We start from the raw sequence: 115,343 nt of genomic DNA on the forward strand, positions 1-115,343 counted from the left end.
ACCCCCGCAAGCATCCCTTGCGGGGGTTTTGTTTTATGCGGCGACAAAAGCGCAGGCTACCGGTCTGTCTCGGATTGTTCGAACGCTTGCCCCTGGACCGCCCGGTTCAGGCGTACCGCCACCTCTCCTGGCCCGTTCCGGGCTGCGTGTATTCCTTATTCTTACCGACGCCGTTTGGCCTAAGCCTAGCAGGTCGGTCTTGGCATTCTGTCCCTGCACCCTAGGGTTTGACGTTCAATCCATCGCTGCTTACCTGCAGGGGGCTCGGTCGTTCTACTCTGCGCGCTTGTAGCATTAGTTGCTGAGCTTTCTGCATCAATCAGCTTTGATGACCAAGATTGGCGCCTGCAACTGCCGACATCTGTCCCCTTAGCTTAGGGCTGTAGCGTACTTAGTCACTGCCTGTATTCGTCCTCCCTGAGCCCTCCGAAATTCCTACTCAGTTTTCTCTTTAACGTCGACGTAGCTGGCTCTGCTAAGGCCTATTGCATCCATTCAGAATTCAAGTCGATTTGGAAATGAGGCTGTCCCCAATCAGTTTCCCCTCTCAATATTCCCTACCTCTAACATGGTCAAATTTGACCGCTTTTTGCTTGGATCTGTTCCTAAGTCATGCTGAACTAGCAGTTCTGACTATCTTTTTACGTCCTCTTTAAAGCCTCGATTTATCTGTTTGACGTGTATCAATCAGGCACCGAGCTAATCTGAACAAGAGGGAACGGAGTATGTCAGTCTAGCTATGGTTCTATTTGGCATACGGAAAAGATATGGCGGCTCAAGACATGGCCTCGCAGGCAAGCAATGAAGAATTGTCAGACACCAGGTTAGTGCAGGGTGAAGGGCCGGGACGCTGGAAGCGGATAAAGGCCCAGCTGGCTCATCTGCCTATATTCAAGGAGCTGCCACCGGAACAACTGGAGCCCATTGCTAAAGGTACTCAGGAAGTACACGCTTTGCGTGGTACGACTTTATTTCACAGTGGAGATCCTTGTTTGGGCTTTCACATGTTGGTCTATGGTCGGGTGAAGCTGGTATTTGTCTCGTCCACGGGCTCAGAGCGCGTCGTTCGCCTGGTGGGGCCAGGAGAGGGGTTTGGTGAGGCGCTGATGTTCATGGGCCGTAATTACATTGTGACGGCCCAGACTTTGGTGGACTCTCTGCTTTTGCATATCAATAGAGACACCTTGATGGAGCAGCTGGAGAAGGGCAGTGATGTTGCTCGCCTGATGCTGGCGGGTTTAAGTGAGCGGCTTTACCGCTTGATGGGCGAGTTGGAGGCCTATACGCTGCAAAATGGTGTGCAACGTCTGGTGAATTACCTTTTGCAGGAGTGGCCGGGCGAAGAGGGTGTCCCCTTCAGGATCGATGTCGGTAAGTCCGTCATTGCGTCCCGTCTGAATCTGACCCCGGAGCACTTATCACGTACCTTGCGTGATTTGATGGACCGGGATCTGATTCGGGTTCAGCGACGTAATTTTACGATTCTGGACAGTGCGGCTTTGCGGCAATATGGTGCTTTGCCTGATATGCGCGGATAGCGCGCAGGCTATGGCGATAACGCTGCCAGGCTGTCCATAGATTCCATGACAGGGTCGCAAAAGACAGCAGCAAGGCAGGTGCTGCCAACCACGCGAAAGATCCCACGCCCAAGCTTGCTCCTGTCCAAAGTATCAGGCTCAGGCTATGCCAAGCCCAATGCGCGCGGGCGGTGGACGCGGGGATGTAGTTGGCAGTCTTGGGAATAAGGCGCAAGAGGGCACGCGTGTGCTCGGTATTGTCCATATCCATGCTGACATGCTCCTGGGCCTCCCGCCAAAGTAGAAAGGGCACGATGGTATAGAGCATCCCACAGACGACGGAACCCAAGGCTCCCATAATGAGCAAGACACCAATCGCCAGCTCTGCGTTGGAGGCGGCGGGATTGTGGGTCCAGAAGTTCAACAGAACAGCAATCAACAGGCTGCTTAAGGAGCTATACCAGAATAAAGTGCTGGCTCCTGCTGTCGGACGCTTGCGTTTCCAGAGGCGCGCCCACGTAATCACCGCCCATAAGCCGTAGCTTAAAAAGATCAGGTAGGTGACCAGATCACGCACAGGTAACCAGGAGCCAGGTAAGGAGGCCAGGGCCCACTGTGCAATCAACAAGGCTCCTACGACCCAAGGTAGCCAACGTACTAGAGGCGTCGGGTAGAGTTCGGTGATTTGAAAAATAGGCAGCAGTTGGAACGACATGGCAATCAGCAGCAAGCCTGCCCAAGCTGCCAAGCCCATCGTCATGTGAAGATTCAGCAAATTGGCGACGGCTTGTTCGCTTGCCAAGGCGACCAGCATGGCAAGCCCCGTTGAGACAGTCAGCAACAGTCCCAGCAAAGCCAGTCGGATAGGAGCAACGATTTCTTTGGCGCCGCGAAAGACGTCGCGCCGAGAGCGCCACAAGGCCAGCATGGCAGTCAGTAGATAAACCCCCAAAGCAAAGGCAAGACAAGCGCCTGCCAGCGTGTAAGCCCAGCTTTGCCAGCTAAGAAAGCCTGTCATCAGAAATAGTGTGCCAGCGCTGAGCAAGCCCCAAAAAGCTAGCGCCTGACCGCGTGACACCTGAATACGCACATTGCAGGCCACGGCCAGAATATGTGCCAAAGAGGCAAACATGGCACTGCCCACGATCCCCAAGGTCCAGGCATGGGTTATGGCCAAGGTGGCGGGGTGCCAGCGGGAGTTGAATAATTCCGGTCCGCTATAGAGCGCCAGCATGGCAGCCAGCAGTCCAAAAAAAGGGACATTCGCAAACAAGGGCAAGGTCAGTGACAAAGAGGGTGACTGATCCAGCGATAAAGCGCGTTGCATAGACTTAGTTCCTGCGGATGATGAGCTTGAAGCCGTTTTCTTGGTGGGTGCCGTGATACTTGAAGCCGCTGCGTCGCAGGATTTCATACAAGGGGAAAGGTTCTCGATCCAGCCACATGAGCAAGGCCTGGGTGGGAGCCAGTTCAGCCAGTGCTTCCAGGCAATGCTCCAAAGGCTCGGGTGCGGGCAGGCCGCGAGTATCCAGCGTGATCTCAGTTTGTGTCATCAAGACTCCAGCACGAAAGGCTTGGAAGGCATTGTGGACCATTCTGCCCGCCTATGGCGCAGGCAAAGTGGGACTTGTTTGCCACGGGTCAGGAGGTGGGAAGAATTTGATATGCGTTAAGGCCCCTTAATTTCAGAGCAGGCATAGTGGTGGTCTTGTCGAGCCAGGATCCACCCTGGCCAGATTGCTGATCGGGGAGTGTCATGAATACAGCGTCCACGGCTTTAGCCGCGTCCGATAACCCGCAGATGGAACTGGTTTGCCCAGCGGGCAGCTTACCTGCCTTGAAAGCAGCCATTGATAACGGAGCCGATAGTGTCTATCTGGGGTTCCGGGATGCCACCAACGCCCGGAACTTCGCCGGGCTTAATTTTGATGCACAGGCGATTGCACAAGGGATTGATTACGCACACCAGCGCGGCCGCAAAGTTTTGCTGGCTCTCAATACCTACCCGCAACCCAATGCCTGGCAACAGTGGCGCGACGCGGTGGACCGAGCTGCCCAGGCTCAGGTCGATGCGGTCATCATGGCAGACCCAGGATTGATGGCCTATGCCAGTCAGGCACATCCCAATCTGCGCTTGCACTTGTCGGTGCAGGGTTCAGCCACCAATCCGGAAGCCATCAAGTATTACCACCAGAACTTCGGTATTCAGCGCGTGGTTTTGCCGCGTGTCCTGTCCATGACCCAAGTGGAGCAGGTCTGTGAGCAGGTCCCTGTTCAGGTTGAGGTTTTTGGCTTTGGCAGCTTGTGCGTGATGGTGGAGGGCCGCTGTGCCTTGTCCTCCTATGCCACTGGTGAGTCCCCCAATACACATGGAGTCTGTTCCCCCGCCGGGCATGTGCGCTGGGAGCAGACAGATCAGGGTCTGGAGTCGCGTCTGAATGGTGTGTTGATCGACCGCTATCAGGATGGTGAAAACGCGGCTTACCCCACTTTGTGCAAAGGGCGTTTTGATGTGGCGGGCGAAAACTATTACGCACTGGAAGAGCCCACCAGCCTGAACACTTTGTCCTTGTTGCCACAACTGTTGGCGGCGGGTGTCAGCGCAATCAAGATTGAAGGCCGACAGCGCAGCCCGGCTTATGTGGCTCAAGTTACTCAGGTATGGCGGCAAGCCATTGATTCGGCCAAATCCACGCCAGCCCGTTATTCAGTCCATCCGGCCTGGATGGGTGCTTTGAACAAACTGGCCGAAGGGCAGCAACATACGCTGGGTGCCTATTCTCGGCCCTGGAAGTAGAGCATGGGAGGCTCAATCATGAAATTATCTTTAGGCCCCTTGCAGTATTACTGGTCCCGCGTTGCCACGATGCAGTTTTATGAGTCGGCCTGCGACTGGCCGATCGATGTGGTGTATCTGGGCGAGACCGTATGTTCGCGTCGTCACGAGCTACGACTGGATGATTGGCTGGATATTGCCCAGATGCTGGCCCAGGCTGGCAAGGTGCCGGTTCTGTCTAGTCAGGTCTTGCTGGAGTCCGGGCGGGACGTGAATACGCTACGCAAGGTCACCGAACAGGCTGATTATCTGGTCGAAGCCAATGATATGGGAGCAGTACGTTTGATGCAGGGTCGGGACTTTGTCGCCGGCCCTTTTTTAAATGTTTATAACGGGCCAGTGCTGGATTTGATTGCTTCTCAAGGCGCGGTGCGTTGGGTGATGCCTCTGGAAATGGGCCGTGCAGGATTGGCGCAGTTGCAGCAAGACAGACCTGCCGGTTTGGAAACCGAGGTCTTTGCCTTCGGGCGTTTGCCCCTGGCTTTCTCGGCCCGTTGCTTTGCGGCGCGTAACCGCAATCTGCCTAAGGACAATTGCCAGTACGTGTGCATGGACTATCCCGATGGCTTGCTGCTGGAAACCCGTGAAGGGCAGGGTTTTCTGACGATTAACGGTATCCAGACTCAATCCGCCTGGGTGTACACCTTACTGGAGCAGGTACAGGATTTGCGCGATTTGAGTGTGAATATGCTGCGTTTGAGTCCGCAATCTCAGCATATGGATGCGGTCGTGCATTTGTTTAATGACGTGATTCAGGGGCGTATTCAGGCAAGGGATGCCCACGAGGATATGCTGCCTTTACTGCCCGCTAAGGCCTGCAACGGTTTCTGGCATGGTCGCCCCGGTTTGGAATGGGTGTCGCCGGTGTCAGAGCGTTTCTAAGGGAGGGATGGAAGAATGAATGAAATAACGACTCCCCGTTTACCCGCTGTTGTGGCGGGTGTTTTAAGCCGTTTGCCCCCGTGGCCCGGCTCCCGCTTGTTTTGTACGGGCTTGAACGTGCTGATGCGTCCGCACTTGCCGGCTGACATTGCGGAACGATTGGAAGGTCGAGCTTTACGCATACAGGTGGCAGATGCCGGTTTAGCGTTTGACTATACGTGGCGCCAAGGGGCTTTTTACCCTCTGTCGGCACGTACACAACGTCCGGATTTGACCCTGAAAGCGGATCTTTGGGCTTTTTATCAGCTTTTGCAGCGGCAGGAAGATCCGGATACCTTGTTCTTTAATCGACGTCTGTCGATTGAGGGCGATACCGAATTGGGCCTGATGGTGAAAAACACTCTGGACGCCTTGGACCCCGATATTCTGCATCCGCGTGCAGTGCTTAAACAGGGTAAAGCGGCTTTACAGGATGTACTGCGCCGCCCGATACGCACCCCCGCTTCTTCCTGAGACAATTAAGAGCGTCGCACTTCAAAGTGCGGAAACAGCTTCTGGAGGTTTTCCAAAATCTCCGCTCCTGGGTAGGCCTGCAAAGCCTGCCCAGTTTCATTCAGGAAATCGTCATCACAGCCTTGTGTGCGGAAAATCTGCACGGCATAGCGCTGGACGCCCAGCTCATGCAGGTGTTGTCCCAAAGCTTGTACCGAGGCGGGACTGTGCAGTTGGGGATGAATAGTGCTGCGGCACTCAAACAGAACGTCTTCGTTCAGCAGCAACTGCAAACTGCGTAAGGGCGCAGCGGCACTATTGCTGCGTTGAGTAATGGCGTCGTAGTGACTGAACTCTGCCTTGATATCCAGGCCTATCCAGTCCACCCAAGGCAGGATTTCCAGCAGTCTGGCCGGATGTGTGCCTGCGGTGTGTAAACCGATTTTGAAACCCAGCCTGCGCACCGCGCGGATGGCGGAGCCCAGGGCCGGGTCCAGTGTGGGCTCACCGCCGCTAAAGACGACGGCATCCAGCAGGCCGACGCGGCGATTCAGAAAGTCCAGCAAGGCGTTCCAATCAATAGCACTGTCTGGTGTGCGCTCTTGCAGGTGGGGGTTGTGGCAGTAGCCACAGCGCCAGGGGCAGCCTTGCACAAAGATGACAGCGGCTAATTGGCCGGGGTAATCCGTAGCCGAGAAAGGGGCGCAGCCACCCACTTTCAATGCCACTTTGTGGGCAGGCGTGGCCGGGTAAAGATGGCGCGTGGCGTAAGTCATGGAATTTGACCGGGCTGTTTATAGGGTGGGGACGGCATTGCTTGCGCAGGCGCTGGCTTCGGTGAAGTAGCGTCGCTCATGAAACTCACCTTGCTTGCCAATATTGAAAGACGACATGGGACGGTGATAGCCCATGACGCGTGTCCAGATTTCGCAAGGCTGGCGTTCGGAATCTTGAAGAGTGATGGTGTCGGTATTCATGAATAACTCCTTGGAAAAAAGGGCCGTCACGCTATGCGGATGTGACTAGCCTGGGTGTGTGCCAAGAGGCTGGTTGTAGATAAAGGCTGAGGACAACTAAAAGCCTGGTTTTAGTTGAGCCAAGTGGATTGGGTTTAGCCTGTCTTGGTAAAAAGTTGACTTGAAGAGATCGGCTTTAATGGACTGATGTCGGTGTCGGTGTCGGTGTCGGTGTCGACGACGGCGTTGACGTGTCCGCGATAACTTAGTTTTGAACGTCAGCCTCGGCCCGAGCTTGAGCTATCTTGTTGGCCAGCAGCTCACTATCGCAATGTGGACAAAACTCATGTTTTCCAGACAGATAGCCGTGCTTGGGACAGATAGAAAATGTGGGCGTAACGGTGATGTAAGGCAAGGAAAAACGGTTCAAGGCTCGTTGCACCAGATTGCGGCAGGCATCAGTGCTGGACAGTGCTTCGGTCATATAGAGGTGCAGCACGGTGCCGCCGGTGTATTTGCCTTGCAGCTCGTCTTGTCGCTCCAATGCCTCGAAGGGGTCTTCAGTAAAGCCCACCGGCAGCTGTGAGGAATTAGTGTAGTAGGGCATTTGCTCGGTCCCTGCTTGCAGAATGTCGGGCCAGCGGGCGCGATCTTCTTTGGCAAAGCGGTAAGTGGTGCCCTCGGCAGGGGTGGCTTCCAGGTTGTACAGGTGGCCGGTACTTTCCTGAAACTCCACCATGCGCTCCCGAATGTGATCCAGCAAACGCAAGGCAAAGCGGTGCCCCCACGGCGTGCAAAGATTCTGCTTGTCCTGGGTAAAGTTGCGGATCATCTCGTTAATGCCGTTAACTCCCAGCGTGGAGAAGTGATTACGCAAGGTGCCTAAATAGCGGCGTGTGTAGGGAAACAGCCCTTGGTCCATATGTTGCTGGATCACCGTGCGCTTGATTTCCAGGCTGTCACGACCCATTTCCAGCAGCTCATCCAAACGGGCAAACAGACCAGCTCCATCGCCTTGATACAGATACCCCAAGCGGGCGCAGTTCAGGGTGACCACTCCCAGGGAGCCGGTTTGCTCGGCAGAGCCAAACAAGCCATTACCGCGTTTGAGCAGCTCGCGCAGATCCAGCTGCAGGCGGCAGCACATGGAGCGGATCATATTGGGTTCCAGCTCGGAGTTAATGAAGTTCTGGAAGTAGGGCAGGCCATATTTGGCCGTCATGGCAAACAGGCGCTCGGCATTCGGGCTGTGCCAGTCAAAATCCCGGGTGATGTTGTAGGTGGGAATCGGGAAGGTGAAGGCACGGCCACGGGCATCACCCTCGCTCATGACTTCGATATAGGCCTGGTTGATCATGTCCATTTCGGCCTGCAGATCCCCGTAGCAAAACGGCATTTCTTCGCCACCGATTTGCGGAACTTGCTCGCGCAGGTCTTCGGGGCACACCCAGTCAAAGGTCAGATTGGTAAAGGGCGTCTGCGTCCCCCAGCGCGAGGGTACGTTCAGGTTGTAGATCAGTTCCTGCATGCATTGGCGCACCTGCTTGTAGCTCAGGCCGTCCTTGCGGATGAAGGGCGCCATATAGGTATCAAAGGAGCTGAAGGCCTGAGCTCCGGCCCATTCGTTCTGCAGGGTGCCCAGAAAATTGACGACCTGGCCAACTGCACTGCTTAGATGCCGCGGTGGGCCGGATTCGATTTTTCCGGGTACGCCATTGAGCCCTTCGTTCAGGAAAGTGCGCAAGGACCAGCCGGCGCAGTAACCAGAGAGCATGTCCAGATCGTGGATGTGCAGGTCAGCCTGACGGTGTGCCTGACCGATGGCTTCGGGGTACACATGGCTGAGCCAGTAGTTGGCAATCATCTTGCCCGAGCTGTTCAGAATCAGTCCGCCCAGCGAGTAGCCCTGGTTGGCATTGGCTTGTACGCGCCAGTCCTGGCGGTCCAGATATTCAGTAATGGAACGGATGATGTCCAGCTGAGCAGCTGGACGCGAGGCAGTTTCCTGGGTAGCCATATTTTTCACCAGAACCTATATATAGTGATTTTTAGGATTCACGACACTATATATGGTGGTTTTTGAAGGGGCTAGGCGATTGTCGTCCAGGCTTGATCTAGGTTAATTTTGTGCTCGAAGTGACTGGGTCAAGGGGTTTGTCGGAAAGAAGTCGTTGGGCACTCCTTACTCTGATCGTTCGTAGGTGGAGATTTGTGAAGTCGAGGTGGTCATGCTGCCAGGTATAAAGAGTTGGCTATGGCCATGCTATGCAAGCAAGCAAGCTGTTTATGTGGGTTGCGTGCAAGTAGCACAACAGCAGCTTGGCTCCTGCCGGTGGAGTCGCACTGTAGCGGGCTCCACGGATAAGCGGTGTACTTGTCTGTTACAGTGCGCCGTCTCTTTTCCGGGAGGCAAAAAATACCCGCTGACTTTTTACAGGCCAGCGGGTATTTCCTTAATAGCAGGACTTGAATAGCGGGTTTAGTGCTTGAATCGTGCTTTTAGCGCAATACAAAGTGCCTGCTGATACTGGCTGACTTGCTCAAGCAGGCGTTCTTCGTGGGAAGCCCAGTCTTGCTTTTGTTCTTCTGTGCGCATGGGGGCGGGTGACCAGGCAGAGTCCGGAAAGAAAGGGTCGTCCTTCCAGCGAGGGATGACGTGCCAATGCAGATGCGGCACCTGATTTCCGAATTGAGCCAGATTGATCTTGGCGACTCCCAGTTGTTCACGCTGAGTCTGCTCAACCACATATACGGCTGCCATGATGTGCTGCCGTTGTTCTTCAGACAGGTCTGTCATTTCAGCCACATGATCTTGCCAGATTACTCGTGTATAGCCGGGAAACGGGCTGTCCGTGACGGCCAGCACCTGCAGCCCTGCGCCCGACCATAGCAATTGATCGGGTTTCAAGGCACACAGGGGGCAAGCGTGGGTGCTCATGCAGGCTGACCGAAGAACAGGTTCTGCAAGGCAACGCCTGGATCAGGTTCACGCATGAAAGCCTCACCGACCAGGAAGGCTTGCACCTGGTTCTCGCGCATCAGGGCCACATCTTCAATGGTGTGAATACCGCTTTCGGTGACAACGCGTTTTTCGCTGGGGATAAAGGGCAGCAGGTCCAGCGTGTTCTGGGTGCTGGTTTCAAAGGTGCGCAGATTGCGGTTATTGATGCCCAGCAGGCTGGTCTTCATTTGCAAGGCAATATCCAGCTCAGCGCGGTTATGTACTTCAACCAGGACGTCCATGCCCAGTTCGTGGGCCATTTCTTCGTACTCCATCAGCTGATCCTTCTCCAGCGCGGCGACGATCAGCAAGATGCAGTCGGCACCCATGGCTCGGGCATGGATGATCTGATAGGGGTCAATAATGAAATCTTTGCGCAGTACGGGCAGTGCGCATACGGCACGGGCCTGGCGCAGGTGGTCGTAGGAACCCTGGAAATACTGGATATCGGTCAGGACCGACAGGCAGGCCGCGCCGTGGGCGGCGTAGCTGGAGGCAATCTCAGTCGGGTTGAAGTCGGCACGGATCACACCCTTGGACGGGGAGGCCTTTTTGACTTCCGCAATAATGGCAGGCTTGCCTTGAGCGATCTTGTCTTCAATGGCGCTGGCAAAGCCGCGCAGGTCGTTCCGGTTCTTCGCTTCGCGCAGCAGATCGGACTCGCTGCGCAGTTGGCGGGCGGTGACGACTTCAGCTCTTTTGGTGTCGAGGATCTTGGCCAGAATGTCGTTCATGGGTTTAACTTCCTTGTATAAGCGCGGAATTGTTCGAGTTTTTCGCGTGCGGCACCGTTGGCAATGGCCTCAAAAGCCATGCGCAGGCCTTGTTCAATGGAGTCGGCGTGGTTGGCAGCATAGATGGCCAAACCAGCATTCAAGCCCACGATATCACGAGCCGTACCCTCTTGGTTATTGAGGGCTTCCATAATCATCACGGCAGATTCTTCCTTGCTGGAGACGCGAATGCTGCGGTTGGAGGTCATGGCCATGCCAAAGTCTTCGGGGTGAATTTCGTATTCCCGCACCTGACCGTCTTTCAGTTCGCCCACCAGGGTGGCCGCACCCAGAGAGGCTTCATCCATACCGTCCTTGCCGTGCACGATCAGCACGTGTTTGGCCCCCAAGCGTTGCATTACGCGCACCTGAATACCGACCAGGTCGGGGTGGAAGACGCCCATCAGCTGGTTGGTCGCACCGGCAGGATTGGTCAGCGGGCCCAGAATGTTGAAAATAGTGCGCACGCCCAGCTCTTTGCGGACGGCAGCCACGTTTTTCATGGCTCCGTGGTGAGCGGGGGCGAACATGAAGCCGATATTGGTTTCGGCAATGCTGTCGGCCACTTGCTCGGGCGAGAAGGTCAGGTTCACGCCCAGGGCTTCCAGCACGTCTGCACTGCCGGACGAGGAAGACGCACTGCGGTTGCCGTGCTTGGCTACTTTCACCCCTACGGAGGCGGCCACAAACATGGAGGCGGTGGAGATATTGAAGGTATTGGAGCCGTCGCCACCTGTACCGCACATATCCAGCAGTTCGTCCGGGTTAGGCGTAATGACGGGGGTGGCAAATTCGCGCATCACCTGGGCGGCGGCAGAAATTTCACCCACGCTTTCTTTTTTCACGCGCAGGCCCATCAGCAAGGCAGCCGCGATCTGAGGCGACATTTCGCCGCGCATGAGCATGCGCATCAGATGCAGCATTTCGTCGTGGAAGATTTCCCGGTGTTCGATACAGCGCACCAGTGCTTCGGTAGGAGTGATGGTGTTCATGATTTAAAGGTCCAGAAAGTTCTTCAGTAAGGCGTGGCCATGCTCGCTTAGCACCGACTCGGGGTGAAACTGCACGCCATAAATAGGCAATTCGCGGTGACGGACACCCATGATCTCGCCGTCTTCGGTTTGCGCGGTTACCTCCAGACAGTCGGGCAGGCTGTCGCGCTCGATGGCCAGGGAGTGATAACGGGTGACGTTAAAGGGCGAGGGCAAGTTGCTGAATACGTCCGTGCCCTGGTGGGTAATCGGGGAGACTTTCCCGTGCATGATTTGCTGCGCACGGATAATGCGCGCACCAAAAGCATGTCCGATTGCTTGATGACCCAGGCAGACGCCCAGAATCGGTAGCTTGCCGGAAAAGTGCTGGATCAGTGCAACCGACAGGCCCGCGTCTGCAGGGGATTTGGGGCCGGGCGAGACGCACAGATGGCTGGGATTCAAGGCTTCAATTTCTTCAAGTGTGACTTGATCGTTGCGTCGTACCACTACTTCCTGACCCAGTTCTCCAAAGTACTGGACCAGGTTATAGGTAAACGAGTCATAGTTATCGAGCATGAACAGCATGGGAATTCTCCGGCAAAAAAAGGATGGCAGTGGGGCGATTAAATAGGCTCGTCCAGACCGAATTGCACTTGTTCGGCAGCGCGGATCACGGCGCGTGCCTTGGCTTCGGTCTCTTGCCATTCTTTTTCGGGATCGGAGTCGGCCACGACACCGGCGGCGGCCTGCACATAGAGCATGCCGTCCTTGATGACGCCGGTGCGAATGGCAATAGCCAGATCCATTTCGCCCGAGTAGCTCAGGTAGCCAGCAGCACCACCGTAAACGCCACGGCGTACTGGCTCCAGTTCATCAATGACTTCCATGGCGCGTACCTTGGGGGCGCCGGTCAGGGTGCCTGCAGGGAAGGAGGCGCGTAGCACGTCCATCTGGCTCATGCCGTCTTGCAGTTCACCGCAGACATTGGAGACCAGGTGCTGAACATGCGAGTAACGTTCGATCGCCATGGTATCCGTGACTTGTACCGAGCCGGTTTTGGCGATACGGCCAATATCGTTACGGGCCAGGTCGATCAGCATCAGGTGTTCGGCGCGTTCTTTAGGGTCGGACTTCAGCTCGGCGGCCAGTGCGGCATCGGCTTCAGGTGTGGCACCGCGTTTGCGAGTGCCGGCCAGTGGGCGAATGGTGACGCGCTCCATGTTGCGGCCATCCTGACGGTGTTCTTCCTGACGCACCAGAATTTCTGGCGATGCACCCACGACCTGGAAGTCGTCGAAGTTCCAGAAGTACATGTAAGGCGATGGGTTCAGCGAACGCAGGGCGCGGTACAGGGATAAGGGTGAGTCGCGGAAAGGTTTGGTGATGACCTGGCCGATCTGCACTTGCATCAGGTCACCGGCTGCAATGTATTCCTTAGCGCGGGCCACGGCCTTCAGGTAATCCTCTTTGTCGAAGTCGCGCTCGCATTCGGTTTGCATGCTGGCGTAGGCGTAAGGGATCACGACGGGTGACCGCAGCTTTTCGCGCAGATCCTTCAGACGACGCTTGGCCAGTACGTAGGCTTCGGGCTGAGCGGGATCGGCGTATACCAGCAGGTAAGTGCGGCCAGCCAGATTATCCACAATCACCAGCTCGTCTACCTGTAGCAGCATAATGTCCGGCACGCCTTCTTCCTGGTCGGAAGGGAAGGGTTTGCGGTTCATGCCCAGGGACGGTTCGATGTGACGCACCGTGTCGTAGCCGAAGTAACCGGCCAGACCACCCGCAAAGCGGGGCATGCCAGGACGCAGGGCTACTTTGAAACGGGCCTGGAATTGCTCGATGAATTCCAGCGGATCGCCTTCGGCTGTTTCGACAATCTTGCCATCGTGCAGCACTTGGGTATGACGGCCATAGCTGCGGATCACGGTACGGGCAGGCAGGCCAATAAAGGAGTAGCGACCGAACTGCTCGCCGCCCACAACCGATTCCATCAGGCAGCTGTAACGTCCGCCTTCGGGGCCGTTGTGCGCCAGTTTCAGATAAATCGACAGGGGCGTATCCAGGTCGGCATAGGTTTCCGCAATCAGGGGAATGCGGTTAAAGCCTTCTGCTGCTAGGGCATTGAATTCTATTTCTGTCATTGGGATCTCGAGGGTCAGTGGGTACGACGAGCCGGACAGAAACAAAAAAAGCCCGGTCGTTGTGATTACCGGGCTTATTTTCCTGGAGGCGGTCCGCTGTTTACTACTTTGCAGGGACGCCAGACTTCAAGGTTATATCTACCCGATACACGAACGCCACCAGCGCCAATAAGCGCCGTAGATTGTGGATGCGTGAGTGCGAGTAGACATGAATTTTATGACGTAAATATGGTGTTGCGTTTATTGCGCAGCCAGGTGGCCGCGTCGGCAATAGAGGCAACTATACCATCGGAATCCAGGCTTTGCACATCCTTGCCTTCGTTATAGCCGTAAGGAACCAACAGTACGGGGATGTTCGCCGCACGCGCTGCCTGGGCGTCATTCATGGAATCCCCAATGACCAAGGCCTGTTCGGGAGTCAGTTTCATTTGCTCGCAGGCGTAGACAAAAGGCATGGGGTCGGGCTTTTTGCGCGGGCAGGTATCACCGCCCACCACCAGCTCGAAGTACGGGCCCAAACCTGTTTGTTCCAGCAAGGGGCGGGCAAATTGTTCGGGCTTGTTGGTGACCACAGCCAGACGCAATCCCTGGCTTTTAAAGTCATCCAATCCTTCTAGTACACCCGGATACAGGCGGCTGTGTTGGCCATTACATAATTGGTAATGGTAATAAAATGATTCCAATGCCGGGGTGTAGTCGGCAGGAGGTTCAGGTAGATCGGTCAGAGCGCGTCGCACCAGGTTTTCCGAGCCTTTACCCACGAAAGTGGCGATGCGCTCCTCTGGGAGCGGGGGTAAACCCAGGTCGATACGCATGGCATTACATGCCGAGGCCAGATCGGGAATGGTATCGAGCAGGGTTCCATCCAAATCAAACAGCACAGAGAAAATATTCATCTTTTTGTAGCGGACTTGTGACAAAATATTGTCAAATTCCTGTTAAGGTCGAGCAGAAAAAAGTTTTCGGAACGTCGGGTTTTCATTTCGTTTGATTCATCATGTTAAAGCTCCTTACTGCACGCGGGCTTATCAATTTAGTGAGCAAACCGTATTTTGGTACAAGATTGGCTTTCGATAGTCCGTTCAGAAAGGCCCTAGGAGCGGAAGTATGATGCTCGATACATTTCATCAGATTCTCGTAGAAAAACAAGTTACGCCGGTCTTTCAGCCCATTGTGGATTTGCAGTCCGGCTTGATTCTGGGTTACGAGGGTTTGATTCGAGGGCCAAAGGACAGCAGTTTTTATTCGCCCTTGGCCTTGTTTGACGCCGCCCGGCAATGTGGCCGCTTATGGGATCTGGAAGAGCTGTGTTGCCATACCTTGGTCAGCAGTTTCAAGCAGCAGGGTTTGGCGGGCAAACTGTTTTTGAACTCCAGCCCGGATGTGGTGATGCGCATGTTGCCTTCGGCCCGCATCGAACCGCGTACCGGTATGCCTCAGCTGGATGGCATTGATTGGAGCCGGGTGGTGGTCGAATTGACCGAATCCGAGCGTACTGACAGCTACGACTATCTGAATCAGGCTATTGAGCTTTATCGAAAAGAAGGCCTGCAGTTTGCCATTGATGATCTGGGTGAAGGCTATGCCTCGCTGCGCTTGTGGTCCGAATTGCGGCCCGAGTACGTCAAGATCGACAAATACTTTGTGCGCGATATTGATACTGATGTGCTCAAGCAGCAATTGGTACGCTCCATTTGCGATATTGCCAGCCATGCTCAATCCGTTGTGATTGCAGAAGGGATTGAAACCGGCGCGGAACTACGCACCTTGCGGTATTTGGGCGTGGCCTGTGGGCAGGGCTATTTGCTGTGTCGCCCTCAACCTAACCCCCCGCCTCAGCTGGAGCCCGCGCAAGCCGCGCTGTTTGGACCATCCACTGTGCGCACTCAGCGTCAAGTGCAAGGCCGTGATTCCATGAGCGTGCGGCGTTTACTGCGTGCCGCGCCTGCGGTGCCTGATAATACACCCACGAATCGTGTGTATGAGCTGTTTCAAAGCCACCCGGATCTTAGTGCCGTGGCTCTGGTGCGAGGGGACAGGCCGACGGGTATTTTGCGTCGTAGTCAGCTTTATGATCAGCTTGCCCGGCCTTATCACCGCGAACTGTATGGCAATAAGCCATGCTCCCTGTTTATTGAAACCCCACCGCTGATTGTTGACTGCGATACCAGCTTGCTGGAGTTGGGCACCTTGATGACGCAGGGAGCGGGGGATGCCTTGAGTGATGGTTTCATCATTACCGGGGCGGGCGAGTATCTGGGCCTGGGCTCCAGTGTGGAGCTGATGCGTGAAATTACGCAGATTCAGATCATGACGGCGCGTTATGCCAATCCACTGACGCAATTGCCGGGTAATGTGCCGATTAATGAGCATATTGATGGTTTGCTGCGTAATCGGCAGAACTTCGCTGTGTGCTATGCGGATCTGGACCACTTCAAACCCTATAACGATTTGTACGGCTATCGCAAAGGCGATGAGCTGCTACGCTCCATGGCCGAGCTCTTCACCCGTTACGCGGTGGCTCGCATGGACTTTGTGGGCCATGTGGGGGGTGACGATTTTATTTTGGTGTTTACCAGCCCGGACTGGGCCGAGCGCTGCCAAAGCATTCTGGACGAGCTGGAAAAAGAGCTGGAGTCCTTGTATAGAGTGGAGCATCGGCAAGCAGGCGGCTATCTGGCTGAAAACCGTCAAGGCGTGCTGGTGTTTCATCCGCTAGTGAGCCTGTCTTTAGGTGTGGTCACAGTCGATGAGCCCGAATTGTATTCGGGCTCTTTAATTGCGGAGCTGGCCAGTTCTGCCAAGGCACAGGCCAAGCGTGTACAGGGCAATGCCTTGTTTGTGGAGCGCCGCCGCCCCGACAGTGCGGTTCGGCAGAGCAGTTATAGCCGCAATACGACGTTGCAGTAGCGGAAACAGCAGGCCGGACGCAGGATTTAGGCCTGCTCTGCCAGAGCGATTTGCGCGCGCATGTCGCGGATGACCTGAGCGTAGTCGGGCTGACCAAAAATAGCCGAACCGGCCACAAAGGTGTCAGCACCGGCTGCACGGATGGCGCCGATATTGTCCACCTTCACGCCACCGTCGATTTGCAGAAGGATGGGCTGACCACCCTCTGCAGTCCACGCATCAATGCGGGCGCGGGCTTGGCGCAGCTTGTCCATGGCGCTGGGGATAAAGGCCTGGCCGCCAAAGCCGGGGTTAACGGACATCAGCAGGACCAGATCCAGCTTGTCCATCAGGTGATCCATCCAGTTCAGCGGGGTGGCCGGGTTGAATACCAGGCCGGCCTTACAGCCGTGGTCACGGATCAGCGACAGGGTGCGGTCCACGTGGCGCGAGGCTTCGGGGTGAAAGCTGATGTAATCGGCACCGGCTTTGGCAAATTCGGGGATCAGCGCATCCACGGGCTCCACCATCAGGTGTACGTCGATGGGGGCAGTGGTGTGGGGGCGCAGCGCAGCACAGACCATGGGGCCGAAAGTCAGGTTCGGTACAAAGTGGTTGTCCATGATGTCGCAGTGAACCCAGTCGGCACCGGCGGCGATAACATTGCGGACTTCTTCACCCAGGCGGGCGAAGTCGGCCGATAAAATACTGGGAGCGATACGTGTGGAGCTGGCTTGGGACATAATAGGTGCCGTAAAGATTAGACATCACGAAAATCGTGGCCATATGTCATCATTATAGTTTCAAGCGGGGGGCTGTGCAGCGCCCCGTATTTGTACAGCCGTAACCTGGAATCCATCATGAAGCCTGACGATATTGAGGTGCAGATCACGCCCCAGTACCTGCCTGAGCAATCCGAGCCCGATAGCAATCAATATGTTTTTGCCTATACCGTACGGATTACCAACAATGGACAGCAGACGGCCCAGATTATCAGTCGTCACTGGATCATTACGGACGACAATCAGCAGGTTCAGGAAGTGCGTGGCCTGGGCGTTGTAGGGCAACAGCCGGTGCTGGCTCCAGGTGAGACCTTTGAGTACACCAGTGGTTGCCCCCTGAACACGCCGTTTGGCACCATGCGCGGCAGCTATCAATGTGTTGGTGAAAATGGTGTGCCCTTTGAGGTCGCCATTCAGGAGTTCATCCTTTCCTCTCCCCGTACCTTGCACTAAGGGCCAAACCCAGCCATGAAGATAATTTATTGCGTGCCAGCCGTACTGCTGGCATTAAGTGCCTGTTCCACCATTCCTGGGGATCAGGGTTCTTCGCCAACGGCTCCGGGTACAGCAGAAGGCGGTCCTGATATCGCTCTGCAACCGTTGCGCGTGCCGTCCTTGTCGGCACTGCCGGAAACCCCGGCGCGTGCGTTGGCAGGGCGTTATCAAGCCGTGAACTGGTCCGCCTTGCCGGGCTGGCAGGCTGATTCGCTGGACCATGTCTGGAAAGGTTTCATCAATAACTGCAAGGGCCTGATGCGTCCTGTCAGCGGTTCGCTGGCCATGCCCGCACGTGCCAATCCCCGTGCCTGGCAGCCTGTTTGTCAGGCTGCGGCTTCTGCCGGTCTGAACGCTGACACCAAAGATACGGCTGCTGTACGTGATTTTCTGCAGCAACAGTTGCAGCCCTGGCGTTTGCTGACCGGCGACGGCAAGGTGGCTCAAAATACGGTCACGGGCTATTACGAGCCTTTGCTCAAGGCCTCGCGCACCCGTAGTTCCAGCTATCAATGGCCGCTTTTCGCTGCGCCGGATGATTTGTTGACGATTGATCTGGGTAGCTTGTATCCCGAGCTGGCAGGCAAGCGTATTCGCGGCAAGCAAGTGGGCAAACGCATTGTGCCTTACGACACACGCGAGCAGATCGTATCCAGGCAGGAGCGCCAGCCACCCGTGATCGTGTATGCGGAAGATCCGGTAGAAGGCTTTTTTCTGCAGATCCAGGGCTCGGGTCGTGCGGTCCTGCCCGATGGCAGCGCCGTGCGTCTGGCCTATGCCGACCATAACGGTCGCCCTTATGCCTCGGTAGGCCAATGGCTGGCCAAGCAGGGCGAGATGCCTTTGGCGCAGACTTCCATGCAAAACATCAAGGCCTGGGCCAAGCGCAATCCGCATCGCGTTCAGGAAATGATGAATGTAAATACCGCTATGGTGTTCTTCCGCGAAGAGGCCATTGTGGATCCGGAGCTGGGCCCTAAAGGTGCCTATGGCATTCCCTTGATTGGTCTGCGTTCCGTGGCTATTGACCCCACGTACGTGCCTTTGGGTACGCCTGTGTACTTGGCTACCTCGCAGCCTGCTTCTAACCAACCTTTGCAGCGACTGGTTTTTGCTCAGGACACGGGCGCGGCGATTAAAGGTGCCGCACGTACCGACTTGTACTGGGGCACGGGCGATCAGGCTGGTGCGCAGGCAGGGCGCATGAAGCAGCAAGGTCAAATGTGGCTGTTGTGGCCACGTCAGGCAGGAGCACCGAGCGCACGATGAGCAAAGAACGAATTGTGGTGTGTGGAGGGGCCTTGGCCGGTATGGCCAGCGCCCTGGGTTTACGCAAGGCCGGGTTTGATGTCAGCATCCTGTCCCCCGCTTACAAGCCTATGGAACTGGCGGCGGGGCAGTATCACCCCCGTGTCTACGCCGTCTCGGTCGCCAGCCAGCGTTTTCTGACGCAGTTGGGTGCCTGGAACTTGATGTCGGCCCAGCGCATTTCGCCAGTGCAGGCCATGGAAGTACATGGTGATGGCGGCGGTTGCCTGAATCTGCATGCTTGGCAGGACGCGCAGGATTATCTGGCCTGGATCGTTGAGTCCGGACAGATGGAGCAGGCGCTGTATCAGGCCTTGCAAGTGTTCGGTGTGCCTTGGATTGAAGACCGTTTCGAGCGTCTGGAAGGCAAGACCATCATCACCGCCGGACAGAAGCGCATCAGCGCCGATTTGTTTGTGGGGGCAGATGGTGCCCGTTCCGGCCTGCGGTCTGCCGCTGGTATTGAGCATCATGGTCGTGAGTATGGGGACGCCGGTTTGGTGGCCCACTTCAACGTAGAGCGCCCGCACCAGCAAGTTGCCTTGCAGTGGTTTACTGGCGATTCGATTCTGGCCCTGTTGCCTATGCCGGATGTGGATGGTAAACCTCAAGTCTCCATGGTCTGGTCCGTGCCGCAAGCGCAGGCCGACAAGGTGCTGGCCATGCCCTCAGAGGAGCAGGCGCAGTATCTGCAAAACAGCTTGTTCTCTTTATCCAATGGCCGTTTGGGGCAATTAAGCTTACGTAGCCCGGTACACGGTTTCCCTTTGACCTTTGAGCGTAGCGGCCTGGTGTCGCCCGGTGTGGCCTTGGTGGGTGATGCGGCACATCGCGTCCATCCTTTGGCTGGCCAGGGTTTGAATCTGGGTCTGGGCGATATCGAAGCCCTGATCAAGGTCTTGTCCGAGCGCGGCCCGCATTATTCGGTCGGTGATATGCGTGTACTCAATCGCTACAAGCGCGCTCGCGCTGAACCGATTGCGGCCATGCGGGCAGCCACCGATGGCTTGTATCGTCTGTTTGCGGCACCGGGGGCACCGGCTTCCATGCTGCGCAATGCCGGTATGCAAGTGGTGGACCGCCTGCCCTGGGTGAAACGCCGCCTGATTGCGCATGCTGCCGGCGTCAGCCCCGGCGCGCTCTTGTTCTAAGGCCGCTAGGGTCTTGTCGATTAGCAAAGGAAGTACGTCATGATGTTGCACCTTCGTTCTGTATTGGCACTGGCGCTTTTGTCGCTGTGCAGCCTGGCTCAGGCCGCCAGCCCCGCCAAAGTAGACACACGTTTCGAGACTACCCGCCAGGCCTTTGAAGCCGCTTTCCCCGGCGTGACGGTCGATGGTATTCGCGCCACACCATTTCCCAATTTGCTGGAAGTGGAAGTGGGCGGCACCTTGCTCTACACCGACCCGCAGGCCAGCTTTGTGATGCAGGGTTCTTTGCTGGATAGCAAAACTCGTGTTGATCTGACCGAGCAGCGCATGCAGGAACTCAATCGTGTGTCGCTGAATGACTTGCCGCTGGATAAGGCTATCAAGCTGGTAAAAGGCGACGGTAGCCGTCAAATGGTGGTTTTTGAAGATCCCAATTGCGGCTATTGCAAACGTCTGCATACAACTTTGCAGGAGATCGACAATGTTACGGTTTATAGCCTGATGTTTCCCATCCTGGGACCGGATAGCCGCCGCAAAGCCGAGGACATCTGGTGTGCCCAAAACCCCGCTAAAACCTTGAGTGATTGGATGGGGGGCGGAGTGCGACCCGAGAAAGCCTCGTGTGAGCATCCATTGGATCAGTTATTGGCAGTGGGACAAAAACTGCGCGTTCAAGGTACCCCGGCCATTTACTTTGCCGATGGTAGCCGCGCTGATGGCTGGCTGCCTGCTGCCCAGTTGCAGTCTCGCCTGGACGCTGCCGCCCAGTAAGTATTCTGCCTGGTCTTGAGCTAGAACAACCCGCTTTCGAGCGGGTTTTTTATGCCCCATCGTTATGGAAACTATAATTATTTGTGGGGCATGATTTTAAAAAAACAGCGATTAGAAAATAATCCCGAGATGGTTCAGGCGGTAAGGCGGACGTTATTTTGAAGACAAAAAATTTCAAACGCCACATTTGACCATTCTTTACTTTGTGCTCCGTATTCTAGAAGTGATAATTCTAACTATTGATAAAAATAGTATTGTCGGCCCTCGCCGGGACCGTCGTGGGACTGACAATAATTAAATAGTAGGCGCTTATGGAACATGCACACTGCGTGTTGATTGTTTTGGAAGAAGGCGAAGGCTTGCACTACTGGCTGGAGCAACTGCGGGTTTTCGGTACCAAGACAAGCGTTGTCAGATCCCTGGAGAAGGTAGCCGAGGCGCGTCTGAGCCAGGCCGATCTGTTGCTGTTTCCTGTTGAGACGGGCTACGTGCCTTTGATGGTGGCCAAATTGCGCAATGACTTTGGCTCGCTGGGTATTGTGGCCGTTCAGTCCGGCCTGTCTGCCAGTGCTCGTGTGCAGTTGCTGCTGACGGGTGCTGATGCGTGTCTGGCTATGGATGTGCAAGTTCCCGAGCTGATGGCCTGGTGCCATGCCGTGCGCCGCCGTAATGTGTATGCCGCCGTGGGTGCCGCCCAGGCGATGGAAGAGGTTCAGGATCAGAGTGGCCAGCAGGAATGGATCTTGCGCGATAAAGGCTGGACTCTGGTGGCTCCCAATGGGGTGGGACTGGAACTGACGCATAGCGAACGTCAATTAATGGACGCATTCATCCGCCATGCGGATGCCCGTTTCAGCCGTGAAGACCTGATGCGCGACAAAGGCCTGGCTGCCAGTGACAGCCGTGCAGTGGATTCCCTGATCAGCCGTTTGCGCCGCAAGGCCACTCAGGCAGGGGTGGCCTTGCCGATCAAGTCGGTGCACGGCTGGGGCTACACCTTTACGGGCAAGTTGATCGCCCAGCAAGAGCCGCAAGATACTGAAATCATGGAGTTTTACGCCCAGCGCGACGAGCAGGAAGCGTCCCAGCCCACGCCGCTGGAACTCTTGCGTGCGCTGGAAACTCTGGATGTGCTTGATCCGCAGGCCAGCGAAGCGCTGTCTTTCTCTTATCAGTTGCGGGTGGCGACCAGTACGGGCCAATACAGTGGTGTGGACGCCCAGGTGTTCTGGACCTCGCCCACAGGCTTGCGTCTGTCATCGGATCTGGTGCTGCGCCATATGCCTGACGCCATTCACCGTCAGGCTTTGTGCGAATGGATGCTGCGTACTCTGATGGCTGACGTGCGTCGCTGGTGGCAGGAGTATTCGCTGCGTGCCAGCCATATTGGTCTGAAGTTGCCCATCGATATGCTGCTGCCCCTCTATAAGCGCATGCCCAGCATGTTGAGTCAGTTCGAGCTGCAACCTTGCTGTGTAGAGCTGGACTTGTTCAGCGACGAGGAATTGGAAGAAACACCAGAACTGATCCAGGCTTTGCAGTTTCTGAAAGAACAGGACATTCAGGTCTGGCTGACCAGCCCCGATATTGAGAACAGCAAGCTCAACCGTTTGCGTGGCTGGCCAATCAGCGGCGTCAAACTGGAAGCCGAGGTTATTCAGCGCGCCTGCCGTGAACCGACGTTCAAGGCATTGCTGGAAACCGCGTGCCATTTACTGAGCGAGCAGGGTTTTGAGCTGGTTATCAAAGGCGTCGATAACCTGGAACAGCGCGATCTTGCCTTGAATCTGGAGCTGGGTCATTACCAGGGGCGTCTGACCTCGGAATTGATGTCTGAAGATGGCTTCTTGCTGACTCTGGCCAGCAGCGAACCTTCTTTTGGCCAAGGCCATGAAGCTTCCCGACGCTTGAGCGGTAGTGTTTTATAAGCCGCCTTAGCATCCAATTATCTCGATATGTAACTTTAATTAAGTATTTCAAGCCCGAGGCCGTTACCCAGCTTGTTCGATGGGGCCTCCATGCAGGCCGACCGTGGTGACACGGTCGGTTTTTGCGTACCTGGGACCTGTCTTTTCAGCGTTGCTCGGGGAATATGATGCGTTTGGGCTTGAAACAGAAGTTGTGGTTGCCATTGATCTTGTGCTTGATGGCGTTGGTGGCGGTTTTTGCGTTTGTGAACTATCAGCTCTATCAGGCACAGATGGAAGAGCGAAAAAGTAGTTTGCAGCACATCGTCAATATTGCAGTAAACATTACGCAGGACTATCAGCAACTGGTCAGCAAAGGCGTTCTCAGCAAGGAAGAGGCGCAAAAGCAGGCGCTGCAACGCATCGCTAGTATTCGTTTTGGGCAGGAAGGTTATGTGTCGGTGTTATCGACCGATGTGGTGTCCATCATGAATCCCAGCCGACCGGAGCTGGACGGCCAGAACGTCAGTGCCGTGGTCGACAGCAACGGCGTGCACCCTTTTGCCGAGATGAGCCGCATCGGCCGCAATGGTGGCGAAGGTTTTCTGGAGTATCACTGGCCCAAGCTTAGCGACAAGAGCAATGCCCCCAAACTGGCCTTTGGCAAAGGGGTGACGCAGTGGGATTGGGTGCTGATTTCGGGCGTTTATATCGACAATATTCAGGCGCGCTTCCTGAGCAATCTGCTCAGCTCGTCACTCGTGTTCGTTCTGATCGTGCTGCTGGTATCAGCGGTTACTGTGTTTCTGGCGCGCCAGATCTTTGCCGAGCTGGGGGCTGAACCTAAGGTGCTGCATGATGCTGCTCAAGCGATTGCTGATGGGGATTTGCGGGTTGCTCATTCCCTACGTTCGATTCCGGACAATAGCGTGATGGCCTCCATCGAGCAGATGCGCCTGAAGTTGAACGAGGTGATGCGCACGCTGCAACACAGCAGTGGAGTGATTGCGGACGATACCTCGCAACTGTCTGTGGGCAATCTGGAGCTGTCCAGTCGCACGACTCAGCAGGCGGCGGCCTTGCAGGAAACAGCATCGGCCATGGAAGAGATGACGGGCACCGTTCGCATGAGCGAAGAAAACGCCATGCGTGCCGAGGAAGTCTCCAGCCAGGTGCAGAAAACTGCCCAGCATGGTGGTCAGATGGTCAGTGAACTGGTGGACCGCATGGGCGCGATTCGCGATACCAGTGGCAAGGTGGCGGACATTACCACGGTGATTAACTCGATTGCCTTTCAGACCAATATTCTGGCCTTGAACGCGGCTGTGGAAGCGGCGCGAGCCGGTGAGCAAGGTCGAGGCTTTGCGGTGGTGGCCGGTGAGGTACGTGCTCTGGCGCAGCGCACGACGGCGTCAGCCCAGGAGATTGCTCAATTGGTGGAAGCGTCCTCCAATAGCACCCGCGAAGGCGTGCAGTTGATGGGGCAGGTCGGTGAGGTCATTGAGGAGATGGTCACCGGCAGCTCGCAAGTGATGACGATTGTTCACGAGATTGCGGCTTCTACTCGCGAGCAAACCATTGGTATCGAGCAAATCAACGTGGCGGTGGGGCAGTTGGATTCGGCCACTCAGCAAAACGCGGAGATGGTGAACCAGGTGGCGCACACCTCCAGCGAGTTGCAGGAGCAGGTGCAAGAGCTGGATCGTTTGATTCAGGCTTTCCGTCTAGAGTGATGAATGGCGCCGCCTCGAGCCAGCCGAGGGGTGCGCTGATTATTTTTGATCGTATACTGCTTCTTGGTACTGGGCTTGTCCTGCGGCAAACCGGCATTTAGGAGGATGTATGTTGCGCGCACCTGTTGTTGCTGTATTGATGGTGGGAATGGTTGGGTCGGCTTGGGCGGCTACGCTGCCTTCGGCTCAAGGTGAGGTTCAGGCGCACGAACATCATGAACGAATACTGAGCTTGCAGCAAAATGAGCTGGTGCAAGGCAGTTGGCAGCACAGTGGTGATGTGGCGCTGGAATTGTTCGGCCCGGATGGCAAGGCGATTCGTCATTGGGCAGATGCCCCGGAACGGGGTGGCCCTTTTGGCTTTATTGCCAGCACGGCGGGCGAATATCGTTTGCGTGTGCAGGGGCAGGGCGAGTATCAGTGGCAGGTTGAATCGGTTACGGCTCCCCAAGCGCCGGCTCAGGCCGAGCCTTTGCAAGGCGATGTGATCCGTCAGTGGAGCATGCGCTTGCGCGCGGGCGAGCCGTCTCGCGGTTTCTGGGACTATGTGCAGCGTGTAGGTTCGCCTTTGGTGGAGCGCTACAGCACTACGCATGATCGCGTCACGTTTGTCTGGCGCGGTGCCCAGAACGAGGTGCGTCTGCATGGCGGGCCTTTCTCGTATAGCGATCGCATGCATCGTTTGGGTGAGTCGGATATCTGGTACATCACCTACGATTTGCCGCGTGATGCCCGCTTTGCCTATCGCATGGCGCCGGATGTGCCTTATCTGGGCCAGAACCTGGCGCGCGAAGTGCTGCGGGCGGCGTTGCAGCGCGATCCTCATAATGCCAAGGCTTTGCCGGAAAACAGCAAGGATCTGTTTGATGGTGAGTCGGTCTTGCGTTTGACGCAGGCACCTGCCGAAGTGGTGAGCCTGGAGCCGCAGCAGTTGGGGCAGGGGCAATGGCGTACGGAGCGCTTGCCCAGCGAGGCTTTGGGTGTGGAACGGCAGGTGCAGATTTATCAGCCTGCGGGCACTCGGGCTCAGGAAATTGATCACACCTTGATTTTGTTCGATGGTCGCGACTATCGGGATTTGGCGCGTGCGCCGGCCATGCTGGATACCTTGATTGCGCAGGGGCGCGTGGAGCCTATGTGGCTGGTTCTGGTGGACAATCCGGGCATGGCGGAACGGGCTCGTGAGTTGCCGCCTAATGAGGCTTATATCAAGTTTCTGGATAAGGAATTGATGCCTTGGCTCAAGGCCCAAGGGGTACAGTCGACAGCGGACAAGACAGCGATTGGCGGCTCCAGTTATGGTGGTTTGGCAGCCATGAATGCCGCCTGGCGTTTGCCGCAGTGGTTTGGCAATGTCTTGAGCATGTCTGGGTCGTTCTGGTGGGCTCCGACGGGTGATGCTCGTGGGCAGTGGCTGACGCGGCAGATGGCGGACTCAGAAGCTGTGCCAGTGAAGATTTATATGAGCGCCGGGGTGTTTGAGTCTTCAGGTTCCAGCCGGGATGTCAGCCTGGTGCAGGCTAATCGTCATCTGGATGATGTGCTGCGGGCGCGGGGGTATGACGTGCGTTACGTGGAGAGTGCGACGGCACATGATTTTGTGGCGTGGCGGGATGCTTTGGCCTTGGGTTTGGAGCATTTGTTCGGGATTGAGCAGGTTGAGGCTCCGGTCGAGGGTAAAAAGTAGGCTCAGGAGGCTGGACCGGGGGGCTGTTCGGGTCGGGGCAGGCTCCGGCGGGGCTGAGCGCTTGCTGGTGCTGCGCACCAGTTCCCTTGGCATAAGATTGCTACGGGCGGGGCCTGAACTCGCCAGGTACTTGGTCCCCCGGACCAAGTACAAGCGCCTGGCTCAAACAGCAGGCCCCTTGCATCCCTACGCAATCTCAGGCCCGCGGCAAGCACTCTGATCCGCCCCGCCTGAGCCTGCCCCGACCCGAACAGCATGGTGGCAGTGCTCTTGAGTGGGCCTGCTTTCAACGGTTGTTGGCGGGGGCGGTTGGCACGCTGGAGCTGCTCGATCTAGTTCACAGACTCGACGGAATTAAGAGGTAGCTGATAGGAGGCTACCTGCACTGAGCAGGTCTAATCTGATGCTGACCTGACCTGACCTGACCTGACCTGACCTGACCTGACCTGACCTGACCTGACCTGATTCGATCCGATTTGACCTGACTGAGTCTGTCTTCATTGAGCCGCATTTACGATGTTTCGGTTCGTTCGTATTCTTCCTTGACTTGGCAATAGGTGGTCAGTCCTTATCGGCACTGTCACTAGTAGGGATGTTCGTATGCTTTTGTCCGGCCTCGTTCCGATGGGCAATAAAAAGGGCGGAGATTCCGCCCTTTTTTGCGTCTGGCTGTTTAGCCTTGGTCCAGTGTGGCACCGCCGTCCACGCGCAAGTCGGACAGGGTGATGTGGCTGGCGCGGTCCGAGAGCAGGAACAGGACGGCTTCGGCGATTTCTTCGGGGGTGGCGATTTTTTGCAGGGGGATGCCCAGACGGTAGTTTTCGCCGGAACCCGCGATGACGGTTTCGCGCGAGCTGCCTTGTGCCCACATGGCTTGTTGCATGGGGGTGTCGGTGGAGCCGGGGGAGATGATGTTCACCCGGATGCCGTGTGGGGCCAGTTCCAGGCCCAGGCAGCGGCTCAGTTGGGTGACGGCGGCTTTGGAGGCGGCGTAGGCTCCCATAGCGATGCGTGGTGTGGCGGCGGAGTTGGAGCTGACGTTGACGATCGCGCCTTGCTTGCGCTCGATCATGCCTTTGGCCACGTTGCGGCAGACGTTGAAGACGCCGGTGGTGTTGATGGCAAAGGTGCGATCCCATTGTTCGTTGCTCAGCTCGGTGATGCGGCCCATTTGCAGGACGCCCGCGACACAGGCTAAACGATGAATGGGCCCCAGTTTTTCCTGCCCTTGGGCCAGCGCTGCATCGACGGCATCGGCTTGGCTGATGTCGACCAGGTGGCAGGAAACCCGATCACTGTATTCGGATTGACTCAGTTGGGTCAGTCCTTCTACGTCCAGGTCCAGGGCGATGACGCTGGCGCCTCGTTCCAGCAGTAGTTGGGTGACGGCAGCGCCAATGCCACGGGCCGCGCCCGTGACGGCTATGCATTCACCTGCAAATTCTTGTGGGCTCATGTGTGCTTCCTGTTTAGCTTTGCAGGCTGTCCTGGATTTCGGCGCAGGTCAGGCTGACGCCGCAGCGTTGCGAGACGTGGCGGATCGCCATGTGGTGTTCTTCCAGCGAGAAGTCGGCAACGCCGTCGATAGCCAAGAAGGGCTGCACGTCTTGCATGAAGGCTTCCAGGGCGGTGGTCATGCAGCCGATGTGGGCGTAAACGCCGGTGATGATCAGCTGATCGCGGCCCAGATTGCGCAGTTGCTCACGCAGGTCGGAGCGCTGGAAGGCGCTGTAGCGCCACTTGGTCAGCATGATGTCGTTTTCGGCCGGTGTCAGCTCGGGAACCACGGCTTGTTGCTCATGAAATTCGCTGGCGGTCAGGCCGGGGCCCCAGAAGTCGTTTAGCAAGGCGCGGTCTTTCTCGGGTTGCTCGGTAGGCTGGGCGGTGTAGAACACGGGTATTCCCAGCTTGTGGCAAACCTCGCGCAGGGCGGCAATGCGTTCGATCAACATGGGGATAGGAGCCTGGCTCATATCGTATTTCTGCAGAAAGTAGGTCTGCATATCGTGAATGAGCAGGGCGGCACGATTGGGCTGTGGGCGCCAATTGACGCGGTTGGCTACGGGGGTTTGAGGCAGTTCGTAGCTGGGCAAGGCGTGAATGGTCATGAATCGTGTCTCCTTTAGAGGGTTATGTTCTGGGCCAGACCCAATGAGTTAATCAGGGTCATGAGTTTATTGCCGGTTTCCTGGCGTTCCAGGGCAGGGACGGAGCCGTCCACAATGCCGGCGCCAGCCGATAAGGTCAGCTCTTGCTGGGTGTAATGGCCGCAACGAATGGCGACTGCCCATTCGCCGTTGCCTTCGTGGTCGTTCCAGCCTATGGCGCCTGCAAAGTAGCCGCGATCAAAGACTTCAGTGGCTTCGATGGCCTGCATGGCGGGCTGGGTGGGCAGGCCGCAAACGGCCGGCGTGGGGTGCATGGCCAGTGCCAGCTCCAAAGAGGTGACGGACGGGTCACGCAAACGGCCGCTGATACGGGTGGACAGGTGCCACAGGTTGGCGGTGCTGGTCAGGCTGGGGCCATCAGGCATGTCCAGGGAGTCGCAGAACTGGGACAGGATGCGCACCACGTCCTGGATCACGTAGGCGTGCTCGCGCAGGTCTTTGCTGGAATCCATCAAGCTGTCGGCGCTGGCCTGGTCGCGCTGTGGGTCGGCAAAGCGAGGGGCGGTGCCTGCCAGCGGGTTGACGGTAACCAGATCGCCCTGGCGACGCACCAGCAACTCGGGGCTGGCCCCAAAAAACAGATCCGGGTCTTGAGCCTTGCCGCCCGGCAAGGGCAGGGCGTAGGTGTAGCCGGCAGGATTGCTGTGGAGCATATTGCTCAACACAGTCTGACGGTCCAGGGCTTCGTTCAGGGTGATGGTGACAGTGCGGGCCATCACGGTTTTGGCAATGTTCTGTTCGCGCATCGTGGCCAGGATGCGGCTGACGCTGTCTTCGTAGCCTTCGCCATCAGGCAGCAGGCTTTGGCTGGCAATGCTGTTGCTGGATTTGGCCAACGGCGGGCGCTGTACCGGGCGCAGCAGGACGGGATCGCGCTGATATTCTTTGGGAACGCGCAGGTAAGCCTGGCGAGTCGGGTTAAAGGGGATCACTCCCATCAACAGGGGGGCGTCCAGACCTTGCTGAGCGGCTTGCGCCAGCAAGGCTTGGGCATCAGAGAGCAGTTGACCTTGGGCATTGCTGGTATGCCGCTCCAGTGCCGTGCCGTGTGCCATCAAACTGACGGTGGGAGAGGCAAATACGCTGCTGTCGGCCTGGTAATGACCTAACCATTCTTCAATGGTGGCATGGCGGACTTGGTCGGCTATACGGCTATTCATAGGAGTCCTTTTTGGGGCAAGGGTTTTGCCTTGGCGCCCCTTTTCATGGAAGGGGCGCATCGGGCGGTTTACTTCAGGTGCAGGCGTGTGATGCGGTCAGCCGTCTGGTCATCCTTACCTTTGGATTTGTTGACCAGATAGGCATTGCCTTCGCCATCCAGGGAGACGTGGTTGGGGAAGCTGCCGCCGTCCAGGTTGGCAACGATTTCACCCTTACCGTTCACGGCCGTCACGGTGCCCGCACCGCGGGAGGCCACGTAAGCCAGGGATGTCTTGGGATCGAAGACCACGTTCAGGGCACCGGCACCGATCTTGATGTCGTGCTGAACGGCACCGTCTTTGGCATTGATGATCAGCAGGTTGTCGCTGCCTTGGGCGGCGACGTAGACCTGGTCATTCTTGCTGTCTACCGACACACCAGCCAGACCACGTGCACCGGGCACGGGGAAGACGGTTTGAGCATTGCCGTTTTTCAGGTCAATAATGATCAGCTCGTTGGTGCTGGCGCTGACGGTGTACAGACGGTCTTTTTCAGCGTCCAGAATCAGGCTCATGCTGCCGGGCTTGTTGCGGGTCTTCGATTGCAGCTCGATCAGGTCCAGCTGAGTCAGCTTCTTGGTGTCGAATACAGCGATGGTGTTGGCGCCGGGCGAGGACACGTAGGCACGGTCTGTTTTCTCGTCTACAACCACGTCGCGTGGGTGGCTGACGACGCCGTCTTCAAACTGTTTGACCAGTTTCAGGTCTTTCTGGCTGTAGACAGCAATGGAGCTGCTGCGGGTGTTGGTGACCCAGACATTGCCTTGCTTGTCGTCCACGTCCACACCGTAAACGGCTTGAACCTGACCATCGTCACGGCCTTTTTGGGCGGCAGGTGTCACGCTGGCTTCAACCGCCAGGGTCTTGGGGTTCACTTTCACCAATTGCGACTGCTTGACGGGTGGGCGGCCCACGGCGGAAGTCACGAACAGCACTTTGTTCTTGGGGCTGTAGGCGCTTTGGTACAAGCCGGGCACCAGGTGCTGGGATTGCAGTTCGAATTTGTCCTGACCGCTCAGCTCAACTTTTGGGGACACCTTCAGATTGAAGATGTCGGCCGTCGAGGGCTTGCTGACTTGCATGACCACAGGGTGCACGCCCACAGCGGCGTCAGCGGGGATGGCGATCTTGGTGCTCAGATTGCCTTCTTTGTCGGCAACCAGGGCTTGAGGGGTCAGAGTGTGACCGTTTTGCAGCAGGATCACTTCCTGGCCGGGGGTGAAACCACGGCCTGCCAGTTGGGCTTCGGAGCCTGCATAGACCACGCCAGCAGCATTCAGGGAACCGCGAAAGTCAGCATCAGGCTGGTCAAAAGCGGGGGCTGCAAAGGCATTGGCCAGGGACAGGGACAGGACGGCTGCGCTCAGGCCGGCCTTGCGCAGCAGTGCGGCAGGGGTACGGCGAATGCAATTGACATTGATTAGCATCTTTTAATCCTAAATAAAGGTTCGGTCGACAAGACGGTCCATGTAGGAGATCTTTCTACAGGCGTGCAGCAGGCGTGGGTAGAACAAAAGCGAGATGTCAGGCATTGGGCGGGCCATCCTGTTTGCTGGCCGAACGCAGGCCTTGGTTGAACACGCCGAAACCGCAAGCGACAGCGGCACAGGCCAAACCACCCACGGCCACGGCGACTGCCGGGCCCAGCAGACGGGACAGATAACCCATTTGCATATTGCCCAGGGCCTGGCCCAGGGAATATTGCGTCATCCACAGGCTGGAGACACGGCCCAACAGGTAATCGGGGGTGTGGTGCTGAACCAGCGCCATACGCATGATTTTGGAGATGGTGTCGGCAGCACCCATGATGGCCAGGCAGATCAGCGCCCACCACAGCGTGGTTTGCAGGGACAGGGCCGCAACCGCCAGGCCCCAGATCAGCACGGCAATCACAATGGCAGCACCTGGGCGGGATACCTGACGGCACCAGCCACTGGACAGGGCGGCCAGCGTGGCACCCACAGCCGGAGCGGCATACAGATAGCCGGTGGCGGTGGCGCCCATTTTCAGAATGGTGTCGCCCCACTCGGGCATCAGGGCCAAAGGCGTGGCCAGAATCAGGGCAGCCAGATCAATCAGCAACAGGGCGCGCAGCAAGGGGTGGCTGGCCACAAAACCAAGGCCATCACGCAGGGATTGGAAGGCGTTTTTCTGAGGCTGCTTGCCCGCTTGCGGAGGCAATGGCGGCAGAGCACGCAAGAGCAAAGGGGTGACGATGACACCGCACAGGACAATCACGTAGCAGAAAATCAGGCCGGGACCGGAGATCAACACGCCAGCCAGTGCGGGGCCGATAATACCGCCCAACTGCATGGCCAGACCGGACAGGGCGGCCGCAGCGGCCAGCTTGTCTCGACCGACCAGTGCCGGGGTAGCGGACATCATGGCCGGGACGCTGATCCCGCCTGCCGCACCACCAATGGCAGCGGCCACATAGATCAACCAGACCTGCGGGTTGGGCAGCAGCGTATTGAGCAGGAACAGCACCACGCTGATGATGTAGACACTGCGCGACCAGACCATCAGGCTGCGCCTGTCCATGCGGTCCGACAAGACACCGCCGGCAATCAGTGCCAGCACCATGGGGGTGGCCATGGATACATTCAGGAAAGCAACGGCCACACTGGATTTGGTCAGCTCATAAAGCTGCACGCTGGCAGCCACCATCAACATGCCGGTGACCAGCACCGTGGCGGCCCGAGCGAAGTAGGCAAAGCGGAATGCTCGACTTTCGATTAGTGGCGAGATATCCAGAAAGAAACGTCTTACAGACATGGCTTATACATCGAGTTCAGGTTGGGCTTGTGCCTGTTCGGCAAAAGCCATGGCCGAGTCCATCAGCGGGGCCATGATGGCCACGGCTTCAGTACCGGTCAAATGCGCGTGCAAGGAGGCAATGTCGTGCACATCCAACTGCCCTGTGTAGGGCTTCCACAAATCGGGATGCAATTGTGTGCCGGCGTGATCCAGCGCTGCGCGGAAATAAAGCATGGGGCCGTCATAGACGTGATGCTCGTACAGGCGCACCAGGCGGTTATTGTTTTCCACTACCTGAAATACGCTGTCCAGACGCGTGTCGGGCAACTCGGCCAGCGGGTGACCGCTGCGCTTGAGGAAGTCCACCACACCCTGACGGGTCAGGGAAACGTCGGGCAAGCTGTCTGGGTCGTGGCCCGCAATATGCAGCAGCGCCTTGTAGATGGCATTGGGCTCGGGGGCCGGTTCGTTACGCCACGCGTCGCTGGGATAGGCGTCCAGCAAGGACAACATGCCTACCAGTTGACCGCGACGACGCAGCTCCACGGCCATGGCCTGAGCAATAATGCCGCCCACGGACCAACCTGCCAGATGGTAGGGGCCTTGTGCTTGAACTTGCTCGATACGATCCACATACACCTTGGCCATGGCATCCAGGCTGCCATCCAGACCTAGCGAGGCGTCAGACAGCACACTGGCTTGCAAGCCATAAACAGCGCGGCCGGCAGGCAGGTGACGTGCCAGTGCCGCATAGCACCAGGACAAACCACCGGCCGGGTGAACCACAAACAGCGCGGGCTGATCGTTCGGCCCCGGACGCAAGGTGATGACGGCACCAAAACCATCGGCTGCCGCGCTGCCAGACTGATCCAGATGTTTGGCCAGACGGGCAATAGTGGGGTATTCAAAAATAGTGCCAATTGATACGGCCTGACCGCGTGCTTCACGCAGTATCAAGGCCAGTTTGGCAGCCAGCAGCGAGTGTCCGCCCAAGGCGAAGAAGTCGTCGTCGGCGTAAAACGTTTCGCTGCTTTCCAGTACGGTGGCGAAAGCAGCGGCAATTTGGTGCTGAGTGGCACCGTCCAGCGGCAAGCCTGCCGAGCGGGCCTGCAAGGCAGGAACGGGCAGCGCCTTGCGGTCCAGCTTGCCGTTGGCTGTCACCGGCAGGGCATCCAGGCTGATCCAGGCGCTGGGCACCATGTAGGACGGCAAGTGCTCGCCTACATAAGCGGCCAGCGTGTTGTCCGTGCACTGGCTGCCTGCTTGCGGTACCCAGTAAGCCACAATCGCCATTTGACCGGGTATGTCTTCACGGGCAATCACGGCTACGTGGGCCACATCGGGATGACGCGCCAGCAAGGCTTCAATTTCACCCAGCTCGATACGTTGACCGCGCAGTTTGATCTGGTGATCGGAGCGGCCCAGGAAAATAACCGCGCCATCTTCACGCCAGCGGGCCACATCGCCGGTGGCGTACATGCGGTCGCCATGCAGGGCGTAAGGGTCGGGCACAAAGCGTTCTTCAGTCAGGTCCGGGCGGCCCCAGTAGCCTTGTGCCAACTGTCGGCCAGCCAGGTAAAGATGACCGGCCACGCCGGGCGGTACAGGTTGTAACTGCTCGTCCAGAATGTACAGGGCGGTGTTCCATACGGGGAAACCGATGGGCACAGGCTGGGATTGGTCATCCCGCGACGCAGGCCAGTAGGACACGTCCACGGCGGCTTCGGTTGGGCCGTACAGATTGTGCAGTTCAGCATTCAGCAGGGAATGGAAGCGGTCGCGGGTAGCGGCCGACAGTTCTTCACCACTGCAAAACACCAGGCGCGGAGCCAGTCCACGAGCGGCAGGCTCATCCAGGAAGGCGCTGAGCATGGAGGGCACAAAGTGCAGCACTGTGATGCTTTGTTCGCGCATCAGGCGGGCAATATGAGCCGGATCGCGGTGCGCTTGTGGTGGGGCGACGACCAAGGTTGCACCTGACAGGAAGGGCAGGAAGAACTCCCACACCGACACGTCAAACGTGGCCGGGGTTTTCTGCAAAATTCGATCACCGGCACCAATGCTGTAGTGCGTTTGCATCCATACCAGACGATTGACGATGGCGTCGTGGTTAACCAGCACGCCTTTTGGGGTGCCGGTAGAGCCGGAGGTGTAGATCAGGTAGGAAGGATCGTGCGGACCGGCGGTGGCCCAGTCTGGCGCAGTGCAGGTTTGTTCAGGCTGCGGGACCAGCAAAGAGGCATTGAGCGTGCAACCGGGCTGGCCGACCAGCAGTCGCGGTTGAGCGGCCTGCAAGATGGTGTTCAGGCGATCGGCAGGCTGGTCCAGATCCAGCGGCAAGTAGGCAGCACCAGCACGGTGAATAGCCAGCAAGGACAGCACCAGCTCCAGCGAACGAGGCAGGGCCACGGCGACAATATCGCCGGTCTGCACACCGGCCAGACGCAGTTGCGCGGCCAGATTGGCGGTTTGTTCGTTGATCTGGGCGTAGCTGAGCTTCTTGCCCTCAAATTCCAGGCCACTTTGTTCCGGGTGAGCCTGCAACTGGGCGTGGATCAGCGCCCACAGCGTTGTTTCAGGAACCGGGTGAGCGGTCTGGTTGACGGTCTCAATCCAGTGGTGGTGTTCGGCATCCGTCAAGGTCGGCACGGCAGACAGGGTTTCAGCCTGCAAAGCGCGCAGCAGGAACTGCTCCAGACGGACCAGATGGGTTTGAATCTGTGCGTCGGTGTACAGACGCGGGTTGGCTTCCACTTCCAGACGCAAGCCACTGGCATCGGGTTGGGCGCGGAAGGTGAAGTTCAAGTCTTCCACGGGGCCAGCGCACAGCACGGTCTGGCTGGCGGTCAGGCCCGCTTGTTCGTAGGGTGCATCGAACGGCAGCACGTTGATGATGGGGCCGTGCAGGCGACGCATGCCACCTAGCAAACCCAGATCACGGCGCAGTTGTTCACTACGGTAGCGGCCATGACGACGTGCCTGACGCAGAGCCTTGGAAACTTGGATCAGGTACTGATTCAAGGGCTGGGATTCGTCGATCTGCAAACGCAGCGGAGCCACGTTCATGACGGTGGAGACGATACGGGCACTGATATGGCCCAGACGGCCCATCCAGGGCACGCCCACCGTGCATTCGTCCTGGCGGGTGTGACGGCGCACATAGGCGGCGGTCAGGCCCGTCAGAATGTCTGGCCAGCTGATGTCGCTGCGTTGTGCCAATGCTTGCAGGCTGGCTGTCAGTTCGGGCTTGACGGCGCTGCGTGCCAGCAGGAAATGATGATCGCTCAAAGCCTGGGATTCGCTCAGGCTTTGGGCGGGTTCTGCATCGCTTAATGTGTCCAGCCAGAACTGTCTGTCCTTGCTGCGGCGCTCGCTATTCCGATAGCTTTGATCGTCATCCTGCAAAAGGGTGAACGATTCCAGCGCATGCCCATGATCTTCACGGCCACTTAGCAGGGCCTTGTAGAGCTTGACCACTCGCGTCTCGATCAGTGCCATGCCATAGCCGTCAGCGGCCAGATGATGGATACGCTGATACCAAAGATGGTGCTTGGGCCCCAGTACAAACAGGATGTGTCGTGCCAGTGGCGCAACGGTTGGGTCCAGCGGTGTGCGCAGGTCTGCCATCAGCTGGGCTTGGGCTTGTTCGGCCCCGTCTGCGTGGGCAGACAGGTCCACAATTTCCAGTTGAATGGGCTCTTGCGGGCGCAGGTACTGGGCCGGGCCGTCGGGCGTGTCCACCATGCGCAAGGTCAAGGCATCGGCTTCGGTCAGCGTCAGATTGATGGCTTGCGCAAACAGCGCGGTGTCCAGCGCCGAATGGATATGCGTGCAGTGCCCGGTATTGAAAATCGGGTTGAGCGGGTCCAAACGCTGGGCGTACCACAGACCTTCTTGTGCTTCGGTCAGGGGGCGCAATGGCAGTTCGGAAGGGGAGCTAAACATAAGCGTGTTGCAGTAAGAAAATCAACGGCCGTTCTGTTGGGCGCGTTCGATCAGGGACCACCACTGGCCCAAGGTGACCACCGAGGCCATCTCGGAAAACTCGATAGGAGCGCCAGCTTCGCGCCAGCGGGTGGCCAGGGTCATGACGCGCATGGAGTCCAGACCCAGGTCGATCAGATTGTCATCATCCAGAATGTCCTGGGGGTCTTCATGCAACATGGCGGCAATATCTGCGCGCATGCGTTCCAGGGTAAGTGCAGTACTCATGATTATTCTTGCGTTGTGTTTTCGAGTTGTTCGCGCAGTTGGGCGCGCAATTCCTTGCGGCTGATCTTCAGGGCCGCAGTTTCCATGAAACGGTCCACAAACACGATTTGATCCGGCACTTTGAAGTCGGCCAGACCGCGGCTGCGTATCCATTTCTTCAGTTCAATCGCGCGGGGCTTGTCATCTTTGGGGATGATGAAAGCGCAGCTGCGCTCGCCCAGAAACTCGTCGGGCACCGATACCACGGCAGCATCAAAGACCTGCGGGTGAGCCAGCAGATGATCTTCAATTTCCTCGGCGGAGATTTTTTCGCCAGCGCGGTTGATGTGGTCAGTGGCACGACCCTGAACCATCAAGTAGCCTTCGGGCGTCATGCGTACCACGTCGCCTGTGCGATAGAAGCCGTCCTCGGTAAAGGAGCGGGCATTGGCCGCGGGGTTGTTGTGGTAGGCACGGATCGTGTAAGGACCCCGTGTCAGTAAATAGCCGGTTTCCCCAGGGGCGACCGGATTGCCGTTGTCGTCCACGATCAGGATTTCATCGTCCGGGCTGATGGGGCGGCCCTGTGTGTTGATGATGGTGTCCTCGGGATCGTCCAGGCGGGTGTAGTTCACCAGGCCTTCGGCCATGCCGAACACCTGCTGCAAGGTCACACCCAGAGTGGGACGTACACGCTTGGCCGCTTCGGCGTTCAATTTGGCACCGCCCACCTGGATTACTTTCAATGAATCCAGCTTGGCATCGGTCTTGGTGGCTGCATCCATCCACAGCATCAGCAGCGGGGGGACCAGACTGGTGTCGGTTACGCCTTCGCGCTCGATCAGCTCAAAGCAAACGTCCGGGCTGGGGGCGGGGCTCAGCACCACTTTGGCTCCGGCGTACAGTGCACCCAGAAAACCGGGTGAACTCATGGGGAAGTTGTGGGCAATGGGCAAAGCGCCCAGAAACACACTGTTCTCGTCCAGTCCGGCAATCTTGGCGCTCTCGCGCAAGGTGTAGATGTAGTCGTCGTGCGTGCGGGGGATCAGCTTGGACAAGCCGGTGCTGCCCCCCGAGATTTGCAGGAACGCCACTTCGGAAGGCTGGGCCGCCGATACGGGTACGTCTACATTGGCAGCGCTGCTTTGCAACTGGGCCAGGGACGTAAATTCTTGTGCGTCGCCCACGATGTAAACCTGCTCGACCTGCGGGCAGCGTTCACGCAGTTCGCGTACCAAAGGCAGGTAGTCAAAACCGGCATGAGCGTCCACACCAATATAGGCGCGCGCTTGAGCAGTATTGGCAAAGTGTTCGACTTCGGTGATGCGGTGCGCAGGCAGGACGTACACGGGCAAAAGACCGGCACGGAACAGGCCAAAGATCACACTGACAAACTCAGGGATGTTGGGCAGGTGCACCAGGACGCGGTCGCCCTTGCGCAGACCGGCTTGCAGCAGGCCCGCCGCGATCTGACTGGCGTACTGGTCCAGCGCGCCATAGGTCCAGCGCTGGGTGCCGCCAACAATGGCTTCGCGTTCCGGGTGGTTTTGCGCGCGCGTGCGCAGCAAAGCGCCAAAAGTTTCCCCTTGCCAGTGTCCAGCATCGCGGTATCGCTGGGCAAAAGCGTCAGGCCAAATTTGTTCAACAGGAATAGATTTCATCATGGTAATGAGAACTATTACATAAATAAGCAGGCTTGTCAGATTTACTCGTGCTCAGTCAGCTTGGTGTCAGGCAGTTGAGCGCTGTCCAAAAAGCTGACTGTCCACGGAGCAAAGGGGGTGTTCAGGCAGATGGCGGCGGCATAGTTTTCCACCGGCCGGTGACTGTGCACCACCAAACCTTGCAAGATGGGATGGGGGGATTGTACGGTGCATCCATGATCTGGGTGACCGTCCAAGGATAATTCTTGAGGCTGAATATGAAAACCCGTGCCTGCATGTTTCAGGGCGGCCTCTTTGCCACACCACAGCGCGTAGAAGTCCAGATCGCTCTTTAGCCAGGACCGCTCGGACGGCACACTGCAATGTTCGACCAGCCCTGCTTTGACGGGCAGGCGCATGGCCTCGATGTCTATGCCTATAGTTCGGTCGGCAATTCCAATCAGCACACGCTCGCCGCTGTGCGACAGGCTAAAGTGCAGATCGGCATCGTCCAGATCCAGCACGGGCTTGCCATGTTCCAGTTGGGTGATGGGAACGGCGCGTGGCGTGCAGCCCAGCAAGGGCGCCAGAAAATGGCGCAGCGCACCGTGGGCCAGCAGGCTTAAATGCTGGTCCGACTGCTGTCTGCGACGGGCAATCACCGCCAAGGTGTGGTCGGGAACCTGGTTTCGTAACCAGGATTCCATACCGTCGGGCAAGGGAAGCGACAAACTGTATACGGACAGCATGTCAAAGTCCCAGATGGCGTTGCAAAAGGGCGGCGTCCTGGCGCAGTTGCTCGGCAGGGCCGTCATACACCAGCTGACCATTACCCAATAACAAAGCGCGTTCGGCCAACTGCAGAGCCAGACTTAAATTCTGTTCGGCGATCAGTACGGTAATACCTTGCTCGTTCAGCGTTTGCAGCTGCGGCAACAAGGTGTCCTGAATCGTCATGGGAGCCAGGCCTTCGCTGGGTTCGTCCAGAACAATAATGGAGGACTGCGTCAGCAGCGCACGGGCCAGTGCCAGCAACTGTCGTTCGCCACCGCTCAAGGCGGAGCAGGAGGACTGGCGGCGTTCGTACAGGCGCGGCATGGCTTCGTAGATGCTGTTCAGCGTCCAACGATCATCCGAGCGCGGACGTCGTGCCAGCCCGGCCAAACGCAGGCTTTCCTGCACGGTCAGCGTTGGGAAACGGCCTCGGCCTTGGGGCACTAAAGCCATGCCCAGCAGGGCGATTTTGTGCGTGGGCCAACCTGCAATGTTTTTCCCGTGCACATTGATTTGTCCGCTCCACTGCGGGCCCATATTGAACAGGCAGTGCAGCAGGCTGGTTTTTCCGGCGCCGTTGCGGCCCAGCAGGGCCACACTTTGCCCGGCGGGGATATCCAGCGAAATTTCTTGCAGAATGTCGGCACGGTCGTAGCGTGCATGCAGGCCGGAGATGTTCAGCGCTGTGCTCATGCCGCCTCCAAAGCCAGTTCGCCCAGATAGGCCTGACGCGCGCCTTCGTGCTGGCGCACGGCGTCCGGGGTGTCGCAGGTCAACAAGCTGCCCGATGACAGCACGGCAATCCGGTCACATTCCTGGAAAACAATATCAATGTCATGGCTGATCAGCAGCACGGCACATTGGCCGCGCATGGCGTGGACCAATGCCATGACTTCACGCGATTCGGACTCGGACAGACCAGCGGTAGGCTCGTCCAGCAAGAGCACGCGGGGTTGCTGCGCCAGGGCGATCAGCAAATCCAGAATGCGCTGCTCTCCATAGGACAGGGATCGACCCAGCACATGGCCGCGGCCGGCCAGGGCGCTATGTTCCAGCAATGCTTCGGCTGCTTCTTGGCTGGCGGCGCGGGCGGCCTTGCGGCCCCACCAGTGGTAGGCGCAATCTTTTTTGATGCGCACGGCCAGAGCCAGGTTTTGCAGCAGGGTCAGTTCAGGAAAAATACGGCTGGTCTGAAAGCTGCGCACCATGCCTTGTTTGGCGCGTTCAATCGGGCCCAGACTGCGCAGGTCCTTGCCTTCCAGGAAGACCTGACCGCTGGAAGGAGAGGCCAGACCACTGATGATGTTGAACAGCGTGGTTTTACCTGCGCCGTTGGGGCCAATCAGCCCCAGGGTTTCGCCCGCACGCAGCTCCAGGCTGACGTCCGTCAGGATATCCAGACCGCCTACATGCAAGGCCAGTTCGCGAGTGCTTAATAAAACGCTCATGCAGACCTCTTGCGTCGTTCTGCCAGACCATTGGGCATGAACAGAACTGTCAGCACAAAGATCAAACCTACCAGTAACTGCCAACGATCCGTGTAGGAGCTCAGGTAGGTCTGGGCAAACAGATAGAAGGTGGCCCCAATAAATGCGCCGCGCCAGGTGCGTATGCCACCGATCACACCCATGATGATGAGCGTGGCCGAGAAGCTCCAATGCACTTGTTGCGGGCTGACGTACTGATTCGCAAAGGGATACAGGCCGCCAGCAGCACCTGCTACCGCACCTGCAATCATGAAGGTGTAAAGGCGGATACGCCATGCCTGATAACCCAGGGCGGCCATGCGCAAGGGCTGATCGCGCAGACCGGTCAAGGCCAGCCCGATTGGGGCGCGGCTGAAAGAACGCAGCAGCAACCAGCAGATGACCGCCAGCGCCAGGGCCAGAATCATCAGGGTGTAAGGGGCGCTCAAGGGCAGATCGCCCAGGCTCAGACGCGGGAAACCGCGCAGGCCATCGGCACCGCCCGTGACATCACGCCAGCGAAATGCAACTTCCCAGATCAATTGCCCGGCGACCAGCGTAGCCACCATGAAAAACAGCTCGGAACTGCGCAGGCTGATCAGCGCCATCAATATGGACAACAGAGTGCCCGCCCCAATGCCCACCAGCAGCATCAGCGGCAGGGACGCGCCCCAATACTGGCTGCTGACAGCGGTGGCATAGGCGGCAAAGCCAAAGACGGCACCGTGGCCCAGGGATACCAGACCGCCGTAACCTATCAGGAGATTGACGCTAAGGACTGCGCAAGCAATCAGCAGGGCTTCGGTGCCAAAGCGCCACAAGAAGGCGTCGCCCCAGAAATAGCTGCTCAGCAAGACCAGGCAAGCCAGAGCAGGCCAAAGTCCAGTGCGCAGCAGGCAGGTGTTGAGCTTGTTCATTTAAACCTGACGCGTAGCGGATTTGCTCAAGCCATTGGGCCAGCAAAGCAGAAGGCCCAGCATGACGGCCAGGGTGGCGGCATTGGCAAAGGCTGGAACCCAGACGCGGGCAAAGGTGGTGACGAAACCCAGAATCAGCGCGCACAGCAAGGTGCCGCGTACCGAGTTCAAGCCGCCAATGACCACCACCAGCAAGGCCAGCAAGAGGATTTCTTCATCCAGTCCGGGGTAAACCGACAGCATGCCAGCGCCCAGGGCGCCGCCCAAACCGGCCAGGCCGGCGGCCAGCGCCATGCCGATGGCAAACAGGCGACGCGAGTTCAAGCCCAGGGTCTCGACAATCTGGGCGTCCTGCACGCAAGCGCGAATGGCGGCACCCCACAGGGTGCGATCCAGCAGGAACCAGAACAGCAAGGCCAGCGTCAGGCCGGTGACGATCAGGAACAGACGATAGGTGGGGAAGGGCAGGCCCATGATCCACACGCCGCCACGCAGCACTTGCGGCAGCATGGGCGAGAGCGTGTCGGCGCTGAAGCCCCAGCGCATCAAATCCGCCAGAATGACGGACAGGCCGTAGGTCAGCAGCACCTGCATCAAGTGGGTGCGCTGGTAGAACTGGCGAAAGGGGAAGCGGTCCAGCAACAGGCCCATCAGCCCGCACAGTGCGAAAGCGGCGGGAAAGGCCAGCCACCAGGGCGCGCCGGATGCCAGCCACTGGACGCTGATATAGCCGCCCAGCAGGAAAAAAGAGCCGTGTGTCAGGTTGATGAAGTTCATCAGGCTGAGCACTAAAGACAGCCCCAGCCCCGCCAACATCAGCAGTGCTGAGAAGGACAGGGCATTGAGGATTTGAAGCAGAAAATAAGACAAGGTGGAGCTCAAGAACGCGGGCCGGGGTCCTGGATACGCTGGTAAGTGTGGACCACCGTGTTAAAGGGGCGACCTTGCGCGTCTTTCTCCACCCGGTTGACGTAAATATCCAGAATGGACTGGTTATTGCGCGGGTCAAAAGCCATGGGGCCAAAGGCGGTGTTGATAGGCTTGTCCAGCAGGGCCTGTTTGAAGGCCGCCTTGTTGGACAGATCACCCTTGACCGCATCCAGACCGGCCTTGATGACCTGGCCGGTCACGTAACCGGAGGTGCTGGCTTCGCCGGGCAAACGGCCACGGCTGGCCTGGTAAGCAGCCACAAAGTCCTGGGCAGCCGGAGCGCCGGGCGATTGGTGGAAGGTACTGACGCCCCCCAAAGCAGCTTCGCCCACAGCGGTAATCACGTCTTCCTGATCGAACAGGGCACCGGGGCCCACGATCTGGATCTTGCCGTGCAGTTGGTAGTCCTGCATTTGCTGGTGGAAACGCACAGCGTCGGCACCGGCCAGGAAGGTGTAGACAAACTTGGGGTTGCTGGCAGCCAGATTCATCAGGATGGGCGCGAAGTCGGGCGTACCCAGGGGCGTCCAGATGCGCTCACCCAGCGTGCCGCCTTGTTCCTGATAAGTATTGGCGAAGTCTTCAATGTATTCGCGGCCAGCGGTGTAGTCCGAACCCAGCGTGATGCCGCCGGATTTTTCAATGTGCTCGAAGGCCCACAAGGCGCCGGTGTGGCCCAGCATCCAGCTGGTTTTGGTGGGGCGGAATACGTAGGGGCTGGCTGCTTCACGAGCCAGGCCATTGGCAGCGGCATTGGAAATGAAGGTAGGCAGTTGCGCATCGTGCACGATGTCACGAATGGCCAGTGCGATATTGGCGCTGATGACACCGCCCAGAACGTCGATCTTGTCGCGCTCGATCAGCTTGCGCACTTTACGGATGGCTTCGTCCGGTTTGCCGTGGTCGTCTTCTACCAGCAACTGCACCTTGCGCCCGCCCATCTCGTAATTGCACTGTTGCAGCATCAACTCCAGACCGGCGCGCATGCTTTCGCCCAAGGAGGCGAAGGGGCCGGACAAGGATGTCAGCAGGGCAATTTTCAGGGGACCGTCTTGGGCGCGAAGCAGGCGGGGAACGCCAAACAGCAAAGGGCTGGCTGCGGCAGCCAGCAAAAGCTGGCGACGTCCAGCACGGGTAGGGGAGAGAGTCACGAGATCTTATTTTCCGTAAGAAAGCCAAGCTTGCCTGGCAGGACATCTCAGGCAGGAGGCTGCGCTACTAAATGTTAATCATTATCATTTTATGGTCTTTCCTGACGTAAATAAAGGCTCATACCCTTGAATGTCCATTTCATGCGTGGGTCTTTAAAAGCAACGCGCCCCGATTGGGGGCGGATTCAGGGTGACAACGGCATGAAAACGGTCACACGGACGCTTTATAAAAAGGCACAGGGCGGGCTATTTAGCGCGCATCTCCATTGATATTGGCGCGAATGCGGTTCAGGAACTGGCGCAACTGGGTCAGTTCTTCCGCCGAAAAGCCCTGGATGGCGCGGTGATGAATGTCCAGAGCCGCGGGCAGAACACGCAGAAAGTGCTGGCGACCTTGCTCATGCAGATGGATCAGTACACGGCGCTGGTCCAGCGGGTCGGGCTGGCGGGACAGGTGGCCCGCGTTTTCCATTACCACCAGGGCGCGCGACAAGGTGGTTTGATCCACGTCGGTATATTGCGCCAGGGTACTGACGCCCAGGCCATCGGTTTCGTTCAGAAAAGCCAGCACACGCCAGTGCAGCAGGGTCAGTTCATGGCTGCGCAGCAAGGTTTGAAAGTCAGCATTTAAGGCCGAGGTGCTGCGATTGAGCAGATAGGGGATAAACGTATCGTGCCCGGTATAGGCGTCAGTCAGAGTACGGCTGGCCATAGTGAAGCGGCTTCCTTGATGCAAAAAAAGCAGGCTACTCGTTCAGAGTGATTGAGTGAGCCTGCGAAAGCCCGGCCAGCGCTGCCATTGGCCGGGCAAGTGGTTGGTTCAGTATCAGTTCGTATGATCCACTTTGCGCTGCAAAGCGGCAATCGTCAGGTTCAGTGTGAAGCCCAGCACACAGATCCAGACCAAGGGTACAAACATATCAATCGTGCGGTAGCTGCGTGCGGCGGCGGTCAGCATATGGCCCAGACCGTCGGTGGAGGCAATCATCTCGGCCAGAAAGACCACCACGCAGGCAATGACGCCTGCCACCCGTACACCGGCCAGCACGGTCGGGCTGATGGCGGGCAAAATGATTTTCCACAGGCAGGCGCTGCGAGATGTCCCGGCGGCACGTGCCGACCAGATCAGCTTGCGGTCCACCGTTTGCGCAGCCACCCAACTGGCCATCAGCACAGGGAAAATCGCATCCGAGACCACCAGAGCGATTTTCGATGAGCTTTCAAACCCCATGATCAGGATCAGTGCCGGGTAAAGGGCGATCTTGGGGATAGGGGCCAGCAGACGGATCAGGGCATCCAGCAGAAACGAGCTCCAGCGCGTCAGCTGTGCAATCAGCGCCAGGGCCACACCGGCCACACAGGCAATCAGCAAACCGCTGATCAGGCGGTAGACGGTGATGCCCAGGTTCTGCCAGAAGTCCGCCTGACCGGCCAGCTCCAATACACGCATCAGAATGGAAGAGGGGGCAGGCAGCAACTGCGGGCTGACCCAGCCCGAGCGGGTGCACAGCTCCCAGACAATCAGCATCAGGGCCGGACTGATGCATAAAGACAGTCCCGACAAATCCCGGCGTTTGGCCGGGCGGGTTGGAGTAGAACGCATAGCTTGTCCCGGTGAGGCTAAGGTTTTGGTGGTCATAGCGTCATCCTTTGTCCATCAGGCTCTGGGTCGAGTCATGCCAGTGTGTGCAGCGTTTGCGGACAAACTCGAACAGCGCATCGCAGGCAATGCCCAGCACGGCCAGCAGCATGATGACGGCATACACCGTGGAGTACTGCGCCATATCCATGGAGGTGAACAGCAGATTGCCTATACCTTCCTGACGCGCAATCATCTCGGAGGACACCATCACGATCAGGGCCATGACCACCCCGACCCGGCAGCCAATCATGACTTCCGGCAAGGAGGCGGGCAGAACAATTTTGCCCAGACGGGCAATGGGCCCCATGCCCATGGACTGGGCGACCCAGATCAGCTTGGGCTCGATGCGGGTTGCGCCGTGATAGCTGTGATAGAGCAAAGGCAGGGACACGCCCAGCGCAATAACCAGGATCTTGGAGAAATCCCCCAGACCGAACCACAGCATCAAGATCGGCATCAAGGCCGCTTTGGGCATGGGATAGGCCAGGGCCACCAGAGGATAGAAAGCGGTATAGACCAGGCGGCTGCGGCCCATGGCCAAACCCAGGGGGACGGCCACGACCAGTGCCAGGGCATAACCGGCAAACATGCGGCCAACCGACTGCAGGATTGCCGACCAGGCCATCGGGTCGCTGATCAGGGCAGGCAGTTCGCCCAAGGCCGCCCAAGGGCTGGGGAAGGAATCCAGCCCTACCCAACGGGCCAGCCCTGCCCAGGCCAGCAGCACCAGAATGGCCGCCATGACCAAGGAGGCCCAGCGATGTTCATACCAGTGCTGTGGCGTCATGGGTGGGCCTCCGCCATCAAGGATTGCTCCAGACGAATAATGGTTTCCTGATAGACCGGATTGCGCAGCAGCTCGCTACGGACGCGGGGGCGGGGCAGATCAATCTCCACTACCTCCTTGATGCGGCCGGGCGAGCCAGTCATGACAATCACGGTATCGGACAGGAAGACGGCCTCGTCCACGCCGTGCGTCACAAAGACCACGGTGTTGCGTAACTGCTCCCACAAGCTGAGCAGTTCCGTTTGCAGGGTGACGCGCGTGTGGGCATCCAGCGCCCCGAAGGGCTCGTCCATCAGCAGGATGTCCGGCTCATAGGCCAGGGTGCGGGCGATGGCCGCACGCTGACGCATACCGCCGGACAGTTCACGTGGATAGAAGGAGGCGTAAGGCCCCAGCTTGACCTTGTCCAGCCATTCGCTGGCGCGCTGTTCGGCCTGGTCCTTGGGCATGCCTTGTTCGCGCATGCCGTAGGCCACGTTTCCCAGCACGGTTTTCCAGGGGAACAGGGCGTACTCCTGAAACACCGGGCCCCTGTCTGGACCTGGGCCGGTAATGGGCTTGCCCTTGACGCGGATCTGGCCGCTGGAGCAGGACTCAAAGCCCCCTAACATATAGAGCAGGGTGCTTTTGCCGCAACCGCTGGGTCCCAGAATAGACACGAATCGCCCTGCCGGAATGTTCAGGGCGATGTCTTGCAGGGCCGTATGGCTGCGGCCCTGCCGGGTGTTAAAGGTTTTACCGACACCATCCAGTTCAATCATGGTGTTGCCTCGCGTAAATCAGCCCGATAAAAGTCCTGCACGTTCAAGGCTTTTTTCAGGAAACCCGCCTTGTGATAGCGGTCGTAGGTGCCCTGGATGGATTCCAGATTAGGCTGCATGTCCGGGACGCGGGCAAAGTCCTTGTCGGTGAACAGGTACTGGGCCAGCAAGTCCTTGGGCGCACGGGTAATTTGTGCGGTGACTTCTACGGCCAGTGCAGGATCTTTGCTGAGCATGCCCATGGCTGTTTTCAAGTCCTGCACATAGGCGCGCACCACTTCGGGATTGGCGTCGCTATAGGATTTGCTGCAGGCTTCGAAAATCTGTACGGATGGGCTGGCCACTTCGGACAGGGAGAACAGTTTGCGTAAACCGCCTTTCTTCTCGTTCAGCAGGGCAAAGGGCTGGGCCATGGGACCGGCATCAATGCGGCCACTGCGAATGGCGTCGGCCGCAGGGGGAAAGCCGGTTTCGACGATTTTCACGTCCTTGTCCGGGTCGATACCGTTTTGGCGCAGCCACAGCAGCATGTCGAAGTACACACCGGCTCCATAAGCATTGGTGCCAATGACCTTGCCTTTCAGGTCCGCCGCGGTCTTGATCGGGCTGTCTTCCTTCACGGCCCAGTAGACGGAGAAGTGATCATCGTCCGAGTGCACGTGCTGGGCCACGATATAGGCTTCCAGACCGCTTTCAATAGCGCCATTGGCCAGAGACATGGGGGCCATGGTGGAGCATTCCAGAACGCCAGCACGCATGGCTTGCACCATGGGCGAAGTGCCCTGGAACTGAGTCCACTGGATTTGATATTTCTTGCCCAGTTGCGGGAACAGCTCGGGGCGCTTGGCCATCAGGTATTTGGCTTCCTCGCCCGGAATGGTCCAGCCTACCCGCAAGGTGGGGACTTCCTGAGCCTGGCTCAGACCGTGACAGCTCATCAGGGCAAACAGCAACGCAGCGGTTTTCTTCATCGCAGGGCCGTCCCAAGATGAAGAGCGCCCTCTTGGAGGGCAGCAAGACGAAGGCGCAGCGTGGGAGTCTTTTTTCATTCCTGTGTCTCCTTGGCAAGGTGTTCGGCGCGGGCAGGGGCCAGGCCGATGTGATCCAGCATTCCCAGTACGCGGGCCAGCACGTCGCGTCGATACGCTTGTTGCTGGTCCACCGGGTATTCGTGAAAGCCTTGTCCGCTGCGCAGACCGTTGCGTCCACTTTCCATATAACGGGTGATGATGTCGGGTACGGCGTAGCGTTCCGGGTCCAGGTTCTGCGACAGGTATTGCCCGGCGTGATACAGAATGTCGTTGCCGCCGTAGTCGATGAACTCCAGCACGCCGATGCTGGCAAAGCGGAAACCCAGGCCGTAGCGGGTGGCCTTATCAATATCGGCTGCGCTGGCTACGCCTTCCTCAACCATGCGAGCGGCCTCGTTCATGATCAGGGTTTGCAGGCGTGGAACGATGAAACCGGGGTGGCAACCACAGACCACAGGCACTTTGCCGATGGATTCCAGATTGCTTTGCAGACGGCTCAAGGTCTGCTCGCTGGTGCCGGGGTGGGCACTGATTTCGACCAGTGGAATCAGGAATGCCGGGTTAAGCCAATGTGCGTTCAGGAAACGCTCCGGATGGCTCAACATGGGGGCCAGATCCGAGGCCAGCATGGTGGAAGTGGTGGAGGCGATCAGCGCATCGGGCCGGGCCAGTTCACCGATACGTCCCAGGGCGTCGGTCTTGGCTTCTTGTGTTTCGGGCACGCCTTCATAAATCAGATCGGCCTGGCCCAGCACTTGCGCCGCTGCGCTCAAGGGGGCGACGCTGATGCAGGCCAGATGGTCGTCGATCTGTTCGGTGGCGAACATGCCCAGGTCGGCCAGTTGTTCCAGCGTGGCACGCAATTCCTGGCGTATTTCGGCTTCCAGACGGGCACTATCAGCAGGCTGACGGGGTTTGAAATCCAGTAAGGTCACGGCTTGGCCGCGCAGCGCATAGGCCAGGGCGATGCCCCGCCCCATGCGACCTGCGCCCACCGCAACGATACGTTTGATCGGGGCGGGCGCGTTCATCAGGCTCTCCCGGCTTGCAACATCTCTTGCAGTTGCTCGCGGCTCATCGTGTCCAGACCCAGGCTGGCCAGTGTGCGTTGGCCCTGGCGCAAATCTTCACCCACGATGGCACCGGCAATCGCCAGCAAGCCTTTGGTGACGGGAGCATCTACACCGGCCCAGTCGGCTACCGATGCAAAGAAGGCCAGACCCAGCATGGTGTCTTCACGCATGTAACGGTGTTCGTGCAGGTCGATCTTCTCGCGCCAGTCGCCGCTTTTCACCAGCTTGGAGTGCGAGGAACGGTCGCCATACATCCACTGGTCGTTTTCGTAGTGGTCGGACAGGGGGAAGTGCGGGGCACCGTAGCCCAGCGCTTCACGAATGCGCATGCGTTCGTTGTCCAACTGCGTGGTCACGGCACGTACCGAGGGCTGAGTGCCTTCGTTATGAATATCCCAGGCCGGAAAGTGCTCCAGCGGGCCTGCGTTCATCATGATCAGCGGTGGGTGGATAATGGGGCCGGCATTCATCAGGGCGCCGGACAGGGCATCTTCGCAGCGCTCCACGCTGGGGAACACTTTGCCAATCACCTCCAGGGCGTGGTCGGTATTGCGCGCGGGGTACACGCCGGTAGGCAGGCGGGTGGCGCGGGTGGTGATGTTGATCACGGTATCCCCATGTTTGCGGGCCAGCCAGGGCAGGGTGCCGGTTTCGGCCCAGCTGACATCGGCCTTGTTGCCGGTGCCGCGCACGATCTCGCTCATGATGAAGGAGCCAAAGGTGCCTGGGGGGAGAAATACGACCTGGCCGTCTGTCAGGTGCGGAGCCATGACGCGGGCAATATCGGTTTGGGCAATGGCGGGCGAAGGAATCAGTACCAGATCGGCACCGGCGATGGCCTCGCCAATATCAGCGCAGACTTTGGCAATGGGGATTTCGCGCTCGCCTGCTTCGTCTTTCAAGGTCATGACTGGACGGTCCAGCAAAGGCTGCAACTGGGCCGTATCACGACGCCATAAACGGACCTCGTGGCCCTGTTCGCTCAAGTCTGCCGCTGCTGCGTAACAACCGTGCCCGCCACCTAATACCGCTACCTTCATGTTTGTCTCCAATCTCTTTTTTTGATTTCTATGCACTTGCATATAAATACAGACTAAAAGAAGTTGAGACCTAAAACAAGAGGACGAATGGGGGGAGTTACCCTAGGGCGGGAAAACTTGGATATGAAGTGAAAAGGCGCGTCATGCGCGCCGGGAGAACACGGCTAAGCCGCGCCACAAGCCAGTTCCAGGGCACGCAAGGTGGCTTGTGCCAGAACGTGGCCGTGGCCGGCTCCGGGCAGAACATGCAGATTCGCCTGCATGCCTTGGGCTTGCAAGTGCGCTTGGAGTTTTTGCATGGTGGGCAGGGTAGGCACACCATTTTTGCGTCCTTCCGGGCCCGCTGCCTGAGCGCTAAGCGGATACCAGGCCTCGGAGGCACCGGCCAGAATATCTACCAGTACCGGCTTGTCTACCCGCTCCAGCAAGGTCCAGATCAGGGGATCACGCCACCACAAGGAAGGGCTGGCGCACAGGTAGTGCTGAATGGGCAGGCTTTGCCGGCTAAGGGCATACAGCACAAACAGACCAGCGTAGGAGTGGCCGTACAGGCTGATGCGCGAACGGGTCAGCGCAGGCTCCATGCTTTGGGCCAAGGCTAGCGCCATACGCACTTGTTCGATCATGGCAGGAGCGCCACCCGCCTGCCATTGGGGGACGCGTGGGTCTTCCCATAGAGTGCCGTCCGGGCTGGGCGGGGTGTAATCCAGAGCGCGATAACGTGTGATCTGATCGCGCTCGCCTTGGTAACCCAGCGACAGAATCGCGCAGTGCTGCAAGGCGGGGTGGCCGCTTTCTTCCAGCAAGGGCAAGGTCCACTGACCATCGAGCAGGCACAGCAAAGGCAGGGGGCCTTGTTCTGGCTTGCTGTCTGGCAGGCGTAGCAAGACGTGATGGGGATGGCCGCCCGCAGGCGGCAGTTCCAGTGGAATCAGGCGTGACATGAAGGCTTAGAGGGCGGACTTCAAATCAATCATGTAGGTGCCTTCCATCGGCACGGTCAGGAAGCGCTGGTTCACTTCTTCCAGTGTTTTCAGAGCCGAGACGCCCTGGAAGCGGTCGGGGTGAATCCAGGCGGCCAGTGCTTCGATAAAGATCATGTGCAAAGGTGAATCGTTGAAGGCATGCCAGATGCCGTGGCTATTGCCGCTGCGCACGGCTGGCAGGGCTTGCAGACGATTGCCGTCAATAATGGCTTGCAGGCTTTTACGAGCCTGGTCTTCGCTGACGCCTGTGCCAATAGCCAATCCGCCGGAGGTGGTGCGCTTGCCTGCGCCTGTGCCCGTAGCCACATAGACCACAGGCGCGCGGGAATTGATGTATTCAAAATTCAGCTTGCCGGTGGAGCTTTTCAGGACATCCGCGCCAATATTGTGGCCGCCTGCATAGCTGATCATGTCGTTAAAGGTGCCTGCGCCAGGCGAGTTGCAGCAGTCCGTGCTGCCTGCATGGGCATGCACAAAAACGGGCGGATGATCTTCCTTGGGCAGATCGGCCAGTCGCTGGGCAACGCCCTGCATGTGTTCTTCGTAGAACTGGATGAACTCGTCGGTACGTTCTTTCTCACCCACGGCGTAGCCCAATGCGCGCAGGCTGGGTACGGTGTTCTCCAGCGGGTTCACAAAGAAGTCGATCACAATGACGGGCACTTTGGCGGCAGTCAGGCGCTGGATCAGGGCCGAGTCGCGTGTGTCCTGACCGGGAGTCAGGCCCGCAAAGGCAGCCGTCAGCACGACCAGATCCGGACGCAGGGCCAGGGCCTGTTCGATCGAGAAGGTATCTGCCGTATGGCGACCCACAATAGGGATACTGGCCAGTTGCGGGTAGCGCTTCAGATAGGTCTCGTACTCGTTGGAGAAGGAGGTTTTGAACTCGTCCGACCAGCCTGCAATCAGGTTTGCTGGCTCGGGGTGGACCAAAGCCAGTACCGGGAAGTGACGTGCCTGAGTCAGCACAATGCGTTTGGCGGGGCCAGGCAGGGTAACGGTACGACCCATGGCATCAGTAACTTCGATGGGCTGGGCCTGCACGCCCAAAGGCAAGAGCAAGGTCAGCGACAGCAGCAGGTGGCGCAGGATGTTCATGGGTTCTCCGAAGGTCACAGCACAGGCTCTTGCAGCCCGTCGATAATGATTTGCAAGGTGCCCTGCGAGCAGCTTTCCACGCGGGCACGGACGCCATAAGCCTGGGCCAGCGAGTTGGGGGTAATCACCTTGGCTGGCTCGCCTTGCGCTAGCAGACCACCGCCTTCAATCATCAGGGCATAGTCACTATGGCGCAGAGCTACGTTCAGGTCATGCAGCACGATCAGGGTGATTAGATTGTTGTCGTGGGTTTCCTGGGCCAGCAAGTCCATCACGTGGAATTGATAGTTCAGGTCCAGAGCAGACAAGGGTTCATCCAGCAGTAGCAGTTTGGGCTTGCGTATCAGGGCTTGTGCCAGTCCCACCAGCTGTTTCTGGCCGCCCGAAAGCTGGTCCAGATAGTGCATGGACAAGTGTGCAATGCCCAGGCGTTGCAGGATGTGCATGATGTGCTCATGATCCACATCGCGGGCGTGGCCACCAGGGGCCGAGGCATTGGCCGCCACCAGTACGGATTCAAACACACGCAGGTGGACCGAGGCGGGCAGGGATTGGGGCAGGTACACCACTTTTTGGGCGCGCTGCTCGAAGCTGACGCCGCTCAGCTCCTGACCGTCCAGCAGGATCTCGCCGGTGGTGGGCTTGAGCAGCCCCGCCAGGGACTTGAGCAGAGTGGATTTGCCGCTACCATTGGGGCCCAGCAAAGCCACCAGCTGACCGGGCTGCAAAGGCTCGATGGTCAACTTGGACAGAATTTCGCGTTTGCCGTAAGACAGGCTCAGATCGTGGACTTCAAGCATGGTTCACTTTATTTGGCGTCGCAGCACAACGCCCAGGAAGAAGGGCACACCCACCAGCGAGGTGACAATGCCGACCGGAATAATGATGCCGGGCACAATGTTTTTCGAGGCAATCGAGGCCAGAGACAGAATCACCCCACCCACCAAGGCACTGCCGGGCAGGTAGAAACGGTGGTCTTCACCAAATAGGCGGCGGGCAATATGCGGCGCAATCAGGCCCACAAAGCCGATGGTGCCCACAAAGGATACGGCCAGTGCGGCCAGCAAGCTGATACGCAGCAAGGACACCAGGCGCAGGCGTGAGACATTGATACCAAAGCTGGTGGCGCGGTCTTCACCCAGACGCAGGGCGGTCAGTTTCCAGGTATCACGCAGCGACAGCGGCAGAATCAGCGCAAACACCGCCAGCATGATGCCGACCTTGCCCCAGGAGGAGCGCGACAGGCTGCCCATGGTCCAGAACACCAGCCCTTGCAGGGCTTCGGCGCTGGCCACAAACTGCACCAGCGAAACCAGTGCATTGAAGGAGAACACCAGCGCAATGCCAAACAGCACCAGATTGGCGGTGCTCATGGCGCCCCAGCGGGCGACCGCGTCCAGCAGCATGGCGGACAGCAGGGCGAAAATAAAGGCATTGGCGGCAATGGTCCAGGCTTGCGGAATGCCGGGAATCGACAGGTCCAGCACAATGGCCAGGGACGCGCCAAACGCCGCTGCCGAGGAAATCCCCAAGGTAAAGGGGCTGGCCAGTGGGTTATTCAGAATGGTCTGCATTTCCGCACCGGACAGGCCGAGTGCCAAACCAATGGCCATGGCCATCAAGGCATAAGGCAGGCGGATTTCCCAGACGATAACGCGGGTGGTCGGGTCGGACTGTTCCGGGTTGAACAGCGCATGGCTCAGTTCTCCCAGGCTAAGACCTGAGGGCCCCAACATGAAGTCGGCCACAATCGAGGCCAGAATCACAAGAACCAGGGCCCCAACCAGGAGCCAGCGACGTCTGAGGATGTGTTGATAGTCGGCCAGCGCAGGAGCCGGAACAGCAGATGTGGACATTAAGTGTCTGAATGATAACCGTTTACATAGAAAGAAAGTATAGTTCATCAGCCGGGCTTTGGCGTCCTTACCGCGATTCTTTTATGCAGCTTGAACATTTGGATTTTCTTTCCCCATTGGGCCGACAGTATCGTCTGACTTTGGCCTGGCCGGACGTGCCAGCGCCTGCGCAGGGCTGGCCATTGCTGTGTGTGCTTGATCTACCGCAATTTGAAGCGGTGTTGGCCACCTGTGAAAAGCAGGCTCCACACGCCTGTGCCGTGCTGGGGATAGGTTATGGCGCGGAGGTCTGGCGCGATCAGGACTTCACCCCCGCGCTCAATGGAGAAGCGGGCCACGCGCCAGATTTTCTGGCCATGATGCAGGACGTTTTCTTGCCCTGGGCCTACGCACAGGCGCCTTTGAATGCGCAGCGGCGTTTGCTCTGCGGCCATTCCCTGGGTGGCCTGTTTGCCTTGCATCTGCTGTATCAACAGCCAGAATTGTTCGATGCACTGGTGGTGTCCAGCCCCTCGGTCTGGTGGGGGGAGGGCTATCTGGCTCGACTGCTGGCCCAACCCTTGCCCAAAGCCGCTATGACGATGCCCGTACAGTTCTCCGTTGGCGAGTTCGAGCAAAGCCTGGGCCCGGCAGAAGAAGCCATGCCTGAGGACAAGCGCGAGCTGCGTCGTTTACGTTTGCAAGAGCGCCGCATGGTGGATGGCACCCGCGAACTGGCGCAGGCTTTGGCGCAGCAACAAGGTGGTGAGCCGCGTTTTCGCATCGTGCCGGGTTGTAATCACAGCCAGTCCGGTTTGGCTGCTTTGCCGCAAGCTTGTCTGGAATGGTTGGCTGAGTAGTCCTGTGTCTTCTTGCCCACAAAGACGTGCAGCACGGTGATTGCCTGTATCCTCTGAACGTCCCCGAGCAGACCCGTATAATGCTGCTCATGCTTGCTTGAACCGGCTTGTCTGCCTTTCTCGTTCTCTTCTTCCCGTATTTTCAGGTCCCCGCCCTATGGCTGCGCGTCGCGCTTCGTCTGTTTCCGATTCTCCCGTTCCCACTCAAGCGGGCTTGCTGCTCCATCCTCAATGGCTGGATTACCCTCGTCTGGAAGGTGTGGCTCGTCAGGTCGCCAAGAAAGCGCGTTTTCAGTACCGGGCAGGCATACGGCGCGTGTGGCTGAAAGCCTGGCGCTTGCCGCAGGACGCCGCCTTTTTCAATCAGATCATCGCTGCCGAACTGGGTTTGAAGGATGCGGACCAGCGTTTACAGTCCCAAGGTGTGCCCGAGGTCGTGATTCGTACCCTGCGCCTGCTGTATCAAATGAGCGTGGACAAGCTGGAAGCGGATATTTATGAAGCCTTGCGTGAGCAACTGCTTGAACAGCGCGCTCAATTGGCCGGAGCGATAGCCTCCCAGTCCTTGCCTTTAAGCGAGAACTGGCCCGAAGCCGAGCGCGGCCCGCGCTTGCAGGCTTTGGTGCAGGCCTGGCAGTCCATGCCTTTGGCGCAGACCTATTTGTGGCAGTTACAGGCCGAACAGCGCGATCGCGAGCAACGCAGTCAGCGCTGGGAGCAGGCCCAAAAAGAACGTGAACAAGCGCGTCAAAAAGAACAAAACGATAAACAGCGCAAGTTCAATCAGGCCCAGGAGCGTTTGACAGCTTGGCTGAAAGAGCAAGGTTGCGAGCCGCAACGCATCACCCTGGAGGCCTTCGAGGGCCTGCAAGCCGGGGAACCTGCCCATTGGTTCATGACCGTGTATGGCCGCAATGCCAGTGCCGCTGTCTTGACCCAGGAGTTCAAGCTGGATGCCGAGCAGCAGGAGTTTTTGCTGCAGGCTCAAGCCCAACGCCAGGAGCGTCAGAGAGAGCAACGACAGCAGCGTTGGGCTTGGGAGCAGGAGTGCATAGGGTCGGAAGAAACGATGGCCTTGCTGGGCATTACTCGTCAGGAATACGAGCTATGGCTGGCTGATCGCCGTTTGCCCAGTACCAAACTGGAAGTGCGTGGCGGAGCCGCTGGCGGCCGTGACCGTGTTGCCCATCACCCGGATTTATTGGCAGCGATTGATCAAAGCCAGATTGAGCAATGGCGCGAGCAATACGCCAGCAGCTTGAGCAATCGTGAACGTGCGCAGTACCAGCGAGCGGCTGACCGTGCGCGTACACAATGGCGTCAGCAACAAGTGCTGAACCAGATCAAGAAGCAAGAAGCGTGCGATTACGAAATTGACCCGGAAGATCCATTGCGCCTGTGGTGGCACAAGGATTTGTGGCTGGCGGTGAATGTGCCCGTAGCGGGCGAGCGTCAGCACTGGCGCGCCAATGTTCGTATGCAGGCCGCCGTGCCTTTGCCACGTACCGGCTCGGAACTGGACCGACTGCCTGCCCGCGTCACGGTCTTGTTCAATGCAGCGGCTCAAAACCGCTTGTCCCAACGTCTGGAAGATTCGCTGGATGCATTTTTGCAAACCCAGCGCCCCCTGATTGATGGCTCGTCCTTTCTGGAACTGGCCAAAGCCTTGCGCATGGCTCTGGAAGAGGGCATCGAGCAAAAGGAAATCGAGGCCGGGGATTTTGAAAAGCGTCTGCTCAATGGCCCGGTGCGCCGCATTCTGGAAAGTGTGGAGCAACAGCGTGCCCAGGACTTGATGCGCCTGGGTGACTTCCCGGAAATGTTCAGCCTGGCCCGAGGCATCCGCCGCCATCTGGTGTTCCGTTTGGGCCCGACCAATTCGGGCAAGACGCACGAGGCCCTGGAAGCCCTGATGGAAGCCCGATCCGGCGTATATCTGGCTCCGCTGCGACTGCTGGCCATGGAGGTGCGTGATCGTCTGATGAACGCGGGCATCCCCTGCAATCTGGTTACGGGCGAAGAGCGCGTGATGGTGCCCGGTGCCCAGCACACTGCCTGCACGGTCGAGATGATGGACCCCACGATGGAAGTGCGCGTGGCCGTTCTGGACGAGATTCAAATGTTGCAAGACGAGCAGCGCGGCTGGGCCTGGACTGCAGCTCTGGTCGGTGTTCCGGCCCGTACCCTGTTTGTCTGTGGTGATGCTTCCGTCCTGCGTCCGTGCGAGCGTCTGGTGCGTTCCATGGAAGAGACCATGGAGCTGGAATTTACCGAACGCAAAACCCCGCTGGAGGTCATGCCTTATCCGGTAGACCCGCCGCGAGCCACAGGCAAGCAAGGGCGTCAGGAAGCGCCGTGGCGGGGGCGCAAAGATCGTCAACGTGAAGCTCAGGGCGTGTCCAAAGGTGATGCGGTGGTGGCTTTCACCCGTAAGGATGTCTTAACGCTAAGTGCGCGTTACCGCGCCCAAGGCTGGAAAGTTGCCACCATTTATGGCGCGCTGGCTCCGGAAGTGCGCCGCACCGAGTCCGAGCGCTTTTCCCAAGGCGAGGCCGATGTGCTGGTAGCCACCGATGCGATTGGCATGGGCTTGAACCTGCCGATTCGCCGCGTCCTGTTCTCTACGGTTCACAAGTTTGACGGCCGCTCCATGCGAGCCTTGAACGCAACCGAAGTGCGCCAGATTGCCGGACGGGCAGGCCGCTATGGCTTGTACCCCAAAGGCTATGTGGGGGCGATGGACAAGCAGGATCTGAACCATATTCGTACCCAATTGCAAAGCGACGCCCCCAGCGTGGATTTGCGCTTGCCCATTGCACCCAGCCCCGAGCACGTGCAGGCGCTGGCCTCTTTACTGGATAACAACAATATCGGCGCTGTGCTGCAGTACTTTGCGCAGAAAGTGGCTTCCGATAGCCCCTTGTTTCAGACAGCGGGTTTGAAAGACGCCATCGAGCTGGGCTTTTGTGTAGACCGCCTGGCTCCCAAGCTGGATTTGCGCGAGAAGTTCACCTTTGCCTGCGCGCCGGTGTCCGTGGATAAGGATACGGAGCTGGATTACTTCAAGCGTTGCCTGTCTGCCTATGTGGCACAACGCCCCATGGCCTTGCCACCGGCGCCGTCCTGGCTGAAATCCGCCAGCCCCTCCCGCCTGGAAGACGCCGAATTGCTCAGCAAGCAGATCAGCCTTTATGCCTGGTTCAGCATGAAGTTCCCGCAAGTGTTTGACCAAGGCCCGTGGTTGCCGGAAGTGCGCTCCCTGGTCAGCCGCTTTATTGAGCGCAGCCTGCTGCATCAAAGCGGTTTCGGACAAACCAGCCGCGAGGCTTTTGGTACGCCGTCGCCGGGCAGACGCTGATCTTTTTTTCAGACAAGTGGCTACCGGGCCAGCTAGCATGAAAGCGGCTTGGCTCGATCCGCTTTATATCGTTTGATACACTGTGCACCGTGCGGATGTGTCCGTACGGTCCGGTTAAGGGGTACCATGCCCCTATCCCTGCGCTGATTCTGGCGCCCTCCCTGTTTTCCAAAGCTATCTATGAATTACCGCAAGCTGACCTTGGTGTTGGCGGCGTTGGCGATGCTGGGGCCTTTTGCTACCGATGCCTATCTGCCGTCATTTCACCGTATCGGTGTTGAATTTTCCGTTGACCAGTCAATGGTTCAGCAGACCTTAAGTCTGTATCTGTTTGGTTTTGCCTTCATGAGCCTGTTCTGGGGCATGTTGTCCGACAGCTTCGGGCGGCGTCCCGTGATTCTGGCCTCCCTGATCCTGTTTCTGATCGGGTCCGTGGGCTCGGCGCTGGCCCCCAGCTTTTCCTGGCTGTTGTTCTTCCGTTTGATCCAGGGCTGTTCGGCAGGTGCCGGACGTGTCGTCGGTCAGGCCCTGGCGCGCGACTGTGTACAAGGGGTGCAAGCTCAGCGCTTGTTTGCCCACATCACGATGGTCTTCAGTCTGGCCCCGGCGCTTGCACCGGTCATGGGCGGCTATTTAAGTAGTTATTCGGGCTGGCGCTCGGTGTTCTGGATGCTGACGGTGCTCAGTATTGCCCTGATTGCGCTGTGCTGGCGGCAACTGCCTGAAACCTTGCCCCTGGCCTCGCGCCAGCCCTTGAAGCTGTGGGTGATTCTGGCCAATTACGCACGGGCCTTGAGCAATGGCCGCTTCGTGCTGGCGATCTCCGCCATTGCCTGTGCGTTTGGCGGCTTTGCCTTGTACATTTCGTCGGCGGCCAGCTTTGTGATTGGTGTGCTGGGCCTGACAGAAACCGCCTTTGCCTGGCTGTTCCTGCCCTTTATTGGCGGTATGTTGGGTGGCTCTATTCTGAATGCCCGCTTTGCCGAGAAATTGGCCCCGGCACGCATGATTCGTCTGGGCCTGTCCCTTATGCTGGCTGGCGCGGCGTTCAACACCGTGTACAACCTCCTGTTCCAGGCAGAAGTGCCGTGGGCCGTGATGCCTATTTTTGTGTACGCCTTTGGCATGTCCATGGCCTTGCCGGGCATGACGGTGGTGACCTTGGGCACCTTCCCCACCATGCGCGGCCTGGCTTCCTCGGTACAAAGTGCCTGGCAAATGCTTTTGTTCGCCACCGTTTCCGGTGTGGTGGCTCCGCTGCTGTTCGATAGCGGCTTGTTGTTGGCCTTGGGCATGTTGTCGGCGGCTGCCTTGTCGGCCGGGTTCTGGTGGTGCAGCCAGTTCCGTTCCAAATCGACCGAGGCGTCCGCTTAAGCGACATCAAGATCGGGTGCTGTTGTCAGCGCCAGCGCGTTGAGTCAGACTTGGATTGTTTTCCTGAGCGCCACTGTGATCTGCAGTGGCGCTTTTGCTTTCAGCCGCCGCAGCTACGGAAGGCGTAAACCATTGCACCAGGCCCATACCAGCCAAAATCAGCAGCACGCCTAGAATGCGTCCCATATGTACCGGGCGTGGTGTCAGACCCATCAAACCGTAGTGGTCGATCAGCATGGAGCTGAGCATTTGCCCGGCCACCACACAGACAATAAAGCTGGCGGCGCCCATGCGTGGCGTCAGAATCAGGGCGGCGCTGATGTAAATGACCCCGCCAACGCCACCCGTCCATACCCACCAGGGGGCATGCGCCAGTTGCGCGGTCAGGGGAGCGGGGGCGCGCATCAGCCAGATTGTGGGCAGCACCAGAGCCGCACTGATACAGAGCGACACCAGTGTGGCCCAGAGCGGATGCCCCAGGACCTTACCCAGAACGGCATTGCTGGCAGCTTGAAACGGCACGGCCGAACCGGCAAAGACAGCCACCAACATACTGAACAAAGCGGTACCGGGCATGAGCGTATCTCCATAAGAATCAAAGCTCTATCTTGCACTATTCGCGATTCTTATTGAAATTAATAGTGTGCACAGTCATTATTCGTTCTATGGATGAGCTGCGCCGTATAGACCTGAATTTGATGCTGAGCCTGCATGCCTTGTTGACCGAGCAGCATGTGACGCGGGCTGCCCAGCGTCTGCACAAAAGCCAGCCTGCCGTCAGTCATGCCTTGGCTCATTTGCGCCAGGTGTTCAACGATCCTTTGTTGATACGCCGCGGTTCCCGCTTGGAGCTGACCGCGCTGGCCTTGCAGTTGCAGCGTCCTCTGGAGCAGGCTTTGCAGCAGCTCAATGGCCTGCTGGATGCGGGTGGCTTTGATCCAGCCAGTGAACAACGTGAATTTCGCTTGGCCATGTCGGATTACGGCGCGCAAATTGTCTTGCCACCGTTGATGCGCCGCCTGCGTCGTGACGCACCGGGTATTCGGCTGGCGGTCAGCCAGGCCAGCCGGGAAGCCATGCAGGGTCAGCTTCGGGATGGCGAGATTGATCTGGCCTTGAGCGTGTTCTCGGAAATTCCGGCCGGCTTGCAGGCGCAGACCTTGTTTGAGGAACACCTGATCTGCATTGCGGATCGGGCCAGTCTGAGCGGCGGGCAAGCCCCTGCTTTGGAAGAGTGGTTGCAGCGCCCGCATGTGTTGCTGGCCATGCGTCCGGGAGGGGAAAGTGAGGTCGACAACGTCCTGAATCGGCTCGGTCTTAAACGGCAGATTGCCTTGTCCTTGCCGCATTGGAGTGCGGCTGCCCAAGTCCTGGCGGGCACGGACCTGATTTTGACGGTGTCCAGCCGCAGTGCCGAGCACTTGCGCGAACAGGCTGAACTGGTGTTTTTCCAGCCTCCTCTGCCCATTCCCTCGGTCTTGTTTCAGCAAGTCTGGCATAGCCGTCGCCACGCGGACCCGGCTCATGTCTGGCTGCGCCAGCAGTTGATGCAGTGCTGTTAAAGCCCGTCTTTACTCTTTATGACGGGCTATGGCTTGACGATAGGGCCTGCAGTTTCCGACAATTTATGTTTACTTTTGAATTCTCGTTTTTATCCGTTTAAACGGCTGGATAAAACGTTTTGGATTGCGTTTGTCAGTCCCTGTGTAGTGCTTTTTGAATTGATTGTTGATGAACCCTGCTAATGCCTTGAATCTGGATGAAGACACCTTGCACAAGGAGGCACGAGCCTGGGTCAGCCGCCTGAAAACGTCCTCGCTGACCTCTCGTCAGGCTCGGGAGCTGCGCCGCTGGTGTGGGCGCAGTCCTTCTCATGCATCCGCTTTTGCGCACGCGCGCGAAATGTGGGATGCCATGCCCCAAGATCGTGAAGATTGGCTGCGCGAAGCCAAGTTGATGAAAAAACGTGGCCACCAGCCTTTGCGTCGCGCCTTGCTGGGCGGTTTGCTGCTGGGTGGTGGCCTGTATCTGGTCGCCAAGCCTCCTATGCAGTTGTGGCCTTCCTTGGCTGATTTGCGTGCTGACTATCGCACGGGTGCGGGCGAGCAGCGGCGCGTGCAGTTGCTGGACCATGTCTGGCTGGATATGAATACGCGCAGTCGCCTGAACGTCGGTGACGACCCGCATCTGGGTCGAATTGTGGCTTTGCTGGATGGGGAAGTGGAAGTGCGACAGTCCGAGCGCTCGGCCTCGGTGTGTACGGTGTTTGCGGGTGCGGGCTCCATTCAGACCTTTAATGGCCGTACCAATATCCGCTATCTGGATGGCAAAACCGAAGTCACCTGTTTGTCCGGCAGTGCGCAGGTGGATTTTGGTGGACAGGGATATCGGCTGGCTGCCGGTGAGCAACTTGTTTACGGTCGCCATGCGATCAGCTCGGTGCAGACAGTTGCGGCGGAGGACTTCCCGTCCTGGCGTCAGGGCCGTCTGACTTTTCATGAGCAGCCTTTGTCGCAGGTGCTGGCCGAGCTGAACCGCTATTGGTCAGGACATCTGATTTTGCGAGACGCCACGTTAGGCCCTGTCTTGGTCAGCTTTGCCGTCAGTCTGGATAATCTGCCTGAGGCGCTGGACATTTTGCAGCAGTTATATGGCGTGGCGGTGACGCGCTTGCCTGGCGGAATCGCTTTTTTAAGCCGAGCCTGATTGAAAAAGGCCCGCTGTGAAGCGGGCCTTTTCTTTTACTCTTGTGTCTGCTCGGGTTCCTGCAAGCGGCTGACGTGTACCGTTGCAATACGACGTTGGCTGACTTCGGTAATCTCGAAGCGCAGGCCGTCTGCCTCAACGACCGTCCCTACCGTGGGCAGGGAGTCCAGACGCTCCAGCAAAAAGCCGGCCACGGAATTGAAGCTGCTGTCTTTCAAAAGCAGGTCGTCCGCTTCCACGGCTTGGGCCAGCAAGAGCAGGTCTATGCTGCCATCCACTTGCCACAGATTGGGGCCAATCTGCTGAATGGCGGGTTGTTCGTCCTCGTCGGGGAACTCGCCGGCAATGGCCTCCAGAATGTCGATGGGGGTCAGCAGGCCTTCAATCGCGCCGTACTCGTCCGTTACCAGCACGAACTGGCCATTGGACTGCTTCAACATGGCAATCGCACTGAGTACATCGGTGTGTTCGTGCACGATGATGGGCTCACGCAGATCCGGCCACAGTTTGACCTGCGGGTAGTCGTCCAGATCGGCCAGCAAATCCTTGGCGCGAGCCACACCCACCACCTGGTCCAGATCGCCCTGACACACCGGCAAGAAGCTGTGCGGGGTAGAGCGCAGTTGCTGGCGCAAGGTGTCGGCGGAGTCCTCGATATTGAGCCAGGTAATTTCCTGACGAGGCGTCATCAAGGAGCGAATCGGGCGTTCGGCCAGGCTGAGCACACCGCTGACCATATTGCGTTCTTCGGTGCGGAATGCCTGTTCGTCCAGTTCCAGCTGACCCTCGTTGCCGTTGTCGTCCTTGTCTTCATTCTTGCGGTTGCTCAGCATGCGCAGTACGGCTTCCGCAGTACGGTCACGCAAAGGACGGCGTGACTGCGAGCGCTGCAGGCTGCGGCGGGCAATCTGGTTGAAGAACTCGATGAGGATGGAGAAACCAATGGCCGCGTACAGATAGCCCTTGGGGATCTTGAAGCCCAGGCCTTCGGCGGTCAGCGTCAGACCGATCATCAGCAAGAAGCTCAAGCACAGCACCACCACGGTGGGGTGGTTGTTCACGAAGGTGGTCAGTGGCTTGGAGGCCCAGATCATCAGCGCAATCGAGATAATGACGGCTGCCATCATGACGGGCAGTTGATCCACCATCCCCACGGCAGTAATCACCGCGTCCAGCGAGAACACGGCATCCAGCACCACAATTTGGGCTACCACGACACCAAAGCTGGCATAGGCCTTGTTGGTGCTGGAGTGATGATCGCCACCTTCCAGACGTTCATGCAGTTCGCTGGTGGCCTTGAACAGCAGGAACAGACCGCCCAGCAGCAGGATCAGGTCGCGCCCGGAGAAGCTGAGCGGGCCAATGGAGAACAGTGGCGTGGTCAGGGTGACCAGCCAGGAGACGATAGTAAGCAGACCCAGGCGCATGATCAGCGCCAGCGACAGGCCGATCAGGCGAGCACGGTCGCGCTGATGCGGGGGCAGTTTATCGGCCAGAATCGCGATAAAGATCAGGTTGTCGATGCCGAGAACAATCTCCAGCACCACCAGAGTTAATAAGCCGACCCAGATGCTGGGATCGAGTAGCCATTCCATGATGTTGTCCTGTTAGACAGATAAATAAGTGCAAAAAAGCAAAGAAGCAGGGCGCCGCGCCGCGGCGCGTCAGGCGTCAGACGCGGGGCGGGCGGTGCTCCGGGGCAAATTCGCAGCAAATTGCTGGCAGGCAATAGGTCGGACAAGCCGATGGCCAGGCATGCAGCCAAAAAGACTGAACCGGGCAGGGCAAGGGGGTATCCGCGTGATCGGCGTACTGTTGCATGGGCGTGTGCGCCAAAATGGCGCTGAGCTGATGCAAAGGATGATCGGCGGATGAGACACGGCGTTCCGCAGACTCGGCTGCATCGGATTCGTGTTGAGCGAATAAAGCCGATTGACCACCTTGCACGGTTGCGTGGTAGTGGGAGCTGTAAGCCTGCAGGGGAAGAATAAGAAGCAAGACGACGACGAACCAGCGTCTCATAGTGTCTAAGGGAAGTCGATGACGGTTCAGTATATCGTATGCGGGCTGGCTCAATGCAAGTGTGCTGTGATGATGGATGGTCAGGTCGGGGTGGCAGGGGCCGCCATCGGGGTGCGTGGCAGCTTGGAAATAGGAGAGGGAAAGCTCAGCCCAGGCAGCCAAACCGGCCCTGATCAAAGTCGGCAATTGCCTGGGTAATTTCCTGTTGTGTATTCATCACAAAAGAGCCGTAGGTCAAAACGGGCTCGTCAATGGGCTCGCCGCCCAGCAACAGTAGCTGGGTGTCGCTTTGGGCGTTCAGCCGGATAGTCTGGCCTTCCAGGCTTAGCAACACGACCTGAGCGGGGCGCACTCGCGTTTGCTGGTTCACTTGTACTTCGCCGCTTCGCACCAGCAAGCTGGTGTTCCAGCCCTCGGGCACCTGAAAACAGGCTTGATGCCCGGCCTTGATCTGTATGTCCCACAACAGGAGCGGGCTGTGATGCCGGGCCGCGCCGGGCTGGTCCCGGTATTGCCCGGCAATCACTCGTATCTGTCCGGCCTGATCGGGCAGGGCCAGAACGGGAATGTCTGTGCTGGGCAGAGACTGCTGGCTGGGTGGCAGAGTTTTCGCACAAGCAGGCAGGTTGATCCATAGCTGCACCATTTCCCAAGTACCACCCTGACGGGCGAACGGCTCGGAGTGGCTGGCCTGATACAGCAGGCCGGAGGCCGCACTTAGCCATTGCACATCGCCCGGACCCAGAATGCCGCTATGACCGCTGGAGTCGCGATGCTCCAGCTCGCCCTGATACACCAGCGTGACGGTTTCAAAGCCGCGCTGCGGGGAGCTATGTACCTTGTGGCGACGGCTACGGGCCGGGTAGGGGGTGGGAGCGGCATAATTCAAGCGCAGAAAGGGGCTGTGCCGGTCCGCGTGGTCCTGATGGCTGAACAAGGTACGCGCCGCCAGGCCATCGTCACCCGCCAAAGAGGGGCATGGACTGAGGATGCTGACGACCTTTTTCATGGCATGGATTCCGATTGAAAGCGCATGCCTTCAAGGATAGGGGCGAAACCCCGCTATGATTAGCCCCCGCTATTGCAAAACTGTATTGCTTGGGCGGGCTGGACGAATGTGAGCAATTAGTAACCAAATTAACAAACGTAATCTTCCTGACCGCGCTAGCATTAGCGCACTTTGTTACGTAGAGAGTGGAATGGGGCAGGCTTTTCAGGCCTTGAGCGTCTGGCAGGTAATGGGCGTGGGCTTATTGTTCTTCGGCGGCATTTACGTGCTGTTTGCACTAGGCACCTTGGCGCTGACACATTGGCTTTTACCTGCCTTGGGTTGGGGACGCCCCCTGGACACGCGCCCTTTGCGTCCTGGCCAACTGCGCCGGGAACTGAAGCAATCCGGTACGGCTATTCTGATTTTTGGCACCGGCATGATTTTTCCCTGGGGTTTTTTGCAGCTAGGCTGGGCGCATTTGACGCCTAATGCCAGCGCGACCCGTATTGTTCTGGAAATTCTGGCTCTGGTGATCTGGAACGACGTGCATTTCTGGATCAATCACCGTCTCTTGCATACCCGCTGGTTGCGCCGTTATCACGGCCCGCACCATTCTTCCGTTGTGGTGACGCCGTTCTCCACCTACAGTTTCCACCCGCTGGAGTCGATCATGCTGGGCAATGTGATTTTGCTGCCCATGGTCGTGCATGACTTCAGTTTCTGGTCGCTTTTGTCCGTGCCCTTGTTCAGCCTGTTTTTCAACAGTATCGGCCACTCCAATTACGACTTTTTCCCCCATGTCTCCAGCCGCCATTGGCTGGCGGCCAGCCGTCGTCACCAACGCCATCACGCGCAGTACAACGGCAATTACGGTTTTCAATTCAGCTTTATGGATCGCCTGTTTGGCACCCGCTTGCCCGATCGCCCCGAGGAGGCGCGGGGATGAGCGCTGCGTGGCGTTTGCGTCAGCCGCGCGATTGGCAAAGCCTGCTGTACCTGATTGCCTATCCTGTGCTGGTGGTCGCGCTTTGGCGGGGCGGCTTCTCCTGGATTCTGTACGGCTTGCTGCTGTTCCTGACGCTGGGCGTTGGCGTCATCAACCACAACCATCATCATCTGCGCATGTGGCGGGGGCGTATCCCCAATCGCTTGACGGATTTCTGGCTGACCTTGGTACAGGGCCATCCCGCTTGCGTGTTCTGGCCTGCACATGGGCGCAATCACCATCGCTACAAACATGGTGAAAAAGATGTGGCCCGCACCTACCGCTTCTGGCGGGGCGACACCAACGACACGCTGGGCTGGCTGATGCACCCTTTTGAGGCCGTGCCTGCGCTGTACCCCACGATTTTTGGCTGGCTGGGTAGCCTGCGCCGTCATTGGCCGGGCGTCTGGGCCTATTGCATGGCGCAGTACGGCGTGTGGCTGGGAAGCTGGGCGCTGGCCCTGGCGCTGGACCCGGTAAAAGGCTTTTTGTACGTGATCCTGCCGCAGCTGCACGGTTTGCACTGGCTGCTGACCACGAATTATCTGCAACATGCCCATGCTGATGGCAGTCATGAGGGCCGTCATGGCGAGCAGCTAGCCTATGCCCGCAATTTCGAGGGCCTGGTCAATTCCTTGCTCTTTAATATCGGCCTGCATGTGGCCCACCATGAGCATTCTCGTGCGCACTGGTCCGAGCTGACCCGGCTGCACGACACCGAATACCGAGCCCGCACCCCGGACGCCTTGAACGAAGGGGGGCTGGTGCCTTATATGCTGCGTGTTTTTGTGCTGGGCCTGTTCATGCCCCGCTACCGCAGTCAATCCTTGAACGCCGTGGGCCAGACGGAGCGTCGGCGTGATTCCGTGTAATCAGGAGTATTTCTATGCCCGTGGCCTTTGAGCACGTTGTTATCCATCAGGCCCAGTGGTTTATGCCCGGAGAGCCGGTCGATAACACCGCAATGGATAACTTTATTGCCCCCTTGAATCGTATTTCGGGGCGCATCAAGCAGCGCATTCTGGCCGAGAACGGTATTCAGCAGCGCTACTACGCCATTGGTGAGGATGGCAGCACGCGCTGGAGCAATACGGCCATGGCCGCCAATGCCGTGCGTGCGTGCCTGGAGCAGGCGGGTTTGAGCATGGCGGACGTGAGCTTGCTGGCCAGCGGCTCCTCGGGCGGGGATTTGTTGATGCCCGGCTTTGCCAATGCCATTCAAGGTGAGTTGGCCGCTCCTCCACTGGAGGTGCATTCGGTCCACGGAATTTGCGCCGCTGGCGTGACCGCCTTGCAGGCCGTTGCCCAGGGGATCGAGCTGGGGGCGCACCGTCACGGCATGGCCGTGGCCAGTGAAATGCCATCGCGCTTGTTCCGCCGATCGCGCTTTGCCTCGCAAGGCTATCAGGCAGACTTTGACTCACACTTCCTGCGCTGGATGTTGTCCGATGGTGCGGGCGCGGCCTTGTTAAGTCATCAAGATCAGGTTCTGCCCACAACGCAGCCCGGCGTCCGCCTGCGCCTGCGCTGGATTCATCAAAAGTCCTTCTCGGGTGATTACCCGGTTTGCATGCAGCTGGGAGCAACGCGTGATTCCACTCGCAGCCATCTGGATTACGACTCCTGGGCCGAGGCCGAGCAAGACGGTGCCTTATCCCTGCGCCAGGACATTCGCCTGCTGCCGCACTTGTTCGACATCGGTATTCACGAATACGTAAAACTGGTGCGTGATGGCTGGGTAGACCCCGAGCGCATCAGCCACTTTCTGTGCCATTACTCCTCCGAAAAATTCATCCCCGTGGTGGCAGATTTGCTGGAACAGGCTGGCCTGGGCATTCCTGCCGAGCGCTGGTACAGCAATCTGCGCTGGCGCGGCAATACGGGCGCAGCGTCCATTCTGATCATGCTGGCCGAGTTCATGCGCGACCGGACCTTGACGCCCGGCGAGCAAATCCTGTGCTACGTGCCCGAGTCAGGCCGCTTCATGACGGCCTACATGCTGCTGGAAGTAGAAGCCTGCGATGCACCAGCCCCGGCTGTGTCTTACCCGTCTGCCAAACAGTCGGCTCCGGCCTCGGTGGATCAGGTGGATATTGCCCCTCCGCATGACCCGGCCACAGCCCCGCAAGGTTTGCGCGATCTGCTGACGCAATTGGCGCCCATCTGGCACGACTATCGCTCCCAAGTGTGGCGTACGCCCTTGCTGCGCAGCCTGCACGACGGTTCGATCCGCATGCAGGATTATCAAAAGTGGATGGCAGACTGGATTCCCCAGGTACGTGAAGGCGCCAAGTGGATGCGCGAAGCGTGCGATTCCCTGTCGCCCACCTATGCTCCGTTAGCCGAGCTGATTCGCTTGCACGCCGGCGAAGAACAGGACGACTTCAAGATTCTGTTCGAGGACTATCAGCATGCCGGTGGCACCGCGACCGAGATCGAGCAGCTGAGCCGTAATCCCGGCGGTCAGGCGCTGAACGCTTACTTGCATGCCCTGGCGGCCAGCCAGGACCCGATTGGTTTGCTGGGTGCGATTTACATTATTGAGGGCACCGGCCAGCGCATTGTTCCTGCCTTGTTACCGCTACTGAAATCCTCGCTGTCGCTCGAACCGAATATGTACCGTTTCCTGCACTACCATGGCATGAACGACGAGCATCACCTGGCCCGCTGGCTGGTGGCCGTTGAACTGGCTCTGGATTGTGATGAAACAGGCCGCGCCGAGCAGATTATTATTGAAACCGCGCGTCGTACCGCCGCCCTGTACCTGATGCAGTTCCAATACGCGAAAGAGTTTTAAGTCATGGATCAAATCCCGGATTTTTTAAGCAAGCCGCACGACCCGCAGGACCCCAATCCTTGGCGGGCCTTGTATCTGGATCGCAGCACGCCCCTGCCGGATGAAGTGAAGCAGGCTTGGCTGGCCGACTCCAGTTCGTCGTCACGCCAGTATCTGCTGCCATTCCTGCGGCCATTGGCGCGCCTGATGATTATCGTGATTCAGGTCGTTAAAACCTTTTTGCCGCGTAAATGGTCGCATTCGGGGCTGTTGCATCGCATTCTGGTCTGGGGCTTGAAGCGCTTTGTCTCGCCACAGGCCAACTGGTTGATTCTGCGTCACTTCCATTTGGGATCACAGGTGCTGGCCTTTATCGCGGCCAATTCGCCCACCCAGGTGCCGACTACGCCGCTCACCCCCATGAACATCGACGAATTGCGCGATCACACCTTTGTGAAGCACGATTTGAATCTGTTCAATTTCGTGATCCGGCTCAATCAGACCTTGCGGGACAATAATCAGGAAATCGGCCCGCCGGAACGCGTGGATTTCTCCATGATCCAGCCCGTGCCTTTGGCGCTGGACGATATGCCGCAAGGCCCGCTGAACAAGATGGATCTGCAAAGTGCCATCGAACTGTTCACACCCCTGTACCAGTTGCTGCTGACTGATAACGACTTCTGGCGTGCGGCCAATTCCCTGCAGCTGGACGAGACTATCGGGATTTACGCGGCCAAGATTTTGCAGGCACCCGAGCATTTGATTCTGGTGAACAATGGTCACCCCTTGGTGCCCATGTCGACCTTGCGAGCAGGCTACCGCTTGGTGCTGCACGGTCTGTCTACAGAGATGCTGCATAGCTTGCTCAATCAGATGAAGCAGGCGCAAGCGCAGGCAGAGGGGGCTCAAACACCGGATTTGGGGCAGGGCGATAGTTCGATTTCTGCCGAGATGTAAAAACAAAAACGGCTCAATAATGAGCCGTTTTTCTATTGGGCACATGGCCCATTTCCAACCATGCTGTTGGCTACTTTCTGAGACTTAGTTGCGCTTGGTATAGGCCATGTACAGCTCGTGAGCACGGGTTTCAATCGGGCCGTGGGCGTAGTGGCGATCGTCAATGCGATTGCAGTGCAGGACCTTGCCGTTATTGCCGGTGCTAAATACTTCATCGGCATCCAGTACGTCTTGTGGTGTCAGGCTGGCTTCACGTACTTCAATTCCGTCGTCGCGCAGCAGCTGCATGACACGCTGGCGGGTAATGCCGTTCAGGAAGGTGCCGTTCAGCGCCGGGGTCAGGGCGACGCCGTCACGCACAATCCACAGGTTGGCAACAGCAAACTCGGCCACTTTGCCCTTGGAGTCCAGCACGATGGCGTTGTCAAAACCGCGTGCGCTGGCATCACGCAAAATACGCTGGGTGTTGTGGGATACAGGCAGGAGGCTTTGGCATCGGTAGGAGCCATGGACGGATCAGGGCGCAGGAATTCGCTGAAGGTCGCGCTAAAGCCGCTGTCAGCAGGCAGTGGGGATTCAAAAATATGAATGGCCAGTTGGGTGGTGGCCGGGTCGGGCAACAAGAAGCCGCCGGGTGCGAAATACAGTAGCTTGATGTAGTAGTCCGTAGTGTGAGGCAGCTTTTTCAGGCCCTCGCGCACCAGGTCCACGGTTTGCTGCGGCGTCATCACCGGCTCCATGCCCAGGGTGAGGGCAGAACGGTTCAAGCGCTCGCAGTGCAGGTCCAGATCCGGAGTATGGCCTTGAATAGAACGGGCACCGTCAAAGACCGTGGTGGCCATCCAGAACGCATGGTCGGTCGCGCCAATCAAAGGTGCGCTGGTGCTATTCCATTGACCGTTGGACCACGTGATTTCATTTTTACTCATGGGGCTTTCCTCCTGGTTTTGTTGGGACGTAGTGGCAATTTATCTTGTCGTTGTACTATTTCCAACACACATAATAGAGAGCAAAAAACGACTTGAGGTGGTGTCAGCGTGCTATCTGATATTTACAAAACATATAACTGGACGCTGGCCGAGCTGCATGCTTTCTGCCTGATCTGTGAATGTCAGAACCTGAGTCAGGCCGCGCTGCGTATCGGGATCAGCCAGTCGGCTATTTCCCTGATGGTGCAACGTTGGCGACAGGCGCTGGGTGATCCTTTGTTTGTACGGGCGCGCTATGGTGTGGCACCCACGCAGATCGCCATTGCACTGCGCGAAAAACTGCAACCGTTGCTGGAAGAAGTGGGCATTGCCTTGACGCAAACCCAAGGCTTCAATCCTGCTCAGTCTACGCGTGTTTTCAAGGTCCATATGACGGATATCGGCCAACTGGTTTTTTTGCCGGGGCTGAACAATTTTGTCGCCAAACACGCGCCAGGTATTCGCCTGGTCATCAAGAATCTGGGCTGGGAATCGCTGGAAAGCGGTTTGAGTTCGGGCGAGATTGATCTGGCGATTGGCTCTTTGCCCATGATTAAAGGGCGAGTGCATTCGCGCGTGTTCCGCCACGAGCGTTATGTGACAGCCATGCGCAAAGGCCATCCCCTGGCCAGAAATGAGCTGGATCTGGAAGCCTTTGTGGCGGCTGATCATCTGGCCATTGATGCCACCAGCAGCGGGCATTCTCTGGTGGAAAACGCCCTGCGCTCCCTGGATATGCGGCGCAATATCAGCCTGACGATTCCCCACTATCTGGCTGCGGAGCAGATTCTGGTTAACAGTAATTATTTGCTGACCGTGCCCAATGTGGCCGTCCTGTCTTTCCAGGACCCTGCCGCCTTGTGCATTGTGCCTACGCCGCTGGCTCTGCCCAGCTTTGATGTGCGCGTACATTGGCATGAGCGCAGTCGACAGGACGAAGGCGTGCGCTGGTTGCGCACGGCCATTTCGGATTTGTTCGGGCAGCGCTAAGCCTATCTGGTGATTAGGATGCGGTTTGCACAAGGGCTGCACACGGTTTGCGAAGGCCGTCGTTCAGCACCTTGCCCATTTGGCTATCAAGCAAATTTCAGCACGGCTTCCAGCTCGTGCTCCCCATAGGTGCCGCCTGTCAGCTCAAAACCCAGTTTCGAGTAGAACGCTTCCGGGCTGCCTTCACCTCGGCTATAGCCTAGCCTAATTTCCTTGTAGCCCTGGTACTTCAGATCATGGATCAGCAGTGCAATTGCTTTGCACCCGAAACCCAGGTTTTGGAAGGGGGCTGCAATCATGAAACGCCATAAAAAGGCACCAGGATACAGAATGCCTTCGTCGTGGTCGGCACCGATATGCAGCATGATAAAGCCCACCAGGGTGTCATCGGCGTAGATGGCACGGAACCAGGCATTCTCGGAAAAGTGCGCCTCTGCAATGGAGGTGCCATTGTCGGCAATCATGCTGCGCTGTGCGGGAGACAGGGTCTCGCTTAGCTCACATACCTCGTAGACGGTTTGCGAGTTGATGCGACGAAAAGAGACGGTGGCGTCTTTGGAAACGGTTTGTTCACTCATATGAATTCAAGGTTTCATGTTCAGCTAAAAGGCGCTCGGTTCAGGCGTGTTTGGACCCGTAGGTGATGCGTCGTAGAACCGCCTCCAGTGGGCCACGTCCCCAGCGCTGGGCGATCAGGCCTGTCAGGCTCATGGCCAGCAAAGCCAGGCCAATGGAGATCAATAGCAGTGCTGCATTGCCAAAGGAGTCAAACAGATCCAGGCCATAGCTGCTGAAAATCAGACCAGCCAGAATGCCTTGGCTGACATAGGCGCTCAGTGAATTGCGGCCCGCCTCAATCAGTACATTGGGCAAGCTGAGCCATTGTCCGCAACGCAGCAGCAGGTACAGATACACCGTGGCTAGCAAGGGCGCGCCGATGGCGATGCTGAACAGACCCGTCAGCCCCATCAGGTTCTCTTCGTTGGTCACGGAGGCGCTAAAGAAGTTGATCGCCAAAGCCAGTGGCAGGAGCCAGGGCAGGGCGCGCCCCAGCTTTTGTTGTCCGGCGCTATGGGCTTCAAAGAAGTTGCTCTTGGCCGCGGCCAAGCCCATCAGCATGGCTCCAAAGGCCAGTGGACCCTGGTACAGAAACAGGAAAACAAAGGACTCCGGCCATTCGCTGATGCGTGCCAGCGTTGCCTCGGAGAAGGCACCGCCCAAGGAGTACACCGGGGCCATGTCTTCGCTACCGGCCAGCAGATAAGCGATCAGTGCCAGGCTGACAATTTCTACCAGCACCATCAACAACGCCACCTTGATCAAGCCGCGCGGGGAGAGCTTGCGTAGCGGCCAGATCAGCACACCCAGCACCGAGTAAAGCAGCAGGATATCGCCGGTAAAAACCAGCGTCGCGTGCAAGCAACCCAGCACGGCCAGGCCGAACATGCGGCGGAAGTAGCGGCTGCTGAGGGGGACGCCAGCACGTTCGGCAGAGCGTGCCTGGATTTCTATACCCCAGCCAAAAATCAGCGAGAACAGCAGGAAGAATTTGCCCTGAAACAGAAATTCGATCAGGAAGGCAGCCATGTGGTCATAGGAGGAGGATGTGGCTGTCGGGCCACTGTCGCTCAGTGCCAGATAGGGCAGGTTCACCACACAAATACCGATCAGGGCAGCGGTGCGAATCAGGTCGATGGAGGAGTTTCGAGAAGCCGTAGACATAGATGTTTATTGATTGAGCGCTTGTTCAATGCCATAATATTGAGCGCTTGCTCAATGTGTCAATAGGGAGGGAAGGTGATGAGTGAAAAAGAAGACAGTGCCACACGAATTCGACAGGCCGCGGTTGAGGTCCTGATGGAAGTTGGTGTTCGTGCCGCCACCACTCGCATGGTGACCGAACGGGCTGGTGTGGGCCGTGGACTGTTGAACCATTACTTTCGCTGGTCCGAATTGCGGGCCGAGGCTTGGGGCGAGATCTTCGATCAGCTCATGGAATGGGAGGCTGCGCAATCTGCAGACCCTCGGGTTCTGATGGAGGATTACCTGAAGACGGCCTTTGAAGAGCGCAATCGCATCTATTGGTTTTTGTGGATTGATGCCACTGATCTGGCCAAAACCGATGCAGCCCTGGCCGTGGTGACCACCCGCGTGCATAAAAGAATGCTGGAACAACTGGCCTCTTACCTGAGTCGGGGCACGGAGCAAGGTTTTTGGCAGGTACCCGATGCCCAGGGCACGGCACTGCGCTTATCTGCGATGTATGACGGCTTGGCCAATATGCTGTTGACCGATTTTACGGATCTGAGCCCTGCCCAGGCCGAACAGCATTTGCGACATTTATTTTTTCTGGAAACCCGGCCGATTCTGTCCGGCTCACAAGGCTGAGGGTGCAAGGTCTGTCGTATCAAGGAGAAGTTGTTTGAATAATCAGAACAAAAATGTGCCTGTACGGGCACTGGATAGAATCACCACCTTCGAGGATGGCGACCCCAATGAGAACCCCTGGGTGGCAGGCGAGCCTAAAGCAGAGCTGATCGAGGTTCAGGACTACGACGCGAACTGGCCGGTGCTGTATCAGCGCTTGAGTCAGGAAATTCAGGCGGCCCTGGGCAATAAGGCCCTGACTATTGCGCATGTGGGCTCGACCGCGGTGCTCGGCCTGCCTGCCAAGCCTGTGATTGATATTGATGTGCTGGTGGCCGACCCGGAGCAGGAAGAGGACTATGTTCCTGCGTTGAACGCCTTGGGTTATGAGTTGAGCATACGTGAGCGCTCCTGGTATCAGCACCGCATGCTGCGTCAGGAAGAGCCGCGTGTGAATCTGCATGTGTTCGGCCCGGATTGCCCTGAACATATTCGCCATATCCTGTTTCGGGACTGGCTGGGTACGCATCCCGAGGATTTGCAGCGCTATGCTCAGGCCAAAATGCAGGCTAAAGAAGGGGCTGGCAGTGTGCGGGATTACAACCAGCGAAAGCAGGCAGTAGTGCGGAATATTTATCAAAAGATTTTTGCATCGCAGGGACTGTTGTCTTGAGCCTGGCCGGTGTTCTTGTCCCGGCTGCAGCCTTGACGTACCTACCGCTGACATCAGTGTCCTGCTTGCCAGCTAACACTTTACACACAGGATGCGCCCCATGAGGATTCGTCATTCGCGCCCGGAGGACGGGCAACGTGCGGTTGAAATCTGGCGCAAGGCCGTGGATGCCACGCACGATTTTTTATCCGTGCAGGATCGTCAGGAAATTGATGTCATGGTCTGCGGTTTTCTGCCCCAGGCCAGTTTATGGTTGGCGGTGGATGAGACGGATTACCCGCTGGCTTTCATGCTGCTTGAGCAGGGCCATATGCAGGCCTTGTTTGTGGACCCGGACAGCCGTGGAACGGGCGTAGGCAAGGCTTTGGTGCTGCATGGCTTGAGCCTGCATCCCAGCATGACTACCGATGTGAATGAACAGAATGAGCAAGCGGTGGGCTTTTACGAAAAAATGGGCTTCAAGCGTATTGGACGCTCTCCCGTGGATGATCAGGGCAAGCAATACCCGCTGATTCACCTGCAGTATCAGGTCTGATGGGCATCACGGTTTGATTCGTTTGGCTTGATCCCTCCCTCCGTTTTTATCGACTGTTTTCAGCAAGGTTTTTAAGTATGAGTTTTCCTCTTGCCTGGCAAACCCGACTGGCTGCCGCCAAGGTACAACGTCAAACCATTGGGGAGTCCGGGGCTGATGTCTGGCGTCTGGACTGGCCGGATGGCTCCTGCCAGTTTGTGAAGGCAGAAGACGATCTGCCTTTGGCCGAGCTGCCCGACGAAATTGAGCGCTTGCGCTGGATGCATACGCAAGGTCTGCCTTGCCCAGAGGTGCTGGATACCTTGTTGGCGCAGGGCCGCCATTGGCTGCTGATGAGTGCTGTTCCTGGGCGCGATCTGGCCTGCACTGAAGGCCTGTCTCCCCAGCAAACCGTGGAGTTACTGGCTTCGTCCTTGCAAGGCCTGCACCGCTTGCCACTTGAAGCCTGCCCCTTCGATCATCGCCTGGAGCATCGGTTGGCCGATGCAAGTGCCAGGGCGGAAGCGGGCCTGATTGATGAAGAAGATTTTGACGATGAGCGTCAGGGCATGCCGGTTCAAAGCCTGCTGGACGAGCTATATGCCAGCCGCCCAGGACAAGAAGATCTGGTGGTCACCCATGGCGATGCCTGCTTGCCCAACTTCATGGTGCATCAAGGGCAGTTCAGCGGTTTTATCGACTGCGGACGTTTGGGCGTGGCGGATCGTTATCAGGATCTGGCGCTGACGGCGCGCAGCATAGAGCGCAATTTGGGCAAGGAGTGGCTAGCGCCTTTCTTTGCTTTGTATGGCGTGGAAATGGATGCCGAGCGCATCGCTTTCTTCTGCCTGTTGGATGAGTTTTTTTAAACCCGACTAGTCTTTGTCTCCCAAGGTCAGCCACTATTGGCAAATCGGCTTTGCACGCGGCATTCCCTAGAGCAGCAGTGCAGAGCTTGTGCAGCCTAGTGACGAGAGACTGGATGGGGGCGAAGCAGGTATGGTTTTGCAGCGTCCCGGCCAGCGTCGCTCGCGGTGCTGCTCTGGAACGGTATGGTTATTGGGATGTGATTTTTGCCGCCTGCCTGATGAGAAGCTCTGTCGGGAAAAACCAGCGCCGTTTCGGACGCTGGCGATGTGATCTTAGGCGCAGATAAAATTCAGCTCGCCGATCCCTTGAATGGCCGCCTGAATTCGGTCGCCGGGGGCGGCATACAGCATGGGTAAACAGGTGCCCGTAATGATGACCTGCCCTTTTTGCAGCCCGCCAAGGTGGTGGCTGCCTTGATTAGCCAGCCAGATGAGCAGTCGCGTCAGCTCACCCGCCGGATTCTGGTTCGGCCCTTGCAGCAAGGGTTGCTGCCCCACTTGCAGGCGTGCCCATTCAGGTTGTAGCAGTGCCATATCCTGCGCGGCGACGCCTTGCGGCTGATAGACCAGCGCACCGTGGCTAGCCAGATCGGCCAGGGTGGATAGACGGCCTACGGAGTCACGCTGCGCAAAGCGGGATTCCACAATTTCGATGGCTACACAGATCTGGCTGACCGCCTGCCAGATTTGTTCCATGGAATACGGTGCCTGGCCGGGCGGTAAGTCCTGACCCAGAACCAGGCCGATTTCCACTTCTATGCCGCGCAAGGACAGCTCCTTGCTGGATGGTACATCCGGGCTGGCGTAACGAGAACGCCGGGGCAGGGGGGCGCAGGTGGGCGGGGCCACGCTATTGGCCGCGCCGACTTTCCAGCCTCCTATGGGGCCCAGGGTTTTCATTTGCACGGCCTGGACGCGATAGGCCTGATCAAAAGACACAGGTCGCAGCGCGTCGGGCCAGTCTTTGATGGGACGGTGTTCTTGGCGGGCCTGGAGCAGACGTTGTGCCGTCGCCAGGCAGTCGGTTTGCAGTGTGGTGCTCATCAAGGCTTACCAGCCTAATAAGCAACGGCCCAAGGCTACCGCAACGGTGGCCTGCGTGGGCTCCACGACGGCAATGCCCAAAGCCTGTTCCAGCGCCTCGCGCTGATTGGCCATGCCAGCGCAACCCAGCACCACCACATCAGAACCGTGCTCATCGCGCAGGCGCTGGCCGACTTCTGTCAGACGTTGCAGGGCTTTTTTCTCGTCAGCCAGCTCCGACACGCCCATATTGATAGCCAGGTCGGCGGCCAGGCGATCAGTCACCCCCATTGCACCAAAGTAGCGCAGGTGACGCGGGATAGAGGCCTGCAAAATGGACAGCACCCCAAAACGCTGGCCCAGTGACAAGGCAGTCAGCACGCCGGTTTCGGCAATGCCCAATACAGGCACATCCACTGCTTCGCGCAAGGTGTACAGGCCGGGGTCGCTAAAGCAGGCCACCACATAAGCAGCGGCGTCTTCCTTGACGCTCAGGGCCTGGGCGCGCAAGTGAGGGATCAGGGTGTCAATATCGGTCTGGCTTTGTACACCCGCCGGGCCTTGGGGCAGGCGCAGGCAGGAGATGGCCGGGCCATCGGCCAGACGCAGAGGCTGGACAGCACGGTCCAGGCCATCCGTTACGATCTGGCTGGAATTGGGGTTCAGAACGTAGATATGAGGGCGACGGTTCATGATGTTTTTATGTTTGGGTGGGCGGTAGCCCGTTTTGGTGGCTTAGTTTTTCTGACTGAAAGCGGCCTTGCAGTCCGACATACCAGTCAGAACCATGCATGCGTCCGATTGGGTCGTAAGCATCGATATCAATGCGCCCTTCAGGTGTCAGGATGGCGTCGTCGCAGTGCAAATGCAGGATTTCGCCAATGACGATATGGCGTAGCGGGCCCAGGTCCAGCGCGGTGTGCAAGCGGCATTCAAACTGCACTGGGCATTGGGCGATACGGGGCGGCTGCACTTGCACGCTGGGGGCCAGATCCAGGCCCGCCTGCAGGTGCTCGGCCTGACCGGTCGGGTAAGCAATGCCGCAGATGTTCATGGCGCGTGCCATCTTGGCGCTGATCAGGTTCACCACAAACTGGCCGGTGGCCAGGATATTGCGGGTGGTGTCTTTCAGGCCATCGGCAGAGTGCGCATCGTTTTCCAGGCCCAGTGCCAGTACGGCAGGCTCCGAGCCCATCACATTGAAAAAACTGAACGGGGCCGTGTTCACGCGCCCCTGCTGGTCACAGGTCGTGACCAGGGCAATGGGGCGCGGCAACACGGTGTTGACCAACAAGCGGTAGCGTTCGCGTTCGCCAAGCTGATCACAGGACCAGTCCATGTCAGCTCTCCAGGCTCTGGTCCAACATGACAACGGTCTGATACAGAACCCGCGTACCGTCCAGAAGCTGCTCGGACGTAATGGATTCTTCAGGGCAATGGCTGCGACCATTCAGGCAGGGAATGAAGATCATGCCCATGGGGCCGCTGGGTGCCATGTAAACCGCATCATGACCGGCGCCGCTAGGCATGACCATGCTCGGGTATCCCAAAGCGCTGGCAGCCTGCTCGATGATGCTCATCACCTCGGGCGTGCAATCTGTGGGCTTGGCCAGGCTGACTTGCGCCGCGTCCAGACCCAGGCCCATGGCCTCGATTTCCGTGCGCAACTGGGCCAGCAGTTCCTCAGTGAAGTTCTGCATCAGCTCCTGACGGTCGCTGCGTACTTCCACCATCATTTCTACGCGTCCGGGAACGGCATTGGAGGCGTTGGGTGTCAGGTTCAGGTTGCCAATGGTGGCGACCAGATAGTCTGGTCCCCCCAGAGCCCGGCGGGCCTTGCGGTCCACTTCACTGATGATCAGGCTGGCACCGACCAGGGCATCACGACGTATGTCCATGGGGGTGGTGCCTGCATGGTCCGGGCGACCTGTGATGATGATGCGGTGGCGGCAAATACCCACGATATTGCTGACCACGCCGATAGGCAGATTGCGCGATTCCAGTACCGGGCCTTGTTCGATATGCAACTCGACAAAGGCGGCGGTATCACCGGGCGCACGACGGGCCTGGGCCAGTTCCTCGGGGCGGCCACCGACGCGGGCAATGCCTTGCGCCAGCGTTTCGCCCTGCGGATTGCGTTCGGCCAGCATGGCGTCGGACAAGACCCCGCCCATGGCGCGGCTGCCTACGCAGGACACGCCATAGTCGCTAGGCTCCTCAGAAAGAAAATCCACCACTTCAAAAGGGTGGTCCAGCTGGATGTTCTGCTCGTTCAGGCAGCGGGCCACTTCCAGCCCGGCCAGCACGCCGATGATGCCGTCGTAGCGTCCGCCATACATCACGGTGTCGCAGTGCGAGCCAGTCGTAATCGGTGCCAGTCCGGGCTTGCGCCCTTCGCGCCGACCAATCAGATTGCCCGCGGCATCCATGCGTACGGTCAGGCCCGCTTCCTCGAACTGCTTCAGCAACCACTGACGCGATTGCAGAAACAGATCGGAGAAGGCGCGGCGGGTCCAGGGCTGGTCGGGTAGCGTGAACGCGGCCAGCTCCTGGGTGCTGCGCCACAGGCGCTCCTGATTCAACAAGGGCATGGCCAGGCTCATGACAATTCGCCTGCCTTGTGCGGACGGATGAACTGACCGTCGCCCGCAGCGTTACGCACGGTTTTGCCGTCCCAGGCCAGTTGGCCGCGCACATAGGTGGCTTCCACACGCACTTGGAACTCGCGGTCCTCGAAGGAGCTCCAGGTGACGGCGGACAGGCTGGTGGACGGGTCAAAACGGTAGGTTTCGGGTTTGACGATCACGATATCGGCGTCTGCGCCCACATTCAGCGAACCCTTGCGGTGTTCCAGCAGGAAGTGTTGGGCAGGGCCCCAGCACAATTGCTTGACGACCATAGTGGGGGAAATGCCGTGTTCGGCGCAGCCTGTCCAGAAGGCGGGCAGCAGGGTTTCCAGACCAGGACCACCAGAGGAGTTCTGGAACACATTGTCAAACTGCTTGCGCTCCAGGCCCCAGCTGACGTGGTCGGAGGACACGAAGGTACATTCGTCGTTGGCAATGTGGGTCCAGAGCAGATCCATTTCCGCCTTGGGGCGAATGGGTGGGTAATGCTTGGTCTTGGCACCGAAGCGGCGGGTGTGTTCTTCGTGGTTCAGCATCAGGTACTGCACGCAGGTTTCAATTGAGGCCTTGTGGCCTGCCTGACGGTACATATTGCAGATTTCAAATCCGCGCGACAGAGATACGTGCACGGCGTGGGCGCGGGCACCGGTCTGGGCACCGATTTCATAAATGGCACTGGTGGCCAGGTTTTCGATCAGAGGGGTGTGAGCGCGCAAGAAGGCGTCCCAACCCGTATCACCGGCTTCGACCATGCGCTTGATGTTCTTGCGCGTCAGTTCCTGGTCCTGATTGTGGACACCGCAAGCCAGACCGGAGGGGGCGATCAGGCGGAAGGCTTCCATCAGAATGTCTTCTTCCACGCGCGGGAAACGGTTGGGGCTGGCTTCAAAGGTAGAGAATTTGAAACCGCAAACGCCGCCTTCAATCAGGCCAGCGGCTGCTTCCAGACCATGCTGGTCGTTCAGGGTGCCGTAGCAGGCCACGTCCACGTGGCAATCGCTTTCAATGCGGGCAATCTTGTCTTCCAGCTGCGGGCGGGAGGCAACGGGTTCGGGATCGTCGTACGGCATTTCCACCATGGTGGTCACGCCACCGGCGGCCGCCGCACGCGAGGCCCAACCCAGACCTTCCTGATTGGCCTGGCTACCAGAGTGCACCTGACCGTCCAGCACGCCGGGCATGACCCACATGCCACGCGCATCCACATGTTCACGGGCCGAAGGAGCCGCGCCAACACCGCGGGCTGCTACTCGGCCTTCGCGCACGGCCACCCAGCCGTCAGTGATGATGCGGTCGCGTTCAACAATATTTCCTCGTACTACCAGATCAAAGTCGCTCATTATCTTCCTCCTTGGATAGCTCGGGCCCGCGCATCTCGCTTGCCCGCAATCGTGTTCGTTTCCATGATTGAAGCAAATCCAGTCATGAATGTCGTATGCCTATTTATCGGTAAAACATAACGTCATGTTAAGTCTTGCTTGGAGTGCGCCCAGCGCTGCACGTGATAGCGGTCGTGGCCCAGGCACAGGCAGAACGAACCTACGGCTTTGGCCAGTTTTTCCGTGATGTGGCGCTTGTCGTAGGTATTGCGTGTGATGCGTTCCTGGGCCTGCTCCACTTGTTGGCGCAGGCGAGGCATATTCACCTGTGTTAACTGTCGATTGCGCACGGCAAACTGGCCGTCGACCATGACATGGCGCAGCGCCAGCCCGTCTTCCAGATGCACCAGCTGATTGACTGTGTTGTTATGCGGAATCCAGTTGATATGGGCCAGATCCAGAAACACGATGTCGGCCTTTCGACCTGGTTCCAGACGTCCCAACTGCTCGCCCATGCCCAGGCAGCGGGCGCTGCCTTCGGTGGCGGCGTACAGCGCTTGTTCGGTTGTGACCCAGCGTTCTGTATCCGGGCCGCGCACCTTGGACGAGAAGGAGGCCAGACGCATGGCCTCGTACATATTCTGGTTATCGCCACTATTGGAGCCGTCCGTGCCCAGGCCCACGGTAATGCCGCGTTCCAGCATGGAGTTCACATCGGCAATCCCATTACCTAAACGCATATTGCTGCCGGGGTTGTGGGCCACCATGGCACCGCGTTCGGCCAGAATGTCCAGGTCGCGCTCGTCCAGCCAGATGGCGTGTGCCAGGGTAAAACGGGGCGAGATCAGGCCCAGCTTGTCCAGATGCTGAACAATGGTGGTGCCATAGCGTTTCATGCCGGTCAGGGCTTGCACATAGGACTCGCCAACGTGGCTGTGCAGGCCGATGTTGCGCTCCGCGCTGATTTCACCGCAGGTTTGCAGGAACTCGTCCGAGCACAGCATGGGAATGGTCGGGGCCAAGGCCACGCGAATGCGGTCGGGGTTGCGCTGCTGATCCAGAAAGTCCGTCAGGCCCGAGAGCGTAGCCCGGAACGACTGGGGGGCCAGTTGGGCCACAAACCGTTGCAGCTCTTCCGGCAGGGCTTCGATCAGGCCGGGGACGGACTGGTAAAAGGACAGGTCCGCCATCATGGGCGCTACCGTGGCCCGCATACCGGCATCCACATAGGCCTGAGTAACCGCATTCATGCCTTCCGCTGTGGGTACCGGGACTTCGGAGTACAGGTCGTAGCTGGCGGTACAGCCTTTGAGCAGCATTTCTGCCGCGTTCAACTGAGTGCTCAGGTATTTGTCTTCCAGATGGCGGTCGCCATTGATCCAGGGGCCGGCTGTCAATAGCAGTTCCAGCGACCAGCGATCCCCCATGGCCTTGGCATAGGTGCCGTGGCCGTGGGTGTGGGCGTTGATCAGGCCGGGGTGCAGCAATTGGTCATCCGCTTGCACCACCGTGGCTTCAGACGGCGCGGGCAGGCCGGGCGGACCCATGGCTTCGATCTCGCCATTCTTGATCAGAATGTCCAGAGGTTCGGCCTTGGCTTGGGCGTGGGCCAGCACCAGGCCCCCACGGATGACGGTATAACTTGATGTCATGATCAGCTCCGATTGTCCTTGATTGCCCAAGGGAACAGGAGGCGTTCGGCGGCAGAAATCACCTGGAAGAACACAATGCCCAGCACGGACAAGATCGCCATGGCGCCAAAGGCAACCGGTGTCTTGAAGAAGGCTGTAGAGGTGGTGATCAAGTAGCCCAGACCTTGGTCAGCGGCTACAAATTCACCGACTACAGCACCCACCACGGACAAGGTGATGGCCACTTTCAGGCCCGAGAAAATAAAGGGCACGGCAAAGGGCAGGCGAATGCGGAAAAACTCTTGCAAGCGGGTGGCGCGGCAGGCACGGACCAGCTCGATCAGCTCGGGCGGGGCCGCCAGCAGGCCGGAGGTCATGGAGATCACCAGCGGGAAGAAGGCCACCAGAAAAGTCACCACGACGCGTGGCAGCTCAGTGGGTCCAAAGATAATGACCAGAATCGGAGCCAGGGCCACCTTGGGGATGGACTGGGTCAGGATCAGCAGCGGGTAGATGGCCTGCTCGAAAAAGCGCGAGTAGGTAATCAGCACGGCCAGCGGAAAGCTGATCACAATCGACAGCAAAAAGCCCAGCATGATGGTGCGCGTGGACACCAGCGTGTGCATCAGCATGGCCTCTTTCATTTGCATGGAATCGGCCCAGATGCGCGAGGGGGCAGGCACCAGGTATTCAGGGATATCAAACAGGCGGCTGGCCAGCTCCCACAGGATGACCACGGCAATCAGGGTGATGGCCGGGACGGTAATTTCATTGAAATCGCGCAGGCGCAGTCGTCGCTTGCGCACGGGCGCGGCGCCCAGGGTTTGAGTTTGCTCGCTCATCAAGCCACCTCGTGTTGGAAAATGAGTTCACGGACGGCAGCGGCACAGCGCGTAAATTCGGGCGTGCCCACCAGAGAAAAGTCGCGTTCGCGGGGCAGGTTTACATCCAGAATTTCGGTAATCTGGCCGGGGCGCGGCGACATCACCACAATGCGGTGACCCAGCATGACGGCTTCGGAAATCGAGTGCGTCACAAACACAATGGTTTTGGGGTCTTCGTACCAAAGCCGCAGCAGTTCCAGCGTCATGGTTTCGCGGGTCAGCGCGTCCAGGGCGCCGAACGGCTCATCCATCAGCACCACTTTGGGGTTGTGAACCAGTGCGCGGCAAATGGCTACGCGTTGCTGCATGCCGCCCGACAATTGCTTGGGGTGGTGGTGCAGAAAATTGCCCAGCCCGGCGGTAGTGAGCAGACGCGTGGCGCGACTGCGGGCCTGATCGTCCAGACGACCCATGATGCTCGATGGCAAGAGGGTGTTGTCCAGAATATTGGCCCACGGCACCAGCGTCGGGGCCTGGAACACGATGCCGGTGTCCTGGCGGGGGTGGGCAACGATTTCATCATCAATGCTGACGGTGCCGGTGGTGGGCATCAGCAAGCCGGCGATCAGGCGTAGCAGCGTGGATTTCCCACAGCCCGAAGCGCCGACAATGGCAATGATTTCGTTGTCCTGGATGTCCAGATTGATTTGTTTCAGTGCCTGAGTCTCTCGCTCGGTATTACGACCGTAGATCAGGTTGACGTCTTGAATGCGTATCACAATGCGCTCCTAGGCGCGCGCCGGCCCGCCTGGGCCAAGCCGGAGCACGCGCGAAAATCAGTTCAGCTCAGGGCTTGGCCGTGCCGTTGGCCTTGACGATGAACTGGGTGTCGTAGGCTTGGTGATAGTCCCAGGCGGGATCCAGGCTTTGGGCTTCTGCAACGGCCTCGTAGGTGTTTTTCATGCGGCCTTCTTCCAGGCTGCCTACTCCGTGCTCGGCACTGAAATCGGTGTAGATGTAGCCCAGCACCGCGTTCAGGTTGCCCATGCAGTCATCAAGGTCGATTTCCGGATTGACCTTTACGTGGGCCTGACAAGCCGTGTCCGGGTCCTTGCGGGCGGCTTCCCAGGCTTCGATGGTGGCGTCCAGGAAGTTCTGCACCATTTGTGGGCGCTCGGTCAGTGTTTTGTCGGTGGCGAATACGGACAGGGCGTAGATGTTGAAGCCCTGGTCGCTAAAGGGCAGCACCACGATTTCCTTGCCAAAACGCTTGGCCTGCTTGTTCTGGTAGTAGTAGTTGGTGGCCAGGAAAGGAGCGGCGTCCACTTTGCCGTTGATCAGCAGCGGTGCCATGGAGGAGCCGTCAACGGTCACCCACTGAATCTTGTCGGGATCGGTGTTGGCCTTGCGCGCCACCATGGGGAAGTAAAGCTTGTGGCTGTTACCGGGCGAGACGGCAATTTTCTTGCCTTCCAGGCCAGAGAAATCGGTAATACCCGAGTCTTTGCGCACAAACAGGGAATGGGCCGAGTGCGAGAAGGTGGAAGCAATGGCCTTGATGGGAGTCTGGCTGTTCTGACGCGAGGTCAGAATGGCGGAAATATCGGCCAAGCCAATATCGGCCGCGCCGCCAGCCACTTTCAGAACTGTGTCACCCGAACCGGTGCCACGGGTAATCTTCAGGTTGATGCCGTGTTTCTCGTAAATCCCGTTGGCAATGCCGGAGTAATACGGGGCATAGTCGCCGGTGGGGATGAAGTCCAGCATGAGATGAACGTTGTCAGCGGCGTGGGCGGTGGGCGCAGCGGCGGCCAGTCCCAAGCCCAGCACCGCCAGGGTGCGAGCAAGCAGGGTTTGCATGATTTTGTCTCCGTGTCGTAGTTATGAAGCCGCTCTGTAAGCCCGTTGCGATCAAGGCGCGCCGGGATGGCAGCTTGAAAAAATTGAAACATAGGCAAATCAAAATGTCTTATGCTTATTTGTGCTCGAAACATAAGGCTACGTTAAGGGATGCTGCTCAATCTTCGTCAAATCGAGGTTTTTCGCGCGATCATGCTGACCGGTTCCATCAGCAAGGCGGCGCAATTGCTGAACGTGTCGCAACCGGCCATCAGCCGCCTGCTGTCCTATACCGAATCGCGTATTGGTCTGGTGCTGTTCGAGCGCATCAAGGGGCGTCTGTACCCCACGCCCGAGGCGCGTCGGCTCTATCAGGAGGTGGAGCAGGTTCATAACAGCGTGCAGCGGGTAAACGAGGTGGCCACCGACCTGATCGAAAAGCGCCACGGCAGCTTGCACATTGCCGTCAGCCCCAGTCTGGGCCAGACCTTGATCCCCATGGCGGTGACGCGTTTTCGCCAGGCATTCCCGGACGTGAAGGTGTATGTGCGCACGCTGATTTCCAGTGATCTGGTACAGGCTTTGGTCACCCAGCAGGCCGAGGTCGGTGTGGCTATCGTGCCGCTGACACATCCCAGCTTGCATGCCCAATCCATTTACGAAAACCATCTGGTGGCGGTGTTGCCAGCCAGCCATCCTCTGGCCGACAAGCAGGAGCTGGATGCCAGCGATCTGGAAGGACTGGACCTGATTGGTTATGGCAATGACACTCCTTATGGCCAGATGGTGCAGCAGTTATTTGGTAACCGTCCTGGTGTGCCGCAACTGGCGGTAGAAGTGCGTTTGACGCATATTGCCTGTGCCATGGTGCAGGCTGGAGCCGGGATTGCAATTGTGGACGAGCTGGCCGTGGCAGGCCGGGTCTGGCCGGATGTGGTGGTACGCCCCATTAATCCGCGCACCACCATGCCTTTGCACATGCTGCATTCCAATGTGGTACCGGTGTCGCAATTGGCGCACGACTTCATGGAAGTGGTGATTTCCACAGCCTCCCGAGGCATGCGGGCAGGCTGGGCCTGAGTGATTCATCCATAAATAAACCATCCCCCCACGCAGCGCCTTCGCTTGGCGGCCTCTCCAGGGGGGGACTTACCCTTATCACGGGAAGCTGTCGGGAAATGTGCGTGTTCGCGTATTGCGCCGCGTATAAGGGGTACGGGTATTTGCTTAACCCTGTGTTATGAAGGGTTAATAAAAAAGCATATGACATCAAGGTTTTGCCAATCCTAGAATTAAAGCACTACAAACAGAAAATGGATGGCAAGGAGACCTTATGCAAGGCGTATACACAATCGCCCCGTTGGCTGCGGCTGTATCCCGCAAAAACACCCTGTCCCGCTGGGGACGTGTCAGCAGCAAAGCTGGCTTGATGCTGGCCACATTGGCTGCCGGCGTGGCCTTGAGCCTGCCCGCTCATGCGGTCAACCCCAATCAGGGCAAGATGTTCAAGGTGGCTGCAGACGTGGGCCTGGTTCCGTTTTTCATGCGCGGCACCGATGGCAAGCTGGATGGCTTTTCCAATGATCTGACCCAGGAAGTGGCCCGACGCATGGGTTACGAGGGGGCGGAGGTCATCGACACTCCGTTTTCCGCTATTTTTGCTGGCTTGTTTTCCAGTCGTTACGACATGGTGGCGGCTCCCACCAACACCACACGTGAACGTGCGGAGCAAATGCTGTTTGCCGAGCCGTATATGGCGGGCGGCCTGAGCTTTCTGGCTAAAAAGGGCGCGACCGTCAATGCGCTGGAAGACCTGAAAGGCAAGACCATTGCCGTCAATAACGGCAGCTTCTCGGACCGTTGGTTGCAGGACAATCAGGAAAAATACGGCTACAAGATCCAGCGCTTCAACAAGAACACGGATGCTGTGCAGGCCGTGGCTATTGGTCGCGCCTTTGCCAATATGTCCGAGACTCCTTTGGCACGCTATATCGCCACCCAGACCCCCGCACTGGCCCCGGTCTACGACATGACCACCGAGGCTAACTACGCCTTTGCCTTCCGCAAGGACGACACGGCCCTGCGTAATCGCGTGGATGAAGTGCTGGAATGCATGAAGCAGGACGGCTCCCTGTCCAAGCTGCATGTGAAGTGGTTTGGTACGGAACCCAATGCTGGTACGGCCATGACGGTGATTTTCCCCGGCTATGGTGTGCCCGACTTCCCTGGCTACGAGCCCACCGAGCACACCCCCGACTGCTCCCGTCCTTAAAAGCGCCTTCGCGCTGTTTCTCTAGCTATATGGCCCTGCAGGGGCCGGTCCCCGCCTGCCCGACTGGCAGGCGGTCAAGGAGCGACCATGAGTGAAATTGTCCGCATCCAGGGCTTGCGCAAATCGTTTGGGCAGGCCGAAATTCTTAAAGGCATAGACGTGAGCGTCAACACCGGCGAAGTTGTCGTGATGATTGGCGGCTCGGGCTCGGGCAAAAGTACCTGTCTGCGCTGCATCAACCGTCTGGAGACCCCGACCAGCGGCACGATTGTGGTGGCTGGCAGTGATGTGACCTGCCCGCGCACCGACCTGAACCAGGTGCGCCAGAATATAGGCATGGTGTTTCAAGGCATACACCTGTACCCGCATATGACGGCGCTGGGCAATGTGATGCTGGCGCTGCGCAAGGTGAAAAAAGTGCCCAAGGCGCAGGCCGAAGAGCAGGCCCGCCATCATCTGGAACAGGTGGGTCTGGCCCAGCGTATCGAACACTATCCCAGCCAGTTGTCCGGCGGCCAGCAGCAGCGGGTGGGCATTGCCCGCGCGCTGGCGCTGGAGCCCAAAGTCATGCTGTTTGACGAGCCTACCTCGGGTCTGGACCCGGAGCTGGTCGGTGAAGTGCTGAACGTGATGAAACGCACCCGCGATGCGGGCATGACCATGGTGATTGTTACGCACGAAATGCAGTTTGCCCGCGAAGTAGGGGACCGCATTGTGTTCATGGACCAGGGCGTGATTCTGGACCAGGGCAGTCCCGATGAAATTCTGTGTAAGCCGCGTCACAAGCGTATTCAGGATTTTCTGAGCCGCATGAACTGAGGCCGGCCATGGATCAGATAATTTATTACTTCTTTAACTGGACGCTGATCAGCCCCTATTTGCCCGAGATCATGCAGGGCTTTTGGGTCACGCTGCAAATGGCCGTGATGACCGTGGTTCTGGGCACTGTCCTGGGCCTGGGTCTGGCCGTGTTGCGTTGCTACGGCTGGCGTCCCGTCAATATCTTGATGACCTTGTATGTGGACGTGTTCCGTGCGATTCCGCAGCTGGTCATTATTGTGCTGGTGTTCTTCGCTTTGCCGTCCCTGGGGATTGTGATTGAACCCGTTCCCGCCACCGTTCTGGCCTTGAGCTTGGTGCTGTCTGCCTTTGCTGAAGAAATCTTCTGGTCTGGCATTGCTGCGGTGCCCACGGGTCAGTGGGAAGCGGGCCGCTCCACCGGCATGGGTTTCAGTCAGACGCTGTTTGCCATCATCCTGCCGCAAGCCGTGCGTCTGGCGATTCCACCACTGACCAATCGCGCTATCGGGATTACCAAAGGCACCACCTTGGGTTCGGTGATTGCCGTGCCTGAGCTGCTTAATGTGTCCAGCAATATCCAGTCCAACATCGCCAACCCCACCGCCTTTACGGCCGGGGCCATTTTGTTCTGCCTGATTTTCTTCCCCTTCGTTCATCTGACGAGGGTGCTGGAACGGCGCTATGCGATCAAGTCGTAGGAGTGACGCGCTATGGAACTGATCGATACTTTTCTGAACCCGAAGATTCTTGCCGCCAGTTGGCCCTTGCTGCTTCAGGGCTTGTGGCTGACGGTCAAGCTTTCGGTGATCATCGTGCCGCTGGCTGCCTTGTTGGGTCTGGTGATTGCCTGCCTGCATTACCAGCAGCATCGCTGGCTGAACAGGCTGATCCTGCTGTACGTGGATTTCTTCCGTGCCTTCCCGCCTTTGGTGCTGCTGATCTTCATTTACTACGGCCTGCCTTTTTTGGGCCTGCCCTTGAATGAGTTTTCCGCCACGGTGCTGGCGCTGGTTTTGAACAGCAGTGGTTACTTCGCGGAGATTTTCCGTGCCGGGCTGGAGTCGGTGTCCCCCGGACAGAACGAGGCGGCGCGCTCCACGGGTTTGAACGCCCGTCAGGCCATGGCCTATGTGGTTGTGCCCCAAGGTGTGCGCAATGTAATTCCGGATCTGGCCAGTAACACGCTGGAAGCCATCAAGCAGACCTCGATTGCTTCGGCCGTGGCCTTGCCTGAACTGCTGCGTTCGGCCCAGATCGTGCAGGGCGAGACCTATAGCCAGACCCCGCTGGTGGCCGCTGCGCTGATTTACTTCATTCTTCTCTGGCCCTTGGTACGCATGATTTCGCGTATGCAAAAGCCATTTGTTATTCCACGTTGAGCCTAAGCGTAATTATGAAAAATAAAGGTGTCTTTTCCATTTGCCCCACTCCCTTCAAACCGGGTGGTGAGTTGGATTTGCAAAGCCTGGTCAGTCTGGTGAATTTCCAGCTGGAAGCCGGTATTCACGGCTTGGCGATTTTGGGGGTGATGGGTGAACTGCACAAGCTCAGTACCTTTGAGCGTCGGCGTGTCATTGAAACCGTCGTGGCGGCAGTGCGCGGTGCGGTGCCGGTCTGGGTGGGGGTGCGGGCCATGGGAACGGCAGCGGCGGTGGAGCAGGCTCGCAGCGCTGAAGATCTGGGGGCCGATGCGATTTTTGTCGCTCCCTTGGCGGGGGCGGATGACGATATGCAGGTGTCCTTTTACCGCCAGATTGTGCAGGCTATTCGTTTGCCGGTGGTCATTCACGACTTCCCGGAACTGTTCGCCGCCCGCATCAGTCCGGCCTTGGCTGTGCGTTTGAAGGCAGAGGCGGGTGTGTCCATTCTGAATTCCGAAGACCCACCCGTCGGACAGAAGATTACCGCTGTGCGGGGTCTGTCTGGCGATGCCTTGCCGATCTTGAGTGGCCTGGGTGGCATGCATTTTCTGGAAGAGCTGCAACGGGGGGCCGATGGCGTGGTCACCGGCTTCTCCTTCCCGGAGATTCTGCTCAAGGTCTATGCCTTGCACCGTCAGGGCGAACAGGAGGAAGCCGCCCGTGTGTTTGACCGTTATTGTTCGCTGATTCGTTACGAGTTTCAGCCTTTGGTGGCGCTGGCCTTGCGCAAGTATTCCTATATGCGCCGTGGCATCATCGCCTGCGATGCGACGCGTGATCCGGCGACGGCTCTGGACCATATCAGCCGGGACGAGTTTGAGGCTGTGGTGCGCCGTGTGGGTCTGGACTTGTCTGCAACGGGTGTGCAAACCGTTTAAACCTTGCTGTTCTTGAGTAACTGCTGCATTTGTTGGATTTGCCGGGTAAATAACGTCTGGGGGGCCCCGGCGTTATTTAGCCGGTTTTTTTGCTTGCGCTTCTTTCTTCTTCTTCTTCTTCTTCTTCTTCGGTTTCCTGAGAGTTGGGGAGTGGCGCTGTTTGTGTGCAGAGCAGGAGGTTTTTGAGACAAGGAGCGCAGAGAGCCTGCATGTTTAGATAGTGTCTCGTGAAAACGCCGGTCTGGGCCGGGGGCCGTCCTCCGGGCTTGGCTCCTTGCCGGTGCTGCGCACCGGTGCCCTGGTCAGGCTTGCTATTCGGGCGCGTCCTGAACTCGCGAAAGTGCCTTGTCCCCCGGACAAGGCACAAGCATTTCGCTCAAACAGCAGGACGCTTGGACCCCGAATAGCAAGCCTGCCTGCGGCAAGAAGCCTGAATCGCCCAGAGGACGGCCCCCGGCCCAGATCGGCTCACAATGACTATCAATATGAGACTTTCGTCCTTTTTGGGCCTGGCGGTATGTAGCCCTTTGGGCTGCTGTAGCGGCGTGAGGAACTTGAGGGAGCGAGGTTTGCGTGTTGGTCGTCGCTCTCAATAGTTAGCGGTGGGTGTGGGGGGACGCAAAAATAGGAGCCAAGCACTAACTATTGAGAGCCAGGCACTTCATGGGAGCATGAACCTTGCGCAGGATATCCCGCTCAACAAAATGTTGTGCGTAATCGGGAGCTTGTCGTGCGTCTTTGACGCCAAAGCCAATGCGCTTGTCACGGTGATTGTTGTTGTCTCAGTCTCTTGTTCTTTTAGGTTTTCTTGCTCACGCAGGCGCTTTTATAGGCGCATAAGGAGTTGGTACAAGGACGAGAGGTGCTGCGGCCAGGCGGCTTTGGGTTGAAAAGCCTTTGACCAGGAGCTGGCCTCTAGCCTGCCTGGGTATTGCCGGAGTTTTTGAAGTGGCAGGAGCCGCGCAGTATGATCAGACATTCTGCCCTTGGATCGGGATTGCCATGTTTGCCTATGTCGGGCTGCGTACTGCCTGCTTTGATACGCCTTTAGGGGCGATGCGTCTGCTGGTGGACGCTCAAGGAGCCTTGCTGCGTCTGGACTTCGAGGAAGAGACCGTACATGGTCTGACACCCGAGCAACTGGCCGGGCTGATCCCGGAACCTGCTTTGGCCGAGCCCGTGCAGACTCAACTGGACGCGTATTTTGCCGGCAAGCTGCAGCAGTTTGATCTGCCTTTCAGCCTGCAAGGGACAGAGTTTCAGCAACAGGTCTGGCAGGCCTTGCTGACTATTCCCTATGGTCAGACCTGGACCTATGGCCAGATGGCCGAACATCTGGGCCGTCCCAAGGCGGTCCGTGCTGTGGGCCAGGCCTGCGGCCTCAATCCCATCAGCATTATCGTGCCGTGTCACCGCGTGCAAGGCGCCAATGGCATGTTGACCGGCTTTAGCTCCGGCTTGCATCGCAAAGCCAGCCTGCTGGACTTTGAACGCCGTGTGCATTTGACGGGCACGGGCGACATCCAGGCCAGCATGCCCGCCCAGCTGGATTTGTTCTAAAGCAGGACAGGGCTCACTCCGTACCCAAATCAACAAGCCTCCGTGCACAGAATCACAAGTCCGGGCTTGTCCTCGTCCCTATACTGGATTCGTTAAGAATCAACTATTCCGTGTGGAGACAGACTATGGGGCAGGACGTACAAGCCGAGCGCAAGGCGATTCGCGAACACATGATTATTGACGGCAAACCCGTCACTGAATCTCAAGGGCCCACGATTCCCGTCTACGATCCCGCAACGGGACAAGTGATTGCGCACCAGCCCGAGGCCGGTGCTCAAGGCGTGGATCTGGCCGTGCGTGCTGCGCGCCAGGCTCTGGAGCAGGGCGAATGGGCTCAGATGTTGCCCGCTCAGCGCGAGCGCCTCTTGTTGCGTTTGGCTGATTTGATTGAATCCCACGCGGATGAGCTGGCTCGTCTGGAAACCCTGAACAACGGCAAGCTGCTGTTCTTTTCCTACGGCCTGGAAGTGGCGGCCAGCGCACAATGGCTGCGCTACATGGCTGGGTGGGCCACCAAGATGAATGGCGAATTGCTCTCGCCTTCCATCGGCTTTCCTCCCGGCGTGAAATACCACGCTTATACCCGCCAGGAACCGGTTGGTGTGGTGGGCGCTATCGTGCCCTGGAACTTCCCGTTGCTGATGGCGGTGTGGAAGATTGCGCCTGCCATGGCCGCCGGTTGTACCGTGGTTCTGAAGCCTGCTGAAGAGACACCGCTGACTGCCATTCGTCTGGCCGAACTGGCTCTGGAAGCCGGTTTCCCCGCCGGTGTGATCAACGTGATCACGGGTCGTGGCGAAAGCACTGGTGCGGCTTTGACGGCTCACCCTGGCGTGAACAAGATCTCCTTTACCGGCTCCACGGAAGTGGGCAAGTTGATCGGTCATCAGGCCGTCAATGACATGAAGCGCATGTCTCTGGAGCTGGGCGGCAAATCCCCCGTGGTCATCATGGACGATTGCGATGTGGACATGGCCATTCAAGGTGCGGCCAACGCCATCTTCTTTAACCAGGGCCAGGTATGTACTGCCGGCTCGCGTCTGTTCGTGCAAAAAGGCATTTACGAGCGCGTGGTGCAGGGCGTAGCCGATCTGGCTTGTTCCATGACTCTGGGATCGGGCTTTGAGCAGTCCACCCAGATTGCTCCGCTGATTTCCGCCCGTCATCAGCAGCGCGTGCAGAACTATATCGATGTGGGTCGCCAGCAAGGCGGTCGCATGTTGGCAGGCGAGGGTGCTCGCCCCGAGCAGGGCTACTTTGTACGCCCTACCGTGTTTGCCGACGTCGCTCCCGATGCCCGCATCATGCGTGAAGAAATCTTTGGTCCCGTGGTGGTTGCGACCCCGTTTGATACCGAGGCGCAGGCACTGCAGTTGGCCAACGATACAGACTTTGGCCTGGGTGCCAGCGTCTGGAGTCAGGATCTGGCCCGCGTCCAGCGTTTGACCACTGGTATCAAGGCCGGAACCGTGTGGGTCAACACCCACAACATGCTGGACCCCAGCATGCCCTTTGGTGGCTTCAAGCAGTCCGGCCTGGGTCGGGAGCACGGGCGCGCTGCGGTAGAGGCTTACCTGGAGACCAAATCGGTCTGCATGGCCTACCCGGCAGCCTAGCTAGGGATAAAGGCGCGAACACAATAACGATACCGTTCGCGCCTCTTTGAGGAGACAACAATAATGTATGCAATTTTGCAGCGGACCGCTCTGGCCTTGGCCTTGAGCGGCGTCAGTGCCGGTGCCGCCCTTGCGGGCGACCCCAGTGCGCGGGACTGGATTCCTGCTCCGGTAGGGACCAATATCCTGGCCGTCTACATGATGGGCCTGAAGTCTCACGGTTTTTATGATCAGGGTTCACGAATTGGCGATAGCCCCAAGCTGAATGTGCAAGGCATGATTTACCGCCAGATGCACTTTCGCGAACTGGCCGGCAAGACGGTGCAGTACGAGCTGATCGTGCCCGGTTTTCGCAACACGCTGGATGTTCCAGGACAGGACCGCGATCGCATGACCGGTATTGGTGATGTGACTGCCGGTGCCGCCGTGTGGCTGCACAACGATCCGGAGAACCGTTTCTGGTTCGCGTGGGAGCCTTTCATTACGGCTCCTACAGGTCGTTACCACGGCTCGCAGGCCGATGTGTCTTCCGGCAAGAACCGCTGGAGCACCATCCAGGACTTTGCGATTGTGAAAGGCTTTGGGGAGTCTTCCTTTATTGAAGGTGTGGCGGAGTTCGAGTTCTTTGGCAACAACAAGAACTACTACGGCCAGACTCTGAAAAAAGACACGGCAATCCGCTTGATGGCCCTGGTTTCAACCAACCTGACTGAAAAGACTTATGTGGGTATGCGCTACCGCTACGAGACAGGTGGCCGTGAGCGGGTCAATGGCCAGACCACGGCGACGCGTGCACGTAACCACCAGTTGGCCGCCGAGATTACCCACCAGTTGACTGACGCTCACCAGGTGCAATTGCAGTACATCCATGATTTGAAAGTCGAGAATGGCCCGCGCATGCGCGGCCTGCAATTCCGTTATGCCTATGCGTTCTGACAGCGTGGACGCCCATGAGGAGAGACATCCAATGAAGTCTAAATTTAAATTAACGACCGCCGCCGCCATGTTGGGGCTGATGGTACTGGCCGGTGGCGCGCAGGCCCAGGACAAGCCGCGCGAAGTCCTGACAGGTGGTCACAGTGTGTCTGCCCCGCAGGAAAACCGTATCTATGTCATGGACTCGGTGTTCATGCACCTGACCGAAAGCCGTGTGCACGTTTATGACTACACCAACGGCAAGTTCCTGGGCATGGTACCCACCGCCTTCAACGGCCACGTGCAGGTGTCCAACGACGGCAAGAAAATCTACACCATGACCACCTATCACGAGCGCATTACGCGTGGAAAGCGCTCGGATGTAGTGGAAGTGTGGGATGCCGACAAGCTGACCTTCGAGAAGGAGATTTCCCTGCCACCCAAGCGTGTGCAAGGTCTGAACTATGACGGTCTGTTCCGTCAGACGACGGACGGCAAGTTCATCGTGCTGCAAAACGCCTCGCCAGCGACCTCGATCGGGATCGTGGACGTGGCCAAGGGCGACTATGTGGAAGACGTCACAGCTGCCGCCGGTTGCTGGAGCGTGATTCCCCAGCCCAATCGCCCCCGCAGCTTCATGACCATTTGTGGTGATGGTGGCCTGTTGACCATCAATCTGGGCGAAGACGGCAAGGTCGCCAGCCAGTCGCGCAGCAAGCAGATGTTCTCCGTGAAGGATGATCCGATCTTTATCGCTCCGGCTCTGGATAAGGACAAGGCTCACTTCGTGTCCTACTACGGCAATGTCTACAGTGCTGATTTCAGCGGTGACGAGGTCAAGGTAGATGGCCCCTGGTCCTTGCTGAACGACCAAGACAAGGCCAAGAACTGGGTGCCCGGTGGCTACAACCTGGTGGGTCTGCATCGCGCCAGCGGTCGCATGTATGTGTTCATGCATCCCGATGGCAAAGAGGGCACTCACAAGTTCCCCGCGGCCGAGATCTGGGTCATGGACACCAAGACCAAGCAGCGTGTAGCCCGCATTCCAGGGCGTGATGCCTTGTCCATGACCATTGATCAGCAACGCAATCTGATGCTGACCCTGGACGGTGGCAATGTGAACGTCTATGACATCAGCCAGCCTGAACCCAAGTTGCTGCGCACCATTGAAGGCGCCGCAGAAGCATCCTTGCAAGTTCAGTTCCACCCAGTTGGGGGTGTCTGATATGGACCCGGTCCTGACCTACGCCAGCCTGGCTTGCTTGGCCGTGCTGATGGGACTGGGGGCGCTGGATAAACTGCGTCACTTCAGCCTGTTCGAGGCAGCCGTTGGCGGTTATCGATTGTTGCCGGAAGTGTTGCTACGACCGTTCAGTGTGCTGTTTGTCGCTGCCGAGGCCTTGAGTGCGCCTTTGCTGCTGTGGCCAGCCAGCCGTTCGCTGGGGGCGGTTCTGGCCCTGTGCGTCCTGCTGGTCGCCACCAGTGGCATTGTGATGAACCTGCTGCGTGGCCGCCGCGATGTGGATTGCGGCTGCTCCGGGCTGGGGGAATCCTCCGGTGGTCTGTCCTGGTGGCTGGTGGCTCGCAATGCCTTGCTGGCTGCGCTGGCCGTGGCCAGCGGTGACTGGGCCATCAGCAGCGCCCGTGAACTGGTCTGGGTGGACGGTTTGACCTTCTTTGGTGCCACCTTGGCCTTGCTGGGCCTGTACTATGCGGCCAACCAACTGATCGAATCCCATCTGAAATTCCAGAAAATGCAGAATTCTTAGGAGACCTAAATGACCGCTTTAATGATTTCCAACGTCATTTTATGGGTAATCGTACTGGCCCTGGTGCTGGTTGTACTTGCCCTGTCGCGCCAGATTGGCGTGTTGTATGAACGGGTTGCCCCCATGGGCGCCCTGACTATGGATAAAGGCCCGCAGGTGGGTGATGCCGCTCCCGTCATGGAATTGCAGGACCTGCGCGGTCGTGCCGTTACCGTGGGCGTGGCTGGCCCGCGTAGCCAGTTGATTTTCTTCATGTCGCCTACCTGCCCGGTGTGCAAGAAGCTCTTGCCGATTCTGAAGTCCATTCAGGGCTCGGAAGGTCAGTGGGTAGATATTGTGCTGGCCAGTGATGGCGAGATGCCCGAGCATCTGGCTTTCTACCAGAAAGCACAACTGGACGCCTTCCCTTACGTCCTGTCCACACAGCTGGGCATGGGCTTTCAGATCAGCAAACTGCCTTACGCCGTCCTGATCGACGAGAACGGTGTGGTGCGCGGCAAGGGTCTGGTCAATTCGCGTGAACAGCTGGAAAGCCTGTTTACCGCCAAAGACCTGGGCGTGGCCTCGGCGCAAGAATACTTGGCCGGTGACTCGGGCATGAAGCAAGTGCAGGTATCACGAAAGGAGAACGTCAATGCGTTGGCTGGATAAATTTGGGGAGAACCTCTCCCGTTCTGTGGCCCACAAGACTTCGCGTCGCAGCGTGCTGCGCTCGGTGGGCAAATTAATGGTCGGTTCGGCCTTTGTGTTGCCTGTATTGCCGGTGGCTCGCGCCGCCGGTGGTGGTGGCAGCAGCAGTGGTGCCGATCACATCAGTCTGAATCCCGATCTGGCGAATGAAGACGAAGTGAACTCCTGCGACTACTGGCGTCATTGTGCGGTGGACGGGTTCCTGTGCTCTTGCTGCGGTGGCACGACCACCACCTGCCCTCCGGGCTCGACGCCTTCGCCCATCTCGTGGATTGGCACTTGCCACAACCCGCATGATGGCAAGGACTACCTGATCAGCTACCACGACTGCTGCGGCAAGACCGCTTGCGGCCGCTGCCAGTGCAACACGCAGACCCGTGAGCGTCCTGGTTACGAGTTCTTCCTGCACAATGACGTGAACTGGTGCATGGCGAACGAGAACAGCACCTTCCATTGCACGACATCGGTACTGGTTGGCTTGGCTAAAAACTAAAAAAGCCCGTCGGGCTGCCAGTCATGCGGGAAGAACGGTCCTTGGGACGCCAGTTTTTTCCTGCACAGGCAGCCCCCAGGGTTTGAACAAGGTGCCGGGCGGTCAGGATGGCGTTCGGTCACTTAAGGAGGCATCACTGTGTGGACATCTTTGCGCCTGGCCTGTTTGGGCGCCGTACTCTTGGCGTTTACGCCTTGGGCCCATGCCCAAGAAGAGATGGCCGGAACGGGCGATTACCTGCAAAGTTCGCAGGCTTTCAAAGACTATATGCTGCAATGCGCAGGTTGCCATCGCTACGATGGCCAGGGCCTGACGCATCGGGGCATCCCCAATTTCAACCAGTCCATTGGCTTGTTTACACGCCTGCCAGCTGGACGGGACTATATGATTCGAGTGCCCGGTGCCTCGCAGTCGCAACTGGATAATGCCGATCTGGCTCGTGTGCTGAACTGGATTGTGGCCAAGTTCAGCCCGGAAGAAATGACACCCGATTACCGACCCTTTACCTCGGCCGAGGTAGGGGCATCGCGCCGGCATCGTTTTGATGATGTACTCAAGGCGCGTACGGAGCTAACCGTCAAGATGAACAGTATGGGTCTGGAGCCTGCGCCCTACCTGTACGGCTCCATGGATCGCTGATACAGCGGGTTAACGACCGTAGACGCTTGAATTTTTTAGGGCTATAAGAAAGGGGGGCATATTCTGCCCCTTACCCCGATCAATTGCGTTGGCCGAAAGGGCACTCAGGCAATGTCTATGTTATTGCGCACTCCCTCTGCTTCTTTCAAGAGCCTGGCTGCTTGGCAGGAAGTGGTGTGCGCGTACTTTGTGCCCTTGGAAGTTCAGCCGGATTCTCGCCGTGGTTTCTCCAACCGGGCGGCAACCGATCGCATGGGTTCGGTCGATGTCATGGAACTGTGTACCAGCGCGCAGCGCGTGCGTCGTACCCAGGCCTTGGCCAGCCGATCCGAGCAGGCGCTGTACAAGGTCACCTTGCAGATCAGTGGCAGTAGTCAGATTCAGCAGGATAATCGCAGTGGCATCTTGCACGCCGGGGAGTGGGGCATTTATGACACCACCCGCCCTTACGAAGTGGCCGTGCAGGATCAATCCCATTTTCTGGTCTTGCAGTTCGAGGAAGAGCGTTTGCTGCCTTGGTTGCCCTGGCTAAGCGATGCGGTGGCCCGCTCGTTCTCCGCCACGACAGGTCCGGCCCGAATTGCCATGGATATGCTGCGTTTGGGTTTGCAGGAGCGCGGGCACTTGTCGCCCTCGGCCTTGAGCGAACTGTCCCAGACCGTGATTCGCATGATGGCTCTGAGCCTGGCCGATGGTCGCCCGGTGACGACCGAGTCCGCCCTGGACGAAGTGCGGCGCGGGCAGCTGCTGCAAATTCAGCAATACGTGCAGGATCATCTGGGTGATACCGGTTTGAATGCCCAGTCCCTGGCGCTGCAGTTTCGCATTTCACGCCGTTATCTCTACAAGCTGTTCGAGCTGTGCGGGCAAGCGCCTGCCGATTACATCATGGCCGCCCGCCTGGAGCGCGCCTGTCAATTGTTGGTGGACGGCAAACCCGGTCGGCAGATCAGTGAGCTGGCCTGGCAAATGGGCTTTTCCGACGCGGCCGTGTTCAGCCACGCCTTCCGGCGACGCTATGGCGTATCGCCCAGCGAATGGCGTCGCAGCCGTATTTGCGGCGATTAAGTACAGCTACGTAGACGCAACTCCGACTTATCGCAGACGGGTCGGATTTCTATCCTAGAGGCTCATGATTATGGGGCGGCCGGTGTGGTTCGCCCGGCTTCTCAAGGACAGTCTTATGCGTCTACACCTCGATTGTGCGTTGCTGCACACCCAGCCATCGTGGGCTCAGAATTTACAGGCCATCGTCCCGCCTTGCGAGCGCTTGCAGCTGCATGTTCTGCAGGCGCCACCACCGCCCCATCCCGATCAGGAGTATTTGTTTTTGCGCAGCGCATCGGCCTTGCTGCTACGTTTTGATGCCTGTCTGATTCCCATCGAAGCGGCCACCCTGATTCACGTGCGTCGAGCCTTGTCGGTGGCCCAAGGTCATTTGCCAGTGCCGGTCTTTGGTTTGCTGCGGGGTGCCATCAAGGCCGCGGCCCTGACAGACCTGCTGGAACTGGGTCTGGCAGACTACGTGCGCGAGCCTTTATGCCTGGACGATTTGCGCGCCCGCATCAATCGTCAGCGTTTACAGACCTCGTCCCACGCTTTGAATGAACCGGGGCTGTCGGGTCGGATACACTATAGGGTGCAGGAAAACCAGGATCTGGTCCTGCACCCCGGCCCAACGGAGCAGCGCCTGTCGCAAACGATCTTGCAACAGGAGGGGACAACGCTGGAAGCCTATGCCGCTGCGGTAGCCTCGCGCTACGCCAGCAGCCAGGAATCTTTCAAAGTTGCCAAGGGACGGATAGTGGCCCGCTTCGAGCAGGCTTATATCCACGCCGCCCTTGATCGCCATAGCGGCAATATCGCCATGGCGGCCCGCTCCGCGCAAAAGCACCGGCGTGCTTTCTGGGCACTGATGCGCAAACACCATATCGATGCAGCACGCTTTCGATCCGCGTCAAACCCAGACGACGAACACGATGGTTAAAATTAACAGGCATTTTTCAATAGGGATTGCCGTGTCTTTACCTCAATTAAAAAACGATGTTTTCCTGCGCTCGCTGTTGCGCGAACCTGTGCCTTACACCCCCATCTGGCTGATGCGCCAGGCCGGGCGTTATTTGCCTGAATACAATGCCACCCGTGCCCAGGCTGGCTCCTTCATGCAATTGGCTCAGAATCCCGAATTTGCGTGCGAAGTAACCTTGCAGCCCTTGCGTCGTTTCGATCTGGATGCCGCCATTCTGTTCTCGGACATCCTGACCGTGCCACACGCCATGGGCCTGGGTCTGGATTTCGTCGCTGGTGAAGGCCCGCGTTTTGCCCGTCCTGTACGCAACGAAGCCGACGTCATGGCGCTGGAAGCGCCGGACATGTCCAAGCTGCAATACGTGTTTGATGCCGTTTCGCTGATCCGCAAGGAACTGGACGGCAAAGTACCGCTGATCGGCTTTGCCGGCAGCCCCTGGACCATTGCCTGCTACATGGTGGAAGGCCAGGGCTCGGACGACTACCGTCTGGTGAAAAGCATGATGTATCAGCGTCCGGACCTGATGCACCGCATGCTGGAAATCAATGCCCAAACCACCTGCGAATACCTGAACAATCAGATCCGTGCTGGTGCACAGGCTGTGATGCTGTTCGACAGCTGGGGTGGTGTGTTGTCCGACTCCCTGTTCCAGGAATTCTCCCTGGCCTACACCCGTAAAGTGGTTGATGGCCTGATTCGCGAGCATGACGGCAAGCGCGTCCCTGTCATCGTCTTTACCAAGGGCGGCGGCATGTGGCTGGAAGATATTGCTGGCTGTGGCGCTGATGCCATGGGTGTGGACTGGACGGTGAACCTGTCCCGTGCGCGCGCTCGTATTGGTGACAAACTAGCCTTGCAAGGCAATCTGGACCCCATGACCATGTTCGGTGGCGAAGAAGCCATCCGCCGTGAAGCCCGTCGCGTTATTGACGACTTTGGCCCTGTGGGTCAGGGCGGTCACGTGTTCAACTTCGGTCACGGTATTTCGCGTTTCACAGACCCGGAAGCCGTGGGCATTCTGGTCGACGAAGTGCACTCCTACAGCCGTCGACACCACAGCGTTTGATAGTCTTTGCGCACGGGCTGTCGCAGCTTGTGCGCAAAGTTATGCACACAGACAGAGCTGGGTTTGAGGTCTTTATATTTAAGGTTTAATTTCAATACCCAGTTTTAATTAGTTGATTTCTCTGCGTTTTATCCTTATTTCAGAGATATTGAAAATTAAATTGTATCTGTGCTTGCTTCTTTGTATTTTTTGTCCATGTCATTTTCCCCAAAGTTATCCACAGGTCGCTAAGCTCTTGACTTATCAGGCTTTCAGCCAGGCCAGCCCTTTTTTGAACCACCATCCATGACCGCCACTCCTGACGCTATTTCTGCATCGGCAAGCACCGGACCTTTCTGGCTGCATGTGGCTTTGGACGTTCCCCTGGATGGGGTGTTTGATTATCAGCACCACGAACCCGTCCTGATCGGACAGCGGGTCATTGTGCATTTTGGGCGGCGGCAGATGATAGGCGTGGTGGTGGCTTTGCCGGAGCAACCTTCCTACCCGCCCGAGCAGGTCAAAGCGATTGATCAGCTGCTGGATGACTTGCCGCCTTTCCCGCAGGACTGGTTGCGGATGGCGCGCTTTGCGTCTACCTATTACCACCGTCCGCTGGGCGAGGTCATGATGCCGTCCTTGCCAGGGCCTTTGCGCAAACCCTCTGCCTATCTGGGCAAGCGTTCCGCTGGTGGTCCGGTATTGCGCATGGCCAAGCGCAAGGAAAAGAAGGTGGAGCCGGTGGACAGCGACGTCCTGCCCGTGCTCAATGCCGAACAGCAGGCTGCGGTAGATGGCATTGTGGCGGCCAAACCCGGTAGCTGCATGTTGCTGCATGGCGTAACGGGTAGCGGGAAAACCGAAGTCTATATGCGGGTGCTGGAACAGGTGCTGGCCGCCGGTCGGCAAGTCTTGTTCATGGTGCCCGAAATCAATCTGACACCTCAGTTCGAGCAGGTCTTGCGTGCTCGTTTGGCGCGCGTCTTGCCCGGCGATGTGCTGGCTGTCTTGCATAGTGGTCTTTCCGAAGGTGAACGGTTGCGCTCCTGGTTGCGCGTCAACAGTGGTCAGGCGCGCATTTTGTTGGGAACACGGCTGTCCATTTTTACCCCCATGCCCGAGCTGGGCCTGATTATTGTGGACGAGGAGCACGACGCTTCTTACAAGCAGCAAGATGGCTTGCGTTACTCCGCTCGGGATCTGGCTGTGTGGCGTGGCTACGATCTGAAAGTGCCAGTGGTGCTGGGTTCAGCCACCCCTTCGCTGGAAAGCTGGAATCATGCTCGACAAGGGCGCTATAGCCTGTTGAGCCTGCCCAAGCGTGCGCGAGAGGTTTCCTTGCCGCGAGTGCGTCTGGTCGATACCCGCCATTTGCGCCTGGAGTCGGGTTTTTCTCCTCAGTTGCTGGATGCGCTGGAAGCGTGTCTGGACCGTGGCGAGCAGTCGCTGGTGTTTATCAACCGGCGTGGCTACGCGCCTGTGCTGCATTGCGCCTCTTGCGGCTGGCTGTCTCAATGTCCGCGTTGCACGGTGTACACCGTGCTGCACCGGCAAAATGGCTTCAAGCACAATTTGCAGTGCCACCATTGCGGTTATCAGGCCCCCGTGCCGCGTGCTTGCCCGGATTGCGGCGATCAGGACTTGCAGCCTATGGGGCGTGGCACTCAACGTATTGAAGAGTTTCTGGGCGAGCGTTTTCCTAATGCCCGCCTGGTGCGTATCGACGCGGACAGTACCCGCTTGAAGGGCAGCGCGCAGCAATTGTTCGAGCAGGTGCATGCGGGCGAAGTGGACATCATGGTGGGCACGCAGATGGTGGCCAAAGGTCATGACTTCACCCGCTTGAGCGTCGTCGGTGTGCTCAATGCCGATGCTACCTTGTTCGCCCATGATTTCCGCGCGCCCGAGCGTCTGTTTGCTCAACTGATGCAGGTAGCAGGCAGGGCCGGTCGCCATACCGAAGGGGCGGATGTCATCATCCAGACGGGCTACCCGGAGCAGGCCGTTTATCAAAGCCTGATCAAGCACGATTACATAGGCTTTGCTCAAAGCGCCTTGAACGAGCGCGAGTCCGTGGGCTTGCCGCCTTTTGCCTATCAGGTGCTTCTGTCTGCCGAAGCGCCGCAATTGGCAGATGCCATTCGCTTGTTGACCCAGGCGCGCCGTTTGCCTGAAGAATATCCGAATGAATTTCCGGGCGCGGATCAGGTTTTCCTGTACGATCCCGTGCCCTTACGTGTTTTGCGCGTTGCCAAAGTGGAGCGTGCCCAGTTGCTGTTGGAAAGCGCCCATCGTCCGGCCTTGCAAGCCTTTGTGCGCTATTGGGGGCCACAGGTCGCGCAGTTGGCCAAGCAGCATAAAGTGCGCATTACGATTGAGGTCGATCCCCTCGAGATTTAAGATTCTCCAGGCTCATGTATATGCAGGACGGTAGGAGCATCTTCAGTACATCAGGGTGTATCCTTGTGCGCTATGCAGCTATGAGCCAATAGCCATGAAGCTGTGGAGCGATGGCTGTAGGGTGATGATTGCTCTGCCGTTGCCATGCCGCTGTACCTCGCTGCTGCTGTGTCTCTGTGTCAGCCTTTCGCTTGTCATCAAACCGTACTCGGCCTGGCTGGGATGTCACTTTTAGTTCTGCACGTTGTTTGGCGTTGAACCTCGTTTTCTTGCCTAGTATTCACTGATTCCACCATGTCCACCTCCGTAACTACTCCAGGCCATACTGTCCCCACCGACCTGAACGCCATGCAGCGTCAGGCCGTGTTGTATATGGATGGGCCTTGCCTGGTGCTGGCCGGAGCGGGCAGTGGCAAGACACGGGTGATCACACAGAAAATCGCTTATCTGCTGCGTGAGTGTGGGTACACGGGCCGGCAAGTGGTCGCGCTGACTTTTACCAATAAAGCCGCGCGTGAAATGAATGAGCGGATTCGCGCCCTGGTAGATCCCAAGCTGTTGCGAGGGCTGACCGTCAGCACCTTTCACTCTCTGGGCTTGCGCATGTTGCGTGAGGAAGCACAGCACGTGGGTTTGAAGCCGCGCTTTTCCATTCTGGATTCCAACGATGCGCTGGCAATTATTCAGGAACTGCTGGCTACCACGGATAAAGGCCGCCTGAAGTCCGTTCAGCAGGAAATCTCCTTATGGAAAAACGCCTTGATGGGGCCGGACGATGCGGAGCGTGCTGCAAACTCGCCCAGCCAGATCGAGGCGGCTCGTATTTACCGCGACTACGCCGCCACCTTGATTGCCTATCAGTCGGTGGACTTTGATGATCTGATCCGCCTGCCTGCGCAGTTGATGGAAGACAATCAGGAAGTGCGCGAGCGCTGGCAGCGTCGGGTGCAGTATCTGCTGGTGGACGAATATCAAGACACTAATCTTTGTCAGTATCGGCTGGTGCGCTCTCTAACCGGTCAGCGCAATATGTTCACCGTAGTGGGGGACGACGATCAGGCCATTTACGCCTGGCGTGGCGCTACCGTGGAGAATCTGGCGCAGCTTCCCAAGGATTACCCGGACCTGAAAGTCGTGAAGCTGGAGCAGAACTATCGCTCGGTGCAGCGCATCTTGCAGGCTGCCAATAATGTCATTGGCAATAATCCTGTCGTGTTTGGTAAGAAGCTCTGGTCTGACCTGGGCTTTGGTGAGCCTATCCAGGTTCACGTGACAGACGACGAGCAGAACGAGGCCGATTCAGTGGCCATGCGTATCTCGGCAGAGCGCTTCGAGCGTCAGGCCGAGTGGCGAGATTTTGCGGTGCTGTATCGTGGCAACCATCAGGCCCGTATCTTTGAGCAGGCGCTGCGCAATCTGCGCATTCCCTACACCATTTCGGGTGGGCAGAGTTTCTTTGACAAGGCCGAGATTCGCGACATCCTGTCTTACTTGCGAGTCGTTGCGAACGACGATGATGATCCGGCTTTCATCCGCGCAGCGACGACACCCAGGCGCGGAATTGGGCAGGCTACCTTGCAGGTGCTGGGTCAGTTTGCGGCGGAACAAAAGCTGTCTTTGTATTCCGCCGTCTCGCAAATCGCTCTGACGGATCGCTTACCGGAAAGGCAGTTGGAGCCTTTAAGTGTCTTTGCGCAGTTTATTGGCCGTATCCAGCAAAGAGCGGACCGGGTAGAGAGCGATCAGGAAGGACACGAGACGGCCGTCAGCGAATTGCTGGACGAGCTGCTGCGGGCGATTGATTACGAGCGCTATCTCTACGATATGTTCGACGAGCGACCCGCGCAGACTCGTTGGGAAAACGTATTGGAGTTGATTACCTGGCTGAAGTCCAAAGCGGCAGACGATCAACTGAGTTTGAATGACTTGGTGCAGCGAGTTGCCCTGATCACCATGCTGGAACGCGGTGAGGATGAAGACCCGGATGCGGTCAAATTGTCCACGCTTCATGCTTCCAAGGGGCTGGAGTATCCGCATGTGTTCCTGGTGGGGGTGGAAGAGGGGCTGCTGCCGCACATTGGGCGCGATGACGAAGATATAGACCCGGATAAAGAAGCCGATATTCTGGCCCAGCGCATTCAGGAAGAGCGGCGTCTGATGTACGTGGGTATTACGCGTGCGCAGCGCAGTTTGCGCTTGAGCTGGTGCAAGAAGCGCAGACGCGCACGTGAGAATCTGGTGCGTGAGCGATCGCGCTTTATTGATGAGATGAAGATTGAAGACCCTGGTGCCCAGGAAGATCCGGCGCAGGCGGCTTTAAGTCCCAAGCAGCGGCTGGATATGCTGAAGAACTTGTTGAACAAGTCTTGAGCAGTGCTTCTTGATCAAGGACGATTTCGTGTTGGGCCTATGTTTTGTGAGGCACCGTCGTTCTGCAGGCCAGCTTTTGCTGGCCTTTTTCATTTTCTGCGGCGCTGGAGGAAACGCTCTCCGTGCCTGGGCTTGTCTTGATCTTGGGGCTGGGGAGACGCGTGGTGAGGTGCTGGCGCCCAATGAGCCAAGGTCCCGGGCGGTGGATGAAGGTGTGCCGCTGGAAAGGCCGTATTAGCAAACGCAGAAAAAACAAAAGCCTGCTAAATCAGCAGGCTTTTCAACATCAAGCGGTGTTTTGCTTGAGCGTTACGACGGTGATGCGTGGCTTACCAGTAGCTGGCCGACATGCGGGAATCGCGGATGCGGGCTTCGTTCAAGGCACGGGTCAGTTCGACCATGTACTTGAACACCACGTTTGCGGCTTTGGAAACTTGTTTGGCCGCTGCTTTGGTCAGTGCAGTTAAAGACACGGATTCACCATTTTCCAGGGCATGCTGCATTACCCCACGCTCAACAGCATCACTCCAGTGAATGTAGTGCGAGTAAGTGGTCATGGTAGACATTTGCTTTCCCTTTAAGGTGAAGGTCTAAGTTACGAGTTCTCATTATAGGGTTTTCCCTAGTCTAAAAGCAAGGGTAAACCCTAGGGATTGGATTAGCCTGTGGTTTTTAAGGGAAAACCCTAGGGTTCTTTGGAAAGGGAAATTAAATCAAAGGCTTATGGGGGTGGGGCTTGCAGGGTTTTGCGGGTTTTAGGTGGGGAGTGGAGTCCTTGCGGCAGCCCTTGCTGGCTTGAGGCTGGGTCGGAGCGGAAGCTTGCCGGTGCTGCGCACCGGTGCCCTTGTCTGGGGCTGTTGTAGGGCGCACCTTGAACTCGTTCAGTGGTTTGTCCCCCGGACAAACCACAAGCGTTGAACTCAAACAGCAAGGTGCTTGCATCCCTACAACAGCCACAGACGGAGGCAAGCCCCCTGAATGCTCCAACCCAGCCTCAAGCCAGCAAGGGCTTCAGAATGGTGGCAACCAACAGCCGACAACCCACAACTAATCGCTCTGGCTGCTTCTTGCTGCAATCCGTTGCCAGGCAAATAAAGCTGGCAGATATGGATGACAGGCTCGTAGGCAGCAGGCAGCAGGCAGCGAGCCGCAAACAACAAATAAGGACCCGCGAAGTCAGGGGGCCTGGAAGTGATCTCGCTCGCTTGAAGACAAACAGCCAGCCGTTTATCGCGGCTGGCTGTTTGTGTACTGGTACTACCAAGAAGGCTTAGCGGGGAAGTGTCGAACTCCCCATCAGGAACTCGTCTACGGAACGGGCACATTGGCGGCCTTCACGGATGGCCCAGACGATCAGGGACTGGCCGCGTCGCATGTCTCCGGCGGCGAAGACTTTGGCTCGGCTGGTTTGGTAGTCATCCGTGTTGGCGGCGACGTTGCCGCGCTGGTCGGCTTCTACGGCGAAGGCGTCCAGCACTTGGCGTACGGGAGCGGTGAAGCCCATGGCCAGCAGGACCAGGTCGGCGGGGAAGGTCATTTCGGAACCGGCGATGGGCGTCATGCTCATGCGGCCTGTCGCGGGATCGGTTTTCCATTCCACCCGCACGGCGCGCAGTTCTTTGACTTGGCCGTTCTTGCCTTCCAGCTCTATGGTGTTGATCGCCCAGTCACGCTCGCAGCCTTCTTCGTGCGAGGACGAGGTGCGCAGCTTCATGGGCCAGTAGGGCCAGGTCAGCTCCGTGTTTTCCTGCTCGGGCGGGCGGGGCATCAGTTCGAATTGGGTGACTGATTTTGCGCCTTGGCGTGTGCTGGTGCCCACGCAGTCCGAGCCGGTATCACCGCCGCCAATCACTACGACATGCTTGCCTTGAGCGCTGATGGCGGGAGCGCCTCGCGAACCGGCAACTTGCTGGTTCTGGATGCGCAAAAAGTCCATGGCGGGATGTACACCTTGCAGTTGGCTGCCGGGGGCGTCCAGCAGGCGTGGTGTTTCGGAGCCGCCTGCCAGGATGATGGCGTCGAACTGTTGCTCAAGATCGGTAGGGGACAGCACGGTCAGCCCCGGTTCCTGGGCGGCTTGGTCTTGTGCTTGGCCAATATAGGTAGAGGGGAAAAACTGCACGCCCTCGGCCTGCATCTGGGCGATACGGCGATCCAGCAAGTGTTTGTCCAGCTTGAAGTCGGGGATGCCGTAGCGCATCAGGCCACCAATGCGGTCGCTTTTCTCGTACACGGTGACCTCGTGGCCGACGCGTGCCAATTGCTGGGCGCTGGCCAATCCGGCAGGGCCGGAGCCAATGACGGCCACGCGTTTGCCAGTTTTGTGGGTAGGTACTTGTGGTTCAACCCAACCTTCTGCCCAGCCTTTGTCGATGATGGCGTGCTCAATGGATTTGATACCCACGGGCGCACGGTCAATGTTCAAGGTACAGGCTGCCTCGCAAGGAGCGGGGCAGATGCGGCCGGTAATTTCCGGAAAGTTATTGGTGGAGTGCAGCACGTCCAGCGCCTCTTTCCACTGCTGGCGGTAAACCAGATCATTCCAGTCGGGAATGATGTTATTGACCGGGCAGCCGTTGTGGCAGAAAGGGATGCCGCAATCCATGCAGCGGGCGGCCTGCTGGCCTGCCTGTTCGTCGTTCAATACCTGGACAAATTCTTTCCAGTGCTTGACCCGCTTTAAAGGAGCTTCTACGGCTTCTTGCAGACGTTGAAACTCAAGAAATCCAGTCGTCTTTCCCATGATGTGTCGTTTCCTGATGGTGATGGGAAGGGTTCAGGCCGAAGCCGAACGGCGGGTTTTACTGCTTTTGGGCGCGGCTTTGCTCGCTTGCGGGCCTTGCCACAATTCGCTCAATGCACGTCGGTACTCGCGTGGAATGACTTTGACGAATTGTGCGCGGGCGCTGTCCCAGTCTTTCAAGAGCTCGCGGGCCTGGAAGCTGCCCGTGGCCTTGAAATGTTCCTGAACCAGGGTTTGCAAGATTGAATCGTCGGTCTGACGTTCGCCCTGGGCGCTACGGCTGTGCCATTGCGCCATGCTGCTGTTCATCTCTTGCTCGGCCTTGCTCAGCACAGGCTCCAGATCCACCATGCCGGGGTTGCAGCGCAGTTGCAGGCGACGTTGCGGGTCCCACACGTAGGCCACGCCACCGGACATGCCGGCTGCAAAGTTGCGGCCCACTTCGCCCAGAACAACCACGGTACCGCCCGTCATGTATTCGCAACCATGATCGCCTACGCCTTCCACAACCGCGCTGGCACCGGAGTTACGCACAGCAAAGCGTTCACCGGCCACGCCGTTGAAGTAAGCCGCACCGGACAGGGCGCCGTAAAGCACGGTATTGCCCACGATGATGTGGTCCGGGCCGTAGCCACGGAAGTCGTTGGGCGAGCGCACGATAATGCGGCCGCCGGACAAGCCTTTACCTACGTAGTCATTGGCTTCACCCACCAGATCCAGGGTGATGCCCTGCGCCAGGAAAGCGCCAAAGCTCTGACCCGCTGTACCTTTGCACTGAATGTGCAGGCTGTCGTCAGGCAGACCTTGATGGCCGTATTTCCTGGTGAACACGCCCGAGAGCATGGCACCGACGCTGCGGTTGCGGTTACGTACGGGAGTGATGAAAGACAACGGCGTGCCCTGATTCAGGGTCACGGCGCTGCGCTCGATCAGTTGGCGATCCAGCGTGTGTTCCAGGTCATGATCCTGGGTAGCGATCTGACGTGGGGACTCTTCATTGTCCACTTTATGCAGCAGACGGGAGAAGTCCAGGCCCCGGGCTTTCCAGTGTTCGATACCGCTGCGCATATCCAGCCAGTCGCTGCGACCGATCAGATCGTCAAAGTGGCGTACACCCAGCTTGGCCATCAGTTCACGCACTTCTTCTGCAACGAAGAAGAAGTAGTTCACTACGTGTTCGGGCTTGCCCTTGAACTTGCGGCGCAGCACGGGGTCCTGAGTGGCAACGCCAACGGGACAGGTGTTCAGATGGCATTTGCGCATCATGATGCAGCCTTCCACGACCAGCGGAGCGGTGGCAAAGCCAAACTCATCCGCACCCAGCAAGGCACCGATCACCACATCGCGGCCGGTTTTCATCTGGCCGTCGGCCTGCACGCGGATGCGGCTGCGCAAGCGGTTCAGCAACAGGGTTTGCTGGGTTTCAGCCAGACCCAGTTCCCACGGGGTACCGGCATGCTTGATAGAGGATAGGGGCGAAGCACCCGTACCACCGTCGTGACCGGCAATCACAATGTGATCGGCCTTGGCTTTGGCAACACCGGCAGCCACAGTACCCACACCGACTTTGGACACCAGCTTCACGGAGATATCTGCTTGCGGGTTCACGTTCTTCAAATCGTGAATCAGCTGGGCCAAATCTTCGATGGAGTAAATGTCGTGGTGCGGTGGGGGCGAAATCAGGCCGACACCAGGCACCGAGTAACGCAGCTTGGCGATGTACTCGGACACTTTATGACCGGGCAATTGACCGCCTTCACCGGGTTTGGCACCTTGTGCCATCTTGATCTGAATTTGATCTGCACTGCACAGGTATTGGGCGGATACGCCAAAGCGACCGGACGCAACCTGCTTGATGCGCGAGCGCAGCGAATCGTTCTCTTGCAGCTCAATGTCGGCAAATACGCGATCCTGGCCTAACACGCTGGCCAAGGTGTCACCCTGGCGGATGCCACTTTTACCGTGCTGCATTTCGTGCTGGTAGCGCAACTCGTCCTCGCCACCTTCACCAGTATTGGACTTGCCGCCAATCCGGTTCATGGCCACGGCCAGTACGGCGTGGGCTTCGGTTGAAATCGAACCAAGCGACATGGCGCCGGTTGCAAAGCGTTTGACGATCTCGCTAGCCGGTTCCACCTCTTCCAAAGGAATCGCTTGAGCCGGGTCCAGACGCAGTTCGAACAAACCACGCAGTGTCATGTGACGGCGGCTTTGCTCGTTGATGAGCTGGGCGTATTCCTTGTAGGTGCTGTAGTTCTGGCTGCGGGTGGCGTGTTGCAGTTTGGCGATGGAGTCGGCGGTCCACATATGGGCTTCGCCGCGCACGCGTACTGCGTATTCGCCACCGGCTTCCAGATGGTTTTCCAGCACGGGGTCTTTGCTGTAGGCGGCGCGATGCTGACGCAGCGCTTCTTCGGCCACGGTGAAGATATCAATCCCTTCCACCGGGCAGGAAGTACCCACAAAATATTTGTCTACCAGCGAGCGCGACAGGCCGATGGTCTCGAAAATCTGCGCGCCGGTGTAGGACATGTAGGTGGAGATGCCCATTTTGGACATGACCTTGTACAAGCCCTTGTTGATGGCCTTGATGTAGTAGCCCTCGGCCTGGGAGGCGTCGATCTGGTTGATCGGGTCCTGGGCCAGATGCTGCAGGCTTTCAAAAGCCAGCCAGGGGTGCATGGCTTCGGCACCATACGCACCCAGCAGCGCGAAGTGATGCACTTCACGGGCCGAGCCGGTTTCCACGACCAGACCCGTGCGGGTACGCAGGCCGATGCGGATCAGGTGCTGGTGAATGGCCGAGGTTGCCAGCAGGGCTGGGATGGCCACATGCTCGGCGTCACAGCGGCGATCCGTCAGGATCAGGATGTTGTAGCCATCGCGCACGGCATCTGCCGCACGGGCGCACAGGGCGGCCACGCTGGCCTCTATGCCTTCCGGTCCCCACGCGCTGGGGTAGACGATGTCCAGTTCCTGGCTGCGGAACTTGCCATTGCTGGCCGCTTCAATGCGCCGGATCTGGTTCATGTCAGCCGGGCTCAGCACGGGCTGGGACACTTCCAGACGCAGCGGCGGGTTGACGTTGTTGATGTCCAGCAGATTGGGCTTGGGGCCAATAAAGGACACCAGCGACATCACCATCTGTTCGCGAATCGGGTCGATAGGCGGGTTGGTAACCTGAGCGAACAGCTGGCGGAAGTAGTTGTAGAAGGGCTTGGATTTGTCGGACAGCACGGCCAACGGAGCGTCGTTGCCCATGGAGCCGGTGGCCTCTTCGCCCTTGCTGGCCATGGGCTGCAGGACGACTTTGATATCTTCCTGGGTCCAGCCAAAAGCTTGTTGCTGATCCAGCAGGTCGCGGGTGGCCAATTGGGGACGCACGCCGGGCACGCTGGGCAGGGAGTCCAGGCGCAAGCGCAGGCGTTCAATCCACTGCTTGTAGGGGTGGGTGTTGGCCAGTTGGGACTTGATCTCGGCATCGTCAATGATGCGGCCCTGTTCCAGATCGATCAGCAGCATCTTGCCCGGTTGCAGACGCCATTTCTTGACGATGCGGTGCTCAGGAATAGGCAGGGTACCGGCTTCAGAGGCCAGCACAATCATGTCGTCGTCGGTAATGACGTAGCGGGCGGGACGCAGGCCGTTACGGTCCAGCAGTGCACCAATTTGCAGGCCATCAGTAAAGGCGATGGCAGCAGGACCATCCCATGGTTCCATCTGAGCTGCGTAGTACTCGTAGAAAGCGCGACGGCTTTCGTCCATCTCGGCGTGTTGCTCCCAGGCCTCCGGCATCATGATCATCATGGCGTGCGGCAGCGAGTAGCCGGCCATCACCAGCAGTTCCAGACAGTTGTCGAAAGTGGCCGTGTCGGACTGGCCTTCGTACACGATGGGGTAAAGCTTTTGCAGATCTGAGCCCAGCACGGCCGATTCCATGGCGCCTTCACGGGCACGCAGCCAGTTGAAGTTGCCCTGTACCGTGTTGATTTCGCCGTTGTGGGCGATCAGGCGGTAGGGGTGGGCCAGAGGCCAGGCGGGAAAGGTATTGGTGGAAAAGCGCTGGTGCACCAGAGCCAGGGCTGAACAGGCACGAGGGTCGGCCAGATCGCGGTAGTAGCGGCCAACCTGGTCAGCCAACAGCAGGCCTTTGTAGACGATGGTGCGCACCGAGGCCGAGGTCACAAAGTATTCCTGGCCGTGGGCCAATGCCATGCGGTAGATGGCGTGGCTGGCGGTCTTGCGGATCACGTACAGCTTGCGCTCCAGCGCATCGGGCACCATCACATCCGGGCCGCGGCCAATGAACAGCTGGCGAATCACCGGTTCGTTGGCCTTGACGGTGGGCGACATGGGCATGGTGCTGTCCACCGGCACATCGCGCCAGCCCAGCATGTGCTGGCCTTCGGCACGTACCGCACGTTCCAGCTCCTGTTCACAGGCCAGGCGGGAAGCGGTTTCCTTGGGCAGGAACACCATGGCTACGCCGTACTCGCCGGGGGGCGGCAGGGTCACGCCCTGAGCGGCCATTTCTTCGCGGTAAAGCTGGTCGGGGATCTGGATCAGAATGCCTGCACCGTCGCCCATCAAGGGATCTGCGCCTACAGCGCCGCGGTGATCAAGGTTTTCCAGAATTTTAAGGCCTTGGGTGATGATGGCGTGGCTCGCCTGGCCTTTGATGTGTGCGATAAATCCGACGCCGCAGGCGTCGTGTTCGTTAGCGGGAAGGTACAAGCCTTGGGCTTGGGGGGGACAGGAGTGTGTCATGGGCGTATCCGCAAAGAACGTGTTAAAGCGGTGCATTTGTTGCAGCGCAAAAAATAAAATACAGCGATTTTTTTTTTCCACGCAAGATTTTTTTGCGAATACGGTAAAAAAAATTAGGGACCTGCTCTCACAGGCCCCTTATCACCCGTCTGAACCGGGTGCAGTGTGGCAAGATCGCTGCACATGCGGGTTTGCGCAGAAATCAGGTCCACACAAGCGCTATTTGCCGCTGCGGTTCTGGCTCATTTGCCCCAGAATCTGCAGAGCTTCTTCGCCTTCCAGCAGTTTGGAAAATAGCTTGCGCTCGCGTTCCAGAACCTCCAGCAAAACTTCGCGCTGGGGTTCTCGTAGCAGACGCTTGCTGGTGCGCAAGGCAATGGGAGGCTGCTCGGACAACGCGTGGGCGCAGGCACGGGCGGCTTCCAAGCTATTGCCGTGGTCGGTCAGTTCAGTGAGCAGGCCGTCTTCCATGGCTTGCTCGGCACTGAAGGCTTGTGACAGCAGCAGCCATTCGTTGGCACGGCGTGGCCCCACGTACTGCGCTAGCAGGTGGCTGGAGGCGCCTTCCGGGCACAGGCCCAGTGCGGTGAAGGGCATGCGCAAACGCGCGTCACGGGCCGCGTACACAAAGTCCGCATGCAGCAGCAAGGTTACGCCAATACCCACCGCGTGACCTTCTACGGCCACGATCAGTGGGATGTCGGCCTGGACCAGACTGCGCAGGAACTTGATCGGCGGCGGCATGTCGTTGTTGCGCACATTGGACAGCTCCGAGATGTCGTTGCCGGCACAGAAATGCTCGCCCGCGCCGGTCAGAATCAGGGCACGATATTTCTGGTTCTGATTGGCCTGGTCGATGATGTCGGCCAGCTCTTCGTACATGGGGCCAGTCAAGGCATTGCGTCGTTCCGGGCGGTCCAGAATGACTTCCAGCCAATGACCTGCGTCATGAGTCCGTATCATGGCGTGCTCCTGTTCAGGCGAAGGGGGAGGCCAGCAGTGCTGCCTTGGCTTCCTGGTATTCGCGATGCAAACGGGCCACGATGTCGGCAGTAGATTCCACCGAGTCAATGCCACCAATGCCTTGACCAGCGCCCCAGATGTCGCGCCAGGCTTTGCTCATGCCCGAACCGAAGGCGGTGTCGGCATTTTTTTCGCTGTCCAGCTTGTCCGGGTCCAGGCCTGCAGCGCGGATGCTGTCCTTCAGGTAGTTGCCGGGGATGCCGGTAAACAGCGGGGTGTAGACGATATCGGCGGCACGACCCTTGACGATCATGTTCTTGTAATCGTCCGAGGCATTGGCTTCGGTACTGGCAATGAAGCGCGTGCCGATGTAGGCCATGTCGGCCCCCATGGCTTGGGCCGCCAGAATGTCGCGACCCCGGCTCATGGCGCCGGACAGGGCAATCGGGCCATCAAAAATCTGACGGATTTCGTTAACCAGTACAAAGGGGCTCAAGGTACCGGCGTGGCCGCCAGCACCTGCAGCCACCACGATCAGGCCATCCACACCGG

General features: G+C 58.2%; 102 protein-coding genes and 1 pseudogene (1 of these 103 running past the window's edge). 45 read left to right on the forward strand and 58 right to left on the reverse strand.

Annotated features, from left to right (window positions below):
* The first annotated feature begins 767 nt into the window (after positions 1–767).
* Positions 768–1,538, forward strand: a complete 771-nt coding sequence (locus WFM49_RS09470; RefSeq protein ID WP_336972935.1) for a Crp/Fnr family transcriptional regulator — start codon at positions 768–770, stop codon at positions 1,536–1,538.
* On the opposite strand, the gene WFM49_RS09475 is transcribed toward WFM49_RS09470, so the two are convergent.
* Together WFM49_RS09475 and WFM49_RS09480 are read right to left on the reverse strand one after the other, a co-directional pair.
* The gene (locus tag WFM49_RS09475) at positions 1,477–2,844 is read right to left on the reverse strand and encodes a hypothetical protein (protein WP_336972937.1); all 1,368 of its coding nucleotides are present in this window, start codon (positions 2,842–2,844) and stop codon (positions 1,477–1,479) included. The two genes, WFM49_RS09470 and WFM49_RS09475, sit on opposite strands and share 62 nt — an antisense overlap.
* A gap of 4 nt (positions 2,845–2,848) precedes the next feature.
* Entirely contained in the window at positions 2,849–3,070 is a 222-nt protein-coding gene (locus tag WFM49_RS09480) for a DUF2249 domain-containing protein (protein WP_035268878.1), read from the reverse strand.
* 248 nt (positions 3,071–3,318) lie between these two features.
* Between WFM49_RS09480 and ubiU the strand changes: the two genes are divergently transcribed.
* The 3 genes from ubiU to ubiT are packed head-to-tail and all read left to right on the forward strand — an operon-like array spanning position 3,319 to position 5,748.
* Positions 3,319–4,314, forward strand: coding sequence for a ubiquinone anaerobic biosynthesis protein UbiU (gene ubiU / locus WFM49_RS09485; protein ID WP_009458516.1), 996 nt, complete (start codon positions 3,319–3,321; stop codon positions 4,312–4,314).
* Positions 4,315–4,332: 18 nt separating this feature from the next.
* Entirely contained in the window at positions 4,333–5,235 is a 903-nt protein-coding gene (ubiV, locus tag WFM49_RS09490) for a ubiquinone anaerobic biosynthesis protein UbiV (RefSeq protein WP_336972939.1), read from the forward strand.
* A 15-nt stretch (positions 5,236–5,250) separates the two neighbouring features.
* On the forward strand, positions 5,251–5,748 hold the full coding sequence (ubiT, locus tag WFM49_RS09495; RefSeq protein WP_239054999.1) for a ubiquinone anaerobic biosynthesis accessory factor UbiT: 498 nt from the start codon (positions 5,251–5,253) through the stop codon (positions 5,746–5,748).
* A 5-nt stretch (positions 5,749–5,753) separates the two neighbouring features.
* Here ubiT and WFM49_RS09500 read toward each other — a convergent pair whose 3' ends face one another.
* The 9 genes from WFM49_RS09500 to WFM49_RS09540 all read right to left on the reverse strand — a co-directional run bounded on the left by WFM49_RS09500 (position 5,754) and on the right by WFM49_RS09540 (position 14,471).
* Positions 5,754–6,503: an anaerobic ribonucleoside-triphosphate reductase activating protein gene (locus WFM49_RS09500; protein ID WP_226349734.1), complete on the reverse strand. Its 750-nt coding sequence runs from the start codon at positions 6,501–6,503 to the stop codon at positions 5,754–5,756.
* An 18-nt stretch (positions 6,504–6,521) separates the two neighbouring features.
* Positions 6,522–6,704, reverse strand: a complete 183-nt coding sequence (gene nrdD, locus WFM49_RS09505; protein ID WP_009458520.1) for an anaerobic ribonucleoside-triphosphate reductase — start codon at positions 6,702–6,704, stop codon at positions 6,522–6,524.
* 244 nt (positions 6,705–6,948) lie between these two features.
* Positions 6,949–8,700 carry a ribonucleoside triphosphate reductase gene (locus WFM49_RS09510; protein ID WP_336972946.1) on the reverse strand — a complete coding sequence of 584 codons (1,752 nt, stop codon included), beginning with the start codon at positions 8,698–8,700 and terminating at the stop codon, positions 6,949–6,951.
* A gap of 462 nt (positions 8,701–9,162) precedes the next feature.
* Complete coding sequence (locus tag WFM49_RS09515) at positions 9,163–9,621, reverse strand: HIT family protein (protein WP_336972947.1); 459 nt, start codon at positions 9,619–9,621, stop codon at positions 9,163–9,165.
* Positions 9,618–10,418: an indole-3-glycerol phosphate synthase TrpC gene (gene trpC, locus WFM49_RS09520; protein ID WP_336972949.1), complete on the reverse strand. Its 801-nt coding sequence runs from the start codon at positions 10,416–10,418 to the stop codon at positions 9,618–9,620. Before trpC ends, WFM49_RS09515 begins: the two co-directional genes overlap by 4 nt.
* Positions 10,415–11,449, reverse strand: coding sequence for an anthranilate phosphoribosyltransferase (gene trpD / locus WFM49_RS09525; RefSeq protein WP_009458524.1), 1,035 nt, complete (start codon positions 11,447–11,449; stop codon positions 10,415–10,417). The genes trpC and trpD overlap by 4 nt, the downstream gene beginning before the upstream one ends.
* A gap of 3 nt (positions 11,450–11,452) precedes the next feature.
* Positions 11,453–12,016 (reverse strand): anthranilate synthase component II, encoded by a 564-nt coding sequence (locus tag WFM49_RS09530; RefSeq protein ID WP_254500063.1) that lies wholly within the window; start codon positions 12,014–12,016, stop codon positions 11,453–11,455.
* Positions 12,017–12,054: 38 nt separating this feature from the next.
* Positions 12,055–13,575 (reverse strand): anthranilate synthase component I, encoded by a 1,521-nt coding sequence (trpE, locus tag WFM49_RS09535; RefSeq protein ID WP_009458527.1) that lies wholly within the window; start codon positions 13,573–13,575, stop codon positions 12,055–12,057.
* 215 nt (positions 13,576–13,790) lie between these two features.
* Positions 13,791–14,471, reverse strand: coding sequence for a phosphoglycolate phosphatase (locus WFM49_RS09540; protein ID WP_250756594.1), 681 nt, complete (start codon positions 14,469–14,471; stop codon positions 13,791–13,793).
* A gap of 211 nt (positions 14,472–14,682) precedes the next feature.
* Here WFM49_RS09540 and WFM49_RS09545 point away from each other — a divergent pair, with 211 nt between their 5' ends.
* Entirely contained in the window at positions 14,683–16,485 is a 1,803-nt protein-coding gene (locus WFM49_RS09545; protein WP_021447081.1) for a GGDEF domain-containing protein, read from the forward strand.
* 26 nt (positions 16,486–16,511) lie between these two features.
* Here the strand turns inward: WFM49_RS09545 and rpe are convergent, their stop codons facing one another.
* Complete coding sequence (gene rpe / locus WFM49_RS09550; RefSeq protein WP_009458542.1) at positions 16,512–17,207, reverse strand: ribulose-phosphate 3-epimerase; 696 nt, start codon at positions 17,205–17,207, stop codon at positions 16,512–16,514.
* A gap of 117 nt (positions 17,208–17,324) precedes the next feature.
* On the opposite strand from rpe, the gene apaG reads away from it, so the two are divergent.
* From apaG to WFM49_RS09585, 7 genes are all read left to right on the forward strand, one after another.
* Complete coding sequence (gene apaG / locus WFM49_RS09555) at positions 17,325–17,699, forward strand: Co2+/Mg2+ efflux protein ApaG (protein WP_021447080.1); 375 nt, start codon at positions 17,325–17,327, stop codon at positions 17,697–17,699.
* Positions 17,700–17,714: 15 nt separating this feature from the next.
* Entirely contained in the window at positions 17,715–19,010 is a 1,296-nt protein-coding gene (mltA, locus tag WFM49_RS09560) for a murein transglycosylase A (protein WP_250756595.1), read from the forward strand.
* A complete protein-coding gene (locus WFM49_RS09565; RefSeq protein ID WP_009458547.1) occupies positions 19,007–20,200 on the forward strand; it encodes an FAD-dependent monooxygenase in 1,194 nt (397 codons plus the stop codon). Before mltA ends, WFM49_RS09565 begins: the two co-directional genes overlap by 4 nt.
* A gap of 39 nt (positions 20,201–20,239) precedes the next feature.
* Positions 20,240–20,971 carry a DsbC family protein gene (locus WFM49_RS09570; protein ID WP_009458548.1) on the forward strand — a complete coding sequence of 244 codons (732 nt, stop codon included), beginning with the start codon at positions 20,240–20,242 and terminating at the stop codon, positions 20,969–20,971.
* 311 nt (positions 20,972–21,282) lie between these two features.
* Positions 21,283–22,899 (forward strand): EAL domain-containing response regulator, encoded by a 1,617-nt coding sequence (locus WFM49_RS09575; RefSeq protein ID WP_250756597.1) that lies wholly within the window; start codon positions 21,283–21,285, stop codon positions 22,897–22,899.
* 179 nt (positions 22,900–23,078) lie between these two features.
* A complete protein-coding gene (locus tag WFM49_RS09580; protein WP_164837976.1) occupies positions 23,079–24,611 on the forward strand; it encodes a methyl-accepting chemotaxis protein in 1,533 nt (510 codons plus the stop codon).
* A 109-nt stretch (positions 24,612–24,720) separates the two neighbouring features.
* Positions 24,721–26,298, forward strand: a complete 1,578-nt coding sequence (locus tag WFM49_RS09585) for an alpha/beta hydrolase-fold protein (protein WP_336972956.1) — start codon at positions 24,721–24,723, stop codon at positions 26,296–26,298.
* Between the two features lie 673 nt (positions 26,299–26,971).
* On the opposite strand, the gene WFM49_RS09590 is transcribed toward WFM49_RS09585, so the two are convergent.
* The 25 genes from WFM49_RS09590 to WFM49_RS09710 all read right to left on the reverse strand — a co-directional run bounded on the left by WFM49_RS09590 (position 26,972) and on the right by WFM49_RS09710 (position 53,768).
* Complete coding sequence (locus WFM49_RS09590) at positions 26,972–27,754, reverse strand: 2,3-dihydro-2,3-dihydroxybenzoate dehydrogenase (RefSeq protein ID WP_250756598.1); 783 nt, start codon at positions 27,752–27,754, stop codon at positions 26,972–26,974.
* A gap of 13 nt (positions 27,755–27,767) precedes the next feature.
* Positions 27,768–28,406 carry an isochorismatase family protein gene (locus WFM49_RS09595; protein WP_009458555.1) on the reverse strand — a complete coding sequence of 213 codons (639 nt, stop codon included), beginning with the start codon at positions 28,404–28,406 and terminating at the stop codon, positions 27,768–27,770.
* 14 nt (positions 28,407–28,420) lie between these two features.
* Positions 28,421–29,626, reverse strand: a complete 1,206-nt coding sequence (locus tag WFM49_RS09600; RefSeq protein WP_336972957.1) for an isochorismate synthase — start codon at positions 29,624–29,626, stop codon at positions 28,421–28,423.
* A gap of 68 nt (positions 29,627–29,694) precedes the next feature.
* Positions 29,695–31,092, reverse strand: coding sequence for a YncE family protein (locus WFM49_RS09605; protein WP_336972958.1), 1,398 nt, complete (start codon positions 31,090–31,092; stop codon positions 29,695–29,697).
* A gap of 97 nt (positions 31,093–31,189) precedes the next feature.
* On the reverse strand, positions 31,190–32,440 hold the full coding sequence (gene entS, locus WFM49_RS09610; protein ID WP_125303948.1) for an enterobactin transporter EntS: 1,251 nt from the start codon (positions 32,438–32,440) through the stop codon (positions 31,190–31,192).
* Positions 32,441–32,443: 3 nt separating this feature from the next.
* Complete coding sequence (locus tag WFM49_RS09615; protein ID WP_336972960.1) at positions 32,444–36,367, reverse strand: amino acid adenylation domain-containing protein; 3,924 nt, start codon at positions 36,365–36,367, stop codon at positions 32,444–32,446.
* Positions 36,368–36,388: 21 nt separating this feature from the next.
* The gene (locus WFM49_RS09620) at positions 36,389–36,634 is read right to left on the reverse strand and encodes a phosphopantetheine-binding protein (protein WP_003804459.1); all 246 of its coding nucleotides are present in this window, start codon (positions 36,632–36,634) and stop codon (positions 36,389–36,391) included.
* 2 nt (positions 36,635–36,636) lie between these two features.
* Positions 36,637–38,277, reverse strand: a complete 1,641-nt coding sequence (locus tag WFM49_RS09625) for a (2,3-dihydroxybenzoyl)adenylate synthase (protein WP_009462862.1) — start codon at positions 38,275–38,277, stop codon at positions 36,637–36,639.
* Positions 38,278–38,318: 41 nt separating this feature from the next.
* Positions 38,319–39,005: a 4'-phosphopantetheinyl transferase family protein gene (locus WFM49_RS09630; RefSeq protein ID WP_250756602.1), complete on the reverse strand. Its 687-nt coding sequence runs from the start codon at positions 39,003–39,005 to the stop codon at positions 38,319–38,321.
* A 1-nt stretch (position 39,006) separates the two neighbouring features.
* Entirely contained in the window at positions 39,007–39,723 is a 717-nt protein-coding gene (locus WFM49_RS09635) for an ABC transporter ATP-binding protein (RefSeq protein ID WP_009462853.1), read from the reverse strand.
* Positions 39,720–40,478 carry an ABC transporter ATP-binding protein gene (locus WFM49_RS09640; protein WP_336972962.1) on the reverse strand — a complete coding sequence of 253 codons (759 nt, stop codon included), beginning with the start codon at positions 40,476–40,478 and terminating at the stop codon, positions 39,720–39,722. Before WFM49_RS09640 ends, WFM49_RS09635 begins: the two co-directional genes overlap by 4 nt.
* Positions 40,475–41,413: a branched-chain amino acid ABC transporter permease gene (locus tag WFM49_RS09645; RefSeq protein WP_009462849.1), complete on the reverse strand. Its 939-nt coding sequence runs from the start codon at positions 41,411–41,413 to the stop codon at positions 40,475–40,477. Before WFM49_RS09645 ends, WFM49_RS09640 begins: the two co-directional genes overlap by 4 nt.
* Positions 41,414–42,283 carry a branched-chain amino acid ABC transporter permease gene (locus tag WFM49_RS09650; RefSeq protein ID WP_035268872.1) on the reverse strand — a complete coding sequence of 290 codons (870 nt, stop codon included), beginning with the start codon at positions 42,281–42,283 and terminating at the stop codon, positions 41,414–41,416.
* Positions 42,284–42,291: 8 nt separating this feature from the next.
* Complete coding sequence (locus WFM49_RS09655) at positions 42,292–43,494, reverse strand: ABC transporter substrate-binding protein (protein ID WP_230940611.1); 1,203 nt, start codon at positions 43,492–43,494, stop codon at positions 42,292–42,294.
* 250 nt (positions 43,495–43,744) lie between these two features.
* Positions 43,745–44,206 (reverse strand): MarR family winged helix-turn-helix transcriptional regulator, encoded by a 462-nt coding sequence (locus WFM49_RS09660; protein WP_009462841.1) that lies wholly within the window; start codon positions 44,204–44,206, stop codon positions 43,745–43,747.
* Positions 44,207–44,320: 114 nt separating this feature from the next.
* Positions 44,321–45,097, reverse strand: a complete 777-nt coding sequence (locus WFM49_RS09665; RefSeq protein ID WP_336972964.1) for an ABC transporter permease — start codon at positions 45,095–45,097, stop codon at positions 44,321–44,323.
* A 40-nt stretch (positions 45,098–45,137) separates the two neighbouring features.
* Positions 45,138–45,923: an ABC transporter permease gene (locus WFM49_RS09670; RefSeq protein WP_035268452.1), complete on the reverse strand. Its 786-nt coding sequence runs from the start codon at positions 45,921–45,923 to the stop codon at positions 45,138–45,140.
* The gene (locus WFM49_RS09675) at positions 45,920–46,684 is read right to left on the reverse strand and encodes an ABC transporter ATP-binding protein (protein ID WP_254500047.1); all 765 of its coding nucleotides are present in this window, start codon (positions 46,682–46,684) and stop codon (positions 45,920–45,922) included. Before WFM49_RS09675 ends, WFM49_RS09670 begins: the two co-directional genes overlap by 4 nt.
* Positions 46,681–47,655 carry an ABC transporter substrate-binding protein gene (locus tag WFM49_RS09680; RefSeq protein ID WP_009462834.1) on the reverse strand — a complete coding sequence of 325 codons (975 nt, stop codon included), beginning with the start codon at positions 47,653–47,655 and terminating at the stop codon, positions 46,681–46,683. Before WFM49_RS09680 ends, WFM49_RS09675 begins: the two co-directional genes overlap by 4 nt.
* Before the next feature lie 74 nt (positions 47,656–47,729).
* A complete protein-coding gene (locus tag WFM49_RS09685) occupies positions 47,730–48,746 on the reverse strand; it encodes a 3-hydroxybutyryl-CoA dehydrogenase (RefSeq protein ID WP_035268448.1) in 1,017 nt (338 codons plus the stop codon).
* Complete coding sequence (locus WFM49_RS09690; protein ID WP_083054348.1) at positions 48,746–49,828, reverse strand: NAD/NADP-dependent octopine/nopaline dehydrogenase family protein; 1,083 nt, start codon at positions 49,826–49,828, stop codon at positions 48,746–48,748. The genes WFM49_RS09685 and WFM49_RS09690 overlap by 1 nt, the downstream gene beginning before the upstream one ends.
* A gap of 164 nt (positions 49,829–49,992) precedes the next feature.
* Complete coding sequence (locus WFM49_RS09695) at positions 49,993–50,772, reverse strand: alpha/beta hydrolase (RefSeq protein ID WP_247966104.1); 780 nt, start codon at positions 50,770–50,772, stop codon at positions 49,993–49,995.
* A gap of 6 nt (positions 50,773–50,778) precedes the next feature.
* A complete protein-coding gene (locus tag WFM49_RS09700) occupies positions 50,779–51,912 on the reverse strand; it encodes an ABC transporter substrate-binding protein (protein ID WP_336972966.1) in 1,134 nt (377 codons plus the stop codon).
* 14 nt (positions 51,913–51,926) lie between these two features.
* Positions 51,927–52,712, reverse strand: coding sequence for an ABC transporter ATP-binding protein (locus WFM49_RS09705; protein WP_026484031.1), 786 nt, complete (start codon positions 52,710–52,712; stop codon positions 51,927–51,929).
* 3 nt (positions 52,713–52,715) lie between these two features.
* Positions 52,716–53,768: a FecCD family ABC transporter permease gene (locus WFM49_RS09710; RefSeq protein ID WP_021447070.1), complete on the reverse strand. Its 1,053-nt coding sequence runs from the start codon at positions 53,766–53,768 to the stop codon at positions 52,716–52,718.
* Positions 53,769–53,851: 83 nt separating this feature from the next.
* Here WFM49_RS09710 and WFM49_RS09715 point away from each other — a divergent pair, with 83 nt between their 5' ends.
* From WFM49_RS09715 to WFM49_RS09725, 3 genes are all read left to right on the forward strand, one after another.
* On the forward strand, positions 53,852–54,607 hold the full coding sequence (locus WFM49_RS09715; RefSeq protein ID WP_336972967.1) for an alpha/beta hydrolase: 756 nt from the start codon (positions 53,852–53,854) through the stop codon (positions 54,605–54,607).
* A gap of 157 nt (positions 54,608–54,764) precedes the next feature.
* Positions 54,765–57,965 (forward strand): DEAD/DEAH box helicase, encoded by a 3,201-nt coding sequence (locus tag WFM49_RS09720; RefSeq protein WP_336972969.1) that lies wholly within the window; start codon positions 54,765–54,767, stop codon positions 57,963–57,965.
* 180 nt (positions 57,966–58,145) lie between these two features.
* Positions 58,146–59,339 (forward strand): multidrug effflux MFS transporter, encoded by a 1,194-nt coding sequence (locus tag WFM49_RS09725; RefSeq protein ID WP_336972971.1) that lies wholly within the window; start codon positions 58,146–58,148, stop codon positions 59,337–59,339.
* A 6-nt stretch (positions 59,340–59,345) separates the two neighbouring features.
* Here the strand turns inward: WFM49_RS09725 and WFM49_RS09730 are convergent, their stop codons facing one another.
* Positions 59,346–59,915, reverse strand: a complete 570-nt coding sequence (locus WFM49_RS09730; protein WP_336972972.1) for a DMT family transporter — start codon at positions 59,913–59,915, stop codon at positions 59,346–59,348.
* 89 nt (positions 59,916–60,004) lie between these two features.
* Here WFM49_RS09730 and WFM49_RS09735 point away from each other — a divergent pair, with 89 nt between their 5' ends.
* Together WFM49_RS09735 and WFM49_RS09740 are read left to right on the forward strand one after the other, a co-directional pair.
* On the forward strand, positions 60,005–60,901 hold the full coding sequence (locus WFM49_RS09735; RefSeq protein ID WP_009462789.1) for a LysR family transcriptional regulator: 897 nt from the start codon (positions 60,005–60,007) through the stop codon (positions 60,899–60,901).
* A gap of 169 nt (positions 60,902–61,070) precedes the next feature.
* A complete protein-coding gene (locus WFM49_RS09740) occupies positions 61,071–62,045 on the forward strand; it encodes a FecR family protein (RefSeq protein WP_336972973.1) in 975 nt (324 codons plus the stop codon).
* 35 nt (positions 62,046–62,080) lie between these two features.
* Here the strand turns inward: WFM49_RS09740 and WFM49_RS09745 are convergent, their stop codons facing one another.
* The 3 genes from WFM49_RS09745 to WFM49_RS09755 form a co-directional block, all read right to left on the reverse strand.
* Positions 62,081–63,640 carry a TerC family protein gene (locus tag WFM49_RS09745; protein ID WP_021447067.1) on the reverse strand — a complete coding sequence of 520 codons (1,560 nt, stop codon included), beginning with the start codon at positions 63,638–63,640 and terminating at the stop codon, positions 62,081–62,083.
* Positions 63,641–63,716: 76 nt separating this feature from the next.
* Positions 63,717–64,067, reverse strand: coding sequence for a hypothetical protein (locus WFM49_RS09750; protein ID WP_022983384.1), 351 nt, complete (start codon positions 64,065–64,067; stop codon positions 63,717–63,719).
* Positions 64,068–64,212: 145 nt separating this feature from the next.
* The gene (locus WFM49_RS09755) at positions 64,213–65,076 is read right to left on the reverse strand and encodes a pirin family protein (RefSeq protein WP_336972974.1); all 864 of its coding nucleotides are present in this window, start codon (positions 65,074–65,076) and stop codon (positions 64,213–64,215) included.
* 190 nt (positions 65,077–65,266) lie between these two features.
* On the opposite strand from WFM49_RS09755, the gene WFM49_RS09760 reads away from it, so the two are divergent.
* From WFM49_RS09760 to WFM49_RS09775, 4 genes are read left to right on the forward strand one after another with little or no spacing between them, the layout of a single operon-like run.
* Positions 65,267–66,004 (forward strand): sterol desaturase family protein, encoded by a 738-nt coding sequence (locus WFM49_RS09760; RefSeq protein ID WP_083054332.1) that lies wholly within the window; start codon positions 65,267–65,269, stop codon positions 66,002–66,004.
* Positions 66,001–66,915 carry a fatty acid desaturase gene (locus WFM49_RS09765; RefSeq protein ID WP_336972975.1) on the forward strand — a complete coding sequence of 305 codons (915 nt, stop codon included), beginning with the start codon at positions 66,001–66,003 and terminating at the stop codon, positions 66,913–66,915. Before WFM49_RS09760 ends, WFM49_RS09765 begins: the two co-directional genes overlap by 4 nt.
* Before the next feature lie 14 nt (positions 66,916–66,929).
* Complete coding sequence (locus tag WFM49_RS09770) at positions 66,930–68,840, forward strand: beta-ketoacyl-ACP synthase III (protein WP_250756614.1); 1,911 nt, start codon at positions 66,930–66,932, stop codon at positions 68,838–68,840.
* 3 nt (positions 68,841–68,843) lie between these two features.
* Complete coding sequence (locus WFM49_RS09775; protein ID WP_254500031.1) at positions 68,844–69,776, forward strand: DUF6999 family protein; 933 nt, start codon at positions 68,844–68,846, stop codon at positions 69,774–69,776.
* A gap of 84 nt (positions 69,777–69,860) precedes the next feature.
* Here the strand turns inward: WFM49_RS09775 and WFM49_RS09780 are convergent.
* Positions 69,861–70,705: pseudogene (locus WFM49_RS09780) on the reverse strand (branched-chain amino acid aminotransferase).
* A gap of 108 nt (positions 70,706–70,813) precedes the next feature.
* Between WFM49_RS09780 and WFM49_RS09785 the strand changes: the two are divergent.
* A complete protein-coding gene (locus tag WFM49_RS09785) occupies positions 70,814–71,734 on the forward strand; it encodes a LysR family transcriptional regulator (RefSeq protein WP_060186133.1) in 921 nt (306 codons plus the stop codon).
* An 86-nt stretch (positions 71,735–71,820) separates the two neighbouring features.
* Here WFM49_RS09785 and WFM49_RS09790 read toward each other — a convergent pair whose 3' ends face one another.
* On the reverse strand, positions 71,821–72,312 hold the full coding sequence (locus WFM49_RS09790; protein ID WP_009462765.1) for a GNAT family N-acetyltransferase: 492 nt from the start codon (positions 72,310–72,312) through the stop codon (positions 71,821–71,823).
* A 40-nt stretch (positions 72,313–72,352) separates the two neighbouring features.
* Entirely contained in the window at positions 72,353–73,456 is a 1,104-nt protein-coding gene (locus WFM49_RS09795) for a DUF418 domain-containing protein (protein ID WP_009462763.1), read from the reverse strand.
* A 78-nt stretch (positions 73,457–73,534) separates the two neighbouring features.
* Between WFM49_RS09795 and WFM49_RS09800 the strand changes: the two genes are divergently transcribed.
* The 4 genes from WFM49_RS09800 (at position 73,535) to WFM49_RS09815 (ending at position 76,157) form a co-directional block, all read left to right on the forward strand.
* Positions 73,535–74,122, forward strand: a complete 588-nt coding sequence (locus tag WFM49_RS09800; RefSeq protein ID WP_009462761.1) for a TetR/AcrR family transcriptional regulator — start codon at positions 73,535–73,537, stop codon at positions 74,120–74,122.
* Between the two features lie 34 nt (positions 74,123–74,156).
* Positions 74,157–74,774 (forward strand): GrpB family protein, encoded by a 618-nt coding sequence (locus tag WFM49_RS09805; RefSeq protein WP_324577276.1) that lies wholly within the window; start codon positions 74,157–74,159, stop codon positions 74,772–74,774.
* 100 nt (positions 74,775–74,874) lie between these two features.
* Complete coding sequence (locus WFM49_RS09810) at positions 74,875–75,309, forward strand: acetyltransferase (RefSeq protein WP_336972981.1); 435 nt, start codon at positions 74,875–74,877, stop codon at positions 75,307–75,309.
* Between the two features lie 77 nt (positions 75,310–75,386).
* On the forward strand, positions 75,387–76,157 hold the full coding sequence (locus WFM49_RS09815) for an APH(3')-II family aminoglycoside O-phosphotransferase (RefSeq protein ID WP_336972982.1): 771 nt from the start codon (positions 75,387–75,389) through the stop codon (positions 76,155–76,157).
* A gap of 273 nt (positions 76,158–76,430) precedes the next feature.
* Here WFM49_RS09815 and WFM49_RS09820 read toward each other — a convergent pair whose 3' ends face one another.
* The 9 genes from WFM49_RS09820 to WFM49_RS09860 all read right to left on the reverse strand — a co-directional run bounded on the left by WFM49_RS09820 (position 76,431) and on the right by WFM49_RS09860 (position 85,441).
* A complete protein-coding gene (locus tag WFM49_RS09820) occupies positions 76,431–77,201 on the reverse strand; it encodes a 2-keto-4-pentenoate hydratase (protein WP_336972983.1) in 771 nt (256 codons plus the stop codon).
* Positions 77,202–77,207: 6 nt separating this feature from the next.
* Positions 77,208–77,873 (reverse strand): aspartate/glutamate racemase family protein, encoded by a 666-nt coding sequence (locus WFM49_RS09825; RefSeq protein WP_115635294.1) that lies wholly within the window; start codon positions 77,871–77,873, stop codon positions 77,208–77,210.
* A 7-nt stretch (positions 77,874–77,880) separates the two neighbouring features.
* Positions 77,881–78,519: a flavin reductase family protein gene (locus WFM49_RS09830; protein ID WP_060186140.1), complete on the reverse strand. Its 639-nt coding sequence runs from the start codon at positions 78,517–78,519 to the stop codon at positions 77,881–77,883.
* Between the two features lies 1 nt (position 78,520).
* Positions 78,521–79,783: a Zn-dependent hydrolase gene (locus WFM49_RS09835; RefSeq protein ID WP_336972986.1), complete on the reverse strand. Its 1,263-nt coding sequence runs from the start codon at positions 79,781–79,783 to the stop codon at positions 78,521–78,523.
* The gene (locus WFM49_RS09840) at positions 79,780–81,147 is read right to left on the reverse strand and encodes a dihydroorotase (protein ID WP_009462747.1); all 1,368 of its coding nucleotides are present in this window, start codon (positions 81,145–81,147) and stop codon (positions 79,780–79,782) included. The genes WFM49_RS09835 and WFM49_RS09840 overlap by 4 nt, the downstream gene beginning before the upstream one ends.
* Positions 81,148–81,269: 122 nt before the next feature.
* Positions 81,270–82,778, reverse strand: a complete 1,509-nt coding sequence (locus WFM49_RS09845) for an amidohydrolase family protein (RefSeq protein WP_336972987.1) — start codon at positions 82,776–82,778, stop codon at positions 81,270–81,272.
* Between the two features lie 2 nt (positions 82,779–82,780).
* Positions 82,781–83,599 carry an ABC transporter permease gene (locus WFM49_RS09850; protein ID WP_336972988.1) on the reverse strand — a complete coding sequence of 273 codons (819 nt, stop codon included), beginning with the start codon at positions 83,597–83,599 and terminating at the stop codon, positions 82,781–82,783.
* Positions 83,599–84,360, reverse strand: coding sequence for an ABC transporter ATP-binding protein (locus WFM49_RS09855; protein WP_009462739.1), 762 nt, complete (start codon positions 84,358–84,360; stop codon positions 83,599–83,601). The genes WFM49_RS09850 and WFM49_RS09855 overlap by 1 nt, the downstream gene beginning before the upstream one ends.
* A gap of 67 nt (positions 84,361–84,427) precedes the next feature.
* A complete protein-coding gene (locus tag WFM49_RS09860) occupies positions 84,428–85,441 on the reverse strand; it encodes an ABC transporter substrate-binding protein (protein WP_336972990.1) in 1,014 nt (337 codons plus the stop codon).
* Between the two features lie 150 nt (positions 85,442–85,591).
* On the opposite strand from WFM49_RS09860, the gene WFM49_RS09865 reads away from it, so the two are divergent.
* The 19 genes from WFM49_RS09865 to WFM49_RS09955 all read left to right on the forward strand — a co-directional run bounded on the left by WFM49_RS09865 (position 85,592) and on the right by WFM49_RS09955 (position 106,318).
* On the forward strand, positions 85,592–86,500 hold the full coding sequence (locus WFM49_RS09865) for a LysR substrate-binding domain-containing protein (RefSeq protein WP_009462734.1): 909 nt from the start codon (positions 85,592–85,594) through the stop codon (positions 86,498–86,500).
* A gap of 253 nt (positions 86,501–86,753) precedes the next feature.
* The gene (locus WFM49_RS09870) at positions 86,754–87,692 is read left to right on the forward strand and encodes a substrate-binding periplasmic protein (protein WP_026484057.1); all 939 of its coding nucleotides are present in this window, start codon (positions 86,754–86,756) and stop codon (positions 87,690–87,692) included.
* A gap of 87 nt (positions 87,693–87,779) precedes the next feature.
* Positions 87,780–88,511: an amino acid ABC transporter ATP-binding protein gene (locus WFM49_RS09875; RefSeq protein ID WP_336972993.1), complete on the forward strand. Its 732-nt coding sequence runs from the start codon at positions 87,780–87,782 to the stop codon at positions 88,509–88,511.
* 8 nt (positions 88,512–88,519) lie between these two features.
* Complete coding sequence (locus WFM49_RS09880) at positions 88,520–89,191, forward strand: amino acid ABC transporter permease (protein WP_060186146.1); 672 nt, start codon at positions 88,520–88,522, stop codon at positions 89,189–89,191.
* A gap of 12 nt (positions 89,192–89,203) precedes the next feature.
* Entirely contained in the window at positions 89,204–89,872 is a 669-nt protein-coding gene (locus tag WFM49_RS09885) for an amino acid ABC transporter permease (RefSeq protein WP_009462726.1), read from the forward strand.
* 14 nt (positions 89,873–89,886) lie between these two features.
* A complete protein-coding gene (locus WFM49_RS09890; protein WP_021447062.1) occupies positions 89,887–90,792 on the forward strand; it encodes a dihydrodipicolinate synthase family protein in 906 nt (301 codons plus the stop codon).
* Positions 90,793–91,794: 1,002 nt separating this feature from the next.
* Positions 91,795–92,352 (forward strand): methylated-DNA--[protein]-cysteine S-methyltransferase, encoded by a 558-nt coding sequence (locus WFM49_RS09895; protein ID WP_009462720.1) that lies wholly within the window; start codon positions 91,795–91,797, stop codon positions 92,350–92,352.
* 125 nt (positions 92,353–92,477) lie between these two features.
* Positions 92,478–93,968 carry an aldehyde dehydrogenase family protein gene (locus WFM49_RS09900; RefSeq protein ID WP_336972998.1) on the forward strand — a complete coding sequence of 497 codons (1,491 nt, stop codon included), beginning with the start codon at positions 92,478–92,480 and terminating at the stop codon, positions 93,966–93,968.
* A gap of 63 nt (positions 93,969–94,031) precedes the next feature.
* Positions 94,032–94,904 (forward strand): transporter, encoded by an 873-nt coding sequence (locus WFM49_RS09905; protein ID WP_051316325.1) that lies wholly within the window; start codon positions 94,032–94,034, stop codon positions 94,902–94,904.
* A 31-nt stretch (positions 94,905–94,935) separates the two neighbouring features.
* Positions 94,936–96,108: an amine dehydrogenase large subunit gene (locus tag WFM49_RS09910; RefSeq protein WP_083054306.1), complete on the forward strand. Its 1,173-nt coding sequence runs from the start codon at positions 94,936–94,938 to the stop codon at positions 96,106–96,108.
* A gap of 1 nt (position 96,109) precedes the next feature.
* Complete coding sequence (locus WFM49_RS09915; protein WP_009462709.1) at positions 96,110–96,652, forward strand: MauE/DoxX family redox-associated membrane protein; 543 nt, start codon at positions 96,110–96,112, stop codon at positions 96,650–96,652.
* 9 nt (positions 96,653–96,661) lie between these two features.
* Complete coding sequence (gene mauD, locus WFM49_RS09920; RefSeq protein WP_009462707.1) at positions 96,662–97,303, forward strand: methylamine dehydrogenase accessory protein MauD; 642 nt, start codon at positions 96,662–96,664, stop codon at positions 97,301–97,303.
* Positions 97,287–97,835 carry a methylamine dehydrogenase light chain gene (locus tag WFM49_RS09925; protein ID WP_137430807.1) on the forward strand — a complete coding sequence of 183 codons (549 nt, stop codon included), beginning with the start codon at positions 97,287–97,289 and terminating at the stop codon, positions 97,833–97,835. The genes mauD and WFM49_RS09925 overlap by 17 nt, the downstream gene beginning before the upstream one ends.
* A 138-nt stretch (positions 97,836–97,973) precedes the next feature.
* On the forward strand, positions 97,974–98,474 hold the full coding sequence (locus WFM49_RS09930; RefSeq protein ID WP_021447058.1) for a hypothetical protein: 501 nt from the start codon (positions 97,974–97,976) through the stop codon (positions 98,472–98,474).
* Positions 98,475–98,591: 117 nt separating this feature from the next.
* Positions 98,592–99,542, forward strand: coding sequence for a helix-turn-helix domain-containing protein (locus WFM49_RS09935; protein WP_009462703.1), 951 nt, complete (start codon positions 98,592–98,594; stop codon positions 99,540–99,542).
* A gap of 115 nt (positions 99,543–99,657) precedes the next feature.
* A complete protein-coding gene (locus WFM49_RS09940) occupies positions 99,658–100,461 on the forward strand; it encodes a hypothetical protein (protein WP_009462701.1) in 804 nt (267 codons plus the stop codon).
* Positions 100,462–100,492: 31 nt separating this feature from the next.
* A complete protein-coding gene (gene hemE / locus WFM49_RS09945) occupies positions 100,493–101,569 on the forward strand; it encodes a uroporphyrinogen decarboxylase (protein WP_009462699.1) in 1,077 nt (358 codons plus the stop codon).
* Between the two features lie 285 nt (positions 101,570–101,854).
* Positions 101,855–103,948, forward strand: a complete 2,094-nt coding sequence (locus tag WFM49_RS09950) for a primosomal protein N' (protein WP_009462697.1) — start codon at positions 101,855–101,857, stop codon at positions 103,946–103,948.
* 294 nt (positions 103,949–104,242) lie between these two features.
* Positions 104,243–106,318 (forward strand): UvrD-helicase domain-containing protein, encoded by a 2,076-nt coding sequence (locus WFM49_RS09955; RefSeq protein WP_009462695.1) that lies wholly within the window; start codon positions 104,243–104,245, stop codon positions 106,316–106,318.
* Between the two features lie 329 nt (positions 106,319–106,647).
* On the opposite strand, the gene WFM49_RS09960 is transcribed toward WFM49_RS09955, so the two are convergent.
* The 5 genes from WFM49_RS09960 to WFM49_RS09980 all read right to left on the reverse strand — a co-directional run.
* Positions 106,648–106,884: a hypothetical protein gene (locus WFM49_RS09960; RefSeq protein ID WP_022983381.1), complete on the reverse strand. Its 237-nt coding sequence runs from the start codon at positions 106,882–106,884 to the stop codon at positions 106,648–106,650.
* A 704-nt stretch (positions 106,885–107,588) separates the two neighbouring features.
* Positions 107,589–109,061: a glutamate synthase subunit beta gene (locus WFM49_RS09965; protein WP_336973010.1), complete on the reverse strand. Its 1,473-nt coding sequence runs from the start codon at positions 109,059–109,061 to the stop codon at positions 107,589–107,591.
* Between the two features lie 33 nt (positions 109,062–109,094).
* Positions 109,095–113,828: a glutamate synthase-related protein gene (locus WFM49_RS09970; protein ID WP_336973012.1), complete on the reverse strand. Its 4,734-nt coding sequence runs from the start codon at positions 113,826–113,828 to the stop codon at positions 109,095–109,097.
* A 219-nt stretch (positions 113,829–114,047) separates the two neighbouring features.
* A complete protein-coding gene (locus WFM49_RS09975; protein ID WP_250756626.1) occupies positions 114,048–114,791 on the reverse strand; it encodes an enoyl-CoA hydratase/isomerase family protein in 744 nt (247 codons plus the stop codon).
* A 13-nt stretch (positions 114,792–114,804) separates the two neighbouring features.
* A protein-coding gene (locus WFM49_RS09980) for an NAD(P)H-dependent flavin oxidoreductase (protein WP_009462684.1) crosses the window boundary here: on the reverse strand, positions 114,805–115,343 show its 3' portion. Its footprint extends 433 nt past the window's final position; only the last 539 of its 972 coding nucleotides appear in the window; its start codon lies beyond the right edge, outside the window; its stop codon occupies positions 114,805–114,807.

Source organism: Alcaligenes sp. PF14 (assembly GCF_037150615.1).
Taxonomy (GTDB): domain Bacteria; phylum Pseudomonadota; class Gammaproteobacteria; order Burkholderiales; family Burkholderiaceae_B; genus Alcaligenes; species Alcaligenes phenolicus.

Bases quoted from the DNA above. Each gene is read 5' to 3' on its own strand.
- WFM49_RS09690 (WP_083054348.1), bottom strand. From the start codon at position 49,828: ATGAAGGTAGCGGTATTAGGTGGCGGGCACGGTTGTTACGCAGCAGCG.
- WFM49_RS09565 (WP_009458547.1), top strand. From the start codon at position 19,007: ATGAGCAAAGAACGAATTGTGGTGTGTGGAGGGGCCTTGGCCGGTATG.
- WFM49_RS09590 (WP_250756598.1), bottom strand. From the start codon at position 27,754: ATGAGCCCACAAGAATTTGCAGGTGAATGCATAGCCGTCACGGGCGCG.
- ubiU (WP_009458516.1), top strand. From the start codon at position 3,319: ATGGAACTGGTTTGCCCAGCGGGCAGCTTACCTGCCTTGAAAGCAGCC.
- trpD (WP_009458524.1), bottom strand. From the start codon at position 11,449: ATGAACACCATCACTCCTACCGAAGCACTGGTGCGCTGTATCGAACAC.
- WFM49_RS09905 (WP_051316325.1), top strand. From the start codon at position 94,032: ATGTATGCAATTTTGCAGCGGACCGCTCTGGCCTTGGCCTTGAGCGGC.
- WFM49_RS09925 (WP_137430807.1), top strand. From the start codon at position 97,287: ATGCGTTGGCTGGATAAATTTGGGGAGAACCTCTCCCGTTCTGTGGCC.
- ubiT (WP_239054999.1), top strand. From the start codon at position 5,251: ATGAATGAAATAACGACTCCCCGTTTACCCGCTGTTGTGGCGGGTGTT.
- WFM49_RS09825 (WP_115635294.1), bottom strand. From the start codon at position 77,873: ATGAACCGTCGCCCTCATATCTACGTTCTGAACCCCAATTCCAGCCAG.
- WFM49_RS09470 (WP_336972935.1), top strand. From the start codon at position 768: ATGGCGGCTCAAGACATGGCCTCGCAGGCAAGCAATGAAGAATTGTCA.
- WFM49_RS09540 (WP_250756594.1), bottom strand. From the start codon at position 14,471: ATGAATATTTTCTCTGTGCTGTTTGATTTGGATGGAACCCTGCTCGAT.
- trpE (WP_009458527.1), bottom strand. From the start codon at position 13,575: ATGACAGAAATAGAATTCAATGCCCTAGCAGCAGAAGGCTTTAACCGC.
- WFM49_RS09705 (WP_026484031.1), bottom strand. From the start codon at position 52,712: ATGCTTGAAGTCCACGATCTGAGCCTGTCTTACGGCAAACGCGAAATT.
- mauD (WP_009462707.1), top strand. From the start codon at position 96,662: ATGACCGCTTTAATGATTTCCAACGTCATTTTATGGGTAATCGTACTG.
- WFM49_RS09570 (WP_009458548.1), top strand. From the start codon at position 20,240: ATGATGTTGCACCTTCGTTCTGTATTGGCACTGGCGCTTTTGTCGCTG.
- WFM49_RS09615 (WP_336972960.1), bottom strand. From the start codon at position 36,367: ATGTTTAGCTCCCCTTCCGAACTGCCATTGCGCCCCCTGACCGAAGCA.
- WFM49_RS09890 (WP_021447062.1), top strand. From the start codon at position 89,887: ATGAAAAATAAAGGTGTCTTTTCCATTTGCCCCACTCCCTTCAAACCG.
- WFM49_RS09915 (WP_009462709.1), top strand. From the start codon at position 96,110: ATGGACCCGGTCCTGACCTACGCCAGCCTGGCTTGCTTGGCCGTGCTG.
- WFM49_RS09665 (WP_336972964.1), bottom strand. From the start codon at position 45,097: ATGCGTTCTACTCCAACCCGCCCGGCCAAACGCCGGGATTTGTCGGGA.
- WFM49_RS09725 (WP_336972971.1), top strand. From the start codon at position 58,146: ATGAATTACCGCAAGCTGACCTTGGTGTTGGCGGCGTTGGCGATGCTG.
- WFM49_RS09675 (WP_254500047.1), bottom strand. From the start codon at position 46,684: ATGATTGAACTGGATGGTGTCGGTAAAACCTTTAACACCCGGCAGGGC.
- WFM49_RS09635 (WP_009462853.1), bottom strand. From the start codon at position 39,723: ATGAGCACAGCGCTGAACATCTCCGGCCTGCATGCACGCTACGACCGT.
- WFM49_RS09770 (WP_250756614.1), top strand. From the start codon at position 66,930: ATGCCCGTGGCCTTTGAGCACGTTGTTATCCATCAGGCCCAGTGGTTT.
- WFM49_RS09575 (WP_250756597.1), top strand. From the start codon at position 21,283: ATGGAACATGCACACTGCGTGTTGATTGTTTTGGAAGAAGGCGAAGGC.
- WFM49_RS09830 (WP_060186140.1), bottom strand. From the start codon at position 78,519: ATGGACTGGTCCTGTGATCAGCTTGGCGAACGCGAACGCTACCGCTTG.
- WFM49_RS09630 (WP_250756602.1), bottom strand. From the start codon at position 39,005: ATGCTGTCCGTATACAGTTTGTCGCTTCCCTTGCCCGACGGTATGGAA.
- WFM49_RS09500 (WP_226349734.1), bottom strand. From the start codon at position 6,503: ATGACTTACGCCACGCGCCATCTTTACCCGGCCACGCCTGCCCACAAA.
- WFM49_RS09795 (WP_009462763.1), bottom strand. From the start codon at position 73,456: ATGTCTACGGCTTCTCGAAACTCCTCCATCGACCTGATTCGCACCGCT.
- WFM49_RS09940 (WP_009462701.1), top strand. From the start codon at position 99,658: ATGCGTCTACACCTCGATTGTGCGTTGCTGCACACCCAGCCATCGTGG.
- WFM49_RS09775 (WP_254500031.1), top strand. From the start codon at position 68,844: ATGGATCAAATCCCGGATTTTTTAAGCAAGCCGCACGACCCGCAGGAC.
- WFM49_RS09670 (WP_035268452.1), bottom strand. From the start codon at position 45,923: ATGACGCCACAGCACTGGTATGAACATCGCTGGGCCTCCTTGGTCATG.
- WFM49_RS09605 (WP_336972958.1), bottom strand. From the start codon at position 31,092: ATGCTAATCAATGTCAATTGCATTCGCCGTACCCCTGCCGCACTGCTG.
- WFM49_RS09790 (WP_009462765.1), bottom strand. From the start codon at position 72,312: ATGAGTGAACAAACCGTTTCCAAAGACGCCACCGTCTCTTTTCGTCGC.
- WFM49_RS09595 (WP_009458555.1), bottom strand. From the start codon at position 28,406: ATGACCATTCACGCCTTGCCCAGCTACGAACTGCCTCAAACCCCCGTA.
- WFM49_RS09965 (WP_336973010.1), bottom strand. From the start codon at position 109,061: ATGGGAAAGACGACTGGATTTCTTGAGTTTCAACGTCTGCAAGAAGCC.
- WFM49_RS09645 (WP_009462849.1), bottom strand. From the start codon at position 41,413: ATGAACAAGCTCAACACCTGCCTGCTGCGCACTGGACTTTGGCCTGCT.
- WFM49_RS09475 (WP_336972937.1), bottom strand. From the start codon at position 2,844: ATGCAACGCGCTTTATCGCTGGATCAGTCACCCTCTTTGTCACTGACC.
- WFM49_RS09640 (WP_336972962.1), bottom strand. From the start codon at position 40,478: ATGAGCGTTTTATTAAGCACTCGCGAACTGGCCTTGCATGTAGGCGGT.
- WFM49_RS09975 (WP_250756626.1), bottom strand. From the start codon at position 114,791: ATGATACGGACTCATGACGCAGGTCATTGGCTGGAAGTCATTCTGGAC.
- WFM49_RS09950 (WP_009462697.1), top strand. From the start codon at position 101,855: ATGACCGCCACTCCTGACGCTATTTCTGCATCGGCAAGCACCGGACCT.
- WFM49_RS09710 (WP_021447070.1), bottom strand. From the start codon at position 53,768: ATGTCCACATCTGCTGTTCCGGCTCCTGCGCTGGCCGACTATCAACAC.
- rpe (WP_009458542.1), bottom strand. From the start codon at position 17,207: ATGTCCCAAGCCAGCTCCACACGTATCGCTCCCAGTATTTTATCGGCC.
- WFM49_RS09800 (WP_009462761.1), top strand. From the start codon at position 73,535: ATGAGTGAAAAAGAAGACAGTGCCACACGAATTCGACAGGCCGCGGTT.
- WFM49_RS09815 (WP_336972982.1), top strand. From the start codon at position 75,387: ATGAGTTTTCCTCTTGCCTGGCAAACCCGACTGGCTGCCGCCAAGGTA.
- WFM49_RS09765 (WP_336972975.1), top strand. From the start codon at position 66,001: ATGAGCGCTGCGTGGCGTTTGCGTCAGCCGCGCGATTGGCAAAGCCTG.
- WFM49_RS09870 (WP_026484057.1), top strand. From the start codon at position 86,754: ATGCAAGGCGTATACACAATCGCCCCGTTGGCTGCGGCTGTATCCCGC.
- WFM49_RS09895 (WP_009462720.1), top strand. From the start codon at position 91,795: ATGTTTGCCTATGTCGGGCTGCGTACTGCCTGCTTTGATACGCCTTTA.
- WFM49_RS09750 (WP_022983384.1), bottom strand. From the start codon at position 64,067: ATGAGACGCTGGTTCGTCGTCGTCTTGCTTCTTATTCTTCCCCTGCAG.
- nrdD (WP_009458520.1), bottom strand. From the start codon at position 6,704: ATGAATACCGACACCATCACTCTTCAAGATTCCGAACGCCAGCCTTGC.
- WFM49_RS09935 (WP_009462703.1), top strand. From the start codon at position 98,592: ATGTTATTGCGCACTCCCTCTGCTTCTTTCAAGAGCCTGGCTGCTTGG.
- WFM49_RS09510 (WP_336972946.1), bottom strand. From the start codon at position 8,700: ATGGCTACCCAGGAAACTGCCTCGCGTCCAGCTGCTCAGCTGGACATC.
- WFM49_RS09810 (WP_336972981.1), top strand. From the start codon at position 74,875: ATGAGGATTCGTCATTCGCGCCCGGAGGACGGGCAACGTGCGGTTGAA.
- entS (WP_125303948.1), bottom strand. From the start codon at position 32,440: ATGTCTGTAAGACGTTTCTTTCTGGATATCTCGCCACTAATCGAAAGT.
- WFM49_RS09715 (WP_336972967.1), top strand. From the start codon at position 53,852: ATGCAGCTTGAACATTTGGATTTTCTTTCCCCATTGGGCCGACAGTAT.
- WFM49_RS09600 (WP_336972957.1), bottom strand. From the start codon at position 29,626: ATGAATAGCCGTATAGCCGACCAAGTCCGCCATGCCACCATTGAAGAA.
- WFM49_RS09850 (WP_336972988.1), bottom strand. From the start codon at position 83,599: ATGAGCGAGCAAACTCAAACCCTGGGCGCCGCGCCCGTGCGCAAGCGA.
- WFM49_RS09735 (WP_009462789.1), top strand. From the start codon at position 60,005: ATGGATGAGCTGCGCCGTATAGACCTGAATTTGATGCTGAGCCTGCAT.
- WFM49_RS09910 (WP_083054306.1), top strand. From the start codon at position 94,936: ATGAAGTCTAAATTTAAATTAACGACCGCCGCCGCCATGTTGGGGCTG.
- WFM49_RS09885 (WP_009462726.1), top strand. From the start codon at position 89,204: ATGGAACTGATCGATACTTTTCTGAACCCGAAGATTCTTGCCGCCAGT.
- WFM49_RS09880 (WP_060186146.1), top strand. From the start codon at position 88,520: ATGGATCAGATAATTTATTACTTCTTTAACTGGACGCTGATCAGCCCC.
- WFM49_RS09845 (WP_336972987.1), bottom strand. From the start codon at position 82,778: ATGACATCAAGTTATACCGTCATCCGTGGGGGCCTGGTGCTGGCCCAC.
- trpC (WP_336972949.1), bottom strand. From the start codon at position 10,418: ATGAACGACATTCTGGCCAAGATCCTCGACACCAAAAGAGCTGAAGTC.
- WFM49_RS09545 (WP_021447081.1), top strand. From the start codon at position 14,683: ATGATGCTCGATACATTTCATCAGATTCTCGTAGAAAAACAAGTTACG.
- WFM49_RS09860 (WP_336972990.1), bottom strand. From the start codon at position 85,441: ATGCAAACCCTGCTTGCTCGCACCCTGGCGGTGCTGGGCTTGGGACTG.
- ubiV (WP_336972939.1), top strand. From the start codon at position 4,333: ATGAAATTATCTTTAGGCCCCTTGCAGTATTACTGGTCCCGCGTTGCC.
- WFM49_RS09820 (WP_336972983.1), bottom strand. From the start codon at position 77,201: ATGAGCACCACACTGCAAACCGACTGCCTGGCGACGGCACAACGTCTG.
- WFM49_RS09900 (WP_336972998.1), top strand. From the start codon at position 92,478: ATGGGGCAGGACGTACAAGCCGAGCGCAAGGCGATTCGCGAACACATG.
- WFM49_RS09625 (WP_009462862.1), bottom strand. From the start codon at position 38,277: ATGATGAAATCTATTCCTGTTGAACAAATTTGGCCTGACGCTTTTGCC.
- WFM49_RS09875 (WP_336972993.1), top strand. From the start codon at position 87,780: ATGAGTGAAATTGTCCGCATCCAGGGCTTGCGCAAATCGTTTGGGCAG.
- WFM49_RS09865 (WP_009462734.1), top strand. From the start codon at position 85,592: ATGCTGCTCAATCTTCGTCAAATCGAGGTTTTTCGCGCGATCATGCTG.
- mltA (WP_250756595.1), top strand. From the start codon at position 17,715: ATGAAGATAATTTATTGCGTGCCAGCCGTACTGCTGGCATTAAGTGCC.
- WFM49_RS09695 (WP_247966104.1), bottom strand. From the start codon at position 50,772: ATGTCACGCCTGATTCCACTGGAACTGCCGCCTGCGGGCGGCCATCCC.
- WFM49_RS09960 (WP_022983381.1), bottom strand. From the start codon at position 106,884: ATGTCTACCATGACCACTTACTCGCACTACATTCACTGGAGTGATGCT.
- WFM49_RS09685 (WP_035268448.1), bottom strand. From the start codon at position 48,746: ATGAACGCGCCCGCCCCGATCAAACGTATCGTTGCGGTGGGCGCAGGT.
- WFM49_RS09755 (WP_336972974.1), bottom strand. From the start codon at position 65,076: ATGAAAAAGGTCGTCAGCATCCTCAGTCCATGCCCCTCTTTGGCGGGT.
- WFM49_RS09835 (WP_336972986.1), bottom strand. From the start codon at position 79,783: ATGAGCCTGGCCATGCCCTTGTTGAATCAGGAGCGCCTGTGGCGCAGC.
- WFM49_RS09480 (WP_035268878.1), bottom strand. From the start codon at position 3,070: ATGACACAAACTGAGATCACGCTGGATACTCGCGGCCTGCCCGCACCC.
- WFM49_RS09840 (WP_009462747.1), bottom strand. From the start codon at position 81,147: ATGAGCGACTTTGATCTGGTAGTACGAGGAAATATTGTTGAACGCGAC.
- WFM49_RS09970 (WP_336973012.1), bottom strand. From the start codon at position 113,828: ATGACACACTCCTGTCCCCCCCAAGCCCAAGGCTTGTACCTTCCCGCT.
- WFM49_RS09515 (WP_336972947.1), bottom strand. From the start codon at position 9,621: ATGAGCACCCACGCTTGCCCCCTGTGTGCCTTGAAACCCGATCAATTG.
- WFM49_RS09730 (WP_336972972.1), bottom strand. From the start codon at position 59,915: ATGCCCGGTACCGCTTTGTTCAGTATGTTGGTGGCTGTCTTTGCCGGT.
- WFM49_RS09700 (WP_336972966.1), bottom strand. From the start codon at position 51,912: ATGAACATCCTGCGCCACCTGCTGCTGTCGCTGACCTTGCTCTTGCCT.
- WFM49_RS09745 (WP_021447067.1), bottom strand. From the start codon at position 63,640: ATGGAATGGCTACTCGATCCCAGCATCTGGGTCGGCTTATTAACTCTG.
- WFM49_RS09530 (WP_254500063.1), bottom strand. From the start codon at position 12,016: ATGCTGTTCATGCTCGATAACTATGACTCGTTTACCTATAACCTGGTC.
- WFM49_RS09955 (WP_009462695.1), top strand. From the start codon at position 104,243: ATGTCCACCTCCGTAACTACTCCAGGCCATACTGTCCCCACCGACCTG.
- WFM49_RS09720 (WP_336972969.1), top strand. From the start codon at position 54,765: ATGGCTGCGCGTCGCGCTTCGTCTGTTTCCGATTCTCCCGTTCCCACT.
- WFM49_RS09660 (WP_009462841.1), bottom strand. From the start codon at position 44,206: ATGGCCAGCCGTACTCTGACTGACGCCTATACCGGGCACGATACGTTT.
- apaG (WP_021447080.1), top strand. From the start codon at position 17,325: ATGAAGCCTGACGATATTGAGGTGCAGATCACGCCCCAGTACCTGCCT.
- WFM49_RS09585 (WP_336972956.1), top strand. From the start codon at position 24,721: ATGTTGCGCGCACCTGTTGTTGCTGTATTGATGGTGGGAATGGTTGGG.
- WFM49_RS09740 (WP_336972973.1), top strand. From the start codon at position 61,071: ATGAACCCTGCTAATGCCTTGAATCTGGATGAAGACACCTTGCACAAG.
- WFM49_RS09620 (WP_003804459.1), bottom strand. From the start codon at position 36,634: ATGAGTACTGCACTTACCCTGGAACGCATGCGCGCAGATATTGCCGCC.
- WFM49_RS09680 (WP_009462834.1), bottom strand. From the start codon at position 47,655: ATGAAGAAAACCGCTGCGTTGCTGTTTGCCCTGATGAGCTGTCACGGT.
- WFM49_RS09760 (WP_083054332.1), top strand. From the start codon at position 65,267: ATGGGGCAGGCTTTTCAGGCCTTGAGCGTCTGGCAGGTAATGGGCGTG.